The sequence below is a fragment of the Akkermansia sp. RCC_12PD genome (assembly GCF_036417355.1).
Lineage (GTDB): Bacteria > Verrucomicrobiota > Verrucomicrobiia > Verrucomicrobiales > Akkermansiaceae > Akkermansia.
The window spans coordinates 1,208,455-1,323,797 of the sequence record NZ_CP143889.1; the positions used below are offsets into that span (position 1 = coordinate 1,208,455).

Below are 115,343 nucleotides of genomic sequence, written 5' to 3' on the forward strand. Positions count from 1 at the left end.
GGAGGATTCAACGGCAATGAAGGTTCCTCCGGAACGACCCGTGAACAGCAGGAGGCCCTGGCCCGGGCAAACGACCAGATGGGCTGGGTTCCCACACGGGACCTCGCCAAAATCACCTCCGGCGACAGCATGGGCGTTCATTACGACGGAAAGTCCCAGATTACGATCGGAGCCCGGTATGCCTATGAGGCGGCCAGACTGGCCGGCTATGACGTGGGCACGGTCCGTAGCGGAAATTACGACGCCGTCCTTTCCTCCACGGAGGCCTGGATGAACGGCAAATTGCCGATGGACAGCGTGGCCGTCTGGGACGTAGCCTCCTCCGCCAAGGATAATATGGTAAGTTCAGCCGCCGGAATCAACGCCACGCTTTACGGCATCAGGATTGAAGACACATACCTGAATACCATCACCATCCGTGGGGTAGCCGCTGATGGAAGTTCCGCGCCCTCCATGCAGGACGGCCATTTGATCCTGGGAAGCGGCGGCATCGACATCGCCGCCGGAAAAAACCTGACCATCGCCTCCGCACTGGAACTTCAGGGCACCCAGCAGTGGGACATTGCGGGAGGAAGCACCCTGTCCATCCGGGGAAACAGCTCCTCCGGCAACCACCAGCTCACGTTCATCACGGGAACGGGAGATGTCGCCATCCGCAATTCCACTCTGGTGGAAAGCCCTTCCGGCGTAGCACGGGTGGAGGTGAATACTTATCTCAGCGCGACCGCCCCCGCTTTCACGGGCAGCTGGTTCATCGGCCCCGGCGTTGAAATGACGATGAACGGAACCGGTTCCCAGACGGCGGGCTCCGGATGGGGAACCGGAACGGTAACCCTGCAGGGCGCTACCGTTCTTGCCGGCTGGGAAAATGCGGGCAATACATGGAACAACCGTTTTATTTTGGAGGAAGGTACCCTATCCTCTTTCGGCGGATCTTCCAATACCGCCGGGAAGGTTCTTACCCTGGACGGTGAAATTTCTGGAAAAGGGACGCTGGCCAAGACCACGAACAATACGTTGGTGCTGGCCCACGCCAATACGTATGAAGGAGGCACTCAGGTTAACGGAGGCGCGCTGCAACTGGGGAACAAGGGTGCCCTGGGCAATGGAACGGCAGCAGTCAACGTTGGAGGCACGCTGAACCTGAACCATTACAATGTTTCCAACATCATCCGCCTGGCCGGAGGAGAGGTGCTGAACTGGGGAACGGCGGCACGGGTGGAAATCGCCCACCAGGTTGTCTGGGCCAACCAGCATCTGGCAGGAACGCTCACCTTGTCCGACGGTTCCCGCATCCTGGCCGGCAATTCCATGACGGTCGGAACGGGCGACGGTCTGACGGTGGGAAACTTTACCGTGGAACTTTCATCCATGAACCTGGTAGAGGGAGGCGAAGGGCTGGCCGCCATCATCATGACGGGTGGAACCTTGAACCTGCTGAACGGATTGACGCTGGACATCAGCGGAATTGCGAATGCTGCGGATACCATGTCATTCAAGATAATGGACATTTCAGGGGGGACCCTGGAAGGGCTTTCCTCTGCGGAAGATTTTTCCATGGCAGACGCCGCCCATGACTGGAATGTGCTGGATTACGACACTTCCACAGGAATCGTAACGCTTTCCGTTCCCGAGCCGTCTTCAGCCCTGCTGGGACTCCTGGGCATGGCGGCCCTGCTGACCATGCGCCGCCGAGGGTGATTTTTTTCTCCCGGGTATTTATCTGCCCGCGAGTTAACAAAAAAGAATGGATGCCGGCGCTCCAGAACAGTCCCGGATCATGCCGGGAATTTTCCGAGAGGCCTGTCTTTTCCCTTAACCGTATTTACGGCATAAGTTCCGAAATTAACCAAAGGAACCCGGGCGAGGAACGGCAAACGGCTTAAGAGCTTTTCTTTCCATATCCAGGTGGTAGACTCCGCGCAAGGCATTTCACCCATGACAACCACGCGCTCGGGATTCACCAAACTTGCAGCTATCTGCATTGCCATCCTTCTGGGGTCGGTGATCTGGGAATTGGGCTGGCCCTTGGACCGGGCGGAACACGAATGGGCGCGCCTGATTGCCGCCGTAGCCACTTTCGGGCACTTGACGGGCGTCGTGGGTTCCTACCTCCGGAAAGAGATCAACCGGCCGCGGCCGCGGCTGCTTGTTTTCCAGATTGTCAGCTGCCTGCTGATTTTCGCCCTGATCGCGCGGGAACAGCAGGAAGACAATTTCATGCGTTTTACGGAGCTGTCCCGTCTGGTCATCACGGCGGGCCTGATCGCCATTCCCACATTGATGTCCCTGACCAGGATTTTTGAATGGTTGCTGCGCAAGCAGAAACACGGAAGGCCACTAATGGCTCCGGCCATGCAGTTTGTAGCTTCCCTGGGAATAGTCATTCTGTCCGGAACCGGATTGCTTCTGCTTCCCAATTCCACCTATCCCGGTATTACGCTGAGCTTTACGGACGCCCTATTCACCAGCACCAGCGCGGTTTGCGTTACGGGGCTGAACGTAGTTGACTTCGCCAATGTGTTTACACCGCTGGGAGAAATGTTCGTGCTGGCGCTGATCCAGATCGGAGGGTTCGGCATCATGACTTTCGCTTATTTTGTGGCCATGGTGGCCGGCCAGGGCTTTTCCCTGCGCGACCGCGTGTTGCTGACGGACCTGCTGGACGAGGGGAACCTGGGTTCCGTGGTTTCCTTCATCACCACCATCATCGTCAGCACCCTGCTTATCGAATTGTGCGGAGCCGTACTGCTCTATTTTTCCTGGGAGGGAAGGGACATTAACCTGATGGGGGAACCGCTGTGGTGGCATTCCCTTTTCCATTCCGTTTCCGCCTTCTGCAATGCGGGGTTTTCCACGTTCCCGATGAATTTGATGGAACCGGGTATCCGCCTGTGCCACACCGGGCAGGCGGTCATCATGACCCTGATTGTCTGCGGCGGCCTGGGATTCGGCATTTACAAGGAACTCTACGCCCGGCTGGTCAACCGCTTTACGGCCAGACACCGCCGCCTGCGCATGCAATGGACTCCCTATTTCAAGCTGGTGATGATCACCACCGGTATTCTTCTGGTCGGAGGAACACTGGCGATTTTCACTGTATCCGCCCCACAAGCCTCCGAACCACTGGCCCAGCATTTCTGGAATTGCCTTTTCGACAGCGTGACGGCGCGCACGGCCGGATTCAACATCAGCGATTACAGCCGCTACCTGCCCGCCGCCAGCCTGATCATGTGCGGGCTGATGGTTGTGGGCGGCAGCCCCGGAGGCACCGCGGGGGGCATGCGCACCACCACCTGCGCCATTGCGGGGGCCGAAATCCTGCGCATTCTCCAAGGCAGGGAGCATGTGGAGTTTTTCCGGCGCCGCATCGACCAGCGGACCGTAGCGCGGTGCGTGATCACCGTGGTGGTGTCCTGCGCGTGGATCGGTTGTTTTACCATTCTGATCTGCAGCCTGGAGCCAGCTCTGAGCTCCCTGGATATCTTCTTTGAAAATTGCAGCGCTTTTGCTACGGTAGGCGTGTCGCGGGGCATCACGCCCCATCTGGGCGACCCTTCCAAATACCTGCTTATCATCAACATGCTCGCCGGCCGCGTGGGGCTTTTCGCCTTTCTCATCGCCCTGGCTGGCACCCCCACCCCGCGGCATTACCGCTATCCATCCGTCAAAATCCCGCTAACCTGAATATACCGTTATGAGATACACCGTTATCGGCCTGGGCCAGTTTGGACAGGAACTCTGCACAGAGCTTTCCGCCCGCAATATTGAAGTGGTGGCCGTCGCCTCCTCCGATGAAGAACTGGAGCAGGTCAAGGACCTGGTGACTTACGCCGTGGTGACGGATTATACCAATCCGGCCGCCCTGCGGGAACTGGAGCTGGACGACCAGTCCGCCGTGATTGTGGCCATCGGGGACAGTTTTGAAGAAAACCTTCTTGTCGTGACTCACCTCCAGAAAATGGGCGTGCGCTACATTTACGCACGCGTGATGAGCCCGGTGCACGAACATATTCTGAGCCAGATGAACGTTTACGCGCTCATCAACCTGTCGCGCGTGGCGTCCAAGCAGCTCGCCAGCCAGCTGGAGTCCCCCGAATTTCTGCGCGTTTCCCCCATGGATGAAAATCACAGCATTGTGGAAATAGCCGTGCCGCGCATCTGGGTGGGCAAGCAGCTCCGCGACGTGGGCCTGCGCACGGAACACCACCTCAATCTGCTCACCGTACGCCGCGGGGAGGCCCAAACGCCCCAGGGACGCCGTGAAATCCTTTCCATCCCGCGCATTCCCGTGATCGGCACCCCATCCCCGGACCTCGTGTTCGAGGACCACGACATTCTCGTGCTGTTTGGCAAGGAAACGAACCTGATCGAATTCGCCCAGCTTTCCAAGGGACTGTAGTCTGGAAACATTTTCCATGGACAGGGGACCACGGCTCAAGCCACCGCATTTTTTATTAAAACTGCCGCAAGGAATGGAGAATAAGATTCTCCCGGATTATTTGCCGTCTTTTTCCGAATGGCAAATTTCTTAAAAATCATGTATTCCTGCGGCTTGGTATTAGTGGAAATCCAGCATATCCTCCCGCTTCAGTAAAAGACTACGGCCAGCGGAGGAGGCAGGTTTAAATAAATTCCGGCAACCAGACAGAGGAAGGATGAACAGTTAACAGATAAAAGCAAGGGATTATTTTCCCGATACTTCCATGCCCATAGGAGAGAAAGAATTTCTAAAAATCCCTGAATCATCCACAAAAAAATACTGAACGTCAATCCATTGCTTTAAATTCTCAGATTCCGCAATGTTTCAAATTTATTTCGTCCCATCAGCCCCGTTACAATAAGACGGCATTTTTTCCACCTGCCAGATTCGTATTATATTCATTCAAATAAAAAACAGGATTTTTTATTGAGTGAATTAATGAACCATATTCGGAGACAATAATTCAATTCTTGTATTTCCTCTGTTTTGTGATCTACAAGTCTGGCAAGATTTTTAATTAAATCAGTAAAATAATGGTATGAGAAAAAAATACGGCTAGTGGTAAAAAATCTTTTCAATTTCTACCTAATATTTAATTCTTCAAAAGCGGTTCCCAGGCGCTTTTCAGAGATACGGCCCTTGACGGAGACGGCAGGCGCGAAGACGGCCAGGCGGTATTCTTCCAGCAGGTAGCCGTACTGTGTCCAGCGCGGGTCTCCGGAATGTTCCGGCAGGGCCTGATGCCAGGGAAGATATACGCGTTCAAAGAGGTCGAGGCGTTCGAGCTCTCTGGCAAGAGGCTGCTGGCCGATGCGCCTGATGCGCTCCGCGATGCCCTGCATGTACCGCTTCAGGTCCGGCAGGCGCTCCGCTCCATGCGCCCACAGGAAACGGGGGCGGAGCAACCAGTCAAGCTGGCTCTGGAGATCAGCCGTGATGCGCTCCGTATGGCGCACTCCCTGTTGCGCGGCCATGAAGTCTCTGACGGCATGTTCCGTAGCCGCCATCAGTTCCCATATCTCTGCTACATGATGCGCAGCGTCAAAGAGGTTCTGGCGCAAGTTCATTTCCGCAGCAGCAAATTGTTCCGCCGTGCGCGGCAAGGGCCGCCCCATGGCCATCTCCGCGGAAACGTCCACCAAGTCGTCCGCATTGGTGGACGGCACCTGCCCGAGCGTATGTAGGGAGAGTTTCCCTTCCAGCCTCAGAGGAAATTTCTTGCGGAGATGGTTGAGCTGGTCCGTCTGGCGCAAGCGCATGAAGCGCAAACACCCTTTCCGGTGGGATTCCGCCGCGCGCAGTTCATCCTCAAAAACACGGACGCCCACAGATCCGTCTTCATCCACCAGGGCCACATAACCCGGCCTTCCCGCCACATTCACCGTACGCTCCAAATTTCCGCAGGTCCATTCCTTCATGCCGGTCACAGATACGATATCCGCTGCTGTTTCCTTGAACCGACGGGAGAGTTTTTTACCCAAGCGGCTATTTAGTTCCGCAATGTCCGTACCCATGGCAAGCTCTTCGCCTTCATCGTCGCATACCCAGACTTTTGTAACCAGTTCCGCCGGAATACGTTTCATATCAAAGAAGGATGGAGCACAGAACCTCCCTGTTTCCGCTTCCACAAATTCCGCCAGTTTCCGCGCCAGCGGGCCGTCCGGTTCCAGCCCATGCCGCAGCTCAGCAAAGTAGGCGGCTTTCTGGCTGATGGGCTGGAGAAAGACGCGCAGATCTTTGGGAAGAGTGCGCAGCAGGCATTCCGCCCTTTGGGCCAAATGGCCCGGCACGCCCCACTCCGGCAGCCATTCCGGCACGTCTGGAAGCTGGTCGATGTGGACCCCCAAAGTTACACCGTCATCTTCCGCGCCGGGGTCATTCTGGTAATAGACGGTGTATTCCGCACCGTTGCAGGAAATTTCATCCGGGAAACCGGCCAGCAGGTCCTTCCCCCAGAATTCATACATGGCTTCCTCCGCCGGAACATGCAGGGATTCCGGGTTGTTTTTTTCCATGCCTGCGGCCCACCGCAAAAAGGCCTTCGCCGTGCAGCAGTCCTGCGGAACAAGGCCATTGAAGAATTGAAAAACGCCTTCCTCGCACCAGACCTGGTCCGGGCGGCGTAGTTTAAGTTCTATCTGCCGCACTTCCTCGCGGAGCGATTCCAAATGCCGGATGCAGGCGGGCTTCGTGCGGAAGCCACCACCAAGCAGTCCTTCGCGGATCATGATTTCCCGCGCATGGGCGGGATTGATGCGTCCGTAATGAACACGCCTGTTGTCAATGATACGCAGGCCGCCGCATACCACGCGCTCCACCGCGTAAACCGCACCCTGTTCCTTGTCCCACCGCGCTCCGGAGTAATGGGATTCACAGAGATGGGGAGCTACCTGCTCCACCCACTCCGGTTCCAGCCGGGCGGCGCGGCGCATCCATAGGCGGGTGGTGTCCACCAGTTCCACGCCCATGACCCATTCGCTCCGCTTCTTGCGGCGGAACAGGCCGGAGCCGGGAAAAATGCCGAAGGAACGCCCCCCCCGCGCCGCGGTATTCCCGGCTGTCCGCATCCCAGAGGCCGAACTGGCGCGGCACGCCGGCCAAAATGCTCCGGTGAATCATGGCAAAGGAGGCTTGGCGGTCCGTTTCCTGTTCCAGAGGGGATATTTTACACCTCAAGGTTTCCTTCACCAGCCGGGAGAGGTCCTCCCACAGGTTGAACCATTCCATCATGCGGTTGAAGTTGAGGAAGTTTTTTCCGCACCATTTGCGGAGCTGGTTTTTACGCCAACGCCGCCCTTCCCTGAATTGCCACGCATCTTTCCACAGCTTGAGCAGGGACAGGAAGTCACTGTCTTCGTCCTTCCATTGCGCATGAGCCTGGTCCGCCTTCTGGGCGGCGTCCGACGGACGCTCACGGGGATCCATGATGCCCAGGCCGGCCACGATGACAAGCATTTCAGGCAGGGCCTGTTCATGCTGCGCTTCCAGCAGCATACGGCCCAGCCGCGGATCAATGGGCAGCCGAGCCAGTTTTTTGCCCACGGATGTAAGTTGCCGGGCCTTGTCCAAGGCTCCTATTTCCCGCAGGGTACGGTAGCCTTCCGTCACCAGTTTGGAGGAAGGAGGGTCCGGCAGCGGGAATTCCGGCATTTCCGGCAAGCCCAGGTCTTTCATTCTGAGCAGAGCTCCGGCCAGGGCGCTGCGTTTGATTTCCGGGTCCGTAAAGTCGGGGCGGTCTTCCCACTCCTCTTCACTGTACAGGCGTATGCAGACGCCTTCGCACACGCGTCCGCAGCGTCCCGCACGCTGGCGAGCACTGGCCTTGGAGACGGGTTCTATCTGGAGCCGCTGCACCTGGCGAGCCGGACTGTAGCGGCTGATACGCGCCAGGCCGGAGTCGATAACGTAAATGATGCCGGGAATGGTCAGGGACGTTTCAGCCACATTCGTGGCAAGCACGATGCGTCTGGACCCCTGCTCCGGATGGAAGATTCTTTGCTGGTCCGCCAGGCCCAGCCTTGCGAACAGGGGCAGGATGCGCGTGTTCCTCAACTGGCGGCCTTCCAGTTTTTCCGCCACCTCCCGTATTTCCCGTTCGCCGGGAAGAAAGACAAGCACATCCCCGCGGTCGTCCAGGCCATCCAGCCAGTCCACGGCCCGCGCCACATGGGCGGCCAGTTCCTCGTCTTCATGCAGAGGCGGCAAATAGTGCAGGTCCACCGGGTAGGTACGCCCTTCCACCTGCACGATGGGGGCGCCGTTGAAGAATTCGGAGAATCCCCCTGCGTCCAGCGTAGCGGAGCTGATCACCAGCTTCAGGTCCGGCCGCCTGTCCAGCAGGAGCTTGAGATATCCAAGCAGAAAGTCGATGTTCAGGCTGCGTTCGTGAGCCTCGTCCAGGATCAGGGTATGGTACTGGCGCAAGTCCGGATCATGCTGAGTTTCCGCCAGCAGGATGCCGTCCGTCATGAATTTCAAACGCGTATCCGGTCCCGCCTTTTCTTCAAACCGCACCTGGTACCCCACCAGGCCGCCCAGTTCGCAGCCCAGTTCTTCCGCCACACGGCGGGAGACGGAAGCCGCGGCGAGCCTTCTGGGCTGGGTGCAGCCCACTCTGCCCGGCCTGTCTCCGGCAAGTTCCATGGCCATTTTGGGAAGCTGGGTGGTTTTGCCGGAACCCGTTTCCCCGACCACCACCATGACCTGATGCTCCCGCAGGACCGCCAGAATGTCATCCCGGCGGCGGGAGATGGGAAGGTCAGGATAAGTGATGTTCATGGAAGGAAGGGAGAAAAAAACCCTGCAAGACCGTCCTGCAGGGTTTGATGGAAAGGCCGGAAAGGTTTCTTACTGCCGGGGTTTGGGAAGCGCGATGCGGCCGCTGCGCGTCAGCATCTGCACATTGTAGTCTTCAATAAGGGACAGAAAACGGTCAATTTTATGTTCGCCGCCCGTAACCTCGATGGTCAGGGCGTCTTTGGTGACGTCCACAATGGAGGCGCCCAGGATCTGGCAGAATTCAATGACTTCATGCCGCGTGGCGGAATCCACGCCGATGCGGGTCAATACCGTCTCCCGGTACACGTTGTCCGTGTTGCGGAAATCCACCACTTCCACCGTGTTGACGAGTTTTTCCAGGTGCTTGATGATCTGGTCCAGGACGTCTTCCTTTTCACGTACGACGATGGTCATCCGTGAAAAGCGCGGGTCCTGGCTAGGGGCAACGTTCAACGAATGAATATTGTAGCCCCGTCCACTGAACAAACCGGCAATGCGGGCAAGCACGCCGAATTTGTTTTCAACAAGTACGGAGATGGTATGACGAGTCATAAGTTTAATTTCTTAAAGGTGATATATTATATGCGTTTTTATCTGGCAGTCAAGCCTGTGCCGGGGAATGCCGCAAAATGCGACGGCAGAGGAAGCGCTTCGCAGGAAACTGCGGCAGCGGAATTCAAAGTTCCCTCGGCAGGATGGCATTGCTTTTCGTAGCCGTGGGAATGCGGGGAAGCAGGGTTTTTTCTGAAACCGGGCGGGCATCCACCTTCACGTTGAACTGCTGTCCGTCACGGGAAACGGTCAGCAGGGCGGGCCCCTCCCGCAACGCTTTGACCAGTGCTTCCATGGTACTGACGCTCTGGTGGTTCACTGCAAAGACCATGTCCCCCGTCTGGAGGATCTGGCCCACGGATTTTTTCGGGTTCACCTGAATGACCAGCAGCCCCCGTGCGCCAATGGATTGTTCTTCCGCCGTGAGTTCGCGCAAGTGCATGCCTACACCTTCCATGAAGTCCGCCCACGGAGAGGGGGCATTTTGCAGAATGCTGTCACCAACTTTCAGGGTAAGATTCATTTTTTGCCCCTTTCTCCAGATTTTCAACCGGAATTTGTCGCCAATGGAAAGGTTTTCTATGCGGTCAAGCACATCTTGAACGTTCAGAATGGGAACTTCATTGAAATTGAGCATGACGTCTCCCGTCCGGAGACCGGCCTGTTCAGCCGGGGAGCCGGATTTGACCATGTTCACGACAGCGCCCGTGGCTTCATGATAGTCCAGAAAACTGCGGAGAGGGGGCGTATTGGGTACGATGTCCAGTCCCAGATACCCCCTCATGGGACGGCCATGCACGCAGATTTGCTGGAAAGAGTGCTGGACGAGATTGGAAGGAATGGCAAAGCCGATGCCCGTATAACTTTTTTCCGTATTGGGGAGAATCGATTTGTTGATGCCGATGATTTCCCCGCGAATGTTGATGAGAGGTCCGCCGGAATTGCCGGGAAAGATGCTGGCATCCGTCTGAATCAGATCCAGGCCGGAATCCATCAGCTTGCGTTCCCGGGCGCTGATGATGCCGCGCGAGACCGTCGTGCCCAGTCCGTAGGGGTTGCCGCAGGCCAGAACGATCATTCCGGGAGCCACTTTGTCGCTGTTGCCGAAGGGAAGAGGATTGAAGGTCGTCTGGTTGTCCGGCTTGTCCACCTTCAGCACGGCGATATCCAGTTCCGGGTCTACTCCCACCAGATGCACGGAGACGCTCCTTCCGTCGCTCAGGGTGACCCTCAGGGCATGCTTGTTCTGGATGACATGGTAGGCGGTGATGATGTGCCCTTCCTTGGTGACAATGACTCCGGAACCCAGGCCGTGCACCGCCAGCCTTTTTTCAATGACGGACTGTCCGTCTTCCGAAGGCTGGGTGACATTGGTTACGCCCGTGGTGTCTATGCTGACCAGAACCCGCTCCACGAGCTGCGCCACCTTTGAGTATTCCTCATTGAGCTGATGAAGAGTGGGAATGTCCGTGTCCTTCAACTCGGATTCCTGAGCGGTGGTGAACACTTCCGACCTGAAGGAAATATTCCTTTCCGTAACGCGGCTTTCCCACCTCCAATAAGCCACGGCGACAACGGTCATCATAACCGTCATCATGATGACAAGTAGAGTCCGTGTCCAGATGTTCGATCTCATGAAAATGCCCTGCCGTGGTGATGATCAAACGGTTTTCGGCTTGATCACAAGGGTATGGGAAGGGAAGGAACGGAAAAACTCCGGATTATATCCCTCATTCCTTTCCCATTGATACTATTTAAGCCTATCTTCTTCAAATGAAAAAACTTTCTAATGACAAATACGTCTTTCAAAAAACCGGATTTTGTGGTATGAACGGGCACGCTTTATGGGCAGCTTTATTCCAGAACAACAGGCCATTCATCTCGTTTTCGGCACGGATGAAGGGATGGTGCGTGAAAAGGCTTCCGGCGTCTTTGCCGCCCTGACGGAAGGAACGAACGAGTTTTCCCATGAAATTTTGGAAGCGGGCTGCGGAGATTCCGATGAAGCGGCCCAAATTGTCCGCCAGGTCATGGAGGCCCTGCGCACACTGCCCTTTTTCCCCGGACGCAAGGTGGTCTGGATGAAAAATTGCAACTTCCTGGGGGATTCCGTTACAGGCAGATCCTCCACCACGGAAACGGCTCTGGATTCCCTGAAGCAATTGCTGGAAGCCGGGCTGGGTCCGGACGTCATTCTGGTTGTTTCCGCTTCCGAATTCGACAAACGCCGCTCCTTTAATAAATTCTTGCTCCAGCATTCCGCAGCGGTAGAATTGAATAAGCCGGACATTACCAAGGCCGGCTGGGAAGGCAGCCTGATGCCCCTGGTAAACAAGGAGGCGGCCGCAAGAGGGATGGCCTTCGACCCTTCCGCACTGGAATTGTTCATCCACCGCGTCAGCGAGTCTTCCCGCCAGATTATTTCCGAAATTGAAAAGCTGGATCTTTTCCTGGGAGCGGAACGGCGGACGGTCATGCCGGAGGATGTGGAAAGAATGGTTCCACTCACCCGCACGGGAGTAATTTTCGAAATTTCACGGGCGCTGGAAAACAAGAAGAGCGACACAGCCATTTCCCTGATCGATTTTCAACTGGAACGCGGGGAAAATGCCGTCACCATCATGCGTGCCGCGTTTATTCCGACCCTTAGAAATTTGCTGGCCGCCAAGCTTTTGTGTGATGCTTTCAATTTGAAACCTACCAATTTCAAGGATTTCACCGCCAGAATTTCTTCCCTGCCCTCCTATGCATCCGCGCTGATTCCCTTGAAGAAGGACGGCACCCCGAATGCCTACCCGCTTTTCCTGGCAGCTCAAAACGCCGCCAAATTCAAGACGGAGAAACTGAAACAGACCTTGAAGGAGTGCATGAAGGCCGACAAGGCCCTGGTTTCCTCTTCTCTTGATCCTCGGCTGGTCCTGCACCGTCTTGCCATTTGTTCAGCATCCTGATGAATTCCTCCACCCAAGCATCTTCCGTGTTCGACGTTCTCGTCGTCGGCGCAGGACACGCGGGCATTGAAGCGGCTTTGGCCGCTTCCCGCATGGGCTGTTCCGTAGCCGTTCTTACTCATAATCTGGACACCATCGGCCAAATGTCCTGCAATCCGGCCATCGGCGGCCTTGCCAAAGGGCATATTGTCCGGGAAATAGATGCTCTGGGGGGAGCCATGGGCCTGAATACGGATGCCACCGCCATTCAATTCCGGATGCTGAACGCTTCCAAGGGCCCCAGCGTCCGCGCTCCGCGCGCCCAATGCGACAAGACTGCCTACCGCACACGCATGAAAAGAGTGCTGGAAACCGCTCCCGGCGTACGGCTGTTCCAGGGAGACGTCGTCAAGCTGCTTGTCAATGGAGAACAGCAGGCCGCGGGCGCCGTCACTTCCCTGGACTATACCATTCATGCACGCAGCGTGGTCATCTGTTCCGGCACCTTCATGAAAGGCCTGCTGCATGTAGGACTGCAGCATATCACAGGCGGCCGCATGGGTTGTGCACCTTCCACGCTTTCCTCGGGCCTGGCGGATTTGGGCTTTCAGGTGGAACGGCTGAAAACAGGCACTTCTCCCCGCATCAACGGCAGGTCCATTGATTTTTCTGTCTGCGAACTCCAACCGGGGGACACTCCCCCTGCCCTGTTCAGCTACCGCTCACGCAAGCTGCTGAAGCGTTTTTCCGAACCCTATTGTACACTGAACACGTGGGGAGACAAAGATTTCCGGATGGAGCAGATGCCCTGCTGGATCACGTACACCAACCAGACCACGCACGACATTATCCGGGATAATCTGAAATTCAGTCCCCTGTACAGCGGTATCATTGAAGGGATAGGGCCGCGCTACTGCCCTTCCATTGAAGACAAAATCGTGAGGTTTGCAGAAAAAACGAGCCATCAGGTTTTTCTGGAACCGGAGGGACGCAGCACGGAAGAATTCTACCTCAACGGCGTGTCCACTTCCCTGCCCTACTCCGCTCAATGCGAATTTATCCGCACTATTCCCGGTTTGGAAAATGCCCAGTTGATACGCCCGGGGTATGCGGTGGAATACGACTTCTGCCCACCCACCCAACTTCACCCCACTCTGGAAACCAAGCTCGTAGAGAACCTGTATTTTGCCGGACAGATCAACGGGACTTCCGGTTATGAAGAAGCCGCCGCCCAGGGCCTGATGGCGGGAACGAACGCCGCCCTGAAAGTCCTTGGAAAAACCTCTCTGATTCTCCGAAGGGACCAGGCTTATATAGGCGTCATGATTGACGACCTGGTTACCAAGGGAACGGACGAACCATACCGCATGTTCACCAGCCGCGCGGAATTCCGGCTGCTGCTGCGGCAGGATAACGCTGACCTGCGGCTGGCTCCCCTGGCGTTTGAAAACGGCCTCATCACCCATGATCTGTTTAAGGAAACAGAAAACAGGCGGAAGGCCATTGAAGAGGGAATAAAACAGGCTACGGCAATGAAATATGAAGGTGTGCCCGTTTCCATCTGGCTCAAGCGCCCCGGAAATGACTGGTCCATGCTGCCGGAAGACATGAAAAAAATGTTCCACGTGGAACATTGGGATGCCATAGCTACGGACATCCAGTATGAGGGCCACATTGAAAGGCAAAAAAAACAGGCAGAAAAAATCGTACGGATGGAGGAAAAAAACTATCCCTGACGATATCAATTACGAATCCGTCCATGCTTTAAAAAAGGAAGCCGTCATCAAGCTGGGTAAAATACGTCCTGCCACCATAGGACAGGCTTCCCGCATTCCCGGCATTACTCCGGCGGATATAGCGCTTCTGCTTGTCTATTTGAAGAAACGGAACAGATAAACAGCATTCGCGTTACTTTTTCCGGGTGAAATTTCCTTTCTTGGAAATCTTCAGCACGCAAAGATAAAAATCATTGTGCTTGTTGACCTATAGAAAACGACATATGATCATTACATCATGCGGTACGTTCTGGCTATTTTGCTGCCGCCTTCCATGGCACTGGCTTATGGAGGATGCGGAAGCTTTATCCTCAATATCTTCCTTTGCCTTGTCGGATACATTCCCGGCATGGACCATGCCATATTAATTGTCCTGCAGAAAGAAAGCAACGACAGGCACCAGGCAATGATGAAAGAGATGGTCAAATGGCAGGTTCACCAGGACCTGAAACGGAATTCCAGAAGAAAAACGGAAATAGTCTGCCGTAAAAAGGAAGATAACGTCACGGCATCCGGAGACAAAGCTTCCTGTTATTGATAACGCACTTCACCCCGGATGCATACATCGTTTCCAAACATCCTTGCAGACGGCTTTACAAGATGAGCTTCACGCTCCAGGAAATCCCCTCCCTCCACTCCGTCAACACCGCCGCCCGTAATGACGGGAGCATAAAACCCCACCCATTCATCCACCAGACCGGCTTTCAAAAATTCCTTCATCAGAACACCTCCAGATTCCAGCAGAAGGGAGCTTATTTTTCTTTCCGTGTATAAATTTTGTAACAATTCCAAATAATTGGATACATTCTCTACGATCAGGGTGCGGTCGCGAAATTCATCCGTCAGGCAGATGGAATTTTCCGGAATGGAAGCGGCATTCCGGGTCAGGATAATGCGCCACGGTTGTTCCTTAAGGGGAGAAACGGGTTTTTCCGGATTCCTGATCGTCAAAGACGGATTGTCCATGCGCACCGTGTTTCCTCCTGTCATGACAGCTTCACATTCGGAACGGAGCGTATGCACAAAAGACCTAGCCGCTTTTCCGGTCAGCCATTGGGAACGTTCCGGACTGCGGGAAATATGCCCGTCCAGGGACATGGCGCTTTTGGCGATTACCCAGGAACGGCCTTCCATCATGTTCAGACGGAAAGCCCTGATCAAAAAGTCACATTCCTTCTCCAGAACTCCTCGGGTAACTTTAATGCCTGCATTCTTCAAGATTTCCGCAGCAATTCCCTTGTGACCGGGATTGGGATCTTCCGAACCGTAAACTACTCTCTTGAAACCGTGTTCCATAATGGCTTCCGTACAAGGGGGAGTTTTTCCCGTCGTGCTGCACGGTTCCAATGTAACGTAAAGGGTGGAATCTGGAAACAGCCCGGCATTGCCTTTGGCAATACCGTCGGCAATGGCATTTCTTTCTGCATGGGGGAGGCCGGCTTTTTCGTGAAATCCGGAGCCGATGATTTGATCCTTGTGAACGATGACGGCGCCTACGCAGGGATTGGGGCTGGTTAGTCCGAGCCCTTTTCCGGCAAGTTCAATGGCCAGTTTCATCCAGCGGGCATCCCGATCCTCTGCGTTCATGGGGACCTTGTATCATGGATCATGGAAAAAGGACAATAGAGATGTGTGTTGAAGAGTATTAGATTTAACAATATTAAATTCCTTCTTCTTCTACCCTGTGGCAATTGTGAACAACACTGGTTTCGCGTTTAAAATGAGTGCGGTTTGCCTTTTTGCAAATGTGAATAAATTCCGTTAACAGAAATGTGAATAATATCTGAATAAGTTATTCACAGAGTATTCACTTGTGATTCACTGTTCCTTTCACACAGTTATTTCCTGAAGAGGTCACTCCGGGCACCGGCTGCATTGCTCTTGCAGAAAGTACGGAACAGGGAATATCATTCCTGCATGCGGATTGCCAGATTGATTTATATTCCTGAGAGGGATCTCACTTTTCCGGCAACGGGTCCTGAAAGGCCCTTCCACGCGTTTTCCGTGGCCGGGACAAGCATAGGTGCGTATTGTGCCTTACAACTCCGGGAAGCGGGCTTTGAAGCCGTTTTGGGACCGGAAGAGGAAGAGCGCGGGAGCGGGGATGGAGCTGTGGAGGTGTCCATGCATGATTTTTCACCGGAGGCTGCTGTGTGGCTGGCGGATTACGGACCGGGGGAATGCGAGCTGAGGAATGCGGAGGGTTGTTTTCTGGCGGGGAAGGGGGCTCCGGGAGTACGGCGGAGTTCCTTGAAAAGGAATATGGCCGTGGAGCGGCTGGTATATCCGTGGGATCTGCTGGACTGGCAGGAGAGAGTGATGAGGGGAATGGAAGGAGATGGCGGTTTCATAAAAGACGGCGCGCATGTTATGGGAACCTTGCGGCTTGGGAGGGATTCCGCAGTGTTGCCCGGCGTGGTGGTGGAAGGCTGCGTATGGGTGGGAGACGGTTGCAGGGTTGGTCCGAATTGCTATTTGAGGGGATATGTTTCTTTGGGAGACGGGTGTGTTGTGGGGCAGGGCGTTGAGTTGAAGAATTGCATTGTGGGGGACGGGACGTTTATTTCTCATTTGAGTTATGCCGGGGATTCCATCATCGGAAACGATGTCAATTTTGGCGCGGGAACGGTTTGTTCCAATTTCAGGCACGACGGGGCGGAGCAGCAGATGATGGCTGGAGGGAGGCTGGTAGAAACGGGAAGGAACAAGCTGGGAGCCGTCATTGGAGATCACGTCAGGCTTGGAGCCAATACCGTTGTACTGCCGGGACGAGTGGTTTCCCCCGGAACATGGACCATGCCCGGCGAAATTTTCCGGTAGGACGGTTTTTCGGAACCGAACACATGGTTTGCCCGTGAACGGGGGTATCCTGAGTGGAAACCAACAAAGTTTTTTGTTTCATTCCAAGATTTCCGGAATGAGTACGGATGAAAAAGTTTTTACCACTTTATTTCTTTCCGTTTCCTGCATTTGTGAAAATTTCTGTCCGAAAACCTTGCTGAAGCTGCATTTCCAATGCTCCGGCGAACCGGAAATGCCGGAGACGCACAGCTGGTGGAACAGACTTTTAAGAATGCTTAAATAATCTCAAAAAACGCACCATGCAAGATATGCCCTTTAAAATGGTGAATTACTATATATGGTATGCTTTTGAAAAAAATACTGCCAAATATGCCGATTTGACGGAGAAAGAACTTGAAGAGAGGGAGGCATTTGTGAGAGGATGCGAGGCAGATAAAAGCACAGTCACATGAAGTTTACTATTTCCAAGCAAGTATTTCTGGATGGCCTGAGACAGGTAGTCAGTGTGGTGTCTTCCAAAACGACGCTGCCCATTCTTTCCAATGTAAAGATTGAAGCTGAAAACGGGCAGGTGCGCTTTACTGCAACCGACCTCGATGTGTGCATCACGGGCGTGGTGCCCGCCAACGTGGTGAGGGACGGTACGGTTACCCTTCCCGCCAAAAAGCTGGTGAGCATTATCAGCGAACTTCCTGAAGCGGAAGTGCAGGTGGATGTGAACCAGCGCAACCAGGCGACCGTGGAATGCGGCCGCTCCCAGTTTAAGCTGAACGGCCTTCCGGCGGACGAATTCCCCGAGCTTCCTTCCTTTGAACAGGCAACCGTGTACCAGGTGGAGCAGAACCTTCTGCGCGACTGCATCCGCCGGACAGAATACGCCATTTCCACGGATACGACCCGCTACGTGCTCAACGGCATCTCCCTTTCCTTCCGCAATGGAAAGATGACGCTGGTGGCTACGGACGGCCGCCGCCTGGCCCTGGCGGAAACTGCTCTGGATTTCCCGGAAGAACAGCAGCTGGACGCCATTCTGCCTACCAAGGCCGTAGGGGAACTGAGGCGCCTGCTGGATGAAGTGGGTTCCGTCACGATCCGTTTCACCCGCAACCAGGCGGCTTTTGAAATCAACGATACGCTGCTGATCAGCAAGCTGATTGACGGCAATTACCCGAATTACCGCCAGGTGATTCCGACGGACTGCAAGGAAAGCATTGAGCTTCCCTGCGGAGAATTGCTGGAAACCGTGCGCCGCGTCTCCCTCCTCTCCGTGGACAAGAGCACGAACATCAAGCTGAACTTCCGGGAAAACGAACTGGAAGTGGCATCCAGCGCGGAAGGCGTGGGTGAAGCGCACGAATCCGTGACCATCACTTATTCCGGCAGGCCCCTTTCCATCTCCTTCAATCCGGACTTCTTCATGGCCCCCCTGAAAACCATGCCCGGCGATACGATGATCACGCTGAACCTCATTGATGAAATGAGCCCGGGCGTGCTGAAGATTGGCGATGAGTTCCTGTACGTGCTCATGCCGATGAGATCTCCCAACTGATTTTGACTGGCACAAAATCATTCATACAAAGGGACAGGCGCCGTGGAAACATGGCGCCTGTTTTTTATTGTTTGAAAGTGAATGGAATGAATATGTTATTCACATGAATGTTCTACGTGGAACATTTTTCATTTTCCCGAATGAGATGAAGCATGGATCTGTGGAAAATAAAAGGATAACGTCTTCCCTCCCTCTGTGGAAAAAAAGGCTTTTGGAATGCTTATTCGCTCAGCATGCCCGGAGCGGCAAACAGGTCCGGAGCAAGATGCACGGGATATTTGCCGGAGGCTTGAAGAATGGCTTCCCGCACGGCGGGCAGGGAGGAGAAGCAGGAGGAATCCACATCCAGAATATTGCCGTCTTTCAACTCTATTTTGAGACCCGGCTTGTTTTCCTGGTCCGGCGTATATCCTATGCTTTCAATGGCTTCCCAGGGAATTTCCCTGCGCGCGATTCCGTTGCCCCATGCGATGAAGACGGACGTGACAGTCAAAAAATGCGGCCTGCCGAGAATGACGGAAAGCCACAGGCAAGTCAGGACCGCAGCCAGTGGGAGAATCCACCAGCCGGCTCCAAAGATGCCCCACGCCAGGGCGCACCCCAGAGTGCCGTAAAGCTTCCCGGCCAGGTGATAGCTATGGTAGGAATAATAAGTGCTCATGAGTTGCGAAGTCAATGAAACGGATCCGGCGGGCATGTTGAGTTTCCAGCCGCATTCTATAGGATACTCTTCCGGCTCCGGGGACGCAAGAGGATAAGTCAGGAAAGGGAGTCTAGCAGTTGCTCTGGAATGATTCCCCCGGAACGGATCAGGGAAAGGAAGTATTCCTCCATTTCCGGAGGAGGTGGAAACAGACCGGGCTTTCCGCGGCCTGCGGCCAGTTCCACGGCGCCCTGGTTGTGAAGAGCCAGTGGAGGATCAATATAGCACATTTGCGTGGGATCGGGCAGGATGAAATTGAGGGGACGCCCTTCATTCAGAATGCTGTTTTTCGGGATGGATGGCCCCCATTCGTCTTCCACACCCATATTCGCCAGCAGAACACCGGAGGAGCAGGGCAGGGCGGGATCAATCAGACCTGACAGGGCATGCCGCCTGCCGGTGGCCGTGACGGCGCAGAAGGCCTGTTTTACCGCGTGGCTGAGAGCCGCGCCATCCGTCGCGCAGAGAAAGGAAACGGACGGGGAAGGAAGGCGTTTTTCTTCTACATCAGCCACAATGACGCGCATCCGGTTGTTCAGGGCATGCAGGACGATGCCTCGGCCCACTTTCCCATACCCGATGACGACAAGCGTTTTCCCATGCCAGTCATCAAATCCCAGGGAGGCCAGGGCGCGGAAGAAACTTTCCCCGGTGCCCAGGCAGGTTTCAATCTGTTTGATTTTCCCCGCATCCACCATCCAGACGGGCTGCGTGCATCCCGCGTAATGTTCCGCACCGGACCGCGTCAATTCCACATAACCGCAGCGGCTGGGGACATGGGAAAGGGCGCCCGCACAATCCAGGACGACATCGTAAGGACCTTCGGTCCGTTCCGCGTCTATCACGGGAATTCCATAGGCCGCCAGCAGGAGAAGGATTTCCGGATCATGGGGCATGACCCGGGAGACGGCCACCGTCAAATCCGCTCCGGCCGCCAGCAGGGCGGCGTATTTGGCGCAGGTGTTCCGGAATACAGGGGAGGCGTCAATAATCCGGCATCCTTCCAGCGGGCGGCTTTCCGACCATCTTTTATACTGGTTGAGCAGCACGGGGAGTTCTTTTTCCCGGTAAAAAGAAAAAATGTCTTGGAGAATATGTTCCGGAGTCACAGGCATGGCAAAAGTGTACGGATTCCATGGAAAAGGAGCAATCTTTCTCCTTCTGGTTTTTCACATGAAAAATTTTGCAAGCGTGCAGTATTTGTTTGAAACTTTGCAAGTGAATTAAAGCCGGATAAAACCTGTCTTCGCAGACATAAGTATTTTCTTTCCTATCGAAGAATAGGACTTTTTCCGGGAATGTGACAGGAGGCAGGAAAAAATGGTCTTCTATCAGAAACTTTTCTCTAACAGATAGAAAATATTAATGTCTATGATACAAACAAATTGATGTTAAAAATAGTAGTGTAGTTTATCCATAATAAATTCCCATGATTTCATAACGTAAATATGGAAAATTCGGGATAATTACATTGACATGAGATGCGGACATATGCTACTGGGGAAATGATCATGGAGGACAGCCTTCCTCTCATTTCGTTCATCAATCCCAACACCTTAATACCTTATGAACACTCCAGCTGCTACTCCTGGCAGCAAGTCTTCTTCCATTCCTGCTTATCGCAAATGGTACTTCGGCTCTACGGCCAAACCCATGCTGCGGGGCATGCGCACCGCTTCGGAGCCCGATCCGCTGCCGTTTGAACCAATCCACGAAAAAGACAACCACAAAGTAGGTCCTCCCAGCACCTCGGCGGACGGGTACAACACCTACGGCACCTTCACCATCCCGGAAGGAGCCGATGGCAAAAAGCTCTACGGCACCTGTTCTCTCTTCCTGGGGGTGGACGACTGGGGCAGTCTGGAGGTGAAGGACTCCGGCGGCAAGGTGGTGGCGCAGGTGGACCTGAAGGAAAACTCGCAGGAGGCGGGAGACAAGGGCGGCCACAAATACCACACGGGCACCGGCGGGGCGCAGCTGCCTTCCGGTTCCTACAGCTGGGAAGTCAACCAGACCAACATCGACTACAAGCCTGAAAAAGACAACGTCTCCATCTGCAACTACAGCATCGACGTGGTTCCGACGGAGCCGGGCGGCAAGGAGGAACCTGAGAAGTGCCCGTGCGAGGGAGACACGTGCGACAATAGCGGCGGAACGCCGCCCTCCCCGTCGCTGGCCCGGTCGGGCTCTGCGGCGGGTGTGAAAAGCAGCACACTGGGGAACTACTCCTCGGCAGGGTGCAGCGTGACGGCGGAAAGCACGGCTACGCTGATGTACTGGTCGTGCAACTTTGGGGCATTCAGGGGGCTGGGAAATCTTCCTGCGGGGCGGTTGGAACTGAGGGCTGAGGAAAACATCTCCGGCCTGGAAAACCCGGTGTCTCTGGCCTACAACCATCCCTTGAACAGCCGTCTGGACGTGCCCGAAGGGGGCATTGTGCCCGGAGTGCGGTTCAATCTGGTGCAGGGAGACCGGGTGATTGCGATGCGCTGCTACACGGACGGGTCCGTGCTGCCCATCGGGGTGGACACGTCGGGCGGAGGGCGCGCGGCTCTGGCCACGGTGGAGGGGCAATCCTGCCTGCAATGGACCGTCATGGATGGCAGCGCCTACCTCTTCTCGGCGGAAACAGGAACGCTCCTCACCTACACCACGGCCGACAGGCAGGTCATCTCCAATGTCGCCACTTATCTGGACGTCAGGCATGCCCAGGACGGCTCCCTCAGGCAAATCTGGAACCTGTGGGACGGCCTGCTCAACGTGGAAAACGTCACGGCCGCGGGCTACCTCATCGCGCTCTACACGCCGGGGCAAATCACCGGAACGGACGAACAGGGATTTTATAGCGTTACAGGCGTTCCCTTCAAAACGTTTGCCCTCTCCCTTTCCACGGACGGCCAATTCACCATCACGGAGCAGACGCCGGCCAGGCAGCCCTATGCCGTCACCTGGTGGAAAAACGGCCTGGCGTGGAACATGCGGAGGGGGACGGGAGAAGAGGCGATTACAACCACCCGCACGCGCACGGAGGTGGAACCGGAAGACTCGGTCTGGCAGCTGGTGACGGAAATCTCCAAAGGGGGCATCATGGCGGCGCGCACCTGCTCCATCTATCAAACGACGGACGTAGGCGACCTGCTGCTCACCCGGGTGGAAGGCTACCAAAGTCCGGAGGCGCAAACCACGCAATACGCCTACGACCAGTGCGGACGGCTCAAGACGGAAACGGCTCCCGACGGCAGCCAAATTCATTACGCGTATGACCTCTACGGCCGGCTGCTTACCCGCGACGAACCGTGGGCGGAAAGCGGCAGGCGCATCACGCGCTACACCTATGCCTATTCGGGAGAAGCCGACTTCAACGACGAACCCGCCACGGAAACGGTAGACCTGCTTCCACTGGAAGGGCACATCAAAACGCTGGCGTCCACCGCCTGGAAATACACGACGGCCAACCACGTCAAGAGGACGGAAAAGAGGGTCACGGGGTCAGGTGTGACGGGCACGCACCTGACGGCCACGGAACAATGGCTGGCCGGCGCGCCCGATGTCTACGCCCGCGGACGCACCCGGATGACCCGGGACCTCAACGGCGTGCAAACGTGGCACGACTACGCGGCCACGACGGAACACGGTGCCCTCTACACGGAAACGGTTGAAACGCGCCTCAACGGGGAAACCGTGCCGGGACAGAGCACGCGCACCATTACCTGGATCACGGCGGAAGGGCAGCGCGTCAGGGAGGAAAGCCACGTTCTGCTCAGCAGCGGGGAATGGGCCATCACAGACAGCGCCTCTTACGAATTTGACACGCAGAACCGGTGGGTGAAAAAGACGGCTGGCAACGGCCGGGTGACGCAGCGCGAATTGATGTGCGACGGGCGCCTGCTGTGGGGTATTGATGAAGACGGCGTCAGAACGGACTACGCCTACGACACGGCAAGACAATTGATGGAAACAACCCGCTCCGGCGTGACGGACGGGGAAACCGTCGTCACGCCGGAAACCATCACCACCTACACGAGGGACGCCCAGGGGCGTGTGCTGCAAACACGCACGGACACGGGAGCGATGACTACGCAGGAAAGCACGGCATATGATCTTCTTGGAAGAACAATCTCCACCACGGACGTCCTGGGCCGGGTCACCACCTACGCCTACAGCCAGGACGGTTTGACGACCACGCGTACCATCCCCTCCGGAGCCACATTCATCACGCGCAGCGCCCCGGACGGAACGGTCCTGGAAGAATCCGGCACGGGACAGCGTCATGTCATCCATTCCATTGACTTGGCCAATGACGGCGTTCGGACCTTCACGAAAGCCATCTGTGGTGAGACGGAAATCGAGCTGCAAAGAATGATCGTCAACGGAGCCGGGGAAACCCTGCGCACGGGCGTCCCCAACACCGTCGGCGGGTTCATGTACACGAGAAACACCTACAACGCCAAGGGACAGCTCACCAAAACACAGACGGATGCGGAAACCGCGGCCACAACGATGGCCCCGACCCTGTGGGAATACGATGCCTTCGGCAACAGAACGAAAGAAACCTGGAAGCTTGCCGATCCGGCCACCGTATCCAACTCGCGCATCACCGCGTGGAGCTACGGCGTGGAGCAGGCAGAAGATGGCGTGTACCGTGTCGTCACGGCAACCAGCAACAACGGCCAGGGCACGACCTATGACGAGACGCAAAAAACGCTTCTCTCCTCCCTCTCGCCCACGCTGGAAAGCAAGGTCATTTCCATCGACCCCAGAGGAAATATATCCACGCAGTGGAGCGAATACGGCGCGGGCGCTCTGCGGACGCAGAAAAGCAACATTCCCACCTCCAGCATCACGGCTACAGCCACGGTTATCGACGGCTTCACCACCGCGCAGACCGACTACGCAGGCATCGTAACCAGCCAAACCCGCACCTATGCGGAAACCGGCATCGTCTATACCCAAACCGACGGCCGGGGCAACACGACCACGACGAAGACCGATATTGCGGGGCGCACCGCCTCGGTGACGGACGCGGCGGGCAACACGACTTCCACCGCCTACAGTCCTTATTTCGACCAGCCTTCCGTGGTCACCAACGCCCTCGGGAATGCAGCCCATTACAAGTACGACGTCCGGGGTCGCAAGACGGCGCAATACGGCACGGGCGCCCAACCCCTGATCTTTGCCTACGACGAAGCCAACAGAATGGTAAGCCTCACCACGTTCAGGGAGGACGCGGGGGACATCACCACCGATCCCACGGGACGCACGGACGGGGACCTCACCACCTGGAGCTACGATGACGCCACGGGCCTGCTCATCCGCAAAACCTACGCGGACGGCACCCATGAGGACACTACCTACAATGCCCTGAACCTCAAATCAACGCTCACCGACGCGCGGGGGATCGTCACCACCTGGGGCTACAACCTGAAAAAGGGGGTCAACACCTCCGTCTCCTACAGCGACTCCACGCCCGGCATCCAATACGCCTACAACTACCTCAACCAGCTGATGAGGGTGACGGATGCTTCCGGTACGCGCACCATCTCCTACAACCAATACAGCGAACCGGACACCGATAGCATCACGATAGGGGGAGCCTCCTACCAGCTCCAGGAAAACTACGATATCTACGGCCGGTCCTCCGGCTACGCCTTAAAGCAGGGAACCACCGTTCTTCAGGAAGTCAGCCAGGGGTATGAAGCCAACGGGCGGCTTGCCAGTGCCGGAATCATGCACGGAGGAGAAGAACAGACATTCGCCTACAGCTATCTGGCAGGAAGCAGCCTGCTCTTCAGCCTGGCGATGCCCAACGGCATCGTCAGGGAACTTGCCTATGAAGAACACCGCGACCTGGCAACAGCCATCAACTACCATCTGGGAGAAACCGTGCCGGTCTCGTGCACCCAGAGCTACGACGCATTGGGACGCCCGGTCACCCGCACCCGGCAGCGGGGAACCGAAGCTGCCCGCAATGACAGCTTCAGCTACAACGGCAGAAATGAACTCACCGCAGCTACCCTGGGCACCGCCCCCTACGGTTACAGCTACGACAACATCGGCAACCGCAAGACGGCGCAGGAACTGGCCGAGGAACTCGCCTACACAGCCAACGAACTCAACCAGTACACCCGCATTGAAGAAAGGGGGGAAACGCCTTTTGTGCCGACGTACGACGCCTCGGGCAACCAGACGCTGATCAAAACATCAACGGGTATCTGGACGGCCGCTTACAACGCGGCCAACCGGGCGGTGAGCTTCACCAGCCGGGACGGCGCTACGGTGGTGGAATGCGGGTACGACTACCAGGGCCGCCGCTACATGAAGAAAGTAACCGTCAACGGAACGGTCACCAGCCATGAACGCTACCTGTACCGCGGCTACCTGCAGATAGCTGCGCTGGACATGCTCAACAGCCGGAACGTGCTTCGGACACTGTTGTGGGATCCTCTGGAACCGGTGGTCACACGGCCTCTGGCTCTGGTGCAGGATAATGCCCTGTACTGCTATGGCGTTGACTTTAACAAGAACGTGACGGAGGTGTTCGACGCGCAGGGAACAATCGCGGCGGCTTACGATTACTCACCCTATGGACAGGTTGCTTCCACGGGAGACCTTGTCCAGCCCGTGCAGTGGTCCAGCGAGATGAACGACGAAGAACTCGCCCTGGTCTATTACAATTACCGCTATTACAACCCGGCTGATGGCAGGTGGATTAATCGCGATCCCGTCGCCGAAGAAGGGGGATGGAATTTATATGCAATTGTTAAAAACCATATATTTCTTAACAGTGACCGTTTGGGATTAGAGCCAAAGATTGAATATGACGAGAATTGTAGAGATAAAAGACCTAATATAAGCAAGCAATTTAAGATAGCTCAGAATGCAATTTCTAAGGCAATAAAGGACATCAATCCCAAGTCGGATCGTTATGTTCGGTTTTTTGGTAAGTATTCCCGCGCACGACACCAAGTGGTTAATCGCGTAATTTCAGAAATAAAACGTATCTTGGATCATGCAACTATTTCTGTTGATTGTTGTGGAATAGAATGCGACGAAAATTGGATTGCTTATGTTTATAACAATGATGGGAAATTTCAAATATTTCTATGCCCTGAATTCTTCAGTTCTCCAGGAGGCAATGATTTTAAGAACCAAGCTAATACCATATTGCACGAATTATCACATGAAGTAGAAATGCCACAACCTAATCTTGTTTTGGATAAACAAGCCCCATGGAATCCTAATACGGAACCTTCCGGTGCCCCTTACGGGGATGATTATGCGGAATGGATAGCTGAACATGATGCTTGGACAGCTGTAACGAATGCAGAAAATTATGCTGCATATCTTTCGGAAAATTTATAGATGCTAAATCTTATGCCTCAATTTTTTATTATATTTATTTTTCTATTATTAATACCTTGTTTCGGCAAAGATAAAATTTTAAAAAATAGTGAAAAAAATACGATTACAGACTGGCGGTATAGAAAAACATCATTGATGGAAATTCAGAAAAAGTTGGTTAATATCGAAAAACGAGCCATGTATGTTCGAATAGAAAAACGATATTATCAGAAGGGTAAAGATAATGAGATTTATATATATAATTTAAGTCAGGAATTAAAAAAAGATTTATTGGGAGAATGGAAAAATGCAAAATATTGGTCTACACGTACCAAGAATGGTTTTTTCTTTACGCCAGCATTCTTTTACATACTTGATTTTTTAGATGAAAATAAAAATCGAATCGAATCAATAGATATGGATCTATGGTATCAACCAAAAGGAAAATTGAATTTCAGCTCTGTGAAAGAAAAAATTTTGTCTTTGTTCCAGAAAGTCGACGCTAAGTGAAGAAAGTAACCGTCAACGGAACGGTCACCAGCCATGAACGCTACCTGTACCGCGGCTACCTGCAACTAGCGGCCCTGGACATGCTCAACAGCCGGAACGTGCTCCGGACACTGTTGTGGGATCCTCTGGAAGAGGTAGCTACGCGTCCCCTGGCCTTGGTGTGGAATAATGCTCTTTACTGCTATGGGTGGGACTTCAACAAGAACGTCACAGAGGTGTTCAATAGGGAAGGCGCTATTGCTGTTGCCTATGATTATTCTCCCTATGGAATAGTCAGTAGTACAGGTAACCTCGTCCAGCCGGTGCAGTGGAGCAGCGAGATGAACGATGAAGAGTTGGAGCTGGTCTATTATAATTACCGCTATTACAACCCGGCTGATGGCAGATGGATCAATCGTGATCCCATCGCTGAACAGGGTGATTGGAATTTGTATGGGTTTGTGAGAAATAATTTAAATATTGATAACCTCGGGTTATTATCTAACGATGGTAGCGGCACAGTCATTCCGAACACAGAAACAGAAGGTAATTGTATTGGAATTGCATGTGAAACGACAAAACCATTGTCTCCCGATCCAGAAAAGATACCTAAAAATGTAGATTTAAACACATTTCTTGATATCATTCGAGAAATTCTTATTGGAGATTGTACTCGAATGGAGAAAAACAGTACACAAAATGAAACCCAATGCCAAGAATGTGAAAGAGAAATCATTTGCTTAGCATACTTTATCACGAAGCAGAGCGAATTGATATTGAAGTTCATTGTGTAGGGCGTACAATTCCATTAGGAACTCCAAAATAATTACCTCCTTTTGAATTTAAATTAGGAGTAGATGGAAACCGTGTCACAGGTATAACTAACATCCAAAACCATATGGTTAAGTATATTATTAAACCAGGATTGGATAAAATACACTTTCAAGATGGAAAAATGTTAGGGCAATGGGCAACATATTGCTGTAAAGAAAAAAAGAAGAATAAAAAAAGAATACAATGATAATAATTTTATTAATTTTAAATTTACTGCGCATGGATTCTATTAAAGACAATGCAATTTCTAATAAAATGGAGCAATATATAAATCATGGAGAAAATTCACAAAAAAATAAAATAGTAAAATCTTTACCAATATTTATAAAATGTAATTTGGATAGTAGCTCATCAATTAATACACAAAAAATTATTACTTTAAAGGATTTTTTAAAAGATAAAGATTTAGAAACTTTCGATTGGAAATCTATTTTACCTCCATTGAATTAACTATTGATTGTTGAAGAAGGGATGGAATTTGTACGGGTTGGTCGGGAATAATTCAATCCTAGAATACTCAAGTGGATCTGGATAATATGGAAGATTGTACAGTTCAAGTTATTGTTGGGCAAAGAGCTTCTGCTGAGGGAACTGCACAGCGTTTGTCTATTCCAACGTTTCCTCCTCCCTCACCATCTAGGCCATGGCCTGCATTAAATTGAAAATTAAGAGACATGTCTGATATATTATGGGCTATTGTTTCATCCTTTTTTATATGTCTGCTAAATTCAAAAACAAAAAAAGAAAATAAATTTTATAGAAGTAAGGAAATTCAGAATATAGTTAAAAAATATAAAATTAGTGCTGAGATCATAGGTTCATTATTTCTTATTGTTTTATGTGTACTCATTTTATTAGCTTTATACCAATCTGGCAAGTGTCCTGTGGTTGCCATATTCTTAAGTTCTTTATACACTTTATTATTGATGGTCTCTACGTCTATCTTTGCATACATTCTTTGCAAAATAAATAGACATTGGAATCCAGATGAAATTTACCTTGTAATTGCTATTCGAGCAAACATGTCTCTTAGACGATTGAAACAAGTACAGTTCTTTCTTTTAGGAATGTCTTGTTCAGGACTCATATATTCGACTATTTATTTAATACTAAACGGAATTATTTAATTTAGTCTTGTGTTGCATGATTTATCTGGATTCTTCGTGGCGGTTCATTGAACAAGCGTATCAAACTTTTACATTTATCATTTGAATCCTGTGATTGGAAAAAACGGCGTCACAAGACTATTCTATATAATTCCGTTTCAAATTATTCAAAATAGAATTAATATTATGGATATTAATGAATTATAGTTCCTATAGCAATAGTGTTTCTGGCGGTGGATGTGTTCATGGATATTCGGAACTTGGGTTAATTGCCAAAGCTGCAAGCCGAATAGGTTCCTTAGAAGTGGGTGCCAGGGGAGGTATTAACTTTAGGGCTTCAGCTTGTGTGACTATTAAATTGGATAAGTTTGAAGTTAAAGGTCGGGAGTGTGCATCCTTGCGTGCTCGTGTTTGGGCTAGTGCAAAAATTTGGACGCTGAAAAAATAGATTGTAATCATGAGTGGCAAGATCAATATTGCACACCATGGATTCCATTGTTACAATGACCAATAACATAAGCCCATAAGAAATAATTGAAGGAATGAAAAAGGATATTGATTGGCGAAAACTTCAATTCGGGGCGACTTTATTAAATACAAAAGAAAATGCAAGGGTTCTATACTTAATCGATAATTCTATATTTGATACGGTAGGTAGACTCCATTACTTTATAAAAACAGGCAAAGGCATAGGAGAAATAGGGGGAAATAAAATTGAAATATCTCAAATTAACTCAGATTCCTATTGCATTAATACCACGGAACAAGAATATTGTATATCACGATTAGATGATATAAGAATCCGAATTTCTTACAAGAGAAGTCGATATATCGATTTTTTTCTTCAAGAAGATTTAAATAATAGACTAATACGTAAATCATTAGTTTACGATAATATAGACCGTCAATTTGAAGTTTCAATTTCCAGGAATCAAACTATATTGTATTTTTTAAGAATGATTATAGGATTGTTGTCATTTGGCCTTTTAAAACAACCAAAAACGTCCATTATTCCTCCCCTCTTTGACGCTGATGATGATATGCAAAAAGCTCTTGTGCTCGGCATTATTGCTATACAAATGATCTACTGTCCTTATGACTATGATAATTGGTCATAGTTACTCGACTAGTGGTGATAGAGTTTAGTCGTAGAAATTAGTTTTCTTTGTGCATATTTTGGTCTGATTTTTTGAAATATTAAACTGCGTAATATGAATTGTATAAATTCTAACTAAACAAGCGGTGGGGAATATGCTCCATAACCGGAACGTGCTTCAGACACTTTGGTGGGATCCGCTGGAATCGGCAGCAACGCGTCCCCTGGCCCTGGTGCAGGACGATGTTCTTTACTGCTATAGAATAGACTTCGACAAGAATGTCACGGAAGTGTTCAATGGGCAGGGAACTGTTGCGGCAACTTACGACTACTCTCCCTATGGGACAGTCGGCAGCACAGGAAGTCTTGTCCAGCCCGTACAGTGGTCCAGTGAGATGAACGATGAAGAATTGGCCCTATTCTACTAAAACTACCGTTATTATAATCCTGCAGACGGTAGGTGGATTAACAGGGATCTGTATAGTATGCTTGAGAATAATACGATAATATTCTATAATGAAAAAGGCATGGTTGCACCAGCGGTCGCCTGCGGCGGAATTGTTGTAGGGACTTATACATATACTGCAGCAAAAATGATGGGACTGAGTGTCTGTGTATGTTTAGCTACAACAGCTTGTCGTGAATTGATTGTGAAACTTACAAAAGAAGCATTACGTCAAGCTTGTACAGAAGGATGTCATTTGGCTTATGGTATACAGGCTGCTACTTGTAAATTTCGTTGGTCAGCACGTGAACGAGCTTTATGTTATGCACAAGCCGCTGAGAATTGTGTTTCTTGCATACAACAATGTAATCACTCCACGAGATAATAAGATGATAAAGGAAATTGTTTTTTTAAGGGACTCTGCAGGAAATGTATCTGATGTAACAATAAATATATTATGTCCGGTGAAGGCAGAGCAGATGAAGTGGAAATCCCAGGTTGAAATTACACATTGTCATTCATCTTTGGGCGGAAAAGCTTCAATATATAATACAACGCAGCTCCTTTCCTTGAGAACAGCTTTATTATTTGTAGATAGAATACTGGAAGATTTAGTTAAAGACAGGCAGGGGGTTTTGTTCTTTTCAAAAGAAGGGGCAGTTAATGATGATCCGGGTGATCAATATTTATTCCGTATGTCGGACAAGCTGATTTGAATTGATCCGGTAATTGCCTCTTAGCTGGTTTTCATGGTTGCATATCATCCAGGGAGAATTGAAATTTCATGGAGATCAAAAGAATAAGAGAACATTGCCGTAACAGGGCTTCTCAAGCGCTTGAGACTTTCCCTTTTCTAAAATTTACGCCGCTATTCTAATAAAAAATCGTTAAAAAAGGACTGTCCGAAAGGCAGTCCTTTTTCGCATCCGGTTGTCGGCAAAAGCTTATTTCTGTGGTAAGATTCCGCCTGCTTTTTACTGCCCAGCGGGGGCTTTCTGCGCTTCCGGCACGGGGAGGGGCGTGTTCCGGATGGTGACGGGCGTTCCTATGCTGGTTTGCTTGTAGAGAATTTCCGCCACGTTCCGCGGCAGGCGAACGCAGCCATGAGAAATGGGATGGCGCCGCACCTTTCCCACGTGCAGGCCCAGCCCTGCGTTGGTGAGACGCTGCCAGTAAGGCATGGGAGAGCCGTCAAAGCGGCCTCCCTCCGGAACGGGGTCGGTGGATTCCGCATTGTAGTTGATGCATTTGCCTTCCGCATCATACATCTTGCCATACAGGTTGGAAACATGGTCCTCTTTTTTGGAGATGACGGTGTAGTCGCCCGTTTTGGTGGGATAGGCCTTGACACCGGAGGAGAGCGGAAAGTCCATGGCGACGAGTCCGTCCACCAAGTATTGTCCCCGTTGCTCGTTCAGGCAGACGAAAATCTTGCGCGATTTCTTCGGCGTACGCTTCAGCAGGGTGTCATCCTTGTAAATATCGTAGGTTTTCTTGTAGTCCTTGCGGGCTACGAAGTGCGCGTACGTGGAAGGATGGAAGGGGTTTTTGTATTCCGGAACGGATTTGTCCAGGGTGCGGGGGTCCGGCAGGGAGGAGTGTTCCTTGCCGGAGTGGGAACAGGACATCCACCCCATGCAGAGCACGGGGAGGATGGCCCAGGGGAGGAGGCGCTTCATAAGTGGCGGATCCGGGGCGGAGGCTCCGGATTATTTGGAACGTGGGATCGTCAGTTTCTGGTTGATGTGAATCAGGTCGGACTTGAGCCTGTTGGCTTTCTTGAGTGCGGCTACGGAAGTGCCGTTTCTGCGGGCAATGGCGCCCAGGGTATCGCCCTTCTTCACGGTATAGGTCCGGGCCTTGGGAGCGGACTTCCGCGTAGTTTTTTTGGCAACGGCGTTGCGGGAGGACTTGGCAGCCGATTTCCGCGTGGTGGATTTCTTGCTGACGGAAGGTTTGGCGGGCGGGTTGTAGGAGTAGTCGGAATGGTTGGCTACCGGGCTGTAGTGGCCGGATTCATACGAGGGATCGGAACTTTCCGCGATCCACGGCGGAATTTCCCCGTTGGCTATGGGTTCTGCAGTATCGTAGCCCGCTGTGGAAGATTTCTGGCTGGAGCAGGAGGAAAATGGAAGGACCAGCGCGGCAGCGCAGGTGCAGGTTAAAATAAGGTGCGCTTTCATGTGTGCCTGTTCTTACTAATTTATTATTTCGGTTTCAAGGAGCTAACGCGGATTTTGCGGATTTTTTTTCACTGCTGGCACAAATTGTAAAACGTTCCGGCATTCCGGGTGGTCAAACGGGCGAGTTCTTCCAGTTCCATTCCCCTGGCCACAGCGATGAAACGGGCCGTATGGATGAGATGGGCAGGTTCGTTCATGCGGCCCCTGAGCGGTTCCGGGCTGAGGTAGGGGGAGTCCGTTTCCAGCATGATGCGGTCTTCCGGACACCAGCGCGCCGTTTCCGCCACGATGGGAGCGTTTTTGAATGTAGCTACCCCGGTGAAGGAGACCATGCCGTCCAGCCCGTCAAAGATACGCGCTGCCTGTGCAGTGTCTCCGATAAAGCAGTGGAATACGGGCCGGACGCGGCCCGCATGGTTTCCGGCAATTGCCAGGGCGTCTTCAAAACTCCGGGAACCTTTTCTGTCCCGGGTATGTAGAACGATGTTCAATCCCAGGCGGGCGGCCAGTTCAAAGTGTTCTTCCAGGAGTTCCTGCTGGCGTCGGTGGAAGTCCGCCGTTTCCCAGCCTTTCGGGGCAGGGTGAAAGTAGTCCAGACCGGTTTCCCCGATGGCGGCGAGGGGAACGGTTTCCGCGGCCGCGGTCAGCTTTTCCGCCCACTTTTCCGGGGCACCGTGCGCATCGTCGGGATGAATGCCCAGCGCGCAGAAGACCGTGCCGGGAAATTGACGCGCCCAGGACAGGTTTTCTTCCCAGTCGTCCATGCATGCTCCCAGAGTGATCATGCGGTCTATTCCTGCTTCAACGGCATGCCGTATGTAAATTTCCCGGCGAGACTGGTCGAATTGCCGAGAAGCCAGGTGGCAGTGCGTGTCAATGATCATGGTGTGAAACCCTTGTGGGGTAAAGCGGAAGTCTGTGGATATTTTCCCTTATTGAAAAGTCCAAACCGGAAGCATGCCTGATTTTTCCTTGCAAGGCGGATAGGAAATGGACAAACTGCCCCGCATGAAATGTGCAGCTTTGCGCGTGTGCGCCAGCCTGTTAACGGCGGGAGCGTCTTCTCTTTATGCAGGAACCGTCCCTGCCGCAGCCCCTCAGGAAGGGCCTGTTATCAGCCTCCATGTGGAGAACGACATGTTTGTAGGGGACGACGACAATTATACCAGTGGCGTCCGCATTGGCTGGATGTCCGGCACCACTGCGGAAAGCCGCACGTTTTCAGGCATGCTGGGAACAGTGCTGGGAGGGACGAATGCTTCTGATTCCTGGCGGCGTTTCATGGGGATGAATGGTTCCTCCAATCTGCGGCAGCAGTGGGGCCTGGACCTGACCCAGTTGATGTTTACGCCGGAGCGGAAACTCCGCGAGCCGATTTACGGAGAGCATCCCTACGTGGGCAATCTGACGCTGGGCCTGATATCCCTGGTTAAAAATGAGGACCGGGCAAATGTCCTGGAACTCCAGCTGGGTACCACGGGTTCTCCTTCCCTGGCCAAGGGCTCCCAGCATTTGGTTCATAAGATGTGGGGGATGGAACAATGGCCCGGCTGGAACAACCAGCTTCCCAGCGAAATGACCGCCAATTTGTTTTTCAAACGCTATTACCGCCTCCGCGGGCTGGAAAGGCATTATGGTTCCGGGTTAGAGACAGACGCCCTGGCCTACTGGCACGCGGATGCCGGCACCGTGAAGGTGCAGGCAGGCGGAGGCATGACTTTCCGCTTCGGCTATAACCTGGGCAATACTTCGCCGGAAAACAGCATCCGCGGGGCTACCAGCGCCGCTCCCCCCTTCGTTTACAACAGGACTTCCGTTTCCAACTGGGGTTATTACGGATATCTTCACGCGTCGGCGCGCGCCGTGGCGCATGATCTGTATCTGGACGGCACCGTTTTCCATTCCTCCCCGGATTACGTGAACAAATATCCCGTGGTGGCGGAATGGGGCTACGGGTTCGGCGTCACCTACAAGCGTACGGAATTCCTTTTCGGGCTGCATTATATTACCAAGGAATACACGCGGCAGGAGTCCATCCAGTGCGTAGGCGTGCTTCAACTGAGGCATACTTTTTAATGCCCGCATTCCGTGCGGGCAGCTTGCATAGCGGAGCGGCAGCTTGCAAAATGCAGGTTTGCTGTTAGAATTAGAATTGCGGATTCGTATGTAACAGGACGATCCGTTCGTACATACAACCTTTGACACACCCGATATATTCATGAAAACAACCAGATCCTGGCGTTTGTCCTGCACCGCACTGGCGGCAGGCACCGTGATGTGCGGCCTGTCCGCCCATGGCGGGGATGCGCCGCCGTCCGAACCCGCCCCCACCGGGCTGGAGTGGGAGCAAGAGCAGAACCTGCATTTGAACAAGGAGGCCCCCACGGCTTCCTTCATGTCTTTCAGTGATTTGAAATCAGCCCTGAAAGTGCTGCCGGAAAACAGCCAATGGTGGAAGTCCCTGAATGGACAATGGAAATTCCACTGGGCCAAGGATCCGCAGAGTCGCCCGGCCGACTTTTACAAGCCGGATTACGATGTTCAGGACTGGAAGGAGATCAAGGTTCCGGCCTCTTGGCAGACTCAGGGCTATGGCACACCCATTTATTCCAACCAGCCGTATCCCTTTGAACGCTCCTGGCCATATGTGATGAAGGAGCCCTCCAACAAGAATTACACGTCCTACAAGGAACGGAATCCCGTGGGTTCTTACCGCCGCACGTTTGAGGTGCCCGCGGACTGGGACGGCCGGGAAGTGTACATGCAGTTTGACGGTGTGGATTCCTTCTTCTATCTCTGGATCAACGGCAAGTACGTGGGCTTTTCCAAGGATTCACGCAATCCCGCCCGTTTTGACATCAGCCCTTACCTTAAGAAGGGTGAGAATGTAGTGGCCGCAGAAGTGTACCGCCATTCCGATGGCGCCTATCTGGAATGCCAGGATATGTTCCGCCTTTCCGGCATTTTCCGGAATGTTTCCATTTTCGCTCTGCCGAAGGTGCATGTGCGCGATTTTTTCGTGCATACCAATCCGGCGGACCAGAAGGACTGGGCCCTGAACATTGACCATGCCAAGCCCGGCACCGTGGACGGCGACTGGCGCCTCCAGGTGGACGTGGATGTGCGCAACCTGTTCCCGGCCACGCAGAAGCTGGATGACTGCACCATTTCCATGGCCCTCTACGATTCCGCCGGGAAACTGGTGGAACCCGTGAAGCCCAAGGACGCTCCCTACGACGGCGTGATGGAAAAGCCTCTGCGCATTACCGGCATGAAGGATTTCAAAACTTCCCTGCTGGGCATTTATTCCAAGCCGAAGCTCTGGTCCGCGGAAGACCCCAACCTGTACACTCTGGTGCTGACGCTGAAGCGTGACGGCAAGACGGAGGAAATGGTTTCCTCCCGCGTGGGTTTCCGCAATGTAGTGATCAAGGACAGCGTGTTCCTGGTGAACGGCCAGCCGGTGAAGGTGAAAGGCGTGAACCGCCATGAAAGCCATCCGGAAACCGGGCACTACGTGACTCCGGAACAGATGGAGCAGGAAGTGCAGATGATGAAGAGAGCCAACATCAACCATGTGCGCTGTTCCCATTATCCGGCGGATCCCTATTTCTACTATCTCTGCGACAAGTACGGCATTTACGTGCAGGACGAGGCCAACATCGAGTCCCACGGCTACTACTACGGCAAGGAGTCCCTTTCCCACCCCATCGAATGGATGCCGGCTCATGTGGACCGCATCATGGCGATGGTGGAGCGCAACAAGAACCATCCCAGCGTGATTATGTGGTCTCTGGGGAATGAGGCAGGACCCGGCCAGAATTTCCGCAGCGCGGAAAAGATCGTGAAGGCCAGGGACATGTCCCGCCCCACCCACTATGAGCGCAACAACGACATCGTGGACCTGGGTTCCAACCAGTACCCCTCCGTGGACTGGACGCGCTCCATGGCGGGCAACAAGAATTTCCCGAAGCCCTACTACATTTCCGAGTACGCGCACAACATGATGAACGCCATGGGCAACCTGGCGGATTACTGGGAGGCCATCGAGTCCTCCGACCGCATCATGGGCGGCGCCATCTGGGACTGGGTGGACCAGGGGCTGTACAAGACCCTGCCGAACGGTGAGAAGATGCTTGCCTACGGCGGCGACTTCAACGACCATCCCAACAGCGGCCAGTTCGTGTTCAACGGGACCATCCTGGCGGACCGCACGCCGGAACCGGGCTACTTTGAGGTGAAGCACGTTTATCAAAACATCTCCACGTCCCTGACGGACGACGGCAAGATTTCCATCTTTAACAAGAATTTCTTCACGGACCTCACCCCGTACGACATCACCTGGACCCTGACGGAGAACGGGAATGTGGTGGCGGAAGGCAAATTGAATACGCCTGCCGCCGGTCCCCGGGAAAAGATCGTAGTGTCCGTACCGGACATTCCCCAGTGGAAGAACCGGAAACCCGGCGCGGAATACGCCCTGCGCGTCAGCTACAAGCTGAAGAAGGACACGGACTGGGCAAAGAAGGGCTATGAACTGGCCTTTGACCAGCTACAGCTTCCCGTGCAGGGAGAACTGCCCATGTTCAAGGCTCCTTCCGGCAAGGTAACCCTCAGCGCGGACAAGCACACCGTGTCCGGCAAGGATTTCTCCGTGCAGTTTGACGCGGCCACCGGGGAACTGACCCAGTTCACCGTGAACGGCAAGCCCCTGTTCAAGACGCCCATGGCGGTGAACGCCCTGCGTGCCGCCTCCAGCAACGAGCCGGGCGTCATGGCCAAGAGCATGGCCAACGGCCTCCGTGAACTGAAGCATGAACTGCTCAGCTATGAAGCCGTGGACAACGGCAGCAGCGTCACCGTCAAGCAGTCCGTCAAGGTAAGCGGCAAGCAGGCTGAAAACATCAGCGGCTATGGAGACACCAAGACCTCCATCACGCCTAAAAAGCAGCCCCTGAATGACACGAACACCCATTTCATCAACAATCTGGAATGGACCATCTACCCGGATGGAACCGTCGTCTGCCAGTCCGTGCTGCTGCCGCGCGGCAATCCCCTGGAGCTGCTGCGCCTGGGGTATGAACTCCAGTTGCCGGCGAACATGGGCAACGTGACCTATTACGGCCGCGGGCCGGAGGAAAATTATGCGGACCGCAAGAGCGGCATGCCTCTGGGCGTGTACAAGACGACGGCCCGGGATTCCTTCTTCCCGTACGGCAGGCCGCAGGACTGCGGCAATCATGAAGACACCCGCTGGGTGGCAGTCACGGACGACAAGGGGCAGGGCCTGCTCTTCGGCTCCGTGGGCGCCCCGTTTGCCTTCTCCGCCCTTCCGTACACCACCACGGACCTGATTCTGGCCAACCATCCCGTGGAACTGCCGAAGACGACGGACAAGACCGTGCTGGTCCTCTCCTCCGCCACGCGCGGCCTGGGGGGCGCCTCCTGCGGCCCCGGCCCCATGAGCAGGGACATCATCAAGGCCAACAAGCCCTACCCGCTGTCCTTCTTCATGCGTCCTGTTACGGCCAAGTCCTACAAGGGTGAAATCCGCGTGCCCGCGGCCCAGCTGGACATGACCATGCTGACCCGCACAGACAAGTACACGGTCAAGAGCGTGACCAGCCAGGAACAGGGCGAAGCGGACGCCGAGTTTGCCATTGACGGCGATCCCGGCACCTTCTGGCACTCCGAATATAACAAGACCGTGACCAAGCACCCGCACGTGCTGGCCGTGGACCTGGGCAAGGAACGGGAGTTTTCCGGAATTACCTATTTGCCGCGCCAGGACGGCAGCACCAACGGCCGCGTGAAGGATTATTCCGTGGAAGTGAGCATGGACGGCGAGAAGTGGCAGCCTGCCGCCAAAGGTTCCTTCCCGAACAATGCGGACCTGCAGCAGGTGAAATTCGCCGCACCCGTAAAAGCCCGCTATTTCCGCTTTTCCGCCCTCAGCGAGGCGGGGGGCAGGGATTACGCCGCCGTGGCTGAACTGGAAATTATTCCGGTGAAGAAGTAGCTTCTGCGGCTCAACCCGCTTGCACGATCGCCCCGCCGTTTTTTTAAGCGCGCGGGGCGGTCCTTTTTCCTTCCTGCAAGGTTGGCAAAGTGCAGCAAGTTCTGGCGCCAGTCGAATAGCATGCGGCCTCCGGCTGCACTTGTATTTAAAGCACATTCGCAGGTATTCGTTCGGCCGCCATTGCCATCAAGGCTTGCGGCGTTCCTGACAGCCATTTCTGAATTAATAGCGGTTTGCGGATGGCATGCGGTTTCATGAGGCTCTTGCCATCCATGTTTTCGTGCATGAAAAAGCCTCCGTACAGAGTAATCCGCACGGAGGCTGATTGGTAAGGAAAGCCTGTTTTTTATCTTCTTCTGCGCATCATCAGGGCCGCCAGGCCAAGCAGGCCCAATGTGGCCGTGGCCGGTTCGGGAATGAGCTGGAATCCATCGGGAGTGTTGTGGCCAAGGATGCATTCAACATACCATTCACTTTCCAGTGCAACAGCTTTATCCCGGGAAAGAAAATCAAGATAATTGGAACCGGGAAAATCCGGATCGGAGGGATAGGTGGCGAGATTGCCATCCTCAGTTTTGCGGAAGACGAATACGGCGATTTCGGTAGATACATCAATGGTTGAGCCGTTGCCGACCATCAGATAAAGAGGGGTATTTTCCAAGGCCAATCCCGTAGGCTGCTGGTATGACCCCGACAGGGAAAAGAGTCCGCCATTGGTAATAGATCCGTTGTCGGAAGGACTGATGTTGAGCGTGCTGACAAAATTGTTCCGAATATCGACTATTTGACTATAGCTCAGATTGCCTTGATCATATTCATTTCCTCCATTGGCCCATTTGGCGTCGTTAAAGTTGTAATTCCAGTTTGTCAGGGTGCCGAGCATGGCACAACCGCTGCTGAGAGGGATTCCCAGGGTATCAGCGATGGAGGTATTATAATTCTCCTCGTTGGAAATGAAGTAATCGCCTGCCTGGACAAGTCCGCCGGCAAGGAAGGAGATTGAAGCAAGCGCACAAGTAAATAAGGAATGGTGGGACATGGTTTACAAAGGTTATTGTTGAGTGGCGATGGAAGAATTAATATTAATGTAGGCTGGAGTCTTGGAAGAGGAAGAAATGGAAAGAACTCCATGGAAGGGGATATCGGACACATCCTGTCCCTTCTCGTCTTCCCAATGGTCTCTCTGATAGGTACATTTTATCATGACGTTCTTGTCACCGAGGGGGACGTAAACGGCATCTCCTGATTGCAGAGTATTCTGTAGCCCGGTTTCCCGGAGGGAGTGGGCCAGGGGAAGCCTTGTGTGGAGCAGCGAATTTTGCCCGGCCAGCAGAAGTTTCTGATGTTTAGGAGATACTTCCCCAATGACGAAAGCCTTGATATCTTCCCCGGCCTTGCGGGTGATGTCCAACGGCTCATGGCCGAAGACGGGCATGCCGCCGACATCCTCCTTGGACCCTCTCCGCATCCATTGCGTTCCGGAGTAATATACCGCCTGTTTGGTGGTTTCCGAGTTGAAAATACTCGCATTGTCGGCGGAAGCCGCAGAGCCGCTTTTCAGCCCGAATTTGTTGTCATCGCCAAGCACGTCATTCAAAGTCCTCGCCTTGCGGAGAACATAGAAATCCGGGGAATTCCCCTTTTTGAGGAATTCGGCCAGAAGGGAGTCGCTTACCTCAATCTCATGCTCCTTCCAGCAGGAAGACGGTTTTTTCCAGCCGTCCCGGTTAAGGGGAAGGGCCACGACCTCGTTGCCGAAGTGGAGGACCAGGATATAGGCGGAATTTTCGTCCATCAATTCATTGAAATTGACGTCCGGGTCCGTGATGGTGACCTTGCTTCCGCTTGAAGTGACATTGTCCGTTTTCAATGTATGCTGCATCAGGGCTTCCGGATGTACTCCCAGCCCCAGGTAATTGGTTTGCTTGGCGTACAGGTCCGTTTGAATATAGCCGCAGGGCGTGCTGTAGGCCGTCTCCGCATGCAGGGTCGCCGAGAAGACCGGAAACAGGGCACAGGTACAGAAACAAGCGGGCAGGCAATGTGCCGGATTCGTAAACATTAATCCATTAAGGGGGAAGGGCATCATTTGTCAATTCAGAAAGGGGAAAACGTTCTGAATTTTCAATTTGGCCTGTTGGATGGTTTTTACCCTGAGGGAGAGAATGATGGAGATTTTTGCTATTTTTCCATGACGTAGCAGGCACTGAAGTTGCTGATTTCGGGCATGCCGGTGGCTTTTTCCACCGTCAGACGGAGTGCGGACGCCTTGATGGGGTCAAAGGACTGGATGCGCTTATGGCCGATGGAAGTTCCCTTGCATACAGTGATCCAGCTACCGTTGACTTTTGCTTCCACGCGGTAGGTGCGCACCCGTTCGCCGTGCCGGATGTTTTCCTGAATGATGCAGTAGTTGACGCTTTGCTCTCCTTTTAATGGAAGGGTAAGCGTTTCCGCATTTCCCGAGACGGAGGCCAGCGGCGTGCCGAAACGGCGCCGGATTTCCTGTCCCAGTTCTTTCAGTCGCTCTACGTCTTCGGGGGGAATCAGCCCGTCCGGGTTCGGCGTCAGGCCGATGATCAGCGTTGCGTTGCGGCCTACGGATTTTTCATATATATCCATCAGATTGGCCAGCGGATAGAGGGCCTTGTCATCATCTCCCGGCTCCCAGAACCATTCGTGGCGGTTGTTGTAGCCGCGCAGGGGAGTGTCCGCCATGGCGGGAACCCAGTGTTTTCCGTCCGGATTCCCGTGCCTCAGGAGTTTGTTATGGTTTGCAGTTTTGTCATTTGCATTGCTGTGGCTGTAGGGATAGGGGAAGCTTGACCAGCAGGGGTAACCCACCGTTCCGCTTTCCGATCCTCCCCACCGCAGGTCCGCCCGGTTCACATTATGGTAGAACAGGCAGCCGGGCTGGTATTTACTGACGATGGGTTCCACATCCGGCCCCAGTCCGTTGGGGTCGTCCGCTCCTCCGTCAAACCAGATCATGAATAATTCCCCGTAGCGGGAGCAAAGTTCCGTCACCATTTTTTCACACAGGCGTTTATACCAGGCCTGGCGGTTGCGTGCGAATTCGCCTTCGCCTTCCGCCTTGAAGTTATGGATGCCCAACAGGGAATTCCAGCGGATGCCGATATAAATGCCCGGCTGGATGCCGTATTTGCGGCAGGAGGTGACAAAGTCGTGCACGATATCGCCTTTGCCGTCTCTCCATTTAACGGCCTTCAGGCAATAGGGATTGGCATCGCTCTGCCATAGTCCGAAACCTGTTTCATGCGTAGCGGTAAGGATGGCGAATTTGGCTCCGGCCGCCTTGGCTGCTGCCAGCCATTGGTCGGTGTCCAGCCGAACAGGATTGAAGATGTTGTAATCTTCCACCGGTTTGACGCGGTTGTTTTCCTGATTGTAGATTTTTCCGTCAAAGACATGCAGATCGTAATGAAAAACCACCCCCATTTCCGCCTCATGCCATTTTAGCTGGTGCGGTGCGGGAACGGCCCCACCTGCGGATGGCGTGGTTTGTCCGCAGGCGAGGAACGGACAAAGAAACGCCAGGATGGTGGATGCCAGTTTTTTCATTTGCCTATGGTGCCAGTTGAATGTCTCCGGTGCCGCCCTGCAGTTTTTCAAATGGTGCAGAGGCTATGTGCAGAGTGTTTTTCTTTAAAAAACACGTTCGGAAAAAATGAATTCTTTCTTTCAATTTCCTCTTTCTGAAAAAGTATGGAACTGCCGGAGCAAAAAGTAGCGTTGGGAAGGGTAAATAAAATTCTTTGTTCCCTGTATTTTCTGGCGGACAAATGAGCTCCCTGTTTCTATTAGGGCAATGGATGGGGGGATGATCGGGAGTGCTTTCAGGAATTTAATAAAATATTAACGTTATTCCGGAGTTCTTTTATTTGCATGGAAAGGAGGAAGTCTCTAAAATGCTTTACAGCCTCAGGGAAGTGTTGTTTTCCTGTACTATTTATGTTTTCGGAAATGCATTCGGACAGCCAGCGGGCGGACAGGATTCTGGCCTCCATCCGGAGGGAGGAATCCCGCCCCGGCCGCGGCCTGCTGAAAATCTTCTTCGGCATGGCGCCGGGAGTAGGCAAGACGTACGCCATGCTGGAGGCCGCCATCCAGGCGGCGGACAAGGGCGTGCAGGTCATGATCGGCGTGGCGGAATCCCATGGCCGGGAGGATACGATGCGCCTTATCAGCAGGCTGCCGCGCCTTCCCATGAAGAAAGTGGCTTACCGGGGCGTACAGATGGAGGAGTTCGATCTGGAGGAAGTGCTGCGGGTGAAGCCCCAGCTCATTCTGGTGGACGAGCTGGCGCATACGAACGTTCCCGGAATGCGTCACAGGAAGCGCTACCAGGATGTGGAGGATTTGCTGGCCGCAGGGATAGACGTTTACACCACGCTGAACGTGCAGCATCTGGAAAGCCGTTCCGATACCGTTCATGACATTACTGCCGCTCCCGTACAGGAAACCGTGCCGGATTCCGTGCTGGCGGAGGCGGACTGCATCCAGTTGGTGGACATCACGCCGGAGCAGTTGCGGACGCGTCTTCAGGAAGGGAAGGTATACAGCGCTCCCCAGGCTTCCGCCGCGCTGGACCATTTTTTCAAGGAGTCCAACCTTACGGCCCTCCGGGAGCTGGCCCTGCGCATCATGGCGGAGAAGGTGGACCATGAGCTGACGGAGGTGCGCACCATTTCCGGGGACCGCTCCATCTGGCGTAGCGGGGAACGGCTGATGGTAGCCGTGGGGCCCAGCCCGTTTTCCGCCCGGCTGGTGCGCTGGACGCGGCGCATGGCTTACGCCCTGAACGCTCCGTGGATTGCCCTTTCCGTGGATACGGGCGTGCCGCTGTCCCCCGAACAGCAGCAGCGGCTGGACGCCAACCTGGAGCTGGCGCGGCGGCTGGGTGCGGAAGTGATCGTGATGCCCGGTTCCGACCTGGCGGAGACGCTGCTCCGCATGGCCTTTTTGAGAAATGTCAGCCAGATTGTGGTGGGCAAGCCGCAAGAGGCTTACCTGTGGGGGCTGGTGCGGCCCATGTCCCTGGTGGACAAGCTGGTAAAGGGGAGCGACCAGATTGATATTTACGTAGTTCCCGCCGCTCCCGGTCCAGTCCGGAACCGGTGGAAGAGCTGGCACCGGGAAACGGGAAAATGTGGCCGGGACTACTGGCTGGCCGCAGGCGTGACGGCGGCCGTTACGGGAATCGGCCTGTTGATTTCCGCGTTTACCGGTTATTTCGCTCCCGGCTTCCTGTATCTGGCGGGAGTAGTGGGCCTGGGCTTTTTCATCCGTTCCCGCTGGGCCATGCTGATGGCCGCTGCGCTGAGCGCCCTGCTGTGGAACCTGCTGTTCATTCCCCCGGTGATGACGTTCAAGATAGAACGGCTGGAGGATGCCCTGATGTGCCTTTTCTTCTTTCTGGTGGCTCTCTCCACGGGGCGGCTCACTTCCCGCCTGAGGGTTCGCGAGCAGGAGGAGCGGGAACGGGAAAAAAAGACGAATGCCCTGTTCCTGTATTCGCGCGCCATTGGGTCCGCCTCGGACGTGCCTTCCCTGATTTCCGTCGCCGCAGGGCAGATCAGCCAGATCATGGGGGTGCGCCTGGCGGTCATGACGCCGGAAGGCAACGGCCGCAGGCTGAAGCTGTGGGAATCCGGGGGGGCTTTTTCCATGGATGACAAGGAATGGAGCGTGGCTGCCTGGTGCCTGGAGCACCGCCGGCCCGCAGGCAGGTTTACGGATACGCTCCCGGTGGCGGAAGGATTTTACCTCCCCATGATGTCCGGGGAGCGCTGCATGGGCGTGCTGGGCGTGAGGCCGGAGGAAGAGGAGCGCCTCACGGCAGGGCAGAAGGATTTGCTGGAAAGCATGGGCGCGCAGCTGGCCATGGCGCTGGAACGTGAAGAACTGCGGGCGGAACGGGCGCGTACGCGGCTCATGGAGGAATCCGAAAAACTGCACCGATCCCTGCTGGACAGCGTTTCCCATGAGTTCAAGACGCCTCTGGCCGTGATTGAGGGCGGCTGTGAGAAGCTGGCCGGGCGCGCCGCGTCCGCGCCGGAGGAACGGGAGGAGTATGGGGAAATCCTGCTGGCCGCACGCCGCCTGCGCCGCCTGGTGAAAAATTTGCTGGACGTGAGCCGTCTGGAATCCGGCGCCCTGAAGCCCAAACTGGACTGGTGCGACCTGGGGGACGTGATTGAAGGAGCCCTGGCCGCCACCAGGGAGGCGCGCCGGGACCATCCCGTGTCCGTCGCCCTGCCGCCGGATTATCCGCTGGTGAAGGCGGATTTCTCCCTGATGGAGCAGGTGCTGGTCAATCTGCTGCTGAATGCGTGCGTGCATACTCCTGCGGGAACCCCCATTACGCTGAAGGGCGGAACCGATCCCGCACGCGGCTTGGTCTGGCTGGATGTCCATGACCTGGGGCCGGGCATTCCCCCCGAACGGGCGGAAACCATTTTTGAGCGCTTCCGGACGACGCGGCCCGGCGGTCTGGGCCTGGGGCTTCCCATCGTGCGCGGTTTCATGGAGGCGCAGCGGGGAGCCGTTACCCTGGTTCCCGTTCCCGCCGGAACCTGTTTCCGTCTTGTCCTTCCCCTGGTGGAGCATGATGATGTTCCTGAAGAATAAACCTCCCCTTCCTGTGTCATGAGCGACCTTCCCGCAGATATCCTGATTATTGATGACGAACGGCAGATACGCCGTCTCCTGAACCTGACGCTGACTGGCGCAGGCTACCATGTCCGCGAGTGTGAAAACGGGCAGCTCGGCCTGAGCGAGACCGCTCTGAAACGGCCGGACGCCATTATTCTGGACCTGGGCCTTCCGGACATCAACGGTCTGGAAGTGCTCAAACAGCTCCGGGAATGGACGCAGGTTCCCATTCTGATCCTGACGGCCTGGGACAGGGAGGATGAGAAGGTGGACGCCCTGGACGCCGGGGCGGACGATTACCTGACCAAGCCGTTCAGCGGCCGGGAACTGCTGGCGCGCCTGCGCGTGATGCTGCGGCGCAACCGGCCGGACAGGGAGCCCTCCGTATTCCGGCTGGGGTCCATCATTGTGGACCTGAGCTCCCGGCGCGTGGAGAAGGGGAAGGAGGAAATCCATCTGACCTCCAAGGAATACGGCATTCTGCGCCTTCTGCTGCTCCATCAGGGCAAGGTGATGACCCACCGCCAACTGCTCCGTGAAATCTGGGGACCCCAGCATGAGGAAGATACACACTACCTGCGGGTGCACATTGCCCACCTGCGCCAGAAGCTGGGGGATTCCGATCCCGAAAACCGCATTATCCGTGCAGAATCCGGCCTGGGGTACAGAATTGTGGCGGACGGAGCTGAATAAATCTTTTTTCCATTTCCGCAGGCCGCGGAAGGTTGCAGCTTTTCATCCATGGCAACCGGAAAATATATTTTTTCATAACGGTTGCAGGGTGTGGCTTAACTTCACGCAGGTTAATATGCTGTGTAGGATTCAGGACGTATTCGATACGTCTTTATGAAGATTACACACACCGCAAGAAACATAGGGGCCGCAGTTCTGGGCTGCGCCATGATGGCAGGAACCGTCTGCATGGGCGGGGAAACGGCCTCTTCCTCCTTGGCCAACGCTCAGGAGGCCGCCATCCCTTCTACGGACACGGACTGGGCTTTCTCCCTTTCCGCGGGCTGGTCCAGCAAATACGTGACGGAAGGGCTGGACTGCCTGCCGGGCAGCGGCATCTGGGAAGTGGCTCCGAGCATCTCCTGGAAAGACCTTACGCTCAGCGCCTGGTACGCCGGGGGGGATTCCTCCAATTATGACGAGCTGGACCTGGTTCTGGGTTACGCCTGGAAGCTGGGGAAGTGGACCGTCAATCCCTGGTATGAGCACCAGTTCTATTTCACGCAGGACTACAACGTAGCCAATCCGGCCCTGACCGTCTCCTATGCCGTGACGGACTGGCTGACCGTGGGGGCGGAAACCCAGGCGAAGGTGGAACACCAGGATTTTGAAGCCTATTACAGCGCCTTTGTGCAACTGGAATGGTCCCCCGTGGAGAACGTGACGGTAACGCCCATGGCCAGGTACGGGTACAACGGCGGTTATAACGTGGACTATGACGACGGCTCCAACTGCATTGACTGGAGCCTGGGCGTGACGTGGCGGTTTGCGGAACATTATTCCCTTTCCGGCTCCGTCAATTATTCCCAGGCGGCTACGGTGCTGCGCCGCAGGGACGCCGGGGACGAGTTCTGGGTGGGCTTCCGCCTGGGCGTGGAATTCTAACGGCGTACTGGCGTCATGGAAAACGGGCTTCCGGAGGGAAATTAACAATTTCTTAATGTCCGGCAGCCCCTTGTTAACTACCCGGAATTTCCGGAACATGTATAAAGTTGCGTTATGTCCTCACACGACTTGTTAATCATTGTCCTATTCATAGGCATACTGGTCGCCTTCACTCCGTTGCTCGGGAAGTGGCTGGCGAATGTTTTACAGGGAAAGCGGAGCTGGCTTTCCCCGGTTCTTGGTCCCGTGGAGCGCTGCACCTACCGTGTGGCCGGCGTGGACCCCTCCTGCGAAATGGGCTGGAAAAAGTATCTGACGGCTGTTCTTCTGTTCAACGCCGCCGGATTCCTTATCCTGTTCCTTTCCCTGCTGTGCCAGAAATGGCTGCCGCTGAATCCCGCCGGCACGGAAAACATGCGGTGGGACATTGCCCTGAATACGGCCATCAGCTTCATGACCAATACGAACTGGCAGTTCTACTCCGGCGAAGGGCCGGAAGGCATCAGCTACTTTGTCCAGATGACCGGGCTGGGCGTGCAGAACTTCGTCAGCGCCGCCACGGGGATTGCCGTCATGGCCGCCCTGATCCGCGGTCTGAAAAGGAAATGCGCCTCCACTCTGGGCAACTTCTGGGCGGACCTGACGCGCAGTACCTTGTACTTTCTGATTCCGATTTCCGTGGTCGTTGCGCTTCTGCTGGTCTCCCAGGGGGTGGTGCAGTCCTTTGACGGACCCGTCACCGTACCGGGCATGGACGGCGTGGAGCAGGTGATTCCCAACGGTCCGGCGGCCTCCCAGGTGGCCATCAAGCAGCTTGGGACGAACGGCGGCGGCTTCTTCGGGAACAACAGCACGCACCCCTTTGAAAACCCCACGCCGTTCAGCAACATGGTTGAAATGCTCTCCCTGCTCCTGATCGGCTGCGCCTGCCCGTATGCCTACGGCGTGATGATCGGGAAAAAAAGGCAGGGCTGGATCATCTTCGGCGCCATGATGCTTCTGCTTGTGACGACCATCGGGCTTTCCCAGTGGGCGGAACACACGGGGAACCCGCTGTTCCCCGGCATGGAAATGCTGGAAGGCAAGGAAGTGCGCCTGGGCGTGACGAACAGCTCCCTCTGGTCCGTGGCTACGACGGCCTCCTCCAACGGTTCCGTGAACTGCATGCACTGCAGCATGTCCCCGCTGGGCGGCGGCATTGCCCTGTTCAACATGCTGCTGGGTGAAGTGATCTTCGGCGGCCTGGGCTGCGGTCTGTACGGCATGCTGATGTTCGCCATGATCACCGTCTTCCTGTGCGGGCTGATGGTGGGGCGTACTCCCGAATTCCTGGGCAAAAAAATTGAAGCGCGGGAAGTGCGCTGGTCCATGGTGGGCGTTCTGCTGCCCGGCATAACCGTCCTGCTTATGAGCGGACTGGCCGCCGCTACGGAAGTGGGGCGTGAATCCATCTGCAATGCCGGACCGCACGGTCTGACGGAAATTCTGTACTGCTTCGGTTCCCAGGCCGGGAACAACGGCAGCGCCTTTGCCGGCCTGGCTGTTGGGGATACGCCTTTCTATTCCGTGCTGGGCGGCCTGGCGATGCTGCTGGCCCGATTCGGAGCCATCATTCCGGTGATGATCATTGCGGGCAGCATGGTATCCAAAAAAACCGCGCCTCCAGCCCAGGGCACCATGGCGACGGACAACCTGATGTTCATGGTTCTGCTGGTGGCCGTGGTGCTGATTGTAGGTGCCCTCACCTTCTTCCCGGCTCTGGCCCTGGGGCCCATTCTGGAACATCTGCTTCTGTATTCGGGAACCATGCTGTAAGGAGCATTCACCAACAAACCAGATTTTACGATGATGAAAGAAGAAAAAAAGAATCAATCCTGGTGCAGCGGGGCCATGCTGAAAACGGCCTTTCGGGACGCGTTGCGCAAATTTGACCCGCGTGCTTTATCCAAAAACTTCGTGATATTCGTCACGGCCATTGGTGCCCTGGTTGCCACGGTCGTCCTTATCCGGGATGCCGCCGCCGGGCAGCCTTTCGGCTTTACCCTGCAAGTCACGCTCTGGCTCTGGTTCACTGTCCTGTTCGCCAACTTTGCGGAAGCATTGGCGGAAGGCCGTGGAAAGGCCCAGGCGGACGCCCTGAAAAAAATGCGCGTCTATGTGAACGCCCGTCTGCTGACGGACAAGGGCACGGAGGAAATAGTCTCCGTTTCCGAGCTGCGCAAGGGGCAAAAAGTGCTGTGCGAGGCCGGGGACATCATTCCTCTTGACGGCGAGGTGATTGAAGGCATCGCCAGCGTGGACGAATCCGCCATTACCGGGGAATCCGCCCCGGTCATCCGTGAAAGCGGGGGAGACCGCAGCGCCGTAACGGGGGGCACCCGCGTGATCAGCGACGGCATCGTCATCCGCATCACGGCGGAACCGGGCAATACCTTCCTGGACCGCATGATCGCCATGGTGGAGGGCGCCAGCCGGCAGAAGACGCCCAATGAAATCGCGCTGGGCATCCTGCTCGTGGCGCTGACCATCGTCTTCATTGCCGTAGTGCTTTCCCTCCCAGCCATGGCCGGATACATTGAAGATTCCGCCCGGGCGCTGGGTTTCAGGGCGGACGGCCATATCTCCCTGCCCGTTCTGGTCTCCCTGCTGGTGTGCCTGATTCCGACGACGATCGGCGGCCTGCTGAGCGCCATCGGCATCAGCGGCATTGACCGGCTGGTGCGCCGGAACGTGCTGGCTACGTCCGGCCGTGCCGTGGAAGCGGCCGGGGACATTGATGTGCTGATGCTGGACAAGACCGGAACCATCACCTTCGGCAACCGCATGGCGAATGAATTCCTGCCTGCGCCCGGCGTGGAGGACCAGCAGCTGGCGGAAGCCGCCCAGCTTGCCTCCCTGTCCGATGAAACGCCGGAAGGGCGCAGCATCGTGGTGCTGGCCAAAAAGCAATTTGGAATCCGGGGCCGCCACATGGACGCGGACCACATCGCCTTTGTTCCGTTCTCCGCTTCCACCCGCATGAGCGGCGTGGACATTGCGGCGCACGGCGGCCAGCCGGCCGTTTCCATCCGGAAGGGCGCTGCGGAAAGCGTGGCGCAGTGGGTGAAGGACCAGGGCGGAGCCTTCCCGCAGGAGGTGGAAATGACTGTGCAGAACGTCGCGCGTGCCGGAGGCACGCCGCTGGTGGTGGCCCGGGGAAGGGACGTGCTGGGCGTCATTTACCTGAAAGACATCGTCAAGGGCGGTATCAAGGAACGCTTCGCCCGGCTCCGGGCCATGGGCATCCGCACCGTCATGGTGACAGGGGACAATGCCCTGACTGCCGCATCCATTGCGGCGGAGGCCGGAGTGGATGACTTCATTGCGGAAGCCACGCCGGAAATGAAGCTGGCGCGCATCCGTGAAGAACAGGCGGAAGGCCATCTGGTGGCCATGACCGGGGACGGCACCAACGACGCTCCCGCCCTGGCCCAGGCCGATGTGGGCGTGGCGATGAACACCGGCACGCAGGCCGCCCGGGAGGCGGGCAACATGGTAGACCTGGACAGCAACCCGACCAAGCTGATTGAAATCGTGGAAATCGGCAAGCAAATGCTGATCACCCGCGGCGCGCTGACCACCTTCTCCTTCGCCAATGACGTGGCCAAGTACTTTGCCATCATCCCCGCCATGTTTGCGGGCCTCTTTGTGGCTGACGGCATGGCCCGGGGGCCGCTTTCCGCTCTGAACGTGATGGGACTACACTCCCCGCAGAGCGCCATCCTCAGCGCGGTGATCTTCAACGCCCTCATTATCGTGGCGCTTATTCCACTGGCCTTGAAGGGGGTTTCCTACCGACCGGCGGGAGCAGCCTCCCTGCTGAAGCGCAACATCCTCATTTACGGGGTAGGCGGCCTGATTGCGCCGTTCATCGGCATCAAGCTCATCGACATGGCCGTCACTGCCCTGCACCTCGTCTGAACAATTAAAAATCAACCTGCTGAATCATTATGAAATGGACATTTCCCAATCTGCGCCTGTTTCTGGCGCTGGCCGTCGTCACCGGCGGCATTTATCCCCTGGCTGTCACGCTTGTCAGTCTGATTCTGTTCCCCCATCAGGCGCACGGCTCCCTGATCCGGAATGAACGGGGGGAAGTCATCGCCTCGGAGCTCATCGCCCAGCCCTTCACCTCCGCCAGGTACTTCTGGCCCAGGCCTTCCGCCGGGGATTACGCCACCATGCCTTCCGGAGCCAGCAACCTCTCCTGGACCTCCGGAGAACTGGTCAGGACGGTGGCGGAGCGCAAGGCGGCCCTGCTGAAAGCCCACAACCTGCCGCAGGAAACGCCTGTTCCGGCAGATCTCCTGTTCGCTTCCGGAAGCGGCCTGGAATCCTGCATTTCCCCGGAAGCAGCGGAATTCCAGGCGGCCCGCGTGGCCACAGCCCGCAAACTGCCTCTGGAAAAAGTGCGGCAATTGGTGGCGGAACACCTCGTTCCGGGCGGCATTCTGGGGGAAAACGTAATCAACGTGATGACGCTGAATGCCGCCCTGGATACATTGCCTTCCAGTTAGGGGTGTATAGTTGACCGTCCCGGTCCGGGGAATACCCTGGCGGAAAAATCGTCCGGCAATCGGCCGGTGCCTTGGTTCCGCATCTTTCTCCGGTCGCCGGGGCGGATTTTATGTATGAAATGGAGGAACGCGCCTTCCGGGCCATAAGGCTATTTTTTACCCTCCAGAAGAAACAGGGCCGCTCCGTGGGGGTTGAGCTGCACTTTCATTTCCTGACTTGCCGTGCCGACGTTTTCCTGCTTCCACAAGTCGCGCACGTTTTGCGGAGACTTCACCTTGAGGCGGGAAAGGGGAACATGAATGGTTTGGCCTTTATTGCTTTTATTGAAAAAGCCGACGGCGGTACGGCCTTCCCCCAGCGGTTTGATCCAGACTTCACCGTCATCTTGGGACAGGACTTTTTCCGAAGGGCCGTGAAATGTCTGGTTGACGGCGATCACTTCCCGGTTGCACAGAATGCCCCGGGTGAAATCGTCCAGATGTTCCAGATCGCATGAAATAATCAGGGGGGCGGATATCATGGCCCAGAAGGACATCTGGAAATACTGTTCGTCCGGTGTCAGACGGGTGGGCTTGAACGTGGTATTCGCCTTTCCGACCTTGCCCAGGCGGCCGATTTGCAGCATGTCCGGATCATTCCAGTGCCCCGGCCCGGCGTAGGGCTGCCATTTCTCCTGGGAGGAAGCGATTTTCTTCAAACTGCCCCAGTGGTCTTCGATATCCCCCGTCGTGCGCCAGACATTGGCCGTCTTGCTGATAGGCCCGGCAATCTCGAACGGGGTGGAATTGGAAACGCTCAGCACAATGTCCCTGCCGCTTTTTTTCAAATCCGCCGCAATTCTTTCCGTGCTTGGCACGTCGATCAGGTACCAGTCCATCTTGACATAGTCGAATCCCCATTCCGCCCACTGTCTGGCATCCTGGGTAACCATCCACACGGGGCCTATTTTGGCGGCTCCCAGCCGCTGGGAACCTGGGCAGCCCCCAAACAGTTGGTCGGGCTGGGGGCGTTTGTTTTCAGGAAGGGCCAGGGAGGAATAATCTCCCTGCGGATTGGGGGAAGTGCCTCCCATGTAGCCGGCGTAGGTTCCCATCCACGGGGTTGAGTAAATTCCCGCTTTCAGCCCCAGGCTGTGGATTTCACGGCACATGGACTTCATATCCGGAAAACGCTTGTTGGGCTGGATGGCGCGGTACTTGCCGCCTCTGGCGCCTTGCCAGCAATCATCAATGTTAACATAGCGGTAGCCGTATTGCGCCAGCCCGGAACTGACGAGCAGCCGGGCGGTTTTCAGAATATTTTCCTGGCTCACGCCGCCGCTGTAGGAATACCAGCTGCTCCAGCCCATGGGGGGAGTCAGGCACATCTCCTGTCCGATGCGGATAGTGATGGTTCCGTTCGTTTTGCCATGGCCGTTGCTTATCTGCACGGGAAAGGAATAAGTTCCCGGACGGCTGATTTTTCCGGTGATGACGCCGGTTTCCCTGTTCAGTTTCACGCCGGGAGGCAGTTTGGCGGCGGCAAAACTCATGGGGCGTTCCCCGCTGGCGCAGATGGCGAACTGGATGGGGGAGCCGGGCCGTGCGCCGAAAAGCCGCGGTTCGTTCAGGACGGGAGCCGGTGATTCCGGCGGTGTCAGGCGCACGCCGGGTTCCGGGGCGGGATAGGGGGATGGCATCTCCTTGCCGGAGGCTCCCGTTTGGGTCAGGAGCAGGGCGGAGCAGAGAAACGGAAGAAAAGAAATGCGGATCATTTTGGCAAAAAGCTGGTAATGAGAAAATAAGAAAAGGCCTGTAAAATGCTTGTTCTGTAAATTACGCCGATCACACCACAATATTACAAGGAATTCGAAGGGTCAAAAAAATTTTGGATAACGACAAAAATCCTGCTTTCCCATTCAACGGTTGGAGTTATTCTTATGTCTAAATTACCAACATACCATGCTTAACAATCTAACAACAAAATTTCAGGAAGCGCTAATGCAGGCGCAGCAGACTGCAGGGCGGCTTGGAAAACCGGAAATTTCCTCTCTGGATGTTCTGGTGGCGTTGCTGGAACAGGACGGCGGAATTCTTTCCCCCATTCTCCGCAAGGCTTCCTGTGATCCGGGGCTGCTTCTGCAGGCCGCACAAAGGGAAGTCTCCCATGAACCCACACAGAGCGGAGCCACCACGCAGCCCCAGATGGGCCGGGACCTGGCTACGGTAATGCACGCCGCCGAGGATGAACGCAAAAAGCTGAAGGACGATTACCTCAGCGTGGAACACTTCATGCTGGGGGCGCTGGATACGCAGAACAAGGTACACCAGTTGACGGATACCTTTGGACTGACCAGGGACAATTATCTGGCCGCCATGAAGGATGTGCGCGGCAACCAGCGCGTGACGGACGACAACCCGGAAGGCAAATACCAGACGCTGGAAAAATACGGCACGGACCTGACGGCCCGCGCCCGCGCCGGCAAAATTGACCCCGTCATCGGCCGTGACACGGAAATCCGCCGCGTTCTCCAGATACTTTCCCGCAGGACCAAGAACAACCCCGTACTTATCGGGGAACCCGGCGTGGGCAAGACCGCCATCGCGGAAGGCCTGGCACGCCGCATCGTGAACGGCGACGTGCCGGAAAGCATGCGCAACAAGCGCATCGTGTCCCTCAACATCGGGTCCATGCTCGCCGGAGCCAAATACCGCGGCGAATTTGAAGAACGCCTGAAATCCTTCCTCAAGGAAGTGACGGACTCCAACGGTGAAATCATCCTCTTTATTGACGAACTGCATACCATCGTAGGCGCGGGCGCCAGTGAAGGGGCGGTGGATGCCTCCAACCTTCTCAAGCCGGCTCTGGCCCGTGGCGAGCTGCGGACTATCGGCGCCACGACGTTGGACGAATACCGCAAATATATTGAAAAGGATGCGGCTCTGGAACGCCGGTTCCAGCCTGTCATGGTGTCCGAGCCCAGCGTGGAGGACACCATCGCCATCCTGCGCGGCCTGAAGGAACGTTATGAAGTGCACCACGGCGTGCGCATTACGGATGCAGCCATTGTGGCCGCCGCCACTCTTTCCGACCGCTACATTTCCGACCGATTCCTGCCTGACAAGGCGGTGGACCTGGTGGACGAGGCGGCTGCCAGGCTCAAGATTGAACTGGATTCCATGCCTTCGGAAATTGACCAGATTGAACGTGAAACCATGCAGCTTGAAATGGAGCGGCAGGCGCTCGCGAAGGAGGAAGACGCAGACAGCAAGGCCCGTCTGGAAAAAATCACCAAGGAACTGGCTGATCTGAAGGAAAAATCCGGTTCGATGATTGCCCAGTGGAAGAGTGAAAAAGCCGCGCTGGACGCCGTCCGCGTGGAACAGGAAAAAATAGAATCCCTCAAGATTGAAAGCGAACGGGCCAAGCGGATGGGCGACTTGACGCGTGCCTCTGAAATCACTTACGGAGAACTGCCGGAGGCCGAACGAGCCCTGGCGGAGGGAAAGGAAAAACTCAACAAGATGCAGAAGGCGGATGGAGGCCTGCTGAAGGAGGAAGTCACGGAGGCGGACATCGCCAAGGTGGTCGCCACCTGGACCGGCATTCCCGCCGCACGTCTGCAGGAAGGGGAACGCGCCAAGCTCGTTCACATGGAGGAACGCCTCGGAGCCCGCGTCATCGGACAGAAGCAGGCGGTCAAGGCCGTGTCTGATGCCGTGCGCCGTGCCCGTGCGGGGCTTCAGGATGAAAACAGGCCCATCGGCTCCTTCATGTTCCTGGGGCCCACGGGCGTGGGCAAGACGGAACTCAGCAAGGCGCTGGCGGAATTCCTCTTTGACGATGAAAACGCCATGATCCGGATAGACATGTCCGAATACATGGAAAAACACTCCGTAGCCCGGCTCATCGGGGCTCCCCCCGGATACGTGGGCTACGAAGAAGGCGGCCAGCTTTCCGAAGCCGTGCGGCGCCGTCCCTACTGCGTGATTCTGTTTGATGAAATTGAAAAGGCCCATCCGGACGTTTTCAACGTGCTTCTCCAGGTTCTGGACGACGGCCGCATTACGGACGGGCAGGGGCGTACGGTGGACTTCCGCAACACGGTCATCATCATGACGTCCAACATCGGCAGCCAGTACATCCTCAATGAAATCAACGCGGAACAGCGCGAAGCCAAGGCGATGGAAGCCCTGCGGGGCCACTTCCGCCCGGAATTCCTGAACCGCATTGATGAAATCATCATCTTTGACCGGCTGACGGCGGAAGAACTCAAGGGCATTGTGGACATTCAGCTTCAGCGTGTCCGCAAGCGTCTGGAAGCCAAGGGCCTGTTCCTGCGCATGACTCCGGAGGCTACGGCCCTGGTAGCGGACCACGGCTTTGATCCCGTCTATGGAGCCCGTCCCCTCAAGCGTGCCATTCAGCACGACCTGCTGGACCCCCTCAGCCTTAAACTCCTGGAAGGAGACTTCCCGGAAGGGACGGAAATCGTGGTCCGGGAAAAGGGAGGCAAGCTTGATTTTACCAAGGAAAAGAAATAACTGAAAAGCCCGTATTTCCGGCGTGATCCGGAAGCGGACAGGGGCGCGGCGTTAGGTTGCGCCCCTGTTTATTGGGTAGCGCGGAGAGAAAAGGACGTGCATGGTTCATATCTCCTCATTCCTTCCTCTCCACAGGATAAACAGTGGAACTGTTACTATTTGACCAGGGCAATCTGACCTTTGGAAACAACAGGGTCGCTACAGGGGAAAACGCCATGATTCTCTACAGGGAAGTGTCACTTTATATAAACAGCTTTTTCAATAACAATCACGCAATCAGGGAGAATAAATCAGTCCAGGCAAACACGGAAGCCATCCATGTCCATGGAGATATGGCGCCGGATGCCCTTTGTTTCTCCAACCATGCGGCAAGGAGGGAAGAAAGGCATGGGAAAGGGAGAAAAAGGAGAATGTTCAAAAAAATGACGAGTGGAAAAAGGAGTATGACAAAAACGTATTTTATTCATTATTAGAATATTAGGAATGGACATTTCTAGATTGGAAATCAGTCCGGATAATTTTTGATTCAAAATATATTGACAAATGAATTGGTTTTAGTAGACTTCTCGGCACGCCAACACGGCGGCAGCACGAAAGGCCCACGGCCCTGGGAACCCTGCAGATGGGTTTTGGGGAGGAAGGCTGGCCGTCTGCAGGAAGCTTTTTTAAAGAGAGCGCCGATAAGAAGATTTTCAAGGGAATGACTACCGAACCCTACGCAGGGCCGTCCTATGAGCGATGAGAATCGCCGATGGGTAAGCGGTCTGAAGGAGCGACCTAGCTCTGAGAGGGTAGGGTTGGTAGAAGCAAGGGAAGGAAAAAAGGTCGTGACGCGCGCCGTGCTGGAATAAGCGAAGAGGCACGAGGGAGACAAACCCGAGTGAAGAGCTTGCGAAGCATGGCGCAAATGAAATCGAGAGATTCCATTTGGTCCAGCAATTTCAAAAATTATATTTGATGGAGAGTTTGATTCTGGCTCAGAACGAACGCTGGCGGCGTGGATAAGACATGCAAGTCGAACGGGAGAATTGCTAGCTTGCTAATAATTCTCTAGTGGCGCACGGGTGAGTAACACGTGAGTAACCTGCCTCTTAGTGGGGGATAGCCCTGGGAAACCGGGATTAATACCGCATACGATTGAAAGATCAAAGCAGCAATGCGCTAGGAGATGGGCTCGCGGCCTATTAGTTAGTTGGTGAGGTAACGGCTCACCAAGGCGATGACGGGTAGCCGGTCTGAGAGGATGTCCGGCCACACTGGAACTGAGACACGGTCCAGACACCTACGGGTGGCAGCAGTCGAGAATCATTCACAATGGGGGCAACCCTGATGGTGCGACGCCGCGTGGGGGAATGAAGGTCTTCGGATTGTAAACCCCTGTCATGTGGGAGCAAATTAAAAAGATAGTACCACAAGAGGAAGAGACGGCTAACTCTGTGCCAGCAGCCGCGGTAATACAGAGGTCTCAAGCGTTGTTCGGAATCACTGGGCGTAAAGCGTGCGTAGGCTGTTTCGTAAGTCGTGTGTGAAAGGCAGGGGCTCAACCCCTGGATTGCACATGATACTGCGAGACTAGAGTAATGGAGGGGGAACCGGAATTCTCGGTGTAGCAGTGAAATGCGTAGATATCGAGAGGAACACTCGTGGCGAAGGCGGGTTCCTGGACATTAACTGACGCTGAGGCACGAAGGCCAGGGGAGCGAAAGGGATTAGATACCCCTGTAGTCCTGGCAGTAAACGGTGCACGCTTGGTGTGCGGGGAATCGACCCCCTGCGTGCCGGAGCTAACGCGTTAAGCGTGCCGCCTGGGGAGTACGGTCGCAAGATTAAAACTCAAAGAAATTGACGGGGACCCGCACAAGCGGTGGAGTATGTGGCTTAATTCGATGCAACGCGAAGAACCTTACCTGGGCTTGACATGTAATGAACAACATGTGAAAGCATGCGACTCTTCGGAGGCGTTACACAGGTGCTGCATGGCCGTCGTCAGCTCGTGTCGTGAGATGTTTGGTTAAGTCCAGCAACGAGCGCAACCCCTGTTGCCAGTTACCAGCACGTCAAGGTGGGGACTCTGGCGAGACTGCCCAGATCAACTGGGAGGAAGGTGGGGACGACGTCAGGTCAGTATGGCCCTTATGCCCAGGGCTGCACACGTACTACAATGCCCAGTACAGAGGGGGCCGAAGCCGCGAGGCGGAGGAAATCCTGAAAACTGGGCCCAGTTCGGACTGTAGGCTGCAACCCGCCTACACGAAGCCGGAATCGCTAGTAATGGCGCATCAGCTACGGCGCCGTGAATACGTTCCCGGGTCTTGTACACACCGCCCGTCACATCATGGAAGCCGGTCGCACCCGAAGTATCTGAAGCCAACCGCAAGGAGGCAGGGTCCTAAGGTGAGACTGGTAACTGGGATGAAGTCGTAACAAGGTAGCCGTAGGGGAACCTGCGGCTGGATCACCTCCTTTCTATGGAGTAAGTGCAGCATTGACTGCATAGGTCGGTTCTCGTCTTGAGGGATGAGAAAGCGTATCTCGCGAGGGAGCGCAACGAACTAAACAAGATGTGTAAAGCAGGCTCGCCTTTGAGCGGAGCCGGTACGACGTGCGTCACGGCCTTTTTTTCTGAAAGAACCGCAACTGGGGGTATAGCTCAGTTGGTAGAGCGCCAGCTTTGCAAGCTGGATGTCCGGGGTTCGAGTCCCCGTGCCTCCACCAGTTTCGGTAAAGAGGGACAGAAACAAAAGACTTTGGTAACTAATCTTTAGTCTTTGGTAACTGTCTCGCAAGAGACCCAAGCCGGGCCTGTAGCTCAGTTGGTTAGAGCACGCGCTTGATAAGCGCGGGGTCACAGGTTCAAGTCCTGTCAGGCCCACCAAAAAATTGATTATTGGAAGGAAGACGAAAATTGACATCTGCGTGGCAAAGAAAACGATTGCTGAGAAGCAATCGCTTTCCAACAAAGTGGGTAGTTGAAAAACAACTACAATACACAACATAAAACATGCATACCAAGATAAAAAGACAATACAGTAAGTCACGAAAGGGCTTTGTGGTATTGTGGAAGTGGTAACAAGCTTTTGCAATATGATGAAGTAAGTAAGGGCGTACGGTGAATGCCTTGGTGCCAACAGGCGAAGAAGGACGCGGCAAGCTGCGAAAAACCTCGGGAAGCTGCAAGCAAGCGATGATCCGGGGGTATCCGAATGGGGTAACCTGATCGAGGCAATACTCGATCGTTCATACCTGAATACATAGGGTATGAAACGCGAAACCCGCTGAAGTGAAACATCTCAGTAAGCGGAGGAAAAGAAAGAGAAATCGATTCCGTAAGTAGTGGCGAGCGAAAGCGGATGGAGCCCAAACCGAAGGTACTCCTTCGGGGTTGTAGGACCACGACATATTCGACCATACTGGATAGTAGAACAGCCTGGAAAGGCTGGCCATAGAAGGTGAAAGCCCTGTAGACGAAATCCAGAGTGGGAATTAGTGGAATCCTGAGTAATACATCACACGTGGAACGATGTATGAATCCGCGCGGACCACCGCGCAAGGCTAAATACTAGTTGGCGACCGATAGTGAACAAGTACCGCGAGGGAAAGGTGAAAAGAACCGCTGTGAGCGGAGTGAAATAGAACCTGAAACCGTATGTCTACAAAGTGTCAGAGCAGAGCGATCTGCGATGGCGTGCCTTTTGTTTAATGAGTCTGCGAGTCAGTGTTTGTGGCAAGACTAAGGGCTTCCGGCCCGGAGTCGCAGCGAAAGCAAGTCCGAATAGGGCGAATCAAGTCGCAGGTACTGGACCCGAAGCGGAGGTGACCTACCCTTGGCCAGGTTGAAGCATGGGTAAAACCATGTGGAGGACCGAACAGGTGAACGTTGAAAAGTTCTCTGATGAGCTGAGGGTAGGAGTGAAAGGCTAATCAAACCCCGTGATAGCTGGTTCTCTTCGAAATGCATTTAGGTGCAGCGTCACGTGCTGATGCGCGGGGGTAGAGCACTGACAAGGCTAGGGGGCACACCCGCTTACCAAACCTTATCAAACTCCGAATACCGTGCAATGGAACGTGGCAGTGAGACAGTGGGGGATAAGCTTCATTGTCGAGAGGGAAACAACCCAGACCAGCAGCTAAGGTGCCTAAATAACGCTCAGTGGAAAGGATGTGGGATTACACAGACAGTGAGGATGTTGGCTTAGAAGCAGCCACCATTTAAAAAATGCGTAATAGCTTACTCATCGAGTGATCCTGCGCCGAAAATGATTGGCGATCAAGCGTTATACCGAAGCTCTGGACTTTGCCGCAAGGCAGAGTGGTAGAAGAGCGTTGCATGCGCATTGAAGGGTGATGGCGACTGACCCTGGAGCGCATGCAAGTGAGTATGCAGACATGAGTAACGTAAAGCCGGGTGAAATCCCCGGCCGCCGTAAACCCGAGGTTTCCAGGGCAACGTGTTTCGTCCCTGGGTTAGCCGGGACCTAAGCCGAGGCCGAGAGGCGTAGGCGATGGACATCAGGTTAATAATCCTGAGCTCGCGACCCTTAAACTGGGGGGACGCATGAGAAAAGATGACTAGGTTATTGAATTCCGAGTTGAGTCCACGGACTCAGCGCATCATTGGATCGAGTGCCAAGAAAAGCCCCAGCGTATGCTAAGCGACCCGTACCGCAAACCGACACAGGTGGGTGGGTAGAATATACCAAGGCGTAAGAGTGAAACCTGGTTAAGGAACTCGGCAAATTAGCCCCGTAACTTCGGAAGAAGGGGTGCCTGCAGCGATGCAGGCCGCAGAGAAATGGCCCAACCGACTGTTTATCAAAAACACAGCACTCTGCAAAGACGCAAGTCGAAGTATAGGGTGTGACACGTGACCAATGCCGAAAGATTAAGGCAAGGGGTTAGCCGCAAGGCGAAGCTCTAAACCCAAGTCCCGGTGAATGTCGGCCGTAACTATAACGGTCCTAAGGTAGCGAAATTCCTTGTCGGGTAAGTTCCGACCTGCACGAATCGTGAAACGAGTTGGGCACTGTCTCAACCAGGCGCTCAGTGAAATTGTAGTGGCGGTGAAGATGCCGCCTACCCGCAGAAGGACGGAAAGACCCTATAGACCTTAACTGTAAGCTGTCATTGTTTCTTCGGTTTTAATGCTCAGAGTAAGTGGGAGACGCTGAAGATGCCCTTTAGGGGGCATCCGAGTCATCAATGAGACACCACCCTTTGAAACTGGAGGATCTAACCCTGAGCCGTGAATCCGGCCAGAGGACCGTGTCAGCCGGTCAGTTTTACTGGGGCGGTATCCTCCCAAAGAGTAACGGAGGAGCGCGAAGGTGGGCTCAGCCCGGTTGGCAACCGGGTGTCGAGTGCATGGGCATAAGCCCGCCTAACTGTGAGACCAACAAGTCGAGCAGATGCGAAAGCAGGCCCAAGTGATCCGGCGGTAGAAAGTGGAATTGCCGTCGCTCAACGGATAAAAGGTACCTTAGGGATAACAGGCTGATCACGCCCAAGAGTTCATATCGACGGCGTGGTTTGGCACCTCGATGTCGGCTCGTCGCATCCTGGGGCTGGAGAAGGTCCCAAGGGTCCGGCTGTTCGCCGGTTAAAGCGGCACGCGAGCTGGGTTCAGAACGTCGCGAGACAGTTCGGTCCTCTATCCTCTGTGGGCGTTGGAAAATTGAGGGGTTCAGACCTTAGTACGAGAGGACCGGGTCTGACGCACCACTGGTGCATCGGTTGTACTGTCAAGTGCATGGCCGAGTAGCTAAGTGCGGAAGGGATAAGCGCTGAAAGCATCTAAGCGCCAAGCCCATCCCAAGATGAGTTTTCCCTATAGGTTCGTGGAAGACCACCACGTCGATAGGTCGCAGGTGTAAGTGCAGCAATGTATTGAGCCAAGCGATACTAATCACCGATAGACTTCATCATATTACATCACACTCCCAATCGTGAATACAACTTACCAAATGTCCTATTCACCATATGCATGATTTAAACACCACCAGCCACGCAGATGTCAGTTTACGCTGACCCCCCCCTTCCCAATACATCCCCTTAAACAGGAAGAAAATCTCCTTGCCACACACAACAAACACTAAAAAATCCCCCCCCAAAAAAAAGCACCCCTAACAAGGGCGCCGGGCAGGCAGGATGAAGATCAATAAAAACTCTTCCCCCTGAAGCCCGGTGGCCAGAGCGCAGTGGTCCCACCCGGTCCCGTTCCGAACCCGGAAGTGAAACGCTGCCGCGCCAATGGTAGTCGGACGATAGGTCCCGCAAGAGTAGGTCGCCGCCGGGATTTTTTACCTCAAGCCCCTGAAGTTTAAACAACTCCAGGGGCTTGCTCTTTTCTTGAAAATATATATAAATAACATATCCTCCCATCCTTGATCAGTAAAAAAAATTGACCAAATGGCTGGTCTTTATATGGAATCCTGTCTGTGATCTTGTTCCGCTGAGGGAATCGCGTATGGTGGGTTTCCACTCAATTTTCGACATGAAAAAAATTCTGCTGTTTTTCCTGTTGGCGTGTTCTGTTTCCATGGCTTCAGCCAAAGAGTTGAAGGTTTTTTTGCTGACGGGCCAGTCCAACTCTTTAGGAGCAGTGAAGGGCAGTCCCGCTTCTCCGGAGCTGTTGGAGAAGTATGAACCGCAGACTACGCTGTACTGGCATGAGAATTTCGGGCAGCGGGAGGGAGTGTTTCCCGGTGCTTCCACGGCCTGGGAACAAGTCCGGCCTGCGATGCCGCGCTATAATGGCAATCTGTGCATGGGGCCGGAGTATGGATTTGCTTTTACCCTGGAAAAAAACGGCTGGTTCAAGGATGCGGATGTGGCAGTTGTGAAGGCTTCCAGGGACGGAGGGGACAATTCCCACTGGCAAAAGCACGGCCAGGCTTATCAGACGCTGGTGCAGGCTGTTAAAAACGCTTGCGGGGCCGTGGACAGGTCCAAATATTCCAAAGTGACGTTTTCCGGGCTCCTGTATTTGCAGGGGGAGAGCAACGCTGGCGCTTCCATCCCGGAAAGTGCGTCCCGTTTTCTGGGATTGCTGAAAGATTTGTCAGTGGATTTGAAACCCTACGGAGACACGTCCGCGCTGGCTGCGCAAAAGGCCATCATCGGGGAGAATGCCAACTGGGGCGGCAGGAATGAAACGGATGCGGAGACCGGGAATATTACCGGAGGGCTGAAAGGCCGCGATACCACAGTACAGGGAAAAACGACGCAGCAGGTCATGAAAAGTCTGGCGGCTTCCCGTCCGGGCATGGGCTATGTTCCTACCAGGGACCTGCCCAAGCTTACAGCCGGGGATAATATGGGAGTGCATTACAGTGGGAAGGCCCAAATCAGCATCGGTGCGCGGTTTGCCTATGAAGCGGCCCGGCTGGCGGGAAAGGAGGCTGGTTCTGTCCGCAGTGGTTGCTACGATGCTCCTCTGGGAACTCCGGAAGCATGGATGAACAGGAAACAGCCGGGAAAAAATATGTGCGTGTGGAATGTGGCTTCTTCCATCAAGCCGAGCGTGGTGTCCGGCACAGTAAAATTGTTCGGCATACAGGTGGAAGATCCGGCCGTGAATACGGTAGTGATTGAAGGTGCTGGCGCGCCCGGGGACAGGCTGATGATTGGCCCGGGAGGAATCCGCTTGGAGGAAGGGAAAAATCTGCTCATCAGGGGGAATGTTCAACTTGCGGGACGGCAGATCTGGAACGTTCCCGGCGGTTCTGCTGTAACGATGGCATCACAGGAGCCTGCGGTGCTGGACGGGAAGGCTCTGTCTGGGTTTTTGTCCGGACAGGCGGAAGTGCATGTCGTCCGGAAGGATGAAGGAGGGCAGAAAGGTGCGGCTGAAGTTGTATTCAGGAATGTACGGGCTTCCTCGTTGAAATGTTCCTGGGTGTTGTCCGCAGGAACGGAGATGTCTTTGGAGGGAATGGCCGGGCAGTTATTGAATTTGGGACGGATTACTGTCAGGAAAGGCGCGGTCCTGAATTTGAACGGAACCAGATTGCCCTCCGGCTCTGTCGTCAATGAAGGTGGTACGGTGAATGAATGACGGTAATGGGAAATAACATGTCTTGAGGTACTGCCGAGTGCGGTTTTCCCCGGCAGGGAGAACGCATGAAAATAATGGCATCCTTCCATGCAAATCCTGTGGGCTTTTGTTTGCCGCTTATTCACAATTCCGGCATGCGCGGGAATCCTTTTCAGGGCGGGGAAAAGGGATTTGCACACGCGGTTTATTCACAGGAGACGTGTTTGGGAAATATTGATGGTTAAGCCTTCTGCACTATATTTGGCGTACTTTTTTCTTTATGGGCGCGCTATATGGTAGTATGGTGCCGACATGAGATGTGTTCAGTGCGGTCATCTGGAAGATAAGGTCATCGACTCCCGCATGTCCAAGGACGGGACGACGATTCGCCGCCGCCGTGTCTGCCTGAGATGCGATTACCGCTACACGACGTATGAACAAATTGAGCGTACGGAGTTGCGCGTTGTGAAGAGGGACAACTTGCGGGAAGCCCTGAACCGTGAAAAAATTTTAAGGGGCCTTGTCAAAGCCTGTGAAAAGCGTCCCGTCAGCATGGACCGCCTGGACCGGGCGGTGGAGGAAATCATTTCCGAATTGCACCGGGACCACTTGCGGGAAGTACCGTCCAGCGAGATCGGCAAGAAGGTGATTGAAAAACTGTACGCCATCGATCCCGTGGCCTACATCCGCTACGTGTCCGTGTATCGCCAGTTTTCCAATGTGGAGGAATTCATTCAGGAGATCACCCAGATGCGCCACCAGACGCTGATTGATCCCCTCCAGCGCAAACTGCCCATTTTATAACGTCTTTCCATTCATTTCCCATGATCGGCTTCAGAAATAACAGACCTCTGCTCAAGCTTGGCGACTTCCTGATCGCCGAGTACGGAGAGCAGTGGCTGGCCGACGCGCTGGAATCCGCTGCGCGCCAGGCGGGAACGACTCTGCCGTTCAAGGAAGACCTGCTTGCTTCCGTCCGCTACTATCTGGAGCATGAATGCGACTTGTCCGTCATGTCCCTGTCCGACTTGTATGACCGCATCCGCCGCATGCTCCGGGACGTGGGCCTTTCCCATCTGGCCAGGGAATTGAAAGACATGACGCCGCCCATAACGGTCAGCGTGGCGGAGATCGCGCGTAGCGTGCCGTTCTGGCTGTTTTTTGATGGTGAGCTGAGGCAGTACCTTTCCCGCCTACGGGAGCAGGGCATTACCCGCTACCGCTTTACGGATAAAAAGGAATGCGTTCTGGCCCTGCAGGGAAAGAAGCGGTGGAGCAGTACCAGCCAGCATTTGCTGGAAGATTTGGACTTCCTGCTTTCCCGGTATGAGGAAGAGGATTCCGGTCATTGATCGGAGAACCGGCGAAAAGTTATTTCACGGCGTTTCCGTTCCGGCATGCGTTTGAGTTGCAGGGAGGGGATGCCGAGAACGAAGGCCTGGTACACTTCCTGCTTTTCCGGCAGTTGGAGGGCCCGGAGAAGGGGCTTGTATTTGAGCATCCGGCATCCCAGGACCAATCCTCCCATGTAGCAGCACCCCATACCCAGGGAGGTCATGGCCAGCATGATATTCTGGGAAATGACGGTGGCGTCTTCCCTGCCGGTTTGCAATGCTGCCGGTCCGGTTAGCAGGATCAGCGCCGAGGCTCCGTACAGAATGGGGTCTTCGCCCTGCGCCTGAGCCTGCTGGCGCAGGTTGTGCGTAGCGCTTTCAAAAATCACGGAACGATAGTCCCTCCGGTTCAGGGCCATTTTGAGGAAAAAGCGCGTCAGAGGGAACCGGGCCAGCTTCTCCAGTTTCCCGTACATGCGCATGGCCGCCTTCCTGATGTGGGAGAGGGCGTCCGGATGCTCGATGACTATCAGACGGATTTCCTGGGCGTTCAGGCCGGATTGGGAGTATTCCGCCACGCGGCGCATGAGGTCATAGGCCTCCCTGCCGACGGGAAGGGGTTTAAAATGCCGGACGCTCCTGGTTTTCATTAGCAGATTCAGGAATCCCTGCTCATCCGGGACGGAGCCGATAGGTTCCGTTTTTTTGACGGCGGCATGGCTGATGGCCTGCCGAGGGCAGACGGCGACGCAGTGGCCGCAGTCGATGCAGTGCTGTTCTGCGCCTTGTTCCAGGGAGTCGAACCCGCAAAAGCGGGTGAGGATGCATGCTTTTTTGCACAGGCCGCAATGGATGCACTTTTCTTGATCAATAGTCACTTTCATATCTGGTGAAATGGAATTCCGGCCAGAATAGGGCGACAGGGATTTTTTGACAAGTAGGCACTGTTTTGTAATATAGTACCCAAAAAGTTACTGAAGCCATGAAGAAACCCCCTTCCACCTACCGCTGTCCCTGCGGGGCAACTCTTTCCCTGATCGGGGGGAAATACAAAATCGTGATCCTCTGGTTTCTTTACCAGAACTCCGTTCTCCGGTTCAATGAACTGCACCGGCTGGTTCCGGAGGCCACGACCAAGATGCTTGCCCAGCAGCTCCGGGAATTGGAGGCGGACAGGCTGGTGGAGCGGAAAGTCTATCCCGTCGTTCCTCCGAAGGTGGAATATTCCCTGACGACGTTCGGCAGGAGCGTTCTTCCCGTGCTGGAAGCCATGAATGCGTGGGGAGCTTCCTATCTGGAGGCACACGGAGCCTGACCGTCCTCCTTCTCTCTTACAGATGTTTTGGAGCGGGGCCGTTGAGAATCTTGTCCGCCCGGGTCAGGGCGGCGTCAATATTCTCGCAAATGTTGTAGCGCTTCAATTCCCGGTAAAAGGGAGCGTGGCGGATGACATCCAGCGGCTGGGGCTGCACGCCGCAGACAAGCAGGGTACAGCCGTGTTCCCGGCACTGGTGGCAGAAGTCGGACAGGACGTTCAGACCGGTGGCGTCCAGCGCGGGAACCAATCGCATGCGCAGGATGACTACCTTCGTATCGTGTTCCAGAGTTTTCAGTACCTGGTCCTTGAATTGCTCCACTGCTCCGAAGAAGAAGGGGCCCTTGACATCAAACACCTCCACCCCTTCCGGGATATTGAGTTTGGCTGTGGAACGGTCTCCGCTGTCTTCGGAATCGTCGTCCAGAAGTTCGTTCTTGATGGCGGAAACGTCGCTGATCTGGGCCATCCGGCCCATGAAGAGCAGGGCGGCCAGCACCACGCCCACCTCCACGGCCACGACCAGGTCCACAAAGACGGTTAGCAGAAAGGTGATCACCAGCACGGCCGCGTCCTGCCGCGGCCCTTTCAGCAGGCGGCTGAAGGTGTGCATTTCGCTCATGTTATAGCACACCACTGTCAGGATCCCTGCCAGCACGGCCAGAGGGATTTGCTGGGCGTATTGCGCGAAGGCCATCAGGATGGCAAGCAGCGTCAGGGAATGAATCATCCCGGAAACGGGGCTTTTTGCTCCCGCCTTGATGTTGGTGGCCGTGCGGGCAATTGCTCCGGTGGCAGGAATGCCGCCGAACAGCGCGGAACCGATGTTGCCGATTCCCTGGGCGATAAGCTCCATGTTCGGCTTGTGCCGTCCGCCCGTCATGCCGTCCGCCACGGAGGCGCTCAGCAGGGATTCAATGGCCGCCAGCAGAGCGATGGTGAAGGCGGGCGCCGTCAGCGCGCCCACGTTGTGCCAGTCGATGTGGGGGAGGGAGGGCAATGGCAAGGTGTTCGGCAGGCTGCCGAAGGCCTGCCCGATGGTGGCTACGGGGAGTGTGAAAGCCACGGAAACGGCCGTCATTCCCAGCATGCCTACCAGCATAGCCGGGCCCTTGGGCCAGAAGCGGCGGCTCAGCAGGGTAAGGATGACGGTTCCGGCGGCCAGTCCCAGCGCGGCCCAGTTGACGGTGTGGAAGTGCTGGAAGTAACACGCCCATTTGTCAATGAAGTCACCGGGAATTTTCTCTGCAATGGTGAGGCCGAAGATGTCCTTGATCTGCGTGGAGAAAATCACTACGGCGATGCCGGAGGTGAACCCCGTGGTGACGGGGAAGGGGATGAAGCGGATGAGCGCCCCCATGCGGCAGACGCCGAAGATGATGAGAAAGACGCCCGCCATCAAGGTGCAGATCAGCAGGCCAGAGGCGTGATACTGTTCCAGCACGCCCATAATGATAATCACAAAGGCGCCTGTGGGGCCGCCTATCTGGTACTTGCTGCCGCTGAACAGGGAAATGAGGAACCCGGCCACAATGGCGGTGACAAGCCCTTGGGACGGGGAAAGCCCGCATGCAATGGCGAAGGCCATGGCCAGAGGAATGGCTACGACGCCCACGGTCAGGCCTGCAAAGAGGTCTGAGAAAAAAGTTTGCTTGGTGTAGGTTTTGAGAGAGGAAACGAGAGCTGGTTTGAACATGGCTGCCGGATCTGGAGGCTATGGCGTTGGGCCATGGCCGGGGATGGTTGAAAATTCCCCCCTGTCTGCGCCTGAGGGCGCGCCGCGGAGGCGGACGGCTGTTTCTCCGTTCCGGCCGCCTCCTGGAGCCATGCTATTTGGAAAGGATGTTTTCCCAGCAGGCGATGCGGCGGCGGGTGTTTTCGGAATTGGGAGCCCCCGGGTTGGTACGCTGGGAGAAGGCTTTTGTCAATTCAAATACACTGCGCGCATCCGTTCCGTAAGCGTCCGAGATGGAAGCGAATTGTTCGTCGCTCAACTGATTGAGCGGTGTTCCGGTGGAAATGCTCATGGCAACCGCCTTGCCGACCAGTTCGTGGGCCTTGCGGAAGGGAACGCCGCGGCGCACCAGGTAATCCGCCAGGTCGGTGGCCAGCAGCATGGGGTCGGATGCCGCTTCCAGGGCGCGCTCCGTGTTGACCGTCATGGCGGCGATCATCTCCGCGTTGACATCCAGGGCCAGCTTGATGGTGTCGATGGAATCGAAAAGCGGTTCCTTGTCTTCCTGAAGATCGCGGTTGTAGGTCAGCGGCAGGCCCTTGACGGCTACCATGACGGCGGTGAGGTTGCCGTACAGCCGCCCCGTCTTGCCGCGGGTCAGTTCCGCGACGTCCGGATTCTTCTTCTGGGGCATCAGGGAGGACCCCGTCGTATGGGCGTCGGAAAGGGTGGCAAAGCCGAATTCCGCCGTGCACCACAGGATGACGTCTTCGCTCAGGCGGGAAAGATGGGCGCCGATGACGGCCAGGTCGAACAGGGTTTCCATGATGTAGTCCCGGTCCGCAATAGCGTCCATGGAATTCTCCGTGACGGCGTCAAAACCCAGTTCCACGGCTATTCCGTGGCGGTCCAGGCAAATGGTGGAACCGGCAATGGCTCCGGAACCCAGCGGAGAAACGTTCAGCCGCCTGCGGCAGTCCTTCAGGCGGTCCGCGTCCCGGTTCAGCATTTCCACGTAGGCCAGGAGATGGTGGCCCATCGTGACGGGCTGGGCGCGCTGAAGATGGGTGTAGCCGGGCATCATGGCATCCGCGTATTCTCTGGCCTTCATGACCAGGGCCCTCTGCAGGCGGCGCACCTTTTCCAGAATTTCATCGATCTCCGTGCGGCAGTAGAGGCGCGTGTCCGTAGCCACCTGGTCATTGCGGGAGCGGGCCGTGTGCAGCTTGGCGCCGGGCGCGCCGATGCGGCGGGTCAGCTCGCTCTCAATATTCATGTGCACGTCTTCCAGCTCCCGGCTCCACGTGAAGTTTCCTTCTTCAATGTCCTTCAGGATGCCTTGGAGGCCGGATTCGATGGCGTCGAACTCTTCCCGGTTGAGCAATCCTGCCTTGAGCTGCGCCCGCGCATGGGCAATGGACCCGGCAATGTCCTGGCGGAAGAGCCTCCAGTCGTAGGAGACGGACTCGCCATAGCGTTGGACCAGGTCTGCGGTGGGTTTAGAAAATCTGCCTTTCCACATGACCCACTTGTTTTGCCCCAAGCCGCGCAGTTTTAAAAGCCTGAAATGGGTAATAGAATCAAATGGCTTTCCGGGGCGGTCCAGATTCCCTGACGTCCCAGAACCGGGAAGCGTCCTGCCGGGAAATATCCTGCATGTTCAGGTAGCGGGATTTGAGCAAATGAAGGCCGGAATGGCCCATTTCATATTGAAGTTCCGTGAAATTGCGGAAATGCTTGGCGTGGTAGCTTGCATAAGTGTGTCTCAGCACATCCTGTATCCAGGGGAGGCCGTGCGCCGCGTTCCATCCGGCGTGCTGCCGGACGCGCCGCCATTTCTCCGCCCAGTTGGGCGGACAGACGGGATCTTCTTTCCGGGATGGCTGCGCCTCCTTAAGCAACCGGTGCAGGACGGGATGGATTTGAACGTGCCGGCTCCCTCCCGTCTTGCTGTGAAGGGCTTTCAGGCAAACGACCCGCTCCTCCATATTGACGGCGTCCCAGGTGAGGCGTTCTACCTCTGCCGGACGGATTCCCGCATACAGCATCAGGCCCAGCGGCGGGATGCATGCGCTGCCGTAGAGCTGCCGGGCTGAATGGAACAGAGTGCGGATTTCCGTTATAACCAAGGGACGGATCGCTTGTTCACGCAGGGGAGGCAATTCTATTTGTAACGCCGGATTTTCCGCACACCAGCCGCGTTTGAGTGCCGTGGAGAAAATGCCGCTTAAAACCACCCTTGCCTTGTGCTGCTGGCGGAGCGTGGAAAAAGTGCGCCGTATGCAATCGGCGCATTCCTGCATGTACATGGCTCTTAAAGGCCTGGTTTTCAGCTCCGGGCAGCTCTTCATCAGCCGTGTGCAGATGTAGTTGATTTCCGCCAGCGTGCGCGGTCTGCGGTGCTGTTTGGCCTTCAGGGTTTCCTCCACCCCCTGATGGAAGGAAACGGTTTTTTCCCGTTGATGCAGTTCCTTTTTTCCCAGCTGAATGCACAATCTGGCTCTCATGATGCCTTTTCCGCGGCCGCCCAGGCCTTGGTACAGTTCACGGACGAGGAGGGCCGCCTCCAGAATGCTGATTCCGGTATCTTCGATGAGTTTGACGGCGGCGATATTCGTTAATTGATCAGGGGTGTGCGTGGCCATGGCAGTTGATATTAGTGCCATCGGATTCTCAATCCGTAATCAAGCAAAAAATGTTTTTTTAGTATGGACTGGTTTTCAAGATGATATGATTATTGTTGAGATTCTTTGTTTCGTTTGAGTGATTGAAGGATACAGGCTGGGTGTTACATAAAAGGTGCTACTTCAACAGACAAATTGTTGTCTGTACGGATTGAGAATCCGCTACATTGAAAACGTCAAGGCAAGTCTTTGGCATTTTATTGATATTCAACAGTTAATATATTTATGAAGAAGTATGTTTTATCTACACTGGTGTGCGGAGTTGCGTGTTCCGCCGGATTCGCAGACGCCGCTCCTCGGAAAACTCTTTCCGATTACTCTACTCCACCTTCAAACATCATCAAGGATGCGGAATTGATGATTAACGCAGAATATACTGCTATTGATTATGACAAGGGGGATGCTGTTCCTGACCATTTATACGGTTTTCGAGTAGATTGGCGGCGGAATTTTGCCATTGAACAAAAAAGTTTTTGGAATGCCGGCATTTCTTTAGGTTATGCTCAAGGTAGTGAGCATGATGTGGATGTTTCTCATCTGACTTTGAACCTAGGTATTGATTATAATATAGCGGTAGGACAAAGAACTTATTTCTTTGTAGGTACTCGTATTGGAATGAATCAGATCGAGACAAAATTTAAAGATGAAGAATCTACGACGACCAACAGAGCTCAAATGGGTCTGGGTCTGGGCATTAAGCATTATTTCCCCAATTCTAATAATTGCCTGATTTTTGGTTTACAGCGAATGATGGTTAATTGTCAGATCAACGTCGTTTCGACGACGACGGCATATGTTGGTTACAGTTTTGCCTTTTAGGCAATGAAGATAAGGGGAATGGGCTGGGTGTTTTGCATGACGCATCCATGTCCCATTCCGCGAAATAAATGGAATATTTTGTACTCCTTCAGTTGGAGAAAATTTCATGAGTAGGATGCCGGCAAATCCGGAAATTGAGAGATTCCGCGTTTTCCGGAAGTTGAACATGGAGCGGAAGCGATGGCGAGCATACGGAAAGTGCTGGCGGGCGGCGGATCATATACGTCATATCAATTCCCTTTATCCAGCAGAGCAGGTCAAGTCCGGCGAGGAAGTGTTGGCCGAATTCAGGAGAATTATCCGGGAAAGGAACGCATTGCCCTTCCGTGATATTGTGTCGGACTATTTTAGAATAGGCTTGAATTATAAAGATAGAAAATTCGAAGATTTTGTACTTTGGAATGAATGGGACTCTACTCGGAAAAAATTGGATCGTTTGGTCACTCATGAAATAGATGTTCTACTCATTAAACCGAAACAGAACTTTTTTTTCACCCGCCGTGGTATTCCCATGCCGGAACGTCTGGGTGTTCTTGTGAGGGGAGATGCGCAACCCGTAATAATTAGCGCCAATAATGAAAAAGAGTTGCTTGCAGAAGCTTTAAACAGGTACGAGATAGGGCTGTTCAGCAAACCCTATGATACTTGTGGCGGTTTTTGTTGCATGAAAATTCTCCCTGGGGATACCAGTGGGTGTCTGGTAAACGGACAGTACCGGAGTTGGTTGGAACTGAATGATTCTTTGCAAGGGTTTCCCCCCTTATTGATTGAACAGGTGGTAACTCAGCACGCGAAAATTTCTGCTTTTCATATGCAAAGTATTAATACACTCCGTTTGTGGACTATAAGAGACAACTCAGGGAGAATTTGTTTTCTGGATGGCATTATCAGAATAGGAGTTGGCGGATCCTGTACGGACAATGCCAAGACTGGGGGAGTTTGCGTAGGTTTGGACCATGAGGGCGTGATGGGTGACTGGGGCTGTTGCGTTTACAAGATTCCTTCCCTGATTATGGACAGACATCCGGATAGTGGCCTGATATTCAAAGGAACGAAAATACCCGGTTTTCAGGAAGCTGTAGAGCTGATTATCCGGGCGCACGAATGTTTTTCCAAACATGTATTTGCCATTGCTTGGGATGTGGCTGTTACGCAGAAAGGTCCCCTGATTATTGAGTCTAATCCCCACGGAGGTACTGTGACCATGCAGCGTATGCATGGCGGCTGGATGTTTGTTTACAGAAGATTGCAGAAACAATTATTAAAAACTAAATCCGTATGCTAACTAGAAAACAAAAACAACCGGAGACAACTGGGGAAAGACCTTTAAAAACGTCGGTTCGTAAAAAAATTGCAGATACCCGGCGTTTGTATGGTAAAGATCGTGCGAAAATACGCGCACTCTTGGACGAATGTGACCCGAATGAAATCAAATCAGAGGAGGAAGTCTTGGCAGATATCAAAAAAATTATCTGGGAGTATGATGGCAATCTGAAACATCTGAAAAAAGAGTATTTTGATGAGCATCTCCATTCTAAAGGCAGAAATGTAAGTGAATTTTGCACTTGGGATGAATGGATTCGATGGAATTTAGTTCTGGCTCAGGCTTCCGGCGAAATGGCCAACATATTGCTCGATAAGAATCGCACCAGGCAGTATTTGCGCGGTCATTCTATTCCTGTATCAATGAGTTTTGGTGAAGCTGTCTGGAAACAGAATATGCCTGTATGCCGGCTTACAGGAGGAGAAATGAGAAAGTTGAGCGATTTGCTGGCTTCGGCAAAGGATCTGTTCTTAAAACCTATAGACTCATATCAGGGGAAGGGGTGCATGAAACTTCAGGCAACTGATATAAAGGAGGGGTGTTTGGTAGATGGACATTTCATAAAATGGGAAGAACTAAAGGACAGATTTGAGGATGGGCCTCTAATTGTAGAGGAATTGGTACGGGGGCATTCCCGGCTGTCTGCTTTCCATCCTTCTTCACTGAATACTTTGCGTATAGTAACCATGTATACTCCCGGAGGAAAAATAGAGGTACTTTTCTCATTGTTTAGAATGGGAGCCGGAAGTTCAAGTATTGATAACTGGTGCTCCGGAGGGTTGTGTGTAAAAATTAATTCTGATGGTAAATTGGTAAATAGAGGCTTTTTTGAGGATTTAAGTAAGGGGGCGTGCGAACGCCATCCTGACACAGGAATCTCGTTTGCCGGTTTTCAGGTTCCATTCTATAAGGAGTCCGTAGAGCTTGCGCTGAAAGCGCATTATGAGTGCCCTCAGATGTTCAGTGTTGGCTGGGATATTGCCGTTACCGAGAAGGGTCCTCTGGTTCAGGAAGGTAATGTGCATTGGGCGTTGTTTCAACCTATTCATGGAGGGTTGCGTCCATTGTTGAATTGCTGGCTGCGCCCCAATGCCTTGGCCGTCATGAATAATCAACCTCGTCCATGGTGTCATGAAGGCTCCTTGCATTAACAGGAGTTACAGTACGTTCCCTTACACGGTTCCGGACACTCTTTACCAATGCCTGACGGGCTTGGAGCATTTCATTTACTATCCTAATCCCGGCAATTTGGGAGATGAGTTGATTGCCGCCTCCACCGTGACACTTTTTGACCGGATTGGGCTAAGTTATGAAGTATATGAAGAAGGGAAAGATTACGGGGAAGCCTACACACTGGTGTATGGCGGTGGCGGAGGTTTGGTGTCTGAATGGGGTTGGCATGAGGTGATGGCTCCTGTCTTTTCCTCTCCGGGATTGTCGCGGTGTGTGATTTTACCTCACAGCATCCGCGGGTGCAGGAGTATTCTGCGGTTGATGGACGAAAGGTTTACAGTGTTTTGTCGGGAGCACCGCAGTTTGGAATACTGCCGGAAGTTTAATCAAAAAGCGTTTTTTCTGCCAGCGGATGATATGGCTTTTTATTTTTCTCTTCTCCTGCTGCCTTCATGGGAGTCCTTGGTTGAAAGGTGTGCGGAACCGGGCATCCTGCTTCGATTGTTCTCCGGCATGAATCTGATCAAAGAGCGGGAGGCCCATCTCTGCCGTTTTTACCGCAAGACCTGCCGTCGCCTGCTCAGGCATCTTTCCTCCCGGGTTCAGTTCCTGGAAGACGGCCGCCGTGTGGGCTGGTTTTTAAGAGAGGACCAGGAAAGGGATGAAGCCTTTGCTTCCTGTCTTCCCCCGGTCCCCCGCATGGATGTTTCCCGTTACGGGGGAGGAGATTGCCGCTGGCACGACTATAACATGATGGGCGTTTACATGCTCCTGCATGCCGTCAACGCGGTGGATGTGGTGGTCACGGATCGATTGCACGTTTCTATTGCCGCAGCCATGGCAGGCAGGGAGACGATGATGATCGATAACTCGTATGGAAAGCTTTCCGGAGTTCATGAACAGTCCATGAAGTCGCTATCGCATGTAAGCTTTTGCAGAAACATGGAGGAGCTTCTCCTTCAGCTCAGAAGGAGCAATGTACCCGTACCGAATCATGAGCGGAGAGATTGAGATAGAAAAACCCAGGATGATGGCGGATGGTGGCGTGGAGCTTTCCGCTTGCCTCCGTATTGGAGTGAGACGCTGGAAGCAATATTTGAGGGTCCGGGGAGACTCTCTCCATCCTGATCGGCTGGATAACAGCGGGGATGTATGGGCCGTGCTGTTTCTGCATAAAATGATGGAGTACGGGGGCCGTTACAAGGTGCGCGGAGCAGTGTCCGCATCTCTCTTGACCGGGTTGGACCGCTATGTGACGGCCTGGGTTAATTTGCAGCCTGCCCAGTATGGGGCCGTGACTTTGGAGCCGGAGGTGGTGGAAGACGATAATGGCAGAGTCCTGCAGCCTGGATGTTTGGCCTGTTTTTCAGGCGGCCTGGATGCCTGTTTCACGGCTTTCCGGCATGCGAGGGGGCTGGCCGGTGCACAGAATCAGCGGCTGAAAGCCTGCCTGATGATAAGAGGCGCCGACATCCGCAAGGATAAGGAAGTTGACTGGAACGGGGCTTCCCGCATAGCCAGGGAATTGGTGGAGGACCTGGGCATCCCGCAGTTTTATACGGTGGAAACGAATTTCCGCGATATGCACTGTGCTTACGGCATGTCCTACTTTTCCATGCTGGTGGCGTGCATGAGGGTGTTTGGGAGGCAATACGGGCATTTGATGCTGGGGAGTGATAATTGTTTCCGGTATTTCCACTTGGCCAGCGGCAACAATCCGGTGACGAATCATTTCCTTTCCTCCCACGGGGTGGAAATCGTTACGGACGGTTCCGAATATACCCGCACGGAGAAAGCCGCTGTGGTTGCGTCATGGCCACTGGCTTTGCGGAAGCTCCGCGTATGTTATCAGGGGAAGGATTTGTCCCGCAATTGCGGAACGTGTGAAAAATGCAAAAGGACACGGCTGAATTTCCTTGCGGTCGGAGTGGAGGATTTACCCTGCATGCCGCCACTGCAGAGTGAGAAGGAGTTGCTTGATTTCACCATGACTCCTGTGGAACAGCTGGAAATGTCTCTACTGCTGGAATATCTGGATGCCCATCCGCTGAAGCAGGTACCGGCTTGGGAGGAGCATTTGCGCGCCATGTCAGACAAGCCTCTCCCTCCTGTATCGGAAAAAAAGTGCTGGTTTTCCCGTTTCGCGCAATGGTTCAGGCAAACAGCCGTGCGCATGGGGGTAAGGACACGTTGCAGCCGTGATCACAGATGCCGCTGTGAACCCTCCCCTTTTGTGCGGATCAGCCGTGAAGGGAAACCGGATTTCTCTACCGATGACTGGAATTAGTTTATTTTACAACGTCTTAAGATTATGGAGAAGAATGTCCCGTTGCCGTTGGGAGTCGATGCGCCATTGCCTGAACCTGCTCTTTCCGAGAGGTTATGGATGGTACGCAAGACGATTTCCGGGCATCTCAAGTTGAAACGCGGACGGGAAAAAATACGTGAATTGTATGAGGCGACGCGGCGTGAGGATTCCAAGCCGTTCACCCAGGTGGTACGCGAATTGCATCAATGGGTTTCCACGGGAAAGGCATTTCCCGTACGCATGCTCATCAATTATTATTTCCAGTTCCGGCTGCAGTATGAAGGAGCGGATTCATCCGGGTATGTTTTTGAGTCGGAGTGGCTCAAATATGCCCATCCTCTTTTGCAATATGCGGGAAACGAATGCGCAGTGTTGAACAATAAGGACAGCGCATGGCATGTGTTCGTCCGGCAGGGCCTGCCGGTTCCCCGGCGTTTTGGCGTTTTTTTTGGGGGGGGTACTCCTTTGATTCAGACTGCGGGAGGGGCCAGTGTCATTCCGTTAAACCGGTTTCTTCGGCATTGCTGTCCCTGTATTTTTATCAAACCTGCTGATGGAATGAAAGGCAAGGATTCGTTTCTTGTGGAATGGGTGGATCAAGAGAGATGCCGCGTCAGCGGACATATTATGAGGTTCACTGAATTTTCCCGGCTGGTCACGTTGCCCCTGCTGGTGGAAGAAGCAGTGCGGCAGCATCCCGATGTAGCTGCACTACACCCGGAGTCCCTTAACACTTTGCGTTTGGTAACCATGCGCGGATTGGACGGCCGGAGCCGGTATGTAGCTGGCATGCAGCGTACGGGAACAGGAGAGATGTTCTTGGACAATCTTTCCCAGGGCGGGTTGGCCGTGGGAATTGAGCCGACAGGAGTTCTGCGGAAATGGGGATATACGGAGGACCCACGGAAAAAAGGCGTTTCTGCCCATCCTGATACCGGAATCGTTTTTGAAGGACGTCGCATTCCCTTTTGGAAAGAGTGCGTGGATTTGGTATGCCGGGCTCATGAGGGATTCCCATGCACCCACAGTGTGGGATGGGATGTAGCCGTCACGTCTGCCGGTCCGGTATTGATAGAGGCTAATTGCTCTTACGGGATGCTTGAAATACAGCTGATCGACCATGGGCTGAGGGAGGTGTTTGAAACAATGCTTCGTCCGGCGGCTTTGGCCGTTATGGAGGGGAACGCGGCTAACAAGTGGAGCTTCAATTAAATGATGTACCCAAAGGAATATCCTTATGACTGACCGTGACGAAGCCTGCCGTTCCACGCTATGGGAGCAGATAGACGCCGTCCTCGTCATTAATCTGGACGGGAGTACGGAAAGATGGGAAAAACTGATGAACCATCTGGAGGGAGTGGTTCCCATCGAAAAGATACACCGTATTGCGGCCGTGCGCGGGACGGAGCTTCCCGGATACCTTTCCCATCCCTGGTTTACTGCCAGAACAGGAGACAGGGCCAGAACGTGTGCGGGAGCGGCAGGGTGTGTTCTTTCCCATGCCAGGGCATTGCAGTATGCCCTGGAGCATGAAGACTGGCAGGTCATCCTGGTTTTGGAGGATGACGCCCGTCTGGATGTGGAGCGGCTGGAGAGGATGACTCCGCAGTTTCAGGATTTCATGCATGATCCAAGGTGGGAACTGCTTTATGTGGGATATCACGGAGAACCCCTCTATGCCGGAAAGCTGGGCAAGCAGCGGGATTTTTTCAATATTTACCGGTGTTCCGGCGTATTGGGCACCTTTTCCATGCTGCTGCACCGGAGAGTTTGGCGGAAGATATTGCAAAAGCTTCCCGACCACCGGCATGTCTGGACGTGGATAGCGCAGTACAAGGCTATTGATTATTGGTTGCAGCGCTGGTTCACGCCATTTCATGAAGTGTTTTATGTGACTCCGGCTCCGTGGCATTGCGCGGAAAACATGGTGTCGGATATTTCGGGGAATATGCCCATTAAAGTGGAAAAAGCCAAAGCTGCACGGGTATGGAGCGTTTCCCGATGGAGAAAAAAACATGGTTTCTTCCTGTCTTTATGCAGATGGATAGGAATGCAGGGCGACCGGGTGATACGGTGGGCCTCCTGCCGGAGCCGCGGGTTTTCCGGCGGAAAGAATGCTGAACCTATTCATGGCATATCAAATCAATGTTCTAAAAATGATCATGAAGCTGGATGAGGAAAGTTTTGCAGGATTGGAGACGATAGCCACTATATTATGTCCCCAATACTTGAGTTGATCTTCTTTGCGAGTATATTCAGATTGTTTTTTAAGAATTTGATTGTTCCCATTACTCGCCTTCCCGTAAAAAGGACAGTCATAATCCAGCGTTCTTTCTCCGTGCGTGGAGGATGCTGGTGTGCTATTGTCCGTCCATGTGCATGGATGACAACATGCCGCTGAAGCGGGCGGATTTGCGGAAACGTGCGGAAGAGAAAGCGGTGGAATTGGCCGCGGAGGGAATGGAACTGCATCCCGTAACGGCTTCCGGACGCAATCTGGCGAAAAAGTTCTGGGGAAAGGAGTGGATGAAGAGCCTGGCCGCGTGCGAGGTGTACGGCATGCGGTTGGCCCCTGGCCGCACCTACTTGCGCTATGGCTGCGTTCTGGACGTGAAGGGGACTCCCGGCCGCATTGATGCGCTGGTGATGGGGGAGCATGTATATGAGGTCTGTGTTCAGGCCGCCCCCCCGGATGCAGAAGCGCTTGCCCGGTTGCGCGCACGGTGCGCCGGGCATATCGGATCCTGGATTGATTTGTTGAAGGGGAACCTGTCCCCGGAGTTGCTGGGAATCCTGTGCGATCCGGAGAGGGGGCTGTTCCCTACGCCGGAAGAGTGGCGTTTTTCCTGTTCCTGCCCGGACTGGGCGGATTTGTGCAAGCATGCGGCGGCGGCCTTGTACGCGTTCGGCGTGATGCTGGACGATCAGCCGGAACTGTTGTTTATGTTGAGGGGAATTGACGCGTCCGTTCTGATTCCGGATGCTCCGGAACCGGTTTCCGGCGGAGAAGACGCCCTGGACAGGGATGCAGGCTCCCTGTCCGACATGTTCGGGATTCGGCTGGACTGAGCCGGTTTCCCGTTTCACGGCTTCCGGCATCTCTTGAATAGCCAGGCGGGGAGGGGATGGCCATCTTTTTTGATAAATTGGCGGTGGAACGGTTGTTCCGGGTGGTAGAGGGTTCCCCCGTAGTTTTCCTGCCGGTGTGCCTGCATCAGAGCGCTGTCCGTAGAGAATGTTCCCAGTTTTTCCGCCACGCAGATCATGGAGGGAATGGCCGTGAATGTCACATAAACGGCCAGGAAGATGCGGGACCGTGTGCTTCCGGTGCGGAAGGCGTGCAGAAAGAGGAATGCCAGGAAGGGGTAAAGCACGGCGGGTGCCTTGAACAGGAGCTCGTTGTTCATCACACCCATCCGGAAGAAGAAGCAACATGCCATCCCACCCAGAGTGATGTAATACAGGGGCATGCGCCTGCAGGCGGCGAAAAGGAGCGCCCCCGGCAGAAGTACATTTAGAAGCAGGGAAAGAAGGAAGCTGGCATATTTGACGGAGTCCGGATAGAGCACCATCCGCCGCATGGTGTAGTGAAACGCCTCCGCGTATTGGTCCGAAAGCAGGCATGAGAATTGGCCGCCTCCGTCCAGGTGGGCGTAAAAGAGGCTCATGACCCCCACGCACAGGAACGCGACCCAGAAAACAGGGTGGAGCAGGAGGGGGCGCAGGCGTTCCCCCGTACGGAACCCGCATGCGCTGTCCCGGAAAAGTGTTTCATACAGAATGAAGGGGAGCAGAATCAGGGCTGCCAGAGGAGAACCGGGCAGCAACAGGGCTCCCATGAGATAGTAGCCGGAGGCGGGCAGGGAACGCGTCAGAAGCAGGACCGTACATAGAAGAGCCGGGACGGCGTGGTTGAACGTGTTGAATATTTGGGACGGAATGCCGATGAACAGGGCCATCTGGGCGTTATATTCCGGAAACAGGTGCGAGAGAGGCATGCCCAGGAAGTCCAGAGACGCGGCAGGCGAACCGAGACAGAGGAGTAGCAGGGTCCACCAGGCGGTTTTCCGGATTCCCCAGAGGCAGGCCGCTGTCAGGAGCGCCAGTTCCAGCCCTAGGAAGGTCCACCCTGCCAGCAGCCAGGAAGCGTATGCAGCAGGGCAGAAGGCCGCTGCGCAGGCAGGCGGCAGCCAATGACCCAGATAGTAGATGAAATGGTGGCCGTCCGGCATGACGAGAGGCCATGGTTCCGCGATGAGCTGTCCGTAAACGGCATTGCGGATGGTGAAGTCCGCATGTTGCTGGAAGTGGCCCGTAAAACCGCACAGGAATGTCAGAAGCAGACACCCGGCGGACAGAAGGAGGAGAAGAACTGTTCCGCGTTTTGTCAGGGAAAACCGCCATTCCGGCAGTTTCCGGACCGTGGCATGCAAACCGTAGGCCAGGGTGGCGCAAAGAGGGAGAGAGAAGAAAGGTTGAAGCCATCCCCACAGGAACAGAATCATGGGCAGCGCCAGATATAGCAGTCCCGCGTACAACAAGGGACGTGCGGGTAGCGAAAGGCGAGCTGGCATGGAGGAAAGATAGATAAAGAGTCAATCAATGCAGGGCAGGTGGACACCACAGCATGGCATATTTCACTGCAAAGAAAAGTTTCCATTCCATCGGGATACGAAAAATCCCCGGCCGCAAAAGCGGCGCGGGGATGGAGATTGCCTTATATCGGCCTCGGCAGAAATGGGTTAAAAGAGACCGAACCCGTTGCCGTAGCGGGCACATTCCCCCAGTTCATCTTCAATGCGGAGAAGACGGTTGTATTTCGCCATGCGGTCGGAACGGCTCAGGGAGCCGGTTTTGATCTGTCCGGCATTGGTGCCTACGGCAATGTCCGCGATCGTAGCGTCTTCCGTTTCTCCGGAACGGTGGGAGATGACGGCCGTGTAGCGGTTGCCCATGGCCAGTTCCACGGCATCCAGCGTTTCCGTAAGGGACCCAATCTGGTTGACCTTTACCAGAATGGAGTTGCCTACGCCCAAGCTGATACCCTTGCGCAGGAATTCGACATTGGTCACAAAGAGGTCGTCCCCGACGAGCTGGGTGCTTTTGCCCAGCTTGTCCGTCAGGATTTTCCAGCCGTCCCAGTCGTTTTCCGCACAGCCGTCTTCAATGGAGACGATGGGGTATTTCTTTTTCAGTTCCACGTAGTAATCCGTCAGTTCTTCCGCCGTGCGGCGGCTTCCGTCGGACTTCCTGAAGACGTACAGGCCGGATTCGGGATCGTAGAATTCGGAGGAAGCCACGTCCAAGGCAATTGCAATGTCTTCTCCGAAACGGTAGCCCGCCTTGTCCACGGCCTGGGCGATGCAGTCCAAGGCATCTTCAGCGGAGTCAAGGTTGGGGGCAAAACCGCCTTCATCCCCCACGGCAGTGGATAATCCGCGGCCGTGAAGAACGGATTTGAGCGCGTGGAATACTTCCGCGCCGTAGCGCAGCGCTTCCCGGAAGGTGGGCGCCCCAACTGGAACGATCATGAATTCCTGGAAGTCGATGGGGGCGTCGGAGTGGGCGCCGCCGTTGATGATGTTCATCATCGGCACGGGAAGCACCTTTGCATTGGGACCGCCCAAGTACCGGTACAGGGGCTGCTGCAATTGCGCGGCAGCGGCTTTGGCCAGGGCCAGGGAAACGCCCAGGATGGCGTTGGCGCCCAGTTTGGCCTTGTTGAACGTGCCGTCCAGGGAACGCATGAGTGCGTCCGCCGTGGTTTGTTCCGTCGCTTCCAGGCCAATGAGGGCGGGAGCGATGATATTGCAGATGTTGTCCACGGCTTTGGTGACGCCCTTGCCCTGGTAGCGGGCCGGGTCTCCGTCGCGCAGCTCCCAGGCTTCATGTTCGCCCGTGGAGGCTCCGCTGGGGACGGCCGCCGTGCCTACGGCTCCGCCTGCCAGGTACACATCCGCTTCAACGGTGGGGTTGCCGCGTGAATCCAGAATTTCACGCCCTGTTATTTTTACGATGCGCATTTCTTTCATAAAACCGAGTGATATGGCCCGTGAAAAAGCGGACGCATGAGTTAGTTTTAACTAATTTACGGCTTCTGTTTATTCTGGATCGGACTGTCTTGCAAGTTTTTTTTCAGAGAAGACCCGGAGAAAAATTGGATGCCTGCCGCCGCCAGTTCTGCATTGTGCCGGGTTCACGCGCGGTAATGTTCTTTTAGCCATGCTATTTCCTGGCCGTGGCCGGCTTCGTCCCGGGGCGTTTCCAGAAAGAAGGGCAATTCCCGCAGGACCGGATGATTGATGAGGTTGATAAAGGTCTGTTCACCCAGCGAACCTTTGCCGATGGTTTCATGGCGGTCCTTGAAGGAGGCGAATGGCGTCATGCTGTCGTTCAGGTGGATGGCGCGCAGGCGTTTCAGGCCCAGGACGGAGTCAAAGTGCTCCAGCACACTGTCCAGACGGTTGACGAGGTCATAGCCCGCGGAATAGACGTGGCACGTGTCTAGGCAGACGCCCAGTTTTTCCTTCAGTTCCACCCGTTCGATGATGGCAGCCAGTTCTTCGAAGGTTTTTCCGATTTCACTGCCCTTTCCGGACATGGTTTCCAACAGCACGGTTGTGGTCTGTCCGGATGAGAGCACATCATTTAGCTGCGACGCCACTAATTCAATGCCTTTTTCCGCTCCCTGGCCTACATGGCTGCCCGGATGGAAGTTATACAGGCTACCCGGCAAATATTCCATCAGCGCCAGATCCTCTTGCAGGACCTGAGCCGCAAAACGGGTGACCTTGGGGTCTGCTGAACAGGGATTCAGGGTATAGGGGGCGTGTGCCAGCAGAATGCCGAACCCGTTGTTTTCGGCAAGTTTCAGGAATCGTGTTATGTCTTGGACATCAATTGTTTTTGACTTGCTTCCGCGCGGATTGCGGGTAAAGAACTGGAAGGTGTTGGCGCCGATGGAGAGAGCTACCCTGCCCATGGCTTCATACCCTTTTGCGGAGGAGAGATGGCATCCGATGTGTAACATGAAAGCGGTTCCGTAAGTTGTATGAATGGTAGCATTCCGGCCTGGAGAAAAAAGACCAAAAGAGAGGCATCATTTACCGGAAAGAATGGGAATCTGTTTCAACGTACATGATTGCACGAGATGATTTGCAGGAAAAGATTAAACAGTTTGGTCCCGGCGCTGCTGGGAATGTGTGTGTTTGCGTGCGGCATGGGAACCGCCTGTGCGAAGGAAAAGGTTGCACCGTTGCTTCCCGCTCCCACTGTGGGGCAGCTGGCCTGGCATGACATGGAGATGTATGCCTTTGTCCATTTTACAATCAATACGTTTACGGGAAAGGAATGGGGATATGGGGACGAAAAGCCGGAACTTTTCAATCCTTCCGATTTTGATGCGGACGATCTTGTCAAGACACTGGCGGATGCCGGGTTCAAAGGAGTGGTGCTGACCTGCAAGCATCACGACGGGTTTTGTTTGTGGCCCACGAAGACTACCCGGCACAGCGTGGCTTCCTCCCCGTGGAAGAACGGGAAGGGAGATGTCGTGAAAGACGTCTCCCGCGCGTGCAAAAAATACGGTCTCAAGTTCGGGGTGTACCTGTCTCCCTGGGACCGCAACGCGTCCTCCTACGGTACGCCGGAATATATCAGAATGTACCGCAGGCAATTGAAGGAGCTGGCGACAGGCTACGGCCCCCTTTTCCTCGCCTGGTTTGACGGAGCGAACGGTGGCGACGGTTATTACGGGGGGGCGCGGGAAAAGAGATCTATTGACAGAAGCACCTATTACCAGTGGAAAACGACATGGGGCGAATTGAAAAAACTCCAGCCGAAAGCCGTCATTTTTTCCGATGTGGGGCCTGATGTCCGGTGGGTGGGGAATGAGAGCGGTTATGCGGGTTATCCCTGCTGGGCTACCTATACACCCGTACCTTTGCAGGCGGGAACGGAACCTTCCCCCGGCACGGTCCGCTACCAGTTGGGCGTGGAAGGTACGGTGGACGGGAAGTACTGGATTCCCGCGGAAGTGGACGTTTCCATTCGTCCGGGCTGGTTCTGGCATGATCACGAGAATTCCCGTGTACGGACGCCTGAGAATCTCCTGGAACTGTATTTCAACAGTGTGGGGAGAGGAGCAAACCTGAATTTGAATGTGCCGCCGGACCGTAGCGGGCGCATTCATGAAGAGGATAAAAAGTCTTTAGCGGGATTCCGTGCGTTGCTGAACGAGCTTTATTCCCGCAATTTTGCCGAAGGAGCGGAAGCGAACTCTTCCTCCACTCTGAACGGATACGGGGCACGGCATGTGCTTGACCGTAAGCGCGCTACGTACTGGGTCGCTTCCAAAGGAGACAGGAACCCTTTCCTCACACTGAAATTGCCCGATTCCGCGACGTTTGACGTCATCCGCCTGGCGGAGCCCATCCAGCTTGGGCAGAGGGTGCGCAAGTTCCGAGTGGAAGTGCGCGAGAACGGGCGGTTTGTCACATGGGTGGAGGGATCCAGCATTGGGGCCAGGGTCATATTGAAAGGGAGGCCCGTGACGACGGATGAAGTGCGTGTGGTGCTGGAAGAATTTAAGGCCGTTCCAGCGCTTTGCGAGGTTTCATTGTGGAAATATCCCGGTTTTTTGAATGCTCCCTCCGTCAGCTATGACCGCGACGGCCGGGTAACGCTAACAGGTGCGGCGGGAGCTGCTGTCCGGTATACGATAGATGGAACGGAGCCGGGGCCGCAGTCTCCCGTTTATGAAAAGCCGTTTGTTCTTTCCAGCGGTGGAACCGTGAAGGCGGTGAGCGAGGGTAACGGCAGGAAGTCTTCTGTCACGGCCCGGGTGGTTCCGGTACCTTCGCGTGACTGGAAGGTGATCAGCGGAGAAAGATCCGCCGCCGCGCCGGAACTGGCTTTTGACGGTGATTCCGGAACGTTGTGGCACACGCATGCTCCACAGGGAGAGATTGCTCCGCCCCAGGCGCTTGATATCGACATGGGCCGCGCGGTGAATGTGGCGGCCGTGCTGTACACTCCGCGCGCGGATTCCGCCAAAGGTACGATTGACCAATACGCCGTCTATTTCAGTAAGGACGGAAGGGAATGGGGAACGCCCGCGGCTGAAGGAGAGTTTTCCAATATCCGGGCCAATCCCATCCTCCAGAGAATTGATTTAAAGGCTCCCGTGAAAGCCCGCTACCTGCGTTTTGTCGGCAGGCGTGTGCTGGAAGGCAGTCATGTCGTCATTGCTGAACTGGGCGTTTTGGAAAAATAGCGTATTCCTGTTTTTACGGAACCTGCCGTAACGGTACGGGGATAAGTGGCCGCGCGCCCGGCGTTTTCTTGACGGATGGGGAGAAGCGGGGCAAGATGGCACGCATGGAACAAGTCAGTCTCATGGAGTTGGGAAAACTGGCCGCGGAAGGCCAGGTGGAAGCGGAGGTTTTTGCCCAGATTTCCCAGTGTGCGCAGAAATTGACCAAGAGCAACAAGCCGTACCTGGACGTAACTTTTGCCGATGCGGAAGGGTCCATGGGATTGAAGGTGTGGGAAGACAAGCCCTGGTTTCGGGTGCTGGCTTCCCTGCCGCTCCGCAGTTTCGTAAGCCTGCGCGGCCAGTGGACCAAGGGTTCTTTCGGGATGGAGGCCGCCGATCTGGACGTGCGCCTGCTGGAAGAGGCGGAGAAGGAAAGCTTCCTGGCCGGTTCCGGAACCCTGAAGAAGAAGCAGGAGGCGGATTTAAAGGAGATTTGCGTGTTGATCAAGAACATGAACGATCCGCGCATCCGGGCCTTGTGCGTCGAATTCATCGAACAATTCGGAGAACGGCTTCAACGCGCCGCCGCTGCCAGAACGTACCACCACGCACGCCGCGGCGGCCTGGTGGAACATGTGGCCGGCATGATGCGTACAGCTTCTGCCGTGTGCCAGGCAAATCCGGAGCTGAACCGCGACCTGCTGCTGGCCGGCTGCCTGTTCCACGACTGCGGAAAGCTGTGGGAGAACTGTTACCCGAAGGAGGATTTCACGATGCCGTATTCGGAAGCCGGCGAACTGCTGGGTCACATCCCTCTGGGAATTGAACTGGTCAACAATCTGTGGAAGCGCATCATGGCGCTTCCGGAGGCGGATTCCTGGAAGACGCTGGACCCGCCCTCTCCGGACGTGCGCATGCACCTGCTGCACCTGATTGCCTCCCACCACGGGGAACTGGCGTTCGGCTCCCCGGTGTTCCCGAAAACACCGGAGGCGGTGGCCCTTCATTATATCGACAATCTGGACGCCAAGCTGGAGATGTTCCGCAGCGCCTATGAAACGAGCGAGGCGCTGGCGCCCAAGGTGCTCCAGCGCAAGGCTCCCCTCCCTGCAAACGTTGTTCTTCCGCTGCCTTCCGTTCTTCCCTTCATTCCGGACGGCCCGGACGCCATGCCGTAACCTGTTCCCCGCATGGAGAAGGAGTCGCATCTGCTGCGGCCGTGGCCGGAGCGGATGATGGCTTCCGCTCCGCTGTTGGCGCCTGCGCTGGCTATGCTGTGCGCCTGTGCGGCCGTGGACGTTTCCCCGTGGTTATGGGCGTTCTGCGCCTGCTGGGTTTTGCTGCCCTGTCTGTTCCGGATGCCTGCCATGAGTCTGCTGGCCGTCGCGCTGGCGGTCTGGGCCGGCGGCTGTCTGCTGGATTACGGGCGGCAATACGGGAGTCTGGCTGTGGAAGAGGGCGGCAGATTTGCGGCGGAAGGTTCCGTTGATGCCGTTTCCGGGCGTTCCGTCCTGTTCAGGCCGCACGGGGCCAAGTGGCTTTATACGGTTTCTTCCCTTGAAAAAGAGCTTCCGCTGGAACCGGGAAAACGCTACCGGCTTGAAGGGGAGGTTTATTCCTTGAAACCTCCTTGCGGACCCGGCCTGTTTGACCGGGAACGGTGGGGTTATCTGCACCGGGTAGTGGCCGGAGTCCGGCTGGAAAGATTTTCCGAGCTGGGGCCGGGAGACTGGCGCAGCCGGTTTCTGGCGGCTTCCCTGAATCTCCGGGAAGAGGCGGCAGGGCTGCTGAAACAGGGTGCGCCGCCGGACGATGAGGCCCGGCAGGTAATGGTTTCTGCCGTGCTGGGCGACAAGACGACCGCCCGGCCGGAGACCATGGTCAGCTTCATGGAGAGCGGCTGCATGCATGTGTTTGCTGTCAGCGGCATGCATGTGGGTCTGGCCGCCATGCTGATTCTGGGCCTGCTGAGGCTGCTGCTCATCCGTCCCTCCGTGGCGCGGCTGGCCTGCATCCCCCTGCTGGCCCTGTATGTGTTTGTCACGGGAATGTCCGTTTCAGCCCTGCGCGCCCTGATCATGGCGGTGGTCTGGCTGCTGGCCTCCGTCCTGCGCAGGAAGGGGCATCCCGCCAACATTCTGGCTCTGGCGTTTATCGTGCTGTGCTTCGTGGATCCGCTCCAGGTTTTCCAGCCGGGGTTCCAGCTTTCTTTCTGCGTGTTTGCCGTGATTGTGTGCATTGTAGCATACATGAACCGGGAAAAGCCCCTGTGGAGACCGGACCCGTTCATTCCTCCCCGGATTTACAACGCACGGGAAAGGGGACTGGTATGGCTGGAAAAAGCGTGCCGCGGAACCCTGCTTGTGTCCGTGGGGGCATGGCTGATGTCCATCCCGCTGACGGCGTGGCATTTCGGCACCTGGAACCTGTATGCGCCATTCACCAACATATGCCTGGCGTTGCTGGTTCCCTTCCTGATGGGTATTTCCCTGTTCGGGCTGATGTTTGCGTGGTGTCCCTGGGCATTGTCCGTCTGCAATGCCGCGGCGGCGTGGCTGGCCGGGAGCATGCTGGGTGTTACCCAGTTTGCGGCCGCCCTGCCGTGCAGCTATCTTCCCGCCCGGCTTCCTGCTCAGGAAAACGGGGCCGTGGTGGTTCCCATGCAGAAAAACGCCTGGTCCGTCGTCATTTCCAATCCAGCGCTGGTGGTGGATACCGGTACGGAGAATACAGTCCGCTACACTCTTCTTCCCATATTGAAATACCTTCATATACAGCCTTCCGGCGTGATGACGACCAGGAACGGCAAGCCGGAACGGGCCGGGGTGGAAGTCTTGCTGCAGGAGTATCCCGGCATCCAGAACTGGGGCCGCGGGGCGCAGCATTCTGCGAAGGAGTGGGTATTGCGCCCCGGCAACAGGGTGAGTACGGCGGATTTGCCGGAGCCGCTGCCTACGGGGGTGCATCAGGACCGGAGCCCGGTGCTGGCGTGGACGTGCCGGGGACGCCGCGTGCTGCTGGTCGGGAATGCCGGATTTTCCACCCTGGCACGGGCGGAAGAGACGGAAAGGGCGGATGTCCTGATTATCGGGCATCATCCGCGCGACCCGGTCAGCAGCGCTGCATGGATCAGGGAAACCGGAGCCCGGACAGTCATTTTCACGACGGAATGGGGATGCCCCGTGCCGGAAGGCGTGGCCGTGTACCGGCTGCCGGAAACCGGAGCCCTGTACCTGAAGGCGGAAGAGGACGGCGTGACCGTCACGCCCTGGAAGGGCACGGAACGCCGTACAAGGTGAATCCGGTGCTTTCCTCAATCCGGATGGGCAGGATTTGTCCCGTCAGGCCGGGCTCCGCATCCACCATCACGGGCTTGTTCTGGGAGGTGCGGCCGGAGAAGCGCGCGGCGTTGGTTTTGGAAGGCCCTTCCAGCAGGACTTCCTGAACCGTGCCGATGAGTTCACGGTTTTTCCGGACGGCGATTTCATTGACGACGGCCAGCAGGTCCTGGTTGCGCGCCTCCTTCACTTCTTCCGGAATCTGGTTCTCCATGGCGGCGGCAGGCGTGCCGCGGCGCGGGGAATAGCGGAAGATGAACGCGTTGTCGAATTGAACCTGTTCCACGGCCTGTCTGGTCAACAGGTAGTCTTCTTCCGTTTCTCCCGGAAACCCCACGATGATGTCCGTGGTGATGGAGAGATCCGGACGGGCCTGCTTCATTTGCGCGCAAAGATCCAGGAAGGTCTCGTTTCTGTACGGCCTGCGCATCATTTTCAGGATGCGGTCGCTGCCGCTCTGCATCGGGAAATGGATGTGGCTGCACAACTTGGGAAGATAGGTGAACGCCTGCACCAGGTCCTGCCGGAAGCCGATGGGATGGGGGGAAACGAAGCGGATGCGCCGCAGGCCCTCCACTTCATGGACGGCCTCCAGCAATTGGACGAAGCCGCCTTTTCCATTCACGCTGTCCATCTGGCGTCCGTACCGGTTGACGATCTGGCCCAGCAGGGTGACTTCCTTCACGCCGGAGTCCACCAGCATGGCCACTTCGTCCACGATGTCCCGAATGGGGCGGCTCCGCTCCGTTCCGCGCGTGTAGGGCACGATGCAGTAGGCGCATTTCATTTCACACCCCTGCATGATGGAAACGTAGGCCGTGGAGCGTGCACCCGGGTCCAGGTGGTCGCGGATCTGGTTCTGGGAGTCCTCCTCTTCCGCCACATCGCATACATGGCTGCCGGAAAAGGCGCTCCGGAGGTTGTCCATGCGGCGTTCCTGCCGCTGTCGGAGAATGCCGTCCACGTGTTCGAACACGCGGTGGTATTTCTGGGTGCCGATCACCAGATCCAGGCGCGGAAGTTCCTTGAACAGTTCGTCCTTCCGGCTCTGAGCCATGCAGCCCATCATGCCGTACACCACGTGGGGGCGGTGCCGCTGCTGCTTGGCGAGCAGCCCCATCTTGCCCAGGGCTTTCTGCTCCGCCTGTTCACGGATGGAGCAGGAGTTGAACAGGATCACGTCCGCCTCGTCCTCGCGGTCCGTCATGGTGTACCCCTTCTGGACGAACATGCGGGCCACCTGTTCGGAGTCCCGTTCGTTCATCTGGCAGCCGTAGGTTTTGATGTAAAGCTTGGGCATGGAAAGGTCAGTTTTTCTTTTTCAAAGTGACCACGCATTCCAAATGCTTGGTCTGGGGGAACAGGTCAAAAGGCTGGACGGCGGTGACGGCATAGCCGGCCTTGTCAAACTCTGCCAGATCCCGGATCTGGGTGGCGGGGTTGCAGGAGACGTACACCACTTTTCCGGGGCTGAAAGCGAATAGCTGGGTCAGGAATTCCATGCTGCACCCCTTTCGCGGGGGGTCGATCACCACGGCAGTTTTTTCCGCCGGAAAGTCCACCTGGGCGAAAATGGCTCCGGCGTCCGCCGCCAGAAATTCCACGTGGCTGATTCCGTTGCTGCGGGCATTGCTCCGCGCCCAGTCTGCGGAAGTCTCGCTGACTTCCACGCCAAGCACTTTTTTGAATTTTTCCGCCAGGCTCAGGGCGAACAGGCCGGAACCGCAGTAGGCGTCCACCAGGAATTCCTCGCCGTCCATGCTGGCCTGCCGGGCCACGTAATCCGTGAACAGGGGCAGGATGAACGGATTGTTCTGGAAGAAATCTCCGGCCAGGAAGTGGAATTCCAGAGTGCCCACCTTTTCACAGGCCACGGCGTTGTTATTGGTGATGACGCCGCCTTCCGACGCCCGGAGCAGAATCGTCGCTCCGCGCTTGAAGCGGGCCGCCGCCTGATAGACGCTTTTACGGGCCATCGGCAGGACCTCGTTGATGCATTCCATCGCAATCGGACATTGCGGTACGTCCACCACTTCCCTTCTGGAGCCGGCTTTCAGAAAGCCGATGGCGGGTTTGCCGCCTTCTTTGGGCTTGTCGAAATGAGGCGTAATCTTGGAACGGTAATGGTATTCCCGCGGGGAGGCGATGGCCGGGTTTACGGGGAGTTCCAGCCCCGCCTGCAGGCGGAGGAGGTCCGCCACCTGGCGCGTTTTCCAGAAAAGCTGGCAGTCGTAGGAAAAGTGCTGGTACTGGCAGCCGCCGCAGGTGCCGAACAGGCGGCACACCGGGTCCACGCGGTCCGGACTGGGGCGGAGCACTTCCACCAAGTCTGCGGAGGAATAATTCCTGTCGTTGCGCCAGACGCGGGCTTTTACCCGGTCTCCCGGCAGGGCAAACGGAACAAACACCACCCAGCCGTTCACACGGCCGATGCCGTCGCCCGCGTTGGACAGGGCGTCAATGTCCAGTTCAAGCTCCTGGTGGTAGGAAAAAGGTTCGGGATGGAAGCCCTTGGGAATGGTGGCGGTCATAGTTCAGAGGGATGGATTACGGAGTAGCGGGGGTAATCAGCTTGCCGTCCAGGTCGTACAACAGGGTATCCGGCAGTTTGGGGGTGCGCAGCCCGGGGCGAAAGTCACCGGGGAGCACGTCCGGGCCGGAAATATCGCTTTCATTCCTTTCTTCCGGAAGAAGGCTGGTGGTGACGGGAACAGGGGGCAGCGGCGCCGGGCGGCTGGCAGCGGCCGTTTGTTCCAGCTGCATTGTCGGAGTGGCGGCGGGTTCCTGAGCGGCCGTTTCCTTATTGGAGGCGCAGGAAGCGGCGCAGACCAACCCGGCAATCAGACAGGAGCGGATCAGGAGTCTTTTCATGGCGCGGATTCTTACAGCTTCATCCGCGCTTGGCAAGTGAATTGCCGGGATTGCCTATGATTAAAATGATCCTAAAAGTGGAAGGATGAGTTAACTATCGAATAAAGTCTGAAAGCATTTTTGAAGAATAATGGATGACAAAAAAAAGATGTATTCACTTTGTCGCTCTTGGGGAGGTGGAATTTTCTTCAACTTGCTGTTTCAATAATTCCCGGCAAACCACATACTCAATAAAATAACTATCGCAGGAATTTCCAATATCAAAAAAGTGATGGCCAATAATGTCCGTTAGCTGATTGTCATCTTTATTTTGTTGGATTTCAAATAAAACGGTTTTTAGTTTTTGAATTGATGGGAATGTTTCCGCATAGAATTTCTCTTCCAGATACTTGGTTTCATGTAAATCGGGAAGCGGTGTATACAGCATAAGATTTTTTAAATCAAGGAGCATTTGGCGCGCCGATGATGATATTTGTTTGATCTGGTCTTCAGTGAAATGGCGGTTGTTGCTTAATAAAGCAACGATATTTCTTAATTCCAAAGTAAGGGAGGAAAGGGTTTCTTCTTGGATTCGTAAAGAAGCCGGATTGTTGAGAAAAGAGGGAGCCCATTGAGTGGAAGGCAATATTTCCGGGAGGAGGCCCTGCCCAAATGCCACAGTATCATAAGCTCTAGACTTTTCTTTATAACTTAGACGCGAGGCCAGCTTGTCCTTGAGAAGTTTGGAGATTTTTTCAGAGCCGAGAATCTTGTTTTTAAGGGACTGGACATGCTTGTTTTTATAATTGAATATGAGAAATAAATCCTTATTTCCGACGATGTCCGGCATTTCCAGAAGATTTGGAAAAAGAACTAATTCTATTTTACTCTCTGGCAGATCCGCGTTTTCATGAAATAAATCAATGGTCTCATGCAGGAAATTTATATAATCTTTTCCGGAGAGACGGTTCAGAAGATCAAAAATAACTTTTCTCTGGGAAAAAGTTAATGGAGCGCTTCCCTGGATAAGATTAGTTATTTCTGATTCGACATCATGACCATTTTTTCTCATGGCTTCAGAGGATGGAATGGCAGAAAAATGAGAAGAGGGAATTGTTGCAGGCAGGGCGCCATAGGAGTGAAATAAAATGTTGGATAATATAAAAACGATGAGTGATTTTTTCATATGTCATTCTATTGAAATTTTCTCATGTCTAAAGGAGAATTCAACCCGGAATTGAATTGGTCCCTCTTGGCCGGGATTCCTTTTTAGGTTCTGTATGGCGAACTGTATTAATCCATGTACCATCATCATGATATTCATGTGAGTTTGGATGGTATTTCACCGTGCCTATGGCTGATTACCCATTTGCCGGCTATGGGAGAATAGGCGTTTTATAGAATAAAAACAGTGCGATCTTCCCCGCTTATTGAGTGGTAGGGTTAACCAATAATCCTGAAATGTCAATGTATTTTGAGCGGAATGAGACTGGTTCAGATACGTTCGCTCGTTTTTGTCCGTGGATGACGGAAATGGGGAATACTGTGCGCCTGCCTGCGCTTCCGGCGCATATGGCGGAATATTCGGAAGAAAATGAATCCCACGGTGAAAAGAAGCAGCGTGACGCTCCACCAGTTCCAGCCCACGGGGGCGTCCGGCAGGCCTATGCGCCCGATCATCGGGAGTTTGAGGGCGGGGCGGAGCAGGTCAAACCCCGCATTCAGGCCCAGCAGGCTGATTTCCGCTCCTTCCGCCAGTCCCAGGCTGAACCCGGCGAGACCCCATAAATTGATGCGGATGCCTGTACCGCTCTCCGTTCGTCCGGCAATGCCACCGGGCAGGTAATCCTTCCCCACCGCATGAGGCGGAAGCTCCACGGTCAATTCCGGCACTTCCCTCATCAGCGTGGCAGTGAATGTATTGCTGTTGGGTCCGGGAATAATCCAGTAGGTATCGGCATGGGGGTAATCCTGTGCCGTGCGGCTGATGACGGGGATGGCCTTTTCCGCTGCTGTTCCACGCAGTTCCTGAATCAACTCCGGCTCCGCGCCGAACCATTTACGGTCCGGAATATCCCGGGAGATGGAAACGCTGGTTCCCCGGGAGGGAAGCTGGTAACCCATAACCTGGTACACGGTGTAAAAACCGGCGTTCTTCTCCTTCACGGCTATCCAGGTATGCACGGCAAAATACTTGCGCCAGCCGAAAGCGCGCGCGGCATAGACCTGGACGACGGCTTCCGGTTCTTCCGAGGGCAGCGGGGCCAGTCCGCTACTGCTGCGGTCTGCGGTTTTCCAGTTTTCCGCCGGGTGGAAGTAAATCAGAGCTCCGCACAGGAGCAGGAACGCCATGAACAACCAGAAAATGAGCCGCCATTTATTCCGGGAAGGATGCCTGCGGTTATAAGGGTTGGAATGGCGCATGGCGAATGTATATACCTTGAACGGCAAATGATGGCAATGGCGGAATCTTGAAGTTTGACTTCTGCGCAGGGGAACCTATGGTTATTATAATATGATCAAGTTTGCCATTTCCGTTCTTTGTGCCGCCGCCATGACGGGCATGCTCCATCCCGCTTCCGCTCTGGCACAGCAGGCGCCCCTGCCCGCCGTGAATGAATCGGGAAGCCCCGCCTTTGACACACTGCGCAACGAAGCCATTGCCAAGAAGGTTCCCCTCGTCATCTACCTGACGGGGTCTTCCTGGTGCTCATACTGCAACATCTTTACGAACAAGCATATCAAGGAGCGGGTTTTTAAGAGGGAATCCGGCAAAAAATTCATCTTCTGGCTGGTGGATACCAGGCAGGCGCCGGGCAGGTCTCCGGGTTCCTTTACCTTTCAGTTTGTTCCGGAGGAAGCTGCCAAGGTGGTGGGATGCGCAGGTTCCAAGGCTCCTTATGTTGTCTTTGGTCCTCCCGCCGTGATCATTCTGGACCCCGTTTCCGGAAAAGTGATTAAAAGGATGGTAAGCCAGGGGGATATGGACAAGGAAGGCAAATCCCTGCCTGCGGTCATCAAGGAATGCTGGAAGAATTTCCAGGAGGAAAAGAATTCCTGAGGCTTCAGTCCGTTGAAAGAAAGGACGGGTGGCGACATTCCTTTTTTGTACCTGCACGGTTTTGTTAAAAACGGTAAATGAAACGCAGCCACGGCTGCGGCGTGCCGGAGTAATAAGGATACCACCGATGCCCGGGATGGTGCATGGTAGAAGCCCATTCATCCTGACGGCGCGCCTGCGGCGCATAGGCAAGTTGCCGCCATTCCCCGTAGGCGAAGGAAGAAGGCTTTGTTTCTGAAGCCGGAGGCGCCAGAAATGCCTGGAGGGTGTTGAACGAACAGCAGTAATAGGGAATGTTGAACCGGGGCGCCAGCCCAAGCGCCAGCAGGAGCCATATCCACATCCGGAGGTTGGGATGCCGCACCCAGGCGGAGGCCAGAAAGGCGAGCAGGCAGGCCAGCGCCGGAACGCTTCCCTTGCAGAGCAGGTCGTTGACGTCTCCGTTGACGTACAGGAAGGGGAGAAGCAGGCCGGTTGCCAGCGTGCAGAGGAAGAGAGGATTCCGCCGGAAGTCGTGCCAGCAGAACAGGGCATATACAAGGAAGGAAGTGCCGATGAGCAGGAGGTCTCCCCAGCTTGTGTAGAAAGGCCGCAGGCCCATCCGGGAGGCCGGGGCGTTCACATGGACGTAGTAGAGCAGGAAGCAGATTCCCGGAATGACGGCGGCAAGGACGGCAGGAACAGTCAAGACTGCCGTACCGCTGCGTTCGGCCTTCCATTGCCTGATTCCCTGGCAGACTGTTATTGGCAGGCCGCCCACGGCTGCCAGGGGCGAATAGAAGGCCAAGCAGGAGAACAGCGGCAGCAGCCAGCCGGACGGCATCCGGCCTGACGCAAGCCAGACGAAGAAGAGAACGACGGGGATGGATGCGTTGGCGCTGCACATGATTTGTTCCGCAATGCCGAAGTAATGGAGCCGGAACAGATCCAGGGAGAACCAGCATTGCAGGTTCAGCAGGGAGCCGAACAGGATCAGCAGAAGGGCGAAGGCGGTAGAGAGGCGTCCGGAAAAGACGCAAATCCAGCACCAGGCCAGAAACAGCCCCCAGGCTCCCCACAGGGGAAGCAGGAGGCGGGCAGCGTCCAGCCCGGCCAGTTTGCCCGCCAGGGCGGGGATGGTCCAGAAGCCGATGTTGTATATCAGTGCGTCTCCGTCGGGAAAGACGACGGGCCACGGAGAGGAAACGAGTTCCTGAAGACAGGCGTTTCTGACGATGTGGTCCGGATGCTGGTTGACCCAGCCTCCCCATCCCGAGAGGACCATCACGATGGTGAAAGCCGTCAGTACGTACAGGGATTGCCGCGTGAAAAGGGGAAAAGGTTGCTGCCCCGGCGCGCCGCTCCGTGCCCCCTTCCCGATTCCCCGGATGAGCAGCGCCGCCACGGGGAGGGAGATGTACCAGTGCATCCATCCGGCCATGAACGCCAGCACGGGCAGCAGCAGCCAGGCACAGGTGTGCCATTCCAGCAGAACCGTGTTGAAGGTTCTTTCCGGACTGGAATAATTCATGGAAGAAGAGAGCATGCTCTCACGGACCTTAATGGCGGCGGCGCGGGGAGGCAAGGGAGAAACTTGCGGATTCTCCGCGGCCGCGAATGGGACGGTTCAGGTGGCAGGAATGGGGCTGCGCCGTCTTCGCTTTACCGGAAGAAGGCGGCCTTTCATGCTGGCGGCCTTATGAACAAGACAGAATTCATTCAGGAATTGCGGCGGGAACTGGGAGGCGAAGCCACTTCCCGGGAGGCGGAACAGGTGCTTGACGCCGTGCTGAACACGATTGCGCGGTCCGTGCAGCGGAAGTCGCAGGTTAAATTCCGCGGTTTCGGCACTTTCGGCATCAAGCGGCGCCAGGCTCGCGTAGTTCGGCATCCGGGCCATGGAGGCAAATTGTTTGTACATGAATCAAGCACCATGAAATTCCGGCCTTCAGGCCATTTATGGAAAAAGTAGGCAGATTCGCCGGGCCGTCCTTTCCATTTTGCCATTGACTTCCCGTTCCGGTGCAGGGTTAATGAAGATGACAGGGGCGGCCCGGACGGCCGGTCTGGAATAGAATCATCCATCTTTTTTGCGACCATGACGCCGGATTCCGTGCATTTGCTGACCCGTTCCTCCCAGATGAGCCTGTTCCGCGATGGAAAGGGAAGAGTGCGCCGCCTCTATTACGGAGCGCCCTTGCATGAGCCGGAAGACGCTTTTACAGATTCCGCCTCCGCTCCCCTTCTGTGTACGACGCTGGCGGATTCCCTGGACGGTCTGCCGAATGCGTCCGGGGAATACGATCTTTGCATCACCCAGGGGGACGGTTTCCTCTCCCTGTCCCTGGAGTGTGAACGGCAGGAGCTTGTGCGGTTGGACGGGGATCGGGAGGAGGCCGTCTTTTACCTGAAGGATCCGGCCTATCCGGTACGGGTGGAAGCGCACGTGCGCGCTCACCGGGAATCAGGCGTTTTCATGGAGTGGATGGTCATCCGCAATGAAGGAAAGGAAGACATCCGGATTCACCGGGCGGCTTCCGACCATCTGAATTTGAAGGCGGAACGGTATTTTGTGACGAGCTTCCGCGGCACCTGGGGCGGAGAATCCCTGATGAGCGAGGAAGAAGTGGCGCGGGGCCATGAACTCGTCCTGTCTTCCGGTACCGGAACCCGCGCCGCGCAGGAGGGAAGCCCCGGTTTCATCATTTCTCTGGACGGCCCGGCCCGTGAGGATTCCGGGGAAGTGATCATGGGCGCGGTGGCGTGGTCCGGCAATTACCGGATATGGTTCCGGCACAGTCCGTACCATTATCTGTATGCGGGGGCGGGAATGGATGTGGCTCCCGCACCGTATGTGCTGGATGCCGGCGGCGTGTTTGAGACGCCTCCCCTGATCCTGGCCCACAGTGGTAGGGGCAAGGGGGAAGCCTCCCGAAGCATGCACCGCTGGGCGCGCCGCTACGGCCTGCGCGGCGGTGAGGAGGAGCGGATGACGCTGCTGAACTCCTGGGAAGGGGTGTATTTTTCATTTACCGAGGAAGTGCTGCACGGCATGATGAAGCGTGCGGCGGAGCTGGGGATAGAACTTTTTGTCCTGGATGACGGATGGTTCGGCAGCCGGTTCCCGCGCAATGACGCCCGTGCCGGGCTGGGGGACTGGGAGGTGAACCGGGCCAAGCTTCCGCACGGAATTGACGGATTGGCGGAAAAGGCGGAAGAACTGGGAATCCGCTTCGGCATCTGGGTGGAGCCTGAAATGGTGAATCCGCAGTCGGAATTGTTCACGAATCATCCGGACTGGGTGATCGGCCTGCCTGGCCGGGAAAACAGGCTGGAGCGCAGCCAGTACCTGCTGGATTTGGGCAACCCGGAAGTGCGCGGTCATATTCTGGGCGTGATGCGCGAACTGCTTGGAAAGCATCCCGACATCGCCTACGTCAAATGGGATTGCAACCGCAAGATTTCCGATCCCGGTTCCGCATGGCTGGATGCGCGCCATCAGGGAAATCTGGCCATTGATTATGTGCGCGGCTATGAATCCGTTCTGGACGCGCTGGCGGAGGAATTTCCGCAGGTGGTGTTCCAGGCCTGTTCCTCCGGGGGCGGCCGCGCCGATTACGGCACCATGCGGCGGCATCACGAGTTCTGGACATCCGACAATACGGATGCCTGCGAACGCGTGTTCATGCAGTGGAGCATCGGGCACCTGTTCCCGGCCATTTCCATGGGCGCCCACGTGACGGCTTCCCCCAACCATCAGACGGGCCGCGCCGCGCCGCTGAAATTCCGTTTTGACGCAGCCATGTCCGGCCGCCTGGGCTTCGAGCTCCAGCCCTGCGATATGACGGAAGAGGAAATGGCCTTTTCCAGACACGCGCTGGCGGAATACAAGCGCATTCGCCCCGTGGTCCAGTTCGGGGACCTGTACCGCCTGTCCTCGCCGTATGAAAGCCGTGTGGCTTCCCTGATGTACGTGCGGGAGGACCGCGCCGTCGTGTTCGCGTGGCTGATGGACAAGTGGCTTGCGGACGCCCCGCCGCCCCTGCGCCTGAAGGGCCTGAAACCCGAAGCCAGGTATATGCTCCTGGAGCTGAACATGGATGAAAACGGCTCCGTCACAAATGTTCATGAACGGGTTCTGGGCGGCGATTTCCTGATGAATGCGGGCATCCGTATCAACTGGAAAAAGACGTTTCAGTCCGTCTGCCTGGAAGTGGTCAGAAGGGTTCCTTCCTGAAAAAATAGCGTCCGATTGCATGGTTTTTATCATGTGACCGCGCTTGGAGCAGGAGAGGAAGGAATATCCATACCTGGAGAAACTGTTGAACAGGTATCCCTATTCTTCCCAAGGGCATCCTGCTTTTATTAACAGCATGCCCTTGGCATAGAGCCCATGGTAACGAATAACAGATGTAAATGCTGCGATTGGTTTACTTGTTATCATTATAGGATCTGCTTGAAAATCAATAAAATGGAATATTACAAAACGCGTATTACAACTCTGTACGCTTATGATTGTGAAAACGTTTTATTCCAAAGTTTAAAGAAGGCTTTCTCGAGGCTGATTTTCATCAAAAATTCTACATGATTATAAAGAACTCCAGAAGCATCTGGATGAGTGGCTCAAATATTCCCCTGATGAATGCAAGGGAATGGCGGAAAGATGATAGAGAGAAACCATCAAGTCCTCCACAATCGAGTGGCATTTATTGTCATGGGAATATTTGAATATTAAGGATATCCAAAAAATCAAATATTATTCTGTTGTCATTATTTATAAGTTAGTTATTATTCAACGTGAATCAGGAAGGAATGAAGGTGTCATTATCTTCAGTCTTGTGATTTACCTTCATCCGGACGGCTTTTGGCAGGCGCTCCTTCCGGAGCTTTTCAGAGCAACTGCATTTTCTTCTCCCAGACTTTTTAATACTGGTAGGAAGATTTTTCGACTCAACCATTTCACATTTTTATCATTATGCAAAACGTTACATCCTCTTCGACCATATCAAATATTCCTTTATTAGAAACTTATAATGGAACGACCCCTTGTTTCGACTCATCGAATATGATACTTACAGGCGAATTCCCCGGTTTTAAGTATTACGAACCTGTTGTACGGACACGCAGCAGCGAGCCCCAGAGCATTCATGAATCTATCAGTGAAGGGCCTCCATCAGAAGGTTTCCATAGGGATTATGGGACCTACATACTTGACTAACCAAACTATTTTATAATATTTTCATTATATCCTAATTATTTGAAGGTGAACAATATAGAAAAAAGGAAGATCAACTTACGATCTTCCTTTTTTCTATCAAACCCTCCGTCTCTTTAGGAGAATACAAACAATTCCTAATAGACTCATGGTAGAAGTCGATGGTTCGGGAACAACGTCATATCCTATTAATTTGAACCATCCCTTTCCCGATTCCCCTTCTTCATAAGTTAATTTATATGATCCGTCAGAGTTGAACATATCAATATCTGAAAGATCATAATTCGTCAAATCGCCCGAAAATAGTTGGAATTCATCACCGGAAGAGATCATACTCAAAATTTTCGTCTCATCAAGATCAAGCCTTATTTGACTACTCTTATCCATGAAAACAGAACCAGCGGATATATAGTAGAACTTATCTCCATTCCCGCAGTTAAATGTTAAAAATGAATTCTCATTTAGTGATAGAGAAAAAAAAGTAGAATTTTTAGTTATGTTCCAACTTGATTTTGTTAAATTTATGTTAATTGAACCATCATTTTCTTGAGAAGTATAACCATCGAAAGAAGTACCATTCTGAATATTAACAGTTAAGTCAGATGAAGCGGATATTCTCTGATTTTTAGATTTAGACAAATCGACGTTATTAAGACTAACTTCTAGATTTCCTGCACCTGAAATCAGTGTGTTGTTATTAACTGAAGAAATAGATGAATTTGTAAGAGATATAGTACTACTATCTCCAACCAAGACCCCACTAGTACTGGATTTTTTATTTTCAATATGTGTATTATAAAGAGTTACTTTTGAATCTCCGCTTGCGGATATAGAAGCCCTATTATCTCCTGTTGTCGATATTCTAATAATTCCATTACCTTTATTTGATATTGTAGCGTTTCTACTCGCGTGGATCGCCGTATCTGAGGCATTATAAATTTCTACATTATCAAGGAGAAGGTTTGAATTATTCCAGAGGCGAATACCTGTTCCCTCATCTGCGTAATTATAAATTTTCGTATTGTAGATAGTAGATGTTTCGGTCATGTCACTCAGTTCGATCGCTGAACTGTAACCACCATACACGCCTCCCTTTGATACGGTAACTGAGGACCAACCATAATTCGCTCCTAAATTAAGAAATTTTCCTCCTTTTGAGTAAATCGCCGCATCCCCAAAAGAATTAGATCCACAAACTGTAGAAATTACAATATTAGTTCCGGTATAGGAAGATCCTGAAGAAATCAATAAAGCGCATGAAGCATTTGAGAGGTTATGATGTTTTTCGTTATCTTCTATAATATCTCCATCAATCGTGACATCGGCAGTTTTTGCCGCCAAACAATAGGGTATGGTGTATGAAACCAATAGGCTTAGGGAAATGAATAAGGCCTTTACTGATGATAATGTCTTCATAGTTCTTATCTAGGTTTGTTCCCATTTTAGGAACATTGAAGACCTATTACCGAATATCGAATGACTTGTAAATACTTTTGTACCTAAATTTGGTACAATCTCATTCTCTGTTATTGTTCCAAAATGAGGAACAGAAATAGTAATGAAGAGAAAAATCTTCGTAAAATATTAAAAGAAAAACGTTTAGAGTTGAATATGACTCAACGGGACTTGGGAGAACTCCTGAATACACCTCATACCTTCATTAACAAATATGAAGTAGGAGAACGGTACCTTACATTCACGGAGGTCATCAACATTTGTAAAAATCTACAGATAGATGTGCATAGTCTTCTGGATGATGTGATGGAGAAGTCTTCCAAAGAATAGTATCAAGGAAAGTAGAGTTCAATTTCTTCAACTCACTAATTCACAATACATCAACCTTCTACCAATCATTTTGGTAATCGTATCACCAATACATTCCATCACTTCGACCTTGGATGTATTATGCCTATAGGAAAACTCATGGATATACCTCTTCAAATGCTTAGGAGACATATAATGGTAAACGCCATAATATCCTCTCTTCAGTAGAGACCAAAAGCTTTCAATGGAATTAGTATGAACCTCTCCATTGACGTATTGTTTCCCCTTATGGTTGACAAACTCATGGACAAATCCGACAAGTCCTTTATAGGATTTGAACTCATCCGTAAACACATTGGAATTCCTCTCTACATGTTTTCCGATGAATCCTTGTAAATTGTAAGCGGATGTATCGTCGATATGTTTGACGATTACTTTTCCGTTTCTCTGTTTGGCTCCGATCACAATCAATTTACCGACAGAACCTCTTCCCCTGTTCAATTTCTTGGAAAAGTGTTTGTTGGATTCCTTTCCTCCGATGAAGGTTTCATCCACTTCCACTATACCGTCCAACTTCTCCTTTTTATCTTTCATCCAAACTTCCCTGATTCTGTGACAGAGGAACCAGGCGGACTTTTGAGTGATTCCAAGTTCTTTTGAAATCTGGATAGAAGAAATGCCTTTTCTGGAAGTCGCCAACAGATACATGCACATCAACCATTTGTGAAGAGGCAATTTGGATTCCTCTAAAATTGTACCGAATCTGACGCTGAAGAACTTTCTACAATCTTTACAGCGATAAGGCATCGGAAAGTGGTTTTTACATTTGGTGATATGATCTGAACCGCAATGAGGACAACGGACATGACCATTCCATCTTTTTAACTCAAAATACTTCCGGGCGGATTCCTCATTAGGAAATTTGGAGAAGAACTCATATAAGGAAGTATATTTGGTTTTGTTGTTTCCCATATCGTTGTTGTGATAGGGAAATTTTGTCGTGTTTTGATTAGTTCGTACGCGTTTATTTTCAGCGTATTGAGAAGTATTTTGTATTACAATTTTCTTACCCATATTGGGCGAGTAGAAAATTGTTCTCAGAATTTAATGATATAAAAATTAATAAGGATTAAATTAACCATCATTGGGTTTAATGATGGTTAAGTTATATATCATTTATAATAAATGAGTTATTTTCAAATAATTGTGTCATGCGTATTAATTGTGTGGTATACTAAGGCCGGTCGGAGGAAAGATTGGATGAATGAAAAGGCCATTCATTGTTATATCTTCTCCAGGACCGACCCTAGGTGGTAGTAAAATACCATTTAGTTAAGAAGAAATAATAAAATGGAGCCTATGGCGACAATATATTATATTAAAACTATTTGGGGGTTACGCAGAATTTATTATCTGCGTAGCCCTGAAGGAAAAGAAAGATTTTTCTTCAGAAAACCCAATAGAGAAATAGTCTTTATTTAGACAAATATGAATTAATTAAATTACTATTTACAGTAGTATGTTTTATCAAATTACTATTTGATAATCCTTGATATAAGGAGAATTTTTGTATAAAGGTGAAGGTAACCGCAAATTACCTTCACCTTTTTTATTTACCAAATTTCCTGAAAAGGAAGAGGTGATCTGTTGGATGGTTAGTCAAGTATGTAGATCCCGGGATTATTTCTGGATGGTACAAGTTGGAGAAATCCCTTCAACCCGAACAGAAGGGGATTCGGAACCGGAACCTGTAGAAGTGACAGCCAGCCTGAGTGTTGATGACTTGGGTGAATTTTCCATGGGGCCCTTGTCTATTAGTCTGCCCCCCCAAGGCCCAGCAGGAGGCAGTCCGGGACAAAGCGGTTCTGATTCGTCACGATTATCCCCTGGTTTCTACTGCGCAAGCCTCAGTTATGATAACATCGACTACAAAAAGAACAATAATAAAGCTTTCATGGATTTCACCCTGAATGCTTCTCCGGGAAAAGCTGTGCCGGAAGACAACGAAGACGATTCCTGTGATTGTGATCCCTGCGACTGCGACTGTGAATGTTCTTCAAGTGAAGGAAACAACAGCGGAGTTTCACCGGGGGGATCCGGTTCATCTCCTTCTCGTCGAAGCACGTGGAAGGAGTCACGTTGGGCAAGCTCATCGGGCGGAAAGAAAGTGGTTGCTACCGCTAATAAAAGCAATATGCTCTGGCAGGTTAATTTTGGTACTTTTCGGGGGTTAGGGGGTGTACCAGGTGGGGTGCTTGAAATTGCGGTGAGGAATTTTTCATCGGCAGTTTGGTCTGTTCAATCTCTCAGCTATAAACATCCGATAACCAAACGGTTGGAAAAACCTTCCGGAGCCGAATACATCGGTCAGCCTAATACCATGATCAAATGTATCAATGGAGCGAACAAAAGCCATTATTTGGTAGGAGGTGACGGAATGTCCGTCTTTGGTGCAGGAGTCTCAACTAAATCAGATCAATCCATCAGATTTCTTGCAATAGATGGGAATTTTTCGGAAATTTCCCGAAATACTATTTCTGGGAAAGCTTACATGGAAATTAAGGGTGCGAACAAAAGTTCAGTCATCTATTCTACCGATTCAGGACTGCCTTCAAGTTACAATACGTGGTCGGGCCGCAAAATTTCCTATGAAGAATTTAGGGATTATCTTGATGTCGTAACATCCACGGATGGAAGCCTGCGTCAAATCTGGAACATGTGGGATGGCTTGGCCAATATAGAAAATATCACTGCTGACGGGTACACGATTGCCCTGTATCTGCCCAGGCAAGTAGGGATGAAAGATGCTGAGAGTGGTTTGTATGCGGTGACTGGAGAACCATTCAAAACGTTTGAAATCGGTACAAACGAAGAACGTACTCGTCTTGTTGTTACGGAACGGGTGACAGGACGGGAACCATATGTCACTTCATGGTGGCAGACGGGTGAAGCGTGGTCCATGTCTCGCGGTACAGGTGAGGACGAAATTATAACGTTTAGAGAACGGGAAGAACTCGGGGACAATAAGTACCGGATTATCACAACAATCAAAAGGGGAATGAACGGAGAAGCCGTTTCCTGCACTTCGGAAACTTTTACCAAAACCGATGAAGGAACTTTGAGAAATGACAAGACGGTTGCCTATGGGAGCTCTTCTTCAGCCAAAATATCATATTCCTATGATTCTGCGGGACGTGGTAATTCCATCAGCCCTAATTATTCCATCAAGGGAGCGGTTCGTCAGAGCGGTTATGATACGCACAATAGGCCGTCCGTTTCGTATGAGCCTTGGGCAGGGGGTACACACAGGGTAGCCTATACCTATTATAAGGACGGGGATTTCTATGATTCGGATATTGACTACCAGCGCATTGCTCTTATTAAGGATGGGAATGCAACTCAATATCAACGAATTACATATACATACTTCACTGCCAGCCATGTGCGGCGCGTGGAAAAACGTATGACGGCGCTTGGTTCTGACAAGACCCAATTGGAAATAAAAGAAACATGGCTGGGAACGGCTCCAAATCCGCACGCCCAGGGACGCATTAAAATGGAACAGGGAATTGACGGAATCCAGACACACTATACTTATGAAGAAGATTTCAGTTATGGCTCCTTGTACAGGCAAACCGCTGAAATACGCGTAGAAGGAGAACTCATACCAGGTAAAAGTACCCGTTCCGTTACGTATGTCTCCGAGCAGGGCAACGATATGCGCATTGAAGACTATGCATTGTTGCTAGATGGTACATGGTCTTTGTTAGACACCGTTGATTATGAATATGATCGTGAAAATAGATGGATTAAACGCACGCGCTCCAATGGAAGGGTAAGCGAACGGGAAATGATGTGTTGCGGTCCCTTATGGGAGCGGGATGAGGATGGTGTGTTGACTACCTATTCGTACAACACGGCACGACAGCTCGTGGAAGTCATCCGCGCGGCAACAGACACAATCCCGGAAACAATCACATCCTACCAACGGGATGCGATGGACCGTATTCTTGAGAAGCGTGTGGACATTGGTCCGATGACGACCATCACAAAAACGAGTTACGATCTTCAGGGACGCATTATTTCCTATACGGATGAACTGGGCCGCGTCACTTCCTATTCTTATAGCGAGGATGGTTTAACGAGAACAATTATTAGCCCCACCGGCAGTTCGCTTGTTACAAAAATCCATCCGGATGGAACCATTCTGGAGGAGTCAGGAACGGGACAACGTCACCTGATCCATAACGTAGAAGCTACTAAAAATGGAATACGTACGACGGTTTCAACCCTTTCTACCGATGGGAAAAATTTCATTTTCCTTTCCCGGAAAACCGTGAACGGCTTCGGTCAGACGGTCAGCGAGGAAGTTCCCAATACGGATGGAGAATGGATTGCTACCCATTACAGATACAATGAAAAGGGGCAGAAAGTCCAGCGGCAAACCGGTAATCTGGCTCCTATCCTCTACTCCTATGATGTCATGGGAGTGCTTGAAAAGGAAATAGTAAAGTTGGATGGAGAGCCAACTCCCCTTAATTCTCGTATCACGGAATGGACTTCCTCGTATGAGAAAAGGGAAGATGGCATTTATTGGAAAGAGGTTACAAAAGCTTACTCTTCAACGGGAACCCCTATTGAAACAGCTCAATTGAAATTGGAAACCCTACTTCATCCATTATTAGAGGAGAAAACGATTACGGTGGATGCTCGTGGCAGTGAAACCGTGGAGTGGACGGAATATGGAGAGCCGGGGCAGCGTATACGGAAAATAAAAAAACCGGAATCGGATATTATTGAAGAGTGCATTCTTTCGGATGGTATTCTTGCCCACTTCAAGGACTGTACTGGTATCGTATCCCATTATACATGTCACTTTAATGAATCAGGAAAACGCGTCACCCGGACTGATGCCCGTAATAATACGGTTACTGTAGAACAGGATATTTCCGGTCGCACGGTCAAGGAGATTGATGCCGTTGGGAATACCACTATTACGGCCTATGATATTGCTACAGGTCTTCCTGCCGTTGTTACGGATGCCTTGGGGCATACTGTCTGTTATTCCTACGATGGAAGAGGAAGGAAAATCGGTGAATATGGCACGGGAATCCAGCCTGCCCTGTATGCTTATGACGATGCAGACAACCTTGTTTCCCTGACTACCTTCCGGGCGTTGAAAGAAACTATTGATTCCGATCCTGCCGACCGTATGGATGGTGATACAACAGTTTGGCATTATGATACGGCTACGGGATTGCTTCTCAGTAAAACTTATGCAGACGGTACCTCCGAAAACTACTCTTACGATGCCTTGAACCGGCTGGAGTACAGCATAGATGCGCGATCAATTACGGCACAACGGACCTACGCTTTTCTAACAGGTGAACTGGTGAGTATTATTTTCGATGACGAAACCACTACAAAAACGCCCTCCATTACTTATGCCTACAATCATCTTGGTATGGTCGTCTCCATCACAGATGGTTCGGGGATGCGGACATTTGACTACAACCAGTACAATGAATTGGAATCGGAAACGACCGATGGACTGGTCGGCAGTACGCTCACCAATTCCTTCGACGCTCTGGGCCGCGCTGGAGGCTATTCCCTCGCCTATGGAGGAGAAAACGTCCAGACCGTCACTACTGCCTACGACACTAAAGGACGCATGGGTAGTGCCGGTATGAATAGCATCGAAATGCCCTTCACCTACGGCTATAATGCAATTAATGGCTTGTTGGAAACCTTGAGATATCCCAATACCATGACAAGGTGGTATACTTATGAACACAAACGGAATCTTGTCACAAAGGTGGACTACCTGCGCCCCGGCAGCACCAATTATCCGGCGAAAGTCGATTACGCGTACGATGCGCTGGCTAGGCCAACCAGCAAGAAAGATTACTTCAACACGCCCAATCCCTCTCTCACGCACACCTATAGTTATAATGACCGTAGCGAACTCACCTCCGATGTGATGACCCGTGGCGGCATATATGGCTACGGATATGATAACATCGGCAATCGGAAAACATCACAGGAAGGTGCGGGGGCTCCCGCCACTGTGTATATGGCAAACGATCTCAACCAGTACGCTTCCATTGTGGAAGATGGAGAAACATCCTTCATTCCCATCTATGATATGGATGGGAACCAGACGAAGGTGAAAACTTCCAGTGGAGAATGGAGCGTTACTTACAACGGCCTAAATCAAGCTATCCTCTTTGCACAGGGTAGCAAGCGTGTAGAATGCCTCTACGACTATCTGAACCGCCGCGTCGAAAAAGCCGTCTATGAAGGAGAAATACTTGTTTCAAAAAAACGGTTTATTTACCGAGGTTACCAACAAATTGCAGAACTGGACGCCTCAAGTATAAAAAGGCAGGTAGAACCTGTCCTGAGAAAAACCTATCTATGGGATCCTGCGGAGTCTGCGGCAACCCGCATTCTGGCAATGACGGTGTTTAATGGAAGTGGCTCCTATGTAGAAGACCTTTACTATATGCACGATGCGTTGAAAAATACCATCGCCCTGTTTGGCATCCAGGCGGGACGTAGAGCCTTGTATGAATTCGGCCCTTATGGAGCCATCATCAAGATGGAAGGAAATGCGGCGGAAGAGAATCCATTCCGGTTTTCGTCGGAATATTACGACGATGAACTTGGCCTCGTGTATTACAATTACCGCTATTACAATCCGCAGCAAGGAACGTGGCTCTCCCGGGAACCTGTAGGAGAGCAGGGAGGGAACAATCTCTATGGGATGGTTAATAATCGGATTTCCTCCAGGGTTGACTATCTAGGGCTCATTCCTATGGAAATGGGAGAATATATGGCTGGAAAATCCATAGGATTTTCTAATTTGTCCAATCAGGAAAAACAACAAGCCCGCGAAGCTATAGGGAATACGCCCAGTGCACAGGAAGTCGCAGATATGGCACAAGAAATAGTGGACACCAGTCAGGATCATTTGGATGATTTGCAGACGGCTTTAGATGCTGTAGGTGTCATTGATCCAACGCCTGCATGTGATTTGACGAATGCCTTAATTCATTGTTGCCGTGGTAATTGGATGGACATTGGTATCAGTTTAGCCGGTTGTGTGCCGTATTTTGGAGATTCGCTTAAAGGTATTAAGTACGGTGCCAAATTAGGTAAGGGAGGAAAAACAGAAAAAGCGCTCAAAGAAACAGAGAAAAATTTAGCTAAAGGTATTCGTGAAAAAGATTTAGGCCCTAGTGGTAAGCCAAAAATTCATAATAAAGACCTATCCAGTAAAAAGGAAGCAAAAGAAGCAGCGCAACACGAAGGTAAGGGCAATCCCATGCATCATCCTAATCCTACGGTAGGCTCACCCCATTATCATGCCACAGACAAGGATGGAAAAAAAATTCCAGGAACTCATTATAATTATCCGAGATGATGAAACGAATTATATCCTATTATGGCGCATTAGTGCATTTCAAAAACATGGGGCCTGATGACGAAATGTTCGATCAAAATAAAGGTCAATATGGGGCCTATGGATATCTCTTTGCAAGAACAGACAGCGAGTTGACGTTTAAAAAACTTATAGAAAACTATGCAGATGAATATCGGACGGGTATTATTGAGATTTCCAATATGGAAAAAAGGCCGGATTTTGACGGAGAAGGCTACTATCATTACTTGGGCATTTATACCGATCTTTCGATCAATTGTTATTCTTTGACCACAGAGAACGACTTTGTTGAAAAAACATGTCATGACCCTATTCTTATTCCTATCTGGAGAAGTGCGACTGTCATCATAAAAAATTGCGGGAAGGACGATGAATTGTTTGTTGATCTTTCTCACGCACCAAGTGCAAAATTGTATGTTATGGCAAAAACCACAACGGAGGAACTTTTTATCACGCTTATAGAGAATTATGTATCGGATTATCATTCTGAGATCATCGGAATAGAAAATCTGAGGGTGGAGAAAAATGTTGATAATGTGGAAATGGCTGGCAGTGAACATCAATATATGGGAATTTATGACAATGGGTGCCTTGAAGCAGTTGAAGAAGTGGGCGCATAAAGAAAGGTAAATGCATAAGGCGCTTTACATTATTGGTTTTCCTTCTCTATACGGAGGCGCAGGAGCTGAGCTTTACCATCAGCTTCAGGTATGGGAAAGGATAGGAATGGAAATTCACTTCATCCCCACACAGGATGATGTTCAGAAGAATCCCCTCTATTCCGAAATGGCTGCCTGTGGGAGTACGATTCATAATGCTTTTGACTGGTCAGTCATTCCTGATGGTGCTCCTGTCATCAGTTTTTGCAATCAGGAGTTCTTGAATTCATTGCCTGAAATCCGTCAACGTTCGAGACGCACGATTTTCGTCAACTGCATGACCTGGCTTTTTGGCAAGGAAAAGGAAGCTATGCAACGCGGAGACATCGCTCTCTTTCTCTATCAAAATGAAAATGTTAAAACAAACCTCATGCCTCGTCTTAAGGCACTGAATGACGATGCGAACATTCGATTCATGAGCTTCCGGCCCTACTTCGACGATGCGGCCTTTCCCTTCATGGGAAAACGCCTTTCGGACTGGTTTGGAGCGGGTCATATCTCCCGACAGGAAGACGATAAATTCAGCAAAGATATCCTCAAAATATATGAATATTTTTCCTCACCTATAGAAAAGAGAGGTTTTTTTCTTGGCTTCGATGCCCGTAGCCAAGCGAAGACTGGAGAACCGCCTGCCTGGATCGAAACCTACCACGATCACAATGACCTTTCGCAGCAGGAATTTTACCACCGTTGCCATATTATCTTGCAACCCACGGACACCACAGAAAACTGGCCCCGTATAGGCTTTGAGGCGATGGCGAGTGGTAGCGTTCTCATCGTGGACAAACGTGGGGGATGGGAGCAGATGATCGAACACGGCAAGACCGGGTGGCTCTGCGAAAATACGGGAGACTTCATTGCCTACGCCTCGAAAATGGCTTGGGAACCGCACTTGCGTGAAGACATAGCTGCGGCTGCCCGTGAGCGCGGGCGGAAACTTGGTGGTATGGAAGCCTCATTAGAAAGCTGGGAAGAAGTATTCTACAGTCTCGATCAGTTGCCGGAATAGCATTCATTTGTATGGCGGCATATGGGGCCTCTGCTGGTAGGCTATCATCAATCAAAAGGAAATCTTCACAAATTTAACATTGTTTAAGTGAGCTATCGCTACCCGATTTTTCCTGTTTTGTTCACCGGCCTCCGCATCAAGTGGAAAAAGATGTTCCTGTCCGTTTGCCTGGAAGTGGCGGCAGTAACACCTTCCTGAAAGGAATGCAGGGAACGCCAGCATCCGATCAAGGACGGCAGGAATGCCCGGTTGTCGGTAGCGGACAGTTTTTTCCTTTCATAACTGGAGGTTTGTCTCAAGGAACAGAAAATTTTTGAGATAGGGTTTCTGTTCCTGAAGAAGGTGGATAGGGCCATCCGGATGTTTCATGTTGATCTTCCTTATCTGCTCTTTTTCCGGGGCCAACACGGCAAACGCTTCTTTCTGGAATTTCAGCCATTCTTTTTATTTGCTCCCTGGATTCGGTATCCAGCTTTCCTTGTGAGTACTTGAGTTGAATTTCGCGCACCTCCATCTCAATAATCTCTTCGGGAGTAACCTGGAATTTATTGAAATTGTATTTTCCAAAGGCAAGCGTATGCAGAGCGCCCACCTGGTGCATGTACCATGCAGTACAGGCAAGATCCCGATCCATCTGGCTGGCTGCGGTTTCTGAAGGGATTTCATTGCCGCGGTACGATTTTTAGAGCCGGGAGCAGCAACCGCACAGGAAAAGAATGGGAAAGAGCAGTAATTTCATGATTCCTCGTTAATGAATTACTCCCAGTATGTCAGATCGGGATGTTTTGCCACTGAACCGGAAAAAATTCCTCCCGGCTTCACAAGTTCTGCTGCATGGAATGTTATCGGCGCGTCAGATGCCGACCACGGCACCAATAGTCTGGATGATGACCTTCGCGATGATGGTCATCAGGATGAGAGCCACGGGGTAGGCGGTGGCGTAGCTGACCACCGGGGCCTGGGAATCCGTTTTGCTGGCGATGGCGCCCAGGGCCGGAGTGGAGGTCATGCCGCCGCAGATGCCGCCCAGGCATTCAAGAATGTTCATCTTGAAGACTTTCATGCCGACAAAGTAGCCGGAGAACATGCCCGCGCAGGTGACGATAATGCCCATCACAAAGACGGCCACGCCGTGGGTGGCTACCGTGTCCACCAGGTCCGCCCCGCCCTTGATGCCCGCATCCGCCAGGAAGAAGACCAGGCCGAGGTCTTGAAGAAGCAGGCGCGTGGGGCGTGGGATGTACCCCACAATGGGGCCCAGGCGGCCGAAGTGGCCGAGGAGCAGGGCGACGATCAGCGGACCGCCGGCAATTCCCAGCGAAATGCCCATGCCGTTGCCCAGGCTGAAGTTGACCAGCCCCAGAATGATGCCGAGGGACAGGCCGAATCCCAGGGAAAGGAGGTCCGTCTGATTCATGTCCTGGCTGCGGTGTCCGATTTTTTCCCCGTATTTGGTGAGGTTTTCCGGCGAACCGACGACGGTGAGCACGTCGTTTCGTTCCAGCGTCGTGTCGCCCGTGGGGACAAAGGTGAACCCCAGCCGGGAGATGCGGGAGATGATGACGCCGTCCGTACGGAGGGTTTTCAGGTCGCGGAGCTTGCGTCCCGCATAGTCCTTGTTGGTCAGGATCAGCTTGCGGCGTTCCTTCTGGGAGTCCATGGGGTAGGGGTTTTCACAGGCTTCCCCCAGGAACGCGATGTCGTGCGGCATGGTATCGCTGTTGCCTACGATGAGGACTTCCGTCCCTTCCCGGAAGGTGTCTTCCGGCGTCAGAGGCATCAGCCTGCCGTCGCGCACCACGCGGGTCACCATGCAGTGCAGGCCGTCCAGCAGCTTGCAGTCCGCAATGTTCTGGCCGAGCAGGTTGGGCTGGTTGACGCGGACCAGGCGGGAAATGATGCTGGCTTCCTGCTTGGCGTGCATGGCCCTGGCCTCCTTGTGCAGGTCAAAGTGCAGCAGGCGCGGCAGGAGCTGGACGAACAGAACCACGCCCACGACCCCGAACGGATAGGCGATGCCGTAGCCGATGCTGACGCCGCTGCCGGAGGCTCCGGGCAGGCTTTCCGTGGCGGCCGCAAGAGCCGGGGTGCTGGTGCAGGCCCCCGCGAAGATGCCGGAGGAAATACCCGCGGGCACATTGAACCAGATGCCGCACAGGCAGGTGAACAGAGCGGAAACGCCCACAATTACGGCGGACATCACGGCCAGTTTGCTGCCCTGCTTGGCGATGGCGGAAAAGAAGCGGTTGCCTGCGCTCAGCCCCACGCAGTACACGAAGAGCGCCAGGCCAAGCTGCCCCACTCCATTGGGAATGGCCAACCGGTAGTGGCCGGCGGCAAGCGCCACGAAGAGCACGCCGGAAAGGCCGAGGTTGAGGCCGTATATTTTAATGCTGCCAAGGGCGATGCCGAAGAAGATGATTCCGAAAAGGACCAGGGTATTGTGGTTGAGCAGGATGTCGAACATGTGGAGCGGTATCAGTTTCTTCCGTTGCCGAGGTCGAAGTTGCGGAATTGGACGGGGAGGGAGGATGAATCCACCCTGCTCCGGTCAAACGGGCGGTCCGGCGTGGGGAGAGAGTTGAGCGTTTGTGTGGTCTGGTAAAAATTTTGCACGAAGTAGTTGCCTTCATAACCCCGCTTTGTCAAGTCGCGTATGATGGTGTTGACGTGATCTTCCGTCAACAGGTCCGGGTGCACGGTCGTTCTGACTTCGAAAGGGATTTTTGAGGCAATCAGATAGTCCAGCGTTCTGGAAAAGAACGGAAACAGGCCGGGCCTTCCCGTGATAGCGCCGTATTGTTCGGCGGGGGCCTTGTAGTCCAGGGCAATGTAGTCGCAAAGCCCTTTTTCCACCAGGGTTTCCACGACGGAGGGCCGCGTTCCGTTGGTGTCTATTTTGATGGCGAAGCCGAGTTGCCGGATTTCACGGCAGATGGGAATAAGGTCGGGACACAGCGTGCATTCGCCTCCGGACAGGACCACTCCGTCCAGAAATCCCACCCGATCTCTGAGGAAATCGAGGTAGTCCGTTCGTCCGCCGGTTCCGGAGGCCGCATTTTTAACCAGGGAGACGTTGTAACAGTACTGACAAAACAGATTACAGCCTCCCAGCCAGAAGATGCAGGCCACCTTGTTGGGAAAGTCCAGCAAGGTGAGCGGCGTGATGTCCGCTATGCCCCGACCCGTTCCCATTGACTTCGCATATGTTATTGGGAAAATTAACGTGGCTGTTCCGTACGAGGGGAACAGTTGCAGGGAGCGTCCGGTTCAACGAAGTGGACGCGGTCATGGAATTCGCCCTGCTTGCCGGCATTGAAGGTTTCCACGGGGCGGTGGTAGCCCATGACGCGCGTGTACACGGTGCAGCGGGTGCGGTCCTGGGCGTATTTGCTTAGTATTTCCTGTTTGGTCATTGTTGTTTTGATGGTTGGATTGAAATGAGGCGGCCGGTTGAAAAGGCGGTTATTCGTGTCTGTGAAGGCGGAGCAGCTCCTCGTCGCAGAAGGGACAGTACTGGTGCTCCCCGCGCAGATAGCCGTGTTTCTCGCAGACGGAAAAAAGCGGGGTGACGGTCAGGTACGGCATGCGGAAACGGGTCAGCACTTTGCGGACGATGTCCCGGCAGGCTTCCGGAGAACTGATGGCTTCATTCATGTACATGTGAAAGACGGTTCCGCCGGTGTAGCAGCACTGGAGTTCGTCCTGGAGCTGGAGTGCCCGGAACAAGTCGCTCGTATGGCCCACGGGGAGCTGGGAACTGTTGGTGTAATAGCGCTGGCCCACGGGGCCCGCCTGGATGATGTCCGGGTAGCGTTTCTGGTCCTCCCGGGCGAAGCGGTGCGTGGTGCCTTCCGCGGGCGTGGCTTCCAGGTTGTAGAGGTTGCCCGTTTCCTCCTGGTATTCCTGCATGCGGAGGCGGATGAACTCCAGGATTTCTTCCGCGAACTTTCTGCCTTCTTCCGTGGTGATATCCATGGTGTCATTGGAGAAGTTGCGCAGCAGTTCGTTCATGCCGTTGACGCCGATGGTGGAAAAGTGGTTGCGGAAGGTGGGCAGGTAGCGCCTGGTGTAGGGGTACAGGCCGCGGTCATACATTTCCTGAACGAAAGCACGCTTTTTTTCCAGGCAGGATTTGGCCAGGTCC

Annotated in this window: 80 protein-coding genes, 2 tRNA genes, 3 rRNA genes and 2 pseudogenes (2 of these 87 only partly in view); 52 read left to right on the forward strand and 35 right to left on the reverse strand. The window is 53.8% G+C overall.

Annotated features, from left to right (window positions below; all coding sequences use genetic code 11):
• The 3 genes from V3C20_RS05070 to V3C20_RS05080 all read left to right on the forward strand — a co-directional run.
• Positions 1–1,701, forward strand: the 3' portion of a protein-coding gene (locus tag V3C20_RS05070) for a sialate O-acetylesterase (protein WP_161981346.1). Its footprint begins 747 nt before the window's first position; the window shows 1,701 of its 2,448 coding nt (coding positions 748–2,448); its start codon lies off the left edge, out of view; the stop codon is at positions 1,699–1,701.
• Between the two features lie 237 nt (positions 1,702–1,938).
• A complete protein-coding gene (locus V3C20_RS05075; RefSeq protein WP_130084034.1) occupies positions 1,939–3,687 on the forward strand; it encodes a potassium transporter TrkG in 1,749 nt (582 codons plus the stop codon).
• A gap of 10 nt (positions 3,688–3,697) precedes the next feature.
• Positions 3,698–4,402, forward strand: a complete 705-nt coding sequence (locus V3C20_RS05080; RefSeq protein ID WP_067569558.1) for a TrkA family potassium uptake protein — start codon at positions 3,698–3,700, stop codon at positions 4,400–4,402.
• Between the two features lie 662 nt (positions 4,403–5,064).
• On the opposite strand, the gene V3C20_RS05085 is transcribed toward V3C20_RS05080, so the two are convergent.
• From V3C20_RS05085 to V3C20_RS05100, 4 genes and pseudogenes are all read right to left on the reverse strand, one after another.
• A complete protein-coding gene (locus V3C20_RS05085; protein ID WP_330935431.1) occupies positions 5,065–7,050 on the reverse strand; it encodes a DUF3418 domain-containing protein in 1,986 nt (661 codons plus the stop codon).
• Between the two features lie 22 nt (positions 7,051–7,072).
• Positions 7,073–8,761 (reverse strand): annotated as a pseudogene (gene hrpA, locus V3C20_RS05090) (ATP-dependent RNA helicase HrpA); the annotation flags it as partial.
• A gap of 69 nt (positions 8,762–8,830) precedes the next feature.
• Positions 8,831–9,313, reverse strand: coding sequence for an acetolactate synthase small subunit (ilvN, locus tag V3C20_RS05095; protein WP_067569564.1), 483 nt, complete (start codon positions 9,311–9,313; stop codon positions 8,831–8,833).
• Between the two features lie 124 nt (positions 9,314–9,437).
• Positions 9,438–10,910 carry a trypsin-like peptidase domain-containing protein gene (locus V3C20_RS05100; RefSeq protein WP_161981654.1) on the reverse strand — a complete coding sequence of 491 codons (1,473 nt, stop codon included), beginning with the start codon at positions 10,908–10,910 and terminating at the stop codon, positions 9,438–9,440.
• Between the two features lie 247 nt (positions 10,911–11,157).
• On the opposite strand from V3C20_RS05100, the gene holA reads away from it, so the two are divergent.
• From holA to V3C20_RS05120, 3 genes and pseudogenes are all read left to right on the forward strand, one after another.
• A complete protein-coding gene (holA, locus tag V3C20_RS05105; RefSeq protein WP_130084031.1) occupies positions 11,158–12,264 on the forward strand; it encodes a DNA polymerase III subunit delta in 1,107 nt (368 codons plus the stop codon).
• Positions 12,264–14,139 (forward strand): annotated as a pseudogene (mnmG, locus tag V3C20_RS05110) (tRNA uridine-5-carboxymethylaminomethyl(34) synthesis enzyme MnmG). The gene holA and the pseudogene mnmG overlap by 1 nt, the downstream one beginning before the upstream one ends.
• Before the next feature lie 117 nt (positions 14,140–14,256).
• Entirely contained in the window at positions 14,257–14,556 is a 300-nt protein-coding gene (locus V3C20_RS05120) for a YqaE/Pmp3 family membrane protein (RefSeq protein ID WP_130084029.1), read from the forward strand.
• Here the strand turns inward: V3C20_RS05120 and ribD are convergent.
• On the reverse strand, positions 14,550–15,605 hold the full coding sequence (gene ribD / locus V3C20_RS05125; protein WP_130084028.1) for a bifunctional diaminohydroxyphosphoribosylaminopyrimidine deaminase/5-amino-6-(5-phosphoribosylamino)uracil reductase RibD: 1,056 nt from the start codon (positions 15,603–15,605) through the stop codon (positions 14,550–14,552). The two genes, V3C20_RS05120 and ribD, sit on opposite strands and share 7 nt — an antisense overlap.
• Positions 15,606–16,022: 417 nt before the next feature.
• Between ribD and V3C20_RS05130 the strand changes: the two genes are divergently transcribed.
• From V3C20_RS05130 to dnaN, 3 genes are all read left to right on the forward strand, one after another.
• Complete coding sequence (locus V3C20_RS05130) at positions 16,023–16,838, forward strand: DapH/DapD/GlmU-related protein (RefSeq protein WP_161981344.1); 816 nt, start codon at positions 16,023–16,025, stop codon at positions 16,836–16,838.
• 281 nt (positions 16,839–17,119) lie between these two features.
• The gene (locus V3C20_RS05135; RefSeq protein ID WP_153812564.1) at positions 17,120–17,272 is read left to right on the forward strand and encodes a hypothetical protein; all 153 of its coding nucleotides are present in this window, start codon (positions 17,120–17,122) and stop codon (positions 17,270–17,272) included.
• Positions 17,269–18,369: a DNA polymerase III subunit beta gene (gene dnaN / locus V3C20_RS05140; protein ID WP_067569578.1), complete on the forward strand. Its 1,101-nt coding sequence runs from the start codon at positions 17,269–17,271 to the stop codon at positions 18,367–18,369. The genes V3C20_RS05135 and dnaN overlap by 4 nt, the downstream gene beginning before the upstream one ends.
• 220 nt (positions 18,370–18,589) lie before the next feature.
• On the opposite strand, the gene V3C20_RS05145 is transcribed toward dnaN, so the two are convergent.
• Both V3C20_RS05145 and V3C20_RS05150 read right to left on the reverse strand, forming a co-directional pair.
• Complete coding sequence (locus V3C20_RS05145) at positions 18,590–19,030, reverse strand: hypothetical protein (RefSeq protein ID WP_130084026.1); 441 nt, start codon at positions 19,028–19,030, stop codon at positions 18,590–18,592.
• Positions 19,031–19,128: 98 nt separating this feature from the next.
• Positions 19,129–20,187, reverse strand: a complete 1,059-nt coding sequence (locus tag V3C20_RS05150) for a hypothetical protein (RefSeq protein WP_130084025.1) — start codon at positions 20,185–20,187, stop codon at positions 19,129–19,131.
• 451 nt (positions 20,188–20,638) lie between these two features.
• On the opposite strand from V3C20_RS05150, the gene V3C20_RS05155 reads away from it, so the two are divergent.
• From V3C20_RS05155 to V3C20_RS05185, 7 genes are all read left to right on the forward strand, one after another.
• Positions 20,639–26,434, forward strand: coding sequence for a M35 family metallo-endopeptidase (locus V3C20_RS05155; RefSeq protein ID WP_149873314.1), 5,796 nt, complete (start codon positions 20,639–20,641; stop codon positions 26,432–26,434).
• 12 nt (positions 26,435–26,446) lie between these two features.
• Positions 26,447–26,923: a hypothetical protein gene (locus V3C20_RS05160; RefSeq protein ID WP_162532033.1), complete on the forward strand. Its 477-nt coding sequence runs from the start codon at positions 26,447–26,449 to the stop codon at positions 26,921–26,923.
• Positions 26,920–27,696 carry an RHS repeat-associated core domain-containing protein gene (locus V3C20_RS05165; RefSeq protein WP_238623871.1) on the forward strand — a complete coding sequence of 259 codons (777 nt, stop codon included), beginning with the start codon at positions 26,920–26,922 and terminating at the stop codon, positions 27,694–27,696. The genes V3C20_RS05160 and V3C20_RS05165 overlap by 4 nt, the downstream gene beginning before the upstream one ends.
• Before the next feature lie 259 nt (positions 27,697–27,955).
• Complete coding sequence (locus V3C20_RS05170; RefSeq protein WP_130084830.1) at positions 27,956–28,186, forward strand: hypothetical protein; 231 nt, start codon at positions 27,956–27,958, stop codon at positions 28,184–28,186.
• A 1,198-nt stretch (positions 28,187–29,384) separates the two neighbouring features.
• Positions 29,385–29,960 (forward strand): hypothetical protein, encoded by a 576-nt coding sequence (locus tag V3C20_RS05175; RefSeq protein ID WP_130084831.1) that lies wholly within the window; start codon positions 29,385–29,387, stop codon positions 29,958–29,960.
• Between the two features lie 151 nt (positions 29,961–30,111).
• Positions 30,112–30,366 (forward strand): hypothetical protein, encoded by a 255-nt coding sequence (locus V3C20_RS05180; RefSeq protein ID WP_149873313.1) that lies wholly within the window; start codon positions 30,112–30,114, stop codon positions 30,364–30,366.
• A gap of 322 nt (positions 30,367–30,688) precedes the next feature.
• Positions 30,689–31,099 carry a hypothetical protein gene (locus tag V3C20_RS05185; protein WP_149873807.1) on the forward strand — a complete coding sequence of 137 codons (411 nt, stop codon included), beginning with the start codon at positions 30,689–30,691 and terminating at the stop codon, positions 31,097–31,099.
• Positions 31,100–31,357: 258 nt separating this feature from the next.
• On the opposite strand, the gene V3C20_RS05190 is transcribed toward V3C20_RS05185, so the two are convergent.
• From V3C20_RS05190 to V3C20_RS05200, 3 genes are all read right to left on the reverse strand, one after another.
• Complete coding sequence (locus V3C20_RS05190; protein WP_130084833.1) at positions 31,358–32,062, reverse strand: L,D-transpeptidase family protein; 705 nt, start codon at positions 32,060–32,062, stop codon at positions 31,358–31,360.
• A 30-nt stretch (positions 32,063–32,092) separates the two neighbouring features.
• Entirely contained in the window at positions 32,093–32,566 is a 474-nt protein-coding gene (locus V3C20_RS05195; protein ID WP_130084834.1) for a LysM peptidoglycan-binding domain-containing protein, read from the reverse strand.
• A gap of 68 nt (positions 32,567–32,634) precedes the next feature.
• Positions 32,635–33,450 carry a TatD family hydrolase gene (locus V3C20_RS05200; protein WP_130084835.1) on the reverse strand — a complete coding sequence of 272 codons (816 nt, stop codon included), beginning with the start codon at positions 33,448–33,450 and terminating at the stop codon, positions 32,635–32,637.
• A gap of 124 nt (positions 33,451–33,574) precedes the next feature.
• Between V3C20_RS05200 and V3C20_RS05205 the strand changes: the two genes are divergently transcribed.
• Positions 33,575–34,642 (forward strand): lipid A deacylase LpxR family protein, encoded by a 1,068-nt coding sequence (locus V3C20_RS05205; RefSeq protein ID WP_161981449.1) that lies wholly within the window; start codon positions 33,575–33,577, stop codon positions 34,640–34,642.
• 142 nt (positions 34,643–34,784) lie between these two features.
• Positions 34,785–38,585 carry a glycoside hydrolase family 2 TIM barrel-domain containing protein gene (locus V3C20_RS05210; protein WP_202975687.1) on the forward strand — a complete coding sequence of 1,267 codons (3,801 nt, stop codon included), beginning with the start codon at positions 34,785–34,787 and terminating at the stop codon, positions 38,583–38,585.
• A 145-nt stretch (positions 38,586–38,730) separates the two neighbouring features.
• Here V3C20_RS05210 and V3C20_RS05215 read toward each other — a convergent pair whose 3' ends face one another.
• The 4 genes from V3C20_RS05215 to V3C20_RS05230 form a co-directional block, all read right to left on the reverse strand.
• Positions 38,731–38,901 (reverse strand): hypothetical protein, encoded by a 171-nt coding sequence (locus V3C20_RS05215; RefSeq protein ID WP_153816307.1) that lies wholly within the window; start codon positions 38,899–38,901, stop codon positions 38,731–38,733.
• 30 nt (positions 38,902–38,931) lie between these two features.
• Positions 38,932–39,624, reverse strand: a complete 693-nt coding sequence (locus V3C20_RS05220; protein WP_130084837.1) for a PEP-CTERM sorting domain-containing protein — start codon at positions 39,622–39,624, stop codon at positions 38,932–38,934.
• Positions 39,625–39,636: 12 nt separating this feature from the next.
• A complete protein-coding gene (locus V3C20_RS05225) occupies positions 39,637–40,647 on the reverse strand; it encodes a hypothetical protein (protein WP_130084838.1) in 1,011 nt (336 codons plus the stop codon).
• Between the two features lie 119 nt (positions 40,648–40,766).
• Positions 40,767–42,167 carry an alpha-L-fucosidase gene (locus V3C20_RS05230; RefSeq protein ID WP_130084839.1) on the reverse strand — a complete coding sequence of 467 codons (1,401 nt, stop codon included), beginning with the start codon at positions 42,165–42,167 and terminating at the stop codon, positions 40,767–40,769.
• A 390-nt stretch (positions 42,168–42,557) separates the two neighbouring features.
• Here V3C20_RS05230 and V3C20_RS05235 point away from each other — a divergent pair, with 390 nt between their 5' ends.
• The 6 genes from V3C20_RS05235 (at position 42,558) to kdpC (ending at position 51,433) form a co-directional block, all read left to right on the forward strand.
• Complete coding sequence (locus V3C20_RS05235; RefSeq protein WP_161981343.1) at positions 42,558–45,236, forward strand: sensor histidine kinase KdpD; 2,679 nt, start codon at positions 42,558–42,560, stop codon at positions 45,234–45,236.
• Positions 45,237–45,254: 18 nt separating this feature from the next.
• A complete protein-coding gene (locus V3C20_RS05240; protein ID WP_130064167.1) occupies positions 45,255–45,953 on the forward strand; it encodes a response regulator transcription factor in 699 nt (232 codons plus the stop codon).
• A 153-nt stretch (positions 45,954–46,106) separates the two neighbouring features.
• Positions 46,107–46,877, forward strand: a complete 771-nt coding sequence (locus tag V3C20_RS05245; protein WP_130084841.1) for a TonB-dependent receptor — start codon at positions 46,107–46,109, stop codon at positions 46,875–46,877.
• Positions 46,878–46,991: 114 nt separating this feature from the next.
• Positions 46,992–48,692: a potassium-transporting ATPase subunit KdpA gene (gene kdpA, locus V3C20_RS05250; RefSeq protein WP_130084842.1), complete on the forward strand. Its 1,701-nt coding sequence runs from the start codon at positions 46,992–46,994 to the stop codon at positions 48,690–48,692.
• Between the two features lie 33 nt (positions 48,693–48,725).
• Entirely contained in the window at positions 48,726–50,837 is a 2,112-nt protein-coding gene (gene kdpB, locus V3C20_RS05255) for a potassium-transporting ATPase subunit KdpB (RefSeq protein ID WP_130084847.1), read from the forward strand.
• 29 nt (positions 50,838–50,866) lie between these two features.
• Entirely contained in the window at positions 50,867–51,433 is a 567-nt protein-coding gene (gene kdpC, locus V3C20_RS05260; protein WP_130084843.1) for a potassium-transporting ATPase subunit KdpC, read from the forward strand.
• Between the two features lie 149 nt (positions 51,434–51,582).
• On the opposite strand, the gene V3C20_RS05265 is transcribed toward kdpC, so the two are convergent.
• Positions 51,583–53,187 (reverse strand): putative Ig domain-containing protein, encoded by a 1,605-nt coding sequence (locus V3C20_RS05265; RefSeq protein ID WP_130084844.1) that lies wholly within the window; start codon positions 53,185–53,187, stop codon positions 51,583–51,585.
• Positions 53,188–53,374: 187 nt separating this feature from the next.
• On the opposite strand from V3C20_RS05265, the gene clpB reads away from it, so the two are divergent.
• The 10 genes from clpB (at position 53,375) to V3C20_RS05315 (ending at position 65,341) form a co-directional block, all read left to right on the forward strand.
• Entirely contained in the window at positions 53,375–55,957 is a 2,583-nt protein-coding gene (gene clpB, locus V3C20_RS05270; RefSeq protein ID WP_130084845.1) for an ATP-dependent chaperone ClpB, read from the forward strand.
• 143 nt (positions 55,958–56,100) lie between these two features.
• On the forward strand, positions 56,101–56,430 hold the full coding sequence (locus V3C20_RS05275; protein WP_130064134.1) for a hypothetical protein: 330 nt from the start codon (positions 56,101–56,103) through the stop codon (positions 56,428–56,430).
• 481 nt (positions 56,431–56,911) lie between these two features.
• Positions 56,912–58,423: ribosomal RNA gene (locus tag V3C20_RS05280) — 16S ribosomal RNA — on the forward strand.
• A 173-nt stretch (positions 58,424–58,596) separates the two neighbouring features.
• Positions 58,597–58,672 (forward strand) — tRNA-Ala (locus V3C20_RS05285).
• 83 nt (positions 58,673–58,755) lie between these two features.
• Positions 58,756–58,832, forward strand: a tRNA-Ile gene (locus tag V3C20_RS05290).
• A 211-nt stretch (positions 58,833–59,043) separates the two neighbouring features.
• Positions 59,044–61,879: ribosomal RNA gene (locus V3C20_RS05295) — 23S ribosomal RNA — on the forward strand.
• A gap of 254 nt (positions 61,880–62,133) precedes the next feature.
• Positions 62,134–62,249, forward strand: a 5S ribosomal RNA gene (rrf, locus tag V3C20_RS05300).
• The 16S, 23S and 5S rRNA genes sit together here with 2 tRNA genes alongside, the layout of an rRNA operon.
• 198 nt (positions 62,250–62,447) lie before the next feature.
• Entirely contained in the window at positions 62,448–64,010 is a 1,563-nt protein-coding gene (locus V3C20_RS05305) for a sialate O-acetylesterase (protein WP_161981363.1), read from the forward strand.
• A gap of 291 nt (positions 64,011–64,301) precedes the next feature.
• The gene (gene nrdR / locus V3C20_RS05310; protein ID WP_012419886.1) at positions 64,302–64,793 is read left to right on the forward strand and encodes a transcriptional regulator NrdR; all 492 of its coding nucleotides are present in this window, start codon (positions 64,302–64,304) and stop codon (positions 64,791–64,793) included.
• Positions 64,794–64,813: 20 nt separating this feature from the next.
• Positions 64,814–65,341 carry a hypothetical protein gene (locus tag V3C20_RS05315; RefSeq protein ID WP_130084139.1) on the forward strand — a complete coding sequence of 176 codons (528 nt, stop codon included), beginning with the start codon at positions 64,814–64,816 and terminating at the stop codon, positions 65,339–65,341.
• Here the strand turns inward: V3C20_RS05315 and V3C20_RS05320 are convergent.
• Positions 65,335–66,207, reverse strand: a complete 873-nt coding sequence (locus tag V3C20_RS05320) for a nitroreductase family protein (protein ID WP_130084140.1) — start codon at positions 66,205–66,207, stop codon at positions 65,335–65,337. The genes V3C20_RS05315 and V3C20_RS05320 overlap by 7 nt on opposite strands.
• Positions 66,208–66,305: 98 nt before the next feature.
• On the opposite strand from V3C20_RS05320, the gene V3C20_RS05325 reads away from it, so the two are divergent.
• Complete coding sequence (locus V3C20_RS05325; protein ID WP_130084141.1) at positions 66,306–66,638, forward strand: helix-turn-helix domain-containing protein; 333 nt, start codon at positions 66,306–66,308, stop codon at positions 66,636–66,638.
• A gap of 16 nt (positions 66,639–66,654) precedes the next feature.
• Here the strand turns inward: V3C20_RS05325 and V3C20_RS05330 are convergent, their stop codons facing one another.
• The 3 genes from V3C20_RS05330 to V3C20_RS05340 all read right to left on the reverse strand — a co-directional run bounded on the left by V3C20_RS05330 (position 66,655) and on the right by V3C20_RS05340 (position 70,958).
• Positions 66,655–68,334 (reverse strand): SulP family inorganic anion transporter, encoded by a 1,680-nt coding sequence (locus V3C20_RS05330; protein ID WP_130084142.1) that lies wholly within the window; start codon positions 68,332–68,334, stop codon positions 66,655–66,657.
• A 133-nt stretch (positions 68,335–68,467) separates the two neighbouring features.
• A complete protein-coding gene (gene argH / locus V3C20_RS05335) occupies positions 68,468–69,835 on the reverse strand; it encodes an argininosuccinate lyase (RefSeq protein WP_130084143.1) in 1,368 nt (455 codons plus the stop codon).
• 58 nt (positions 69,836–69,893) lie between these two features.
• The gene (locus V3C20_RS05340; protein WP_161981364.1) at positions 69,894–70,958 is read right to left on the reverse strand and encodes a tyrosine-type recombinase/integrase; all 1,065 of its coding nucleotides are present in this window, start codon (positions 70,956–70,958) and stop codon (positions 69,894–69,896) included.
• Positions 70,959–71,222: 264 nt separating this feature from the next.
• On the opposite strand from V3C20_RS05340, the gene V3C20_RS05345 reads away from it, so the two are divergent.
• The 8 genes from V3C20_RS05345 (at position 71,223) to V3C20_RS05380 (ending at position 79,690) form a co-directional block, all read left to right on the forward strand.
• Complete coding sequence (locus V3C20_RS05345) at positions 71,223–71,816, forward strand: hypothetical protein (RefSeq protein ID WP_130084145.1); 594 nt, start codon at positions 71,223–71,225, stop codon at positions 71,814–71,816.
• Between the two features lie 106 nt (positions 71,817–71,922).
• Complete coding sequence (locus tag V3C20_RS05350; RefSeq protein WP_330935434.1) at positions 71,923–73,101, forward strand: sugar-transfer associated ATP-grasp domain-containing protein; 1,179 nt, start codon at positions 71,923–71,925, stop codon at positions 73,099–73,101.
• Positions 73,095–74,291 carry a sugar-transfer associated ATP-grasp domain-containing protein gene (locus tag V3C20_RS05355; protein ID WP_130084147.1) on the forward strand — a complete coding sequence of 399 codons (1,197 nt, stop codon included), beginning with the start codon at positions 73,095–73,097 and terminating at the stop codon, positions 74,289–74,291. The genes V3C20_RS05350 and V3C20_RS05355 overlap by 7 nt, the downstream gene beginning before the upstream one ends.
• Positions 74,272–75,324, forward strand: coding sequence for a polysaccharide pyruvyl transferase family protein (locus V3C20_RS05360; RefSeq protein ID WP_130084148.1), 1,053 nt, complete (start codon positions 74,272–74,274; stop codon positions 75,322–75,324). Before V3C20_RS05355 ends, V3C20_RS05360 begins: the two co-directional genes overlap by 20 nt.
• The gene (locus V3C20_RS05365) at positions 75,308–76,600 is read left to right on the forward strand and encodes a hypothetical protein (protein ID WP_130084149.1); all 1,293 of its coding nucleotides are present in this window, start codon (positions 75,308–75,310) and stop codon (positions 76,598–76,600) included. The genes V3C20_RS05360 and V3C20_RS05365 overlap by 17 nt, the downstream gene beginning before the upstream one ends.
• A gap of 24 nt (positions 76,601–76,624) precedes the next feature.
• Positions 76,625–77,833: a sugar-transfer associated ATP-grasp domain-containing protein gene (locus tag V3C20_RS05370; RefSeq protein WP_149873779.1), complete on the forward strand. Its 1,209-nt coding sequence runs from the start codon at positions 76,625–76,627 to the stop codon at positions 77,831–77,833.
• A gap of 25 nt (positions 77,834–77,858) precedes the next feature.
• On the forward strand, positions 77,859–78,797 hold the full coding sequence (locus V3C20_RS05375) for a glycosyltransferase family 25 protein (protein ID WP_130084151.1): 939 nt from the start codon (positions 77,859–77,861) through the stop codon (positions 78,795–78,797).
• Positions 78,798–78,994: 197 nt separating this feature from the next.
• Complete coding sequence (locus V3C20_RS05380) at positions 78,995–79,690, forward strand: SWIM zinc finger family protein (RefSeq protein ID WP_161981651.1); 696 nt, start codon at positions 78,995–78,997, stop codon at positions 79,688–79,690.
• Positions 79,691–79,704: 14 nt separating this feature from the next.
• On the opposite strand, the gene V3C20_RS05385 is transcribed toward V3C20_RS05380, so the two are convergent.
• From V3C20_RS05385 to V3C20_RS05395, 3 genes are all read right to left on the reverse strand, one after another.
• On the reverse strand, positions 79,705–81,195 hold the full coding sequence (locus tag V3C20_RS05385) for a hypothetical protein (protein WP_130084153.1): 1,491 nt from the start codon (positions 81,193–81,195) through the stop codon (positions 79,705–79,707).
• Positions 81,196–81,363: 168 nt separating this feature from the next.
• A complete protein-coding gene (gene eno, locus V3C20_RS05390; protein ID WP_192907210.1) occupies positions 81,364–82,653 on the reverse strand; it encodes a phosphopyruvate hydratase in 1,290 nt (429 codons plus the stop codon).
• Positions 82,654–82,817: 164 nt separating this feature from the next.
• Positions 82,818–83,651: a deoxyribonuclease IV gene (locus V3C20_RS05395; protein WP_130084154.1), complete on the reverse strand. Its 834-nt coding sequence runs from the start codon at positions 83,649–83,651 to the stop codon at positions 82,818–82,820.
• A gap of 189 nt (positions 83,652–83,840) precedes the next feature.
• Between V3C20_RS05395 and V3C20_RS05400 the strand changes: the two genes are divergently transcribed.
• The 3 genes from V3C20_RS05400 (at position 83,841) to V3C20_RS05410 (ending at position 89,176) form a co-directional block, all read left to right on the forward strand.
• Positions 83,841–85,895, forward strand: coding sequence for an alpha-L-fucosidase (locus V3C20_RS05400; RefSeq protein WP_202975667.1), 2,055 nt, complete (start codon positions 83,841–83,843; stop codon positions 85,893–85,895).
• 104 nt (positions 85,896–85,999) lie between these two features.
• The gene (locus V3C20_RS05405) at positions 86,000–87,055 is read left to right on the forward strand and encodes an HD domain-containing protein (RefSeq protein ID WP_161981367.1); all 1,056 of its coding nucleotides are present in this window, start codon (positions 86,000–86,002) and stop codon (positions 87,053–87,055) included.
• A gap of 12 nt (positions 87,056–87,067) precedes the next feature.
• Positions 87,068–89,176, forward strand: a complete 2,109-nt coding sequence (locus V3C20_RS05410) for a ComEC/Rec2 family competence protein (protein ID WP_130084157.1) — start codon at positions 87,068–87,070, stop codon at positions 89,174–89,176.
• Here the strand turns inward: V3C20_RS05410 and miaB are convergent.
• From miaB to V3C20_RS05435, 5 genes are all read right to left on the reverse strand, one after another.
• On the reverse strand, positions 89,139–90,515 hold the full coding sequence (gene miaB, locus V3C20_RS05415) for a tRNA (N6-isopentenyl adenosine(37)-C2)-methylthiotransferase MiaB (protein ID WP_130084158.1): 1,377 nt from the start codon (positions 90,513–90,515) through the stop codon (positions 89,139–89,141). The genes V3C20_RS05410 and miaB overlap by 38 nt on opposite strands.
• A 7-nt stretch (positions 90,516–90,522) precedes the next feature.
• Positions 90,523–91,746 carry a class I SAM-dependent RNA methyltransferase gene (locus tag V3C20_RS05420; protein ID WP_130084159.1) on the reverse strand — a complete coding sequence of 408 codons (1,224 nt, stop codon included), beginning with the start codon at positions 91,744–91,746 and terminating at the stop codon, positions 90,523–90,525.
• A 16-nt stretch (positions 91,747–91,762) separates the two neighbouring features.
• Positions 91,763–92,086: a hypothetical protein gene (locus V3C20_RS05425; RefSeq protein ID WP_130084160.1), complete on the reverse strand. Its 324-nt coding sequence runs from the start codon at positions 92,084–92,086 to the stop codon at positions 91,763–91,765.
• A gap of 154 nt (positions 92,087–92,240) precedes the next feature.
• Positions 92,241–93,251: a hypothetical protein gene (locus tag V3C20_RS05430; protein WP_130084161.1), complete on the reverse strand. Its 1,011-nt coding sequence runs from the start codon at positions 93,249–93,251 to the stop codon at positions 92,241–92,243.
• A 308-nt stretch (positions 93,252–93,559) separates the two neighbouring features.
• The gene (locus V3C20_RS05435) at positions 93,560–94,489 is read right to left on the reverse strand and encodes a DUF3750 domain-containing protein (protein ID WP_130084222.1); all 930 of its coding nucleotides are present in this window, start codon (positions 94,487–94,489) and stop codon (positions 93,560–93,562) included.
• Positions 94,490–94,580: 91 nt separating this feature from the next.
• Between V3C20_RS05435 and V3C20_RS05440 the strand changes: the two genes are divergently transcribed.
• Entirely contained in the window at positions 94,581–95,126 is a 546-nt protein-coding gene (locus V3C20_RS05440) for a hypothetical protein (RefSeq protein WP_130084162.1), read from the forward strand.
• A 64-nt stretch (positions 95,127–95,190) separates the two neighbouring features.
• Here V3C20_RS05440 and V3C20_RS05445 read toward each other — a convergent pair whose 3' ends face one another.
• Entirely contained in the window at positions 95,191–96,690 is a 1,500-nt protein-coding gene (locus tag V3C20_RS05445) for a hypothetical protein (RefSeq protein ID WP_161981650.1), read from the reverse strand.
• 114 nt (positions 96,691–96,804) lie between these two features.
• On the opposite strand from V3C20_RS05445, the gene V3C20_RS05450 reads away from it, so the two are divergent.
• The gene (locus V3C20_RS05450; RefSeq protein WP_161981369.1) at positions 96,805–97,077 is read left to right on the forward strand and encodes an HU family DNA-binding protein; all 273 of its coding nucleotides are present in this window, start codon (positions 96,805–96,807) and stop codon (positions 97,075–97,077) included.
• A 126-nt stretch (positions 97,078–97,203) separates the two neighbouring features.
• A complete protein-coding gene (locus tag V3C20_RS05455) occupies positions 97,204–99,342 on the forward strand; it encodes an alpha-galactosidase (RefSeq protein WP_130084163.1) in 2,139 nt (712 codons plus the stop codon).
• A gap of 1,077 nt (positions 99,343–100,419) precedes the next feature.
• Here V3C20_RS05455 and V3C20_RS05460 read toward each other — a convergent pair.
• On the reverse strand, positions 100,420–101,736 hold the full coding sequence (locus V3C20_RS05460; RefSeq protein WP_130084164.1) for a PEP-CTERM sorting domain-containing protein: 1,317 nt from the start codon (positions 101,734–101,736) through the stop codon (positions 100,420–100,422).
• Between the two features lie 396 nt (positions 101,737–102,132).
• Positions 102,133–103,056, reverse strand: coding sequence for an IS1595 family transposase (locus tag V3C20_RS05465; protein ID WP_130084224.1), 924 nt, complete (start codon positions 103,054–103,056; stop codon positions 102,133–102,135).
• A gap of 595 nt (positions 103,057–103,651) precedes the next feature.
• On the opposite strand from V3C20_RS05465, the gene V3C20_RS05470 reads away from it, so the two are divergent.
• From V3C20_RS05470 to V3C20_RS05480, 3 genes are read left to right on the forward strand one after another with little or no spacing between them, the layout of a single operon-like run.
• A complete protein-coding gene (locus V3C20_RS05470) occupies positions 103,652–109,510 on the forward strand; it encodes an RHS repeat-associated core domain-containing protein (protein ID WP_130084165.1) in 5,859 nt (1,952 codons plus the stop codon).
• Entirely contained in the window at positions 109,507–110,148 is a 642-nt protein-coding gene (locus tag V3C20_RS05475) for a hypothetical protein (RefSeq protein WP_130084166.1), read from the forward strand. The genes V3C20_RS05470 and V3C20_RS05475 overlap by 4 nt, the downstream gene beginning before the upstream one ends.
• 10 nt (positions 110,149–110,158) lie before the next feature.
• Complete coding sequence (locus tag V3C20_RS05480; RefSeq protein WP_130084167.1) at positions 110,159–111,196, forward strand: glycosyltransferase; 1,038 nt, start codon at positions 110,159–110,161, stop codon at positions 111,194–111,196.
• A 295-nt stretch (positions 111,197–111,491) separates the two neighbouring features.
• Here the strand turns inward: V3C20_RS05480 and V3C20_RS05485 are convergent, their stop codons facing one another.
• From V3C20_RS05485 to V3C20_RS05505, 5 genes are all read right to left on the reverse strand, one after another.
• Positions 111,492–111,830: a hypothetical protein gene (locus V3C20_RS05485; protein WP_130084168.1), complete on the reverse strand. Its 339-nt coding sequence runs from the start codon at positions 111,828–111,830 to the stop codon at positions 111,492–111,494.
• Between the two features lie 219 nt (positions 111,831–112,049).
• Entirely contained in the window at positions 112,050–113,663 is a 1,614-nt protein-coding gene (locus V3C20_RS05490) for an aspartate:alanine exchanger family transporter (RefSeq protein ID WP_130084169.1), read from the reverse strand.
• An 11-nt stretch (positions 113,664–113,674) separates the two neighbouring features.
• Complete coding sequence (locus tag V3C20_RS05495; RefSeq protein ID WP_130084170.1) at positions 113,675–114,391, reverse strand: anaerobic ribonucleoside-triphosphate reductase activating protein; 717 nt, start codon at positions 114,389–114,391, stop codon at positions 113,675–113,677.
• A 26-nt stretch (positions 114,392–114,417) separates the two neighbouring features.
• On the reverse strand, positions 114,418–114,612 hold the full coding sequence (gene nrdD, locus V3C20_RS05500) for an anaerobic ribonucleoside-triphosphate reductase (protein ID WP_130084171.1): 195 nt from the start codon (positions 114,610–114,612) through the stop codon (positions 114,418–114,420).
• 49 nt (positions 114,613–114,661) lie between these two features.
• Positions 114,662–115,343, reverse strand: the final stretch of a protein-coding gene (locus tag V3C20_RS05505; protein ID WP_130084172.1) for a ribonucleoside triphosphate reductase. It continues 1,415 nt past the right edge of the window; the window shows 682 of its 2,097 coding nt (coding positions 1,416–2,097); the start codon falls outside the window, past its right edge — the gene reads right to left on this strand; the stop codon is at positions 114,662–114,664.

What these genes read in the sequence shown, in the direction of transcription:
- V3C20_RS05075 (WP_130084034.1), top strand. Translation starts at nt 1,939, where the DNA reads ATGACAACCACGCGCTCGGGATTCACCAAACTTGCAGCTATCTGCATT.
- V3C20_RS05080 (WP_067569558.1), top strand. Translation starts at nt 3,698, where the DNA reads ATGAGATACACCGTTATCGGCCTGGGCCAGTTTGGACAGGAACTCTGC.
- V3C20_RS05085 (WP_330935431.1), bottom strand. Translation starts at nt 7,050, where the DNA reads ATGCGGACAGCCGGGAATACCGCGGCGCGGGGGGGGCGTTCCTTCGGC.
- ilvN (WP_067569564.1), bottom strand. Translation starts at nt 9,313, where the DNA reads ATGACTCGTCATACCATCTCCGTACTTGTTGAAAACAAATTCGGCGTG.
- V3C20_RS05100 (WP_161981654.1), bottom strand. Translation starts at nt 10,910, where the DNA reads ATGATGACGGTTATGATGACCGTTGTCGCCGTGGCTTATTGGAGGTGG.
- holA (WP_130084031.1), top strand. Translation starts at nt 11,158, where the DNA reads ATGGGCAGCTTTATTCCAGAACAACAGGCCATTCATCTCGTTTTCGGC.
- V3C20_RS05120 (WP_130084029.1), top strand. Translation starts at nt 14,257, where the DNA reads ATGCGGTACGTTCTGGCTATTTTGCTGCCGCCTTCCATGGCACTGGCT.
- ribD (WP_130084028.1), bottom strand. Translation starts at nt 15,605, where the DNA reads ATGAACGCAGAGGATCGGGATGCCCGCTGGATGAAACTGGCCATTGAA.
- V3C20_RS05135 (WP_153812564.1), top strand. Translation starts at nt 17,120, where the DNA reads ATGCAAGATATGCCCTTTAAAATGGTGAATTACTATATATGGTATGCT.
- dnaN (WP_067569578.1), top strand. Translation starts at nt 17,269, where the DNA reads ATGAAGTTTACTATTTCCAAGCAAGTATTTCTGGATGGCCTGAGACAG.
- V3C20_RS05145 (WP_130084026.1), bottom strand. Translation starts at nt 19,030, where the DNA reads ATGAGCACTTATTATTCCTACCATAGCTATCACCTGGCCGGGAAGCTT.
- V3C20_RS05150 (WP_130084025.1), bottom strand. Translation starts at nt 20,187, where the DNA reads ATGCCTGTGACTCCGGAACATATTCTCCAAGACATTTTTTCTTTTTAC.
- V3C20_RS05155 (WP_149873314.1), top strand. Translation starts at nt 20,639, where the DNA reads ATGAACACTCCAGCTGCTACTCCTGGCAGCAAGTCTTCTTCCATTCCT.
- V3C20_RS05160 (WP_162532033.1), top strand. Translation starts at nt 26,447, where the DNA reads ATGCCTCAATTTTTTATTATATTTATTTTTCTATTATTAATACCTTGT.
- V3C20_RS05170 (WP_130084830.1), top strand. Translation starts at nt 27,956, where the DNA reads ATGGATTCTATTAAAGACAATGCAATTTCTAATAAAATGGAGCAATAT.
- V3C20_RS05175 (WP_130084831.1), top strand. Translation starts at nt 29,385, where the DNA reads ATGAAAAAGGATATTGATTGGCGAAAACTTCAATTCGGGGCGACTTTA.
- V3C20_RS05190 (WP_130084833.1), bottom strand. Translation starts at nt 32,062, where the DNA reads ATGAAGCGCCTCCTCCCCTGGGCCATCCTCCCCGTGCTCTGCATGGGG.
- V3C20_RS05195 (WP_130084834.1), bottom strand. Translation starts at nt 32,566, where the DNA reads ATGAAAGCGCACCTTATTTTAACCTGCACCTGCGCTGCCGCGCTGGTC.
- V3C20_RS05200 (WP_130084835.1), bottom strand. Translation starts at nt 33,450, where the DNA reads ATGATCATTGACACGCACTGCCACCTGGCTTCTCGGCAATTCGACCAG.
- V3C20_RS05205 (WP_161981449.1), top strand. Translation starts at nt 33,575, where the DNA reads ATGAAATGTGCAGCTTTGCGCGTGTGCGCCAGCCTGTTAACGGCGGGA.
- V3C20_RS05210 (WP_202975687.1), top strand. Translation starts at nt 34,785, where the DNA reads ATGAAAACAACCAGATCCTGGCGTTTGTCCTGCACCGCACTGGCGGCA.
- V3C20_RS05220 (WP_130084837.1), bottom strand. Translation starts at nt 39,624, where the DNA reads ATGTCCCACCATTCCTTATTTACTTGTGCGCTTGCTTCAATCTCCTTC.
- V3C20_RS05225 (WP_130084838.1), bottom strand. Translation starts at nt 40,647, where the DNA reads ATGTTTACGAATCCGGCACATTGCCTGCCCGCTTGTTTCTGTACCTGT.
- V3C20_RS05230 (WP_130084839.1), bottom strand. Translation starts at nt 42,167, where the DNA reads ATGAAAAAACTGGCATCCACCATCCTGGCGTTTCTTTGTCCGTTCCTC.
- V3C20_RS05235 (WP_161981343.1), top strand. Translation starts at nt 42,558, where the DNA reads ATGTTTTCGGAAATGCATTCGGACAGCCAGCGGGCGGACAGGATTCTG.
- V3C20_RS05240 (WP_130064167.1), top strand. Translation starts at nt 45,255, where the DNA reads ATGAGCGACCTTCCCGCAGATATCCTGATTATTGATGACGAACGGCAG.
- V3C20_RS05245 (WP_130084841.1), top strand. Translation starts at nt 46,107, where the DNA reads ATGAAGATTACACACACCGCAAGAAACATAGGGGCCGCAGTTCTGGGC.
- kdpA (WP_130084842.1), top strand. Translation starts at nt 46,992, where the DNA reads ATGTCCTCACACGACTTGTTAATCATTGTCCTATTCATAGGCATACTG.
- kdpB (WP_130084847.1), top strand. Translation starts at nt 48,726, where the DNA reads ATGAAAGAAGAAAAAAAGAATCAATCCTGGTGCAGCGGGGCCATGCTG.
- kdpC (WP_130084843.1), top strand. Translation starts at nt 50,867, where the DNA reads ATGAAATGGACATTTCCCAATCTGCGCCTGTTTCTGGCGCTGGCCGTC.
- V3C20_RS05265 (WP_130084844.1), bottom strand. Translation starts at nt 53,187, where the DNA reads ATGATCCGCATTTCTTTTCTTCCGTTTCTCTGCTCCGCCCTGCTCCTG.
- clpB (WP_130084845.1), top strand. Translation starts at nt 53,375, where the DNA reads ATGCTTAACAATCTAACAACAAAATTTCAGGAAGCGCTAATGCAGGCG.
- V3C20_RS05305 (WP_161981363.1), top strand. Translation starts at nt 62,448, where the DNA reads ATGAAAAAAATTCTGCTGTTTTTCCTGTTGGCGTGTTCTGTTTCCATG.
- nrdR (WP_012419886.1), top strand. Translation starts at nt 64,302, where the DNA reads ATGAGATGTGTTCAGTGCGGTCATCTGGAAGATAAGGTCATCGACTCC.
- V3C20_RS05315 (WP_130084139.1), top strand. Translation starts at nt 64,814, where the DNA reads ATGATCGGCTTCAGAAATAACAGACCTCTGCTCAAGCTTGGCGACTTC.
- V3C20_RS05320 (WP_130084140.1), bottom strand. Translation starts at nt 66,207, where the DNA reads ATGAAAGTGACTATTGATCAAGAAAAGTGCATCCATTGCGGCCTGTGC.
- V3C20_RS05325 (WP_130084141.1), top strand. Translation starts at nt 66,306, where the DNA reads ATGAAGAAACCCCCTTCCACCTACCGCTGTCCCTGCGGGGCAACTCTT.
- V3C20_RS05330 (WP_130084142.1), bottom strand. Translation starts at nt 68,334, where the DNA reads ATGTTCAAACCAGCTCTCGTTTCCTCTCTCAAAACCTACACCAAGCAA.
- argH (WP_130084143.1), bottom strand. Translation starts at nt 69,835, where the DNA reads ATGTGGAAAGGCAGATTTTCTAAACCCACCGCAGACCTGGTCCAACGC.
- V3C20_RS05340 (WP_161981364.1), bottom strand. Translation starts at nt 70,958, where the DNA reads ATGGCCACGCACACCCCTGATCAATTAACGAATATCGCCGCCGTCAAA.
- V3C20_RS05345 (WP_130084145.1), top strand. Translation starts at nt 71,223, where the DNA reads ATGAAGAAGTATGTTTTATCTACACTGGTGTGCGGAGTTGCGTGTTCC.
- V3C20_RS05350 (WP_330935434.1), top strand. Translation starts at nt 71,923, where the DNA reads ATGAGTAGGATGCCGGCAAATCCGGAAATTGAGAGATTCCGCGTTTTC.
- V3C20_RS05355 (WP_130084147.1), top strand. Translation starts at nt 73,095, where the DNA reads ATGCTAACTAGAAAACAAAAACAACCGGAGACAACTGGGGAAAGACCT.
- V3C20_RS05360 (WP_130084148.1), top strand. Translation starts at nt 74,272, where the DNA reads ATGAAGGCTCCTTGCATTAACAGGAGTTACAGTACGTTCCCTTACACG.
- V3C20_RS05365 (WP_130084149.1), top strand. Translation starts at nt 75,308, where the DNA reads ATGAGCGGAGAGATTGAGATAGAAAAACCCAGGATGATGGCGGATGGT.
- V3C20_RS05370 (WP_149873779.1), top strand. Translation starts at nt 76,625, where the DNA reads ATGGAGAAGAATGTCCCGTTGCCGTTGGGAGTCGATGCGCCATTGCCT.
- V3C20_RS05375 (WP_130084151.1), top strand. Translation starts at nt 77,859, where the DNA reads ATGACTGACCGTGACGAAGCCTGCCGTTCCACGCTATGGGAGCAGATA.
- V3C20_RS05380 (WP_161981651.1), top strand. Translation starts at nt 78,995, where the DNA reads ATGTGCATGGATGACAACATGCCGCTGAAGCGGGCGGATTTGCGGAAA.
- V3C20_RS05385 (WP_130084153.1), bottom strand. Translation starts at nt 81,195, where the DNA reads ATGCCAGCTCGCCTTTCGCTACCCGCACGTCCCTTGTTGTACGCGGGA.
- eno (WP_192907210.1), bottom strand. Translation starts at nt 82,653, where the DNA reads ATGAAAGAAATGCGCATCGTAAAAATAACAGGGCGTGAAATTCTGGAT.
- V3C20_RS05395 (WP_130084154.1), bottom strand. Translation starts at nt 83,651, where the DNA reads ATGTTACACATCGGATGCCATCTCTCCTCCGCAAAAGGGTATGAAGCC.
- V3C20_RS05400 (WP_202975667.1), top strand. Translation starts at nt 83,841, where the DNA reads ATGGGAACCGCCTGTGCGAAGGAAAAGGTTGCACCGTTGCTTCCCGCT.
- V3C20_RS05405 (WP_161981367.1), top strand. Translation starts at nt 86,000, where the DNA reads ATGGAACAAGTCAGTCTCATGGAGTTGGGAAAACTGGCCGCGGAAGGC.
- V3C20_RS05410 (WP_130084157.1), top strand. Translation starts at nt 87,068, where the DNA reads ATGGAGAAGGAGTCGCATCTGCTGCGGCCGTGGCCGGAGCGGATGATG.
- miaB (WP_130084158.1), bottom strand. Translation starts at nt 90,515, where the DNA reads ATGCCCAAGCTTTACATCAAAACCTACGGCTGCCAGATGAACGAACGG.
- V3C20_RS05420 (WP_130084159.1), bottom strand. Translation starts at nt 91,746, where the DNA reads ATGACCGCCACCATTCCCAAGGGCTTCCATCCCGAACCTTTTTCCTAC.
- V3C20_RS05425 (WP_130084160.1), bottom strand. Translation starts at nt 92,086, where the DNA reads ATGAAAAGACTCCTGATCCGCTCCTGTCTGATTGCCGGGTTGGTCTGC.
- V3C20_RS05430 (WP_130084161.1), bottom strand. Translation starts at nt 93,251, where the DNA reads ATGAAAAAATCACTCATCGTTTTTATATTATCCAACATTTTATTTCAC.
- V3C20_RS05435 (WP_130084222.1), bottom strand. Translation starts at nt 94,489, where the DNA reads ATGCGCCATTCCAACCCTTATAACCGCAGGCATCCTTCCCGGAATAAA.
- V3C20_RS05440 (WP_130084162.1), top strand. Translation starts at nt 94,581, where the DNA reads ATGATCAAGTTTGCCATTTCCGTTCTTTGTGCCGCCGCCATGACGGGC.
- V3C20_RS05450 (WP_161981369.1), top strand. Translation starts at nt 96,805, where the DNA reads ATGAACAAGACAGAATTCATTCAGGAATTGCGGCGGGAACTGGGAGGC.
- V3C20_RS05455 (WP_130084163.1), top strand. Translation starts at nt 97,204, where the DNA reads ATGACGCCGGATTCCGTGCATTTGCTGACCCGTTCCTCCCAGATGAGC.
- V3C20_RS05460 (WP_130084164.1), bottom strand. Translation starts at nt 101,736, where the DNA reads ATGAAGACATTATCATCAGTAAAGGCCTTATTCATTTCCCTAAGCCTA.
- V3C20_RS05465 (WP_130084224.1), bottom strand. Translation starts at nt 103,056, where the DNA reads ATGGGAAACAACAAAACCAAATATACTTCCTTATATGAGTTCTTCTCC.
- V3C20_RS05475 (WP_130084166.1), top strand. Translation starts at nt 109,507, where the DNA reads ATGATGAAACGAATTATATCCTATTATGGCGCATTAGTGCATTTCAAA.
- V3C20_RS05480 (WP_130084167.1), top strand. Translation starts at nt 110,159, where the DNA reads ATGCATAAGGCGCTTTACATTATTGGTTTTCCTTCTCTATACGGAGGC.
- V3C20_RS05485 (WP_130084168.1), bottom strand. Translation starts at nt 111,830, where the DNA reads ATGGATCGGGATCTTGCCTGTACTGCATGGTACATGCACCAGGTGGGC.
- V3C20_RS05490 (WP_130084169.1), bottom strand. Translation starts at nt 113,663, where the DNA reads ATGTTCGACATCCTGCTCAACCACAATACCCTGGTCCTTTTCGGAATC.
- V3C20_RS05495 (WP_130084170.1), bottom strand. Translation starts at nt 114,391, where the DNA reads ATGGGAACGGGTCGGGGCATAGCGGACATCACGCCGCTCACCTTGCTG.
- nrdD (WP_130084171.1), bottom strand. Translation starts at nt 114,612, where the DNA reads ATGACCAAACAGGAAATACTAAGCAAATACGCCCAGGACCGCACCCGC.